At 72.4% G+C, this 110328-nt stretch carries 108 protein-coding genes (2 of these 108 cut by a window edge); 53 read left to right on the plus strand and 55 right to left on the minus strand.

All coding sequences use genetic code 11. The features are described from left to right. Both ACQPZ4_RS25320 and ACQPZ4_RS25325 read right to left on the minus strand, forming a co-directional pair. Positions 1-1464 carry the 5' portion of a VWA domain-containing protein gene (locus ACQPZ4_RS25320; protein ID WP_433065971.1) on the minus strand. 489 nt of this gene lie to the left of the window's left edge, so the window shows 1464 of its 1953 coding nt (coding positions 1-1464); its start codon is at positions 1462-1464; its stop codon lies off the left edge, out of view. Between the two features lie 2 nt (positions 1465-1466). Continuing rightward, positions 1467-2876 carry a sigma 54-interacting transcriptional regulator gene (locus ACQPZ4_RS25325; RefSeq protein ID WP_433065973.1) on the minus strand — a complete coding sequence of 470 codons (1410 nt, stop codon included), beginning with the start codon at positions 2874-2876 and terminating at the stop codon, positions 1467-1469. A gap of 103 nt (positions 2877-2979) precedes the next feature. Here ACQPZ4_RS25325 and ACQPZ4_RS25330 point away from each other — a divergent pair, with 103 nt between their 5' ends. Then, positions 2980-4017 carry an NYN domain-containing protein gene (locus ACQPZ4_RS25330; protein WP_433065975.1) on the plus strand — a complete coding sequence of 346 codons (1038 nt, stop codon included), beginning with the start codon at positions 2980-2982 and terminating at the stop codon, positions 4015-4017. Between the two features lie 325 nt (positions 4018-4342). On the opposite strand, the gene ACQPZ4_RS25335 is transcribed toward ACQPZ4_RS25330, so the two are convergent. Together ACQPZ4_RS25335 and ACQPZ4_RS25340 are read right to left on the minus strand one after the other, a co-directional pair. Next, a complete protein-coding gene (locus ACQPZ4_RS25335) occupies positions 4343-6115 on the minus strand; it encodes an MFS transporter (RefSeq protein ID WP_433065978.1) in 1773 nt (590 codons plus the stop codon). Positions 6116-6604: 489 nt separating this feature from the next. Then, positions 6605-7159, minus strand: a complete 555-nt coding sequence (locus ACQPZ4_RS25340) for a hypothetical protein (RefSeq protein WP_433065981.1) — start codon at positions 7157-7159, stop codon at positions 6605-6607. Between the two features lie 67 nt (positions 7160-7226). On the opposite strand from ACQPZ4_RS25340, the gene ACQPZ4_RS25345 reads away from it, so the two are divergent. Together ACQPZ4_RS25345 and ACQPZ4_RS25350 are read left to right on the plus strand one after the other, a co-directional pair. After that, positions 7227-7601: an FKBP-type peptidyl-prolyl cis-trans isomerase gene (locus ACQPZ4_RS25345; protein WP_433065984.1), complete on the plus strand. Its 375-nt coding sequence runs from the start codon at positions 7227-7229 to the stop codon at positions 7599-7601. 417 nt (positions 7602-8018) lie between these two features. Next, on the plus strand, positions 8019-8669 hold the full coding sequence (locus tag ACQPZ4_RS25350; protein ID WP_433065987.1) for an adenylate kinase: 651 nt from the start codon (positions 8019-8021) through the stop codon (positions 8667-8669). Between the two features lie 96 nt (positions 8670-8765). On the opposite strand, the gene pgm is transcribed toward ACQPZ4_RS25350, so the two are convergent. Further along, complete coding sequence (gene pgm / locus ACQPZ4_RS25355) at positions 8766-10397, minus strand: phosphoglucomutase (alpha-D-glucose-1,6-bisphosphate-dependent) (protein WP_433065990.1); 1632 nt, start codon at positions 10395-10397, stop codon at positions 8766-8768. A gap of 61 nt (positions 10398-10458) precedes the next feature. On the opposite strand from pgm, the gene ACQPZ4_RS25360 reads away from it, so the two are divergent. Further along, entirely contained in the window at positions 10459-10974 is a 516-nt protein-coding gene (locus tag ACQPZ4_RS25360; RefSeq protein WP_433065993.1) for a DinB family protein, read from the plus strand. A 33-nt stretch (positions 10975-11007) separates the two neighbouring features. On the opposite strand, the gene ACQPZ4_RS25365 is transcribed toward ACQPZ4_RS25360, so the two are convergent. Beyond that, positions 11008-11439 carry an SPW repeat protein gene (locus ACQPZ4_RS25365; RefSeq protein ID WP_433065996.1) on the minus strand — a complete coding sequence of 144 codons (432 nt, stop codon included), beginning with the start codon at positions 11437-11439 and terminating at the stop codon, positions 11008-11010. Positions 11440-11779: 340 nt separating this feature from the next. Between ACQPZ4_RS25365 and ACQPZ4_RS25370 the strand changes: the two genes are divergently transcribed. Together ACQPZ4_RS25370 and ACQPZ4_RS25375 are read left to right on the plus strand one after the other, a co-directional pair. After that, a complete protein-coding gene (locus ACQPZ4_RS25370; protein ID WP_433065998.1) occupies positions 11780-14713 on the plus strand; it encodes a glycoside hydrolase family 48 protein in 2934 nt (977 codons plus the stop codon). Positions 14714-14847: 134 nt separating this feature from the next. Next, positions 14848-15198, plus strand: a complete 351-nt coding sequence (locus ACQPZ4_RS25375) for an MmcQ/YjbR family DNA-binding protein (RefSeq protein ID WP_433066001.1) — start codon at positions 14848-14850, stop codon at positions 15196-15198. On the opposite strand, the gene ACQPZ4_RS25380 is transcribed toward ACQPZ4_RS25375, so the two are convergent. Next, on the minus strand, positions 15186-16376 hold the full coding sequence (locus ACQPZ4_RS25380) for a PQQ-binding-like beta-propeller repeat protein (protein WP_433066002.1): 1191 nt from the start codon (positions 16374-16376) through the stop codon (positions 15186-15188). The genes ACQPZ4_RS25375 and ACQPZ4_RS25380 overlap by 13 nt on opposite strands. A gap of 113 nt (positions 16377-16489) precedes the next feature. On the opposite strand from ACQPZ4_RS25380, the gene ACQPZ4_RS25385 reads away from it, so the two are divergent. The 4 genes from ACQPZ4_RS25385 (at position 16490) to ACQPZ4_RS25400 (ending at position 20076) form a co-directional block, all read left to right on the plus strand. Beyond that, positions 16490-16852, plus strand: coding sequence for a YciI family protein (locus ACQPZ4_RS25385; RefSeq protein ID WP_433066003.1), 363 nt, complete (start codon positions 16490-16492; stop codon positions 16850-16852). Next, a complete protein-coding gene (locus ACQPZ4_RS25390) occupies positions 16849-17265 on the plus strand; it encodes a hypothetical protein (RefSeq protein WP_433066005.1) in 417 nt (138 codons plus the stop codon). The genes ACQPZ4_RS25385 and ACQPZ4_RS25390 overlap by 4 nt, the downstream gene beginning before the upstream one ends. After that, positions 17262-18470 carry an RNA polymerase sigma factor gene (locus ACQPZ4_RS25395; protein ID WP_433066007.1) on the plus strand — a complete coding sequence of 403 codons (1209 nt, stop codon included), beginning with the start codon at positions 17262-17264 and terminating at the stop codon, positions 18468-18470. The genes ACQPZ4_RS25390 and ACQPZ4_RS25395 overlap by 4 nt, the downstream gene beginning before the upstream one ends. 1018 nt (positions 18471-19488) lie before the next feature. Beyond that, positions 19489-20076: a polysaccharide deacetylase family protein gene (locus tag ACQPZ4_RS25400; RefSeq protein ID WP_433066008.1), complete on the plus strand. Its 588-nt coding sequence runs from the start codon at positions 19489-19491 to the stop codon at positions 20074-20076. 303 nt (positions 20077-20379) lie between these two features. Here ACQPZ4_RS25400 and ptsP read toward each other — a convergent pair whose 3' ends face one another. Genes ptsP through ACQPZ4_RS25445 form a run of 9 tightly spaced genes read right to left on the minus strand, consistent with a single transcriptional unit; the run spans position 20380 to position 27583 of the window. Beyond that, positions 20380-22068 (minus strand): phosphoenolpyruvate--protein phosphotransferase, encoded by a 1689-nt coding sequence (ptsP, locus tag ACQPZ4_RS25405; RefSeq protein WP_433066009.1) that lies wholly within the window; start codon positions 22066-22068, stop codon positions 20380-20382. Then, positions 22061-22339, minus strand: coding sequence for an HPr family phosphocarrier protein (locus tag ACQPZ4_RS25410; RefSeq protein WP_433066012.1), 279 nt, complete (start codon positions 22337-22339; stop codon positions 22061-22063). The genes ptsP and ACQPZ4_RS25410 overlap by 8 nt, the downstream gene beginning before the upstream one ends. A gap of 10 nt (positions 22340-22349) precedes the next feature. After that, positions 22350-23390: a zinc-dependent dehydrogenase gene (locus ACQPZ4_RS25415; protein WP_433066014.1), complete on the minus strand. Its 1041-nt coding sequence runs from the start codon at positions 23388-23390 to the stop codon at positions 22350-22352. Next, positions 23387-23821 (minus strand): PTS sugar transporter subunit IIA, encoded by a 435-nt coding sequence (locus ACQPZ4_RS25420; protein WP_433066017.1) that lies wholly within the window; start codon positions 23819-23821, stop codon positions 23387-23389. Before ACQPZ4_RS25420 ends, ACQPZ4_RS25415 begins: the two co-directional genes overlap by 4 nt. Next, positions 23814-24122, minus strand: coding sequence for a PTS lactose transporter subunit IIB (locus tag ACQPZ4_RS25425; RefSeq protein ID WP_433066020.1), 309 nt, complete (start codon positions 24120-24122; stop codon positions 23814-23816). Before ACQPZ4_RS25425 ends, ACQPZ4_RS25420 begins: the two co-directional genes overlap by 8 nt. 6 nt (positions 24123-24128) lie before the next feature. Beyond that, complete coding sequence (mtlA, locus tag ACQPZ4_RS25430; protein WP_433066023.1) at positions 24129-25271, minus strand: mannitol-specific PTS transporter subunit IIC; 1143 nt, start codon at positions 25269-25271, stop codon at positions 24129-24131. Between the two features lie 12 nt (positions 25272-25283). Further along, complete coding sequence (gene pfkB / locus ACQPZ4_RS25435; RefSeq protein ID WP_433066025.1) at positions 25284-26234, minus strand: 1-phosphofructokinase; 951 nt, start codon at positions 26232-26234, stop codon at positions 25284-25286. Beyond that, on the minus strand, positions 26231-26992 hold the full coding sequence (locus ACQPZ4_RS25440; RefSeq protein ID WP_433066028.1) for a DeoR/GlpR family DNA-binding transcription regulator: 762 nt from the start codon (positions 26990-26992) through the stop codon (positions 26231-26233). The genes pfkB and ACQPZ4_RS25440 overlap by 4 nt, the downstream gene beginning before the upstream one ends. A gap of 9 nt (positions 26993-27001) precedes the next feature. Continuing rightward, a complete protein-coding gene (locus tag ACQPZ4_RS25445; protein ID WP_433066031.1) occupies positions 27002-27583 on the minus strand; it encodes a hypothetical protein in 582 nt (193 codons plus the stop codon). A 157-nt stretch (positions 27584-27740) separates the two neighbouring features. On the opposite strand from ACQPZ4_RS25445, the gene ACQPZ4_RS25450 reads away from it, so the two are divergent. Continuing rightward, positions 27741-28394 carry a hypothetical protein gene (locus tag ACQPZ4_RS25450; protein WP_433066034.1) on the plus strand — a complete coding sequence of 218 codons (654 nt, stop codon included), beginning with the start codon at positions 27741-27743 and terminating at the stop codon, positions 28392-28394. A gap of 560 nt (positions 28395-28954) precedes the next feature. Here the strand turns inward: ACQPZ4_RS25450 and ACQPZ4_RS25455 are convergent. Both ACQPZ4_RS25455 and ACQPZ4_RS25460 read right to left on the minus strand, forming a co-directional pair. Beyond that, a complete protein-coding gene (locus ACQPZ4_RS25455) occupies positions 28955-29794 on the minus strand; it encodes a pentapeptide repeat-containing protein (protein ID WP_433066037.1) in 840 nt (279 codons plus the stop codon). After that, positions 29787-30272 (minus strand): PRC-barrel domain-containing protein, encoded by a 486-nt coding sequence (locus ACQPZ4_RS25460; RefSeq protein WP_433066039.1) that lies wholly within the window; start codon positions 30270-30272, stop codon positions 29787-29789. The genes ACQPZ4_RS25455 and ACQPZ4_RS25460 overlap by 8 nt, the downstream gene beginning before the upstream one ends. Positions 30273-30348: 76 nt before the next feature. On the opposite strand from ACQPZ4_RS25460, the gene ACQPZ4_RS25465 reads away from it, so the two are divergent. Continuing rightward, on the plus strand, positions 30349-31128 hold the full coding sequence (locus tag ACQPZ4_RS25465; RefSeq protein WP_433066042.1) for a hypothetical protein: 780 nt from the start codon (positions 30349-30351) through the stop codon (positions 31126-31128). Beyond that, entirely contained in the window at positions 31121-31630 is a 510-nt protein-coding gene (locus tag ACQPZ4_RS25470; protein ID WP_433066044.1) for a hypothetical protein, read from the plus strand. The genes ACQPZ4_RS25465 and ACQPZ4_RS25470 overlap by 8 nt, the downstream gene beginning before the upstream one ends. A 35-nt stretch (positions 31631-31665) precedes the next feature. Here ACQPZ4_RS25470 and ACQPZ4_RS25475 read toward each other — a convergent pair whose 3' ends face one another. Further along, a complete protein-coding gene (locus tag ACQPZ4_RS25475; protein WP_433066047.1) occupies positions 31666-35073 on the minus strand; it encodes a trypsin-like peptidase domain-containing protein in 3408 nt (1135 codons plus the stop codon). 120 nt (positions 35074-35193) lie between these two features. Here ACQPZ4_RS25475 and ACQPZ4_RS25480 point away from each other — a divergent pair, with 120 nt between their 5' ends. The 9 genes from ACQPZ4_RS25480 to ACQPZ4_RS25520 all read left to right on the plus strand — a co-directional run bounded on the left by ACQPZ4_RS25480 (position 35194) and on the right by ACQPZ4_RS25520 (position 46158). Then, positions 35194-36306, plus strand: coding sequence for a sensor histidine kinase (locus tag ACQPZ4_RS25480; protein WP_433066050.1), 1113 nt, complete (start codon positions 35194-35196; stop codon positions 36304-36306). Further along, positions 36303-36953, plus strand: coding sequence for a response regulator (locus ACQPZ4_RS25485; RefSeq protein WP_433066052.1), 651 nt, complete (start codon positions 36303-36305; stop codon positions 36951-36953). Before ACQPZ4_RS25480 ends, ACQPZ4_RS25485 begins: the two co-directional genes overlap by 4 nt. A 25-nt stretch (positions 36954-36978) precedes the next feature. Further along, entirely contained in the window at positions 36979-37296 is a 318-nt protein-coding gene (locus tag ACQPZ4_RS25490; RefSeq protein ID WP_433066055.1) for an ArsR/SmtB family transcription factor, read from the plus strand. After that, the gene (locus tag ACQPZ4_RS25495; protein ID WP_433066058.1) at positions 37293-37790 is read left to right on the plus strand and encodes an SRPBCC domain-containing protein; all 498 of its coding nucleotides are present in this window, start codon (positions 37293-37295) and stop codon (positions 37788-37790) included. Before ACQPZ4_RS25490 ends, ACQPZ4_RS25495 begins: the two co-directional genes overlap by 4 nt. A 170-nt stretch (positions 37791-37960) precedes the next feature. Continuing rightward, the gene (locus tag ACQPZ4_RS25500) at positions 37961-41098 is read left to right on the plus strand and encodes a glycosyl hydrolase family 95 catalytic domain-containing protein (RefSeq protein ID WP_433066061.1); all 3138 of its coding nucleotides are present in this window, start codon (positions 37961-37963) and stop codon (positions 41096-41098) included. Positions 41099-41340: 242 nt separating this feature from the next. Then, complete coding sequence (locus ACQPZ4_RS25505; RefSeq protein WP_433066063.1) at positions 41341-42651, plus strand: L-fuconate dehydratase; 1311 nt, start codon at positions 41341-41343, stop codon at positions 42649-42651. Then, complete coding sequence (locus tag ACQPZ4_RS25510; protein ID WP_433066066.1) at positions 42648-43685, plus strand: sugar ABC transporter substrate-binding protein; 1038 nt, start codon at positions 42648-42650, stop codon at positions 43683-43685. Before ACQPZ4_RS25505 ends, ACQPZ4_RS25510 begins: the two co-directional genes overlap by 4 nt. Further along, positions 43682-45166, plus strand: a complete 1485-nt coding sequence (locus ACQPZ4_RS25515; RefSeq protein WP_433066068.1) for a sugar ABC transporter ATP-binding protein — start codon at positions 43682-43684, stop codon at positions 45164-45166. The genes ACQPZ4_RS25510 and ACQPZ4_RS25515 overlap by 4 nt, the downstream gene beginning before the upstream one ends. Beyond that, on the plus strand, positions 45163-46158 hold the full coding sequence (locus ACQPZ4_RS25520; protein ID WP_433066071.1) for an ABC transporter permease: 996 nt from the start codon (positions 45163-45165) through the stop codon (positions 46156-46158). Before ACQPZ4_RS25515 ends, ACQPZ4_RS25520 begins: the two co-directional genes overlap by 4 nt. A gap of 43 nt (positions 46159-46201) precedes the next feature. On the opposite strand, the gene ACQPZ4_RS25525 is transcribed toward ACQPZ4_RS25520, so the two are convergent. From ACQPZ4_RS25525 to ACQPZ4_RS25540, 4 genes are all read right to left on the minus strand, one after another. After that, positions 46202-47773 carry a putative Ig domain-containing protein gene (locus ACQPZ4_RS25525; protein WP_433066074.1) on the minus strand — a complete coding sequence of 524 codons (1572 nt, stop codon included), beginning with the start codon at positions 47771-47773 and terminating at the stop codon, positions 46202-46204. A gap of 130 nt (positions 47774-47903) precedes the next feature. Beyond that, complete coding sequence (locus ACQPZ4_RS25530) at positions 47904-48581, minus strand: RraA family protein (protein ID WP_433066076.1); 678 nt, start codon at positions 48579-48581, stop codon at positions 47904-47906. A 60-nt stretch (positions 48582-48641) separates the two neighbouring features. Continuing rightward, positions 48642-49127 (minus strand): roadblock/LC7 domain-containing protein, encoded by a 486-nt coding sequence (locus ACQPZ4_RS25535; RefSeq protein ID WP_433066079.1) that lies wholly within the window; start codon positions 49125-49127, stop codon positions 48642-48644. Then, positions 49124-49462: a hypothetical protein gene (locus tag ACQPZ4_RS25540; RefSeq protein WP_433066651.1), complete on the minus strand. Its 339-nt coding sequence runs from the start codon at positions 49460-49462 to the stop codon at positions 49124-49126. Before ACQPZ4_RS25540 ends, ACQPZ4_RS25535 begins: the two co-directional genes overlap by 4 nt. A 358-nt stretch (positions 49463-49820) precedes the next feature. Here ACQPZ4_RS25540 and ACQPZ4_RS25545 point away from each other — a divergent pair, with 358 nt between their 5' ends. Next, positions 49821-53150: a glycoside hydrolase family 3 C-terminal domain-containing protein gene (locus ACQPZ4_RS25545; RefSeq protein WP_433066081.1), complete on the plus strand. Its 3330-nt coding sequence runs from the start codon at positions 49821-49823 to the stop codon at positions 53148-53150. 10 nt (positions 53151-53160) lie between these two features. Here the strand turns inward: ACQPZ4_RS25545 and ACQPZ4_RS25550 are convergent, their stop codons facing one another. Together ACQPZ4_RS25550 and ACQPZ4_RS25555 are read right to left on the minus strand one after the other, a co-directional pair. Continuing rightward, positions 53161-54099 carry a ComEC/Rec2 family competence protein gene (locus ACQPZ4_RS25550; RefSeq protein ID WP_433066084.1) on the minus strand — a complete coding sequence of 313 codons (939 nt, stop codon included), beginning with the start codon at positions 54097-54099 and terminating at the stop codon, positions 53161-53163. 7 nt (positions 54100-54106) lie between these two features. Continuing rightward, positions 54107-55885, minus strand: a complete 1779-nt coding sequence (locus ACQPZ4_RS25555; protein ID WP_433066086.1) for a S8 family serine peptidase — start codon at positions 55883-55885, stop codon at positions 54107-54109. 116 nt (positions 55886-56001) lie between these two features. Here ACQPZ4_RS25555 and budA point away from each other — a divergent pair, with 116 nt between their 5' ends. Further along, entirely contained in the window at positions 56002-56712 is a 711-nt protein-coding gene (budA, locus tag ACQPZ4_RS25560) for an acetolactate decarboxylase (RefSeq protein WP_433040045.1), read from the plus strand. A gap of 9 nt (positions 56713-56721) precedes the next feature. On the opposite strand, the gene ACQPZ4_RS25565 is transcribed toward budA, so the two are convergent. Genes ACQPZ4_RS25565 through ACQPZ4_RS25575 form a run of 3 tightly spaced genes read right to left on the minus strand, consistent with a single transcriptional unit; the run spans position 56722 to position 58202 of the window. Continuing rightward, entirely contained in the window at positions 56722-57234 is a 513-nt protein-coding gene (locus tag ACQPZ4_RS25565; RefSeq protein ID WP_433040048.1) for a hypothetical protein, read from the minus strand. 53 nt (positions 57235-57287) lie between these two features. After that, positions 57288-57833 (minus strand): cysteine hydrolase family protein, encoded by a 546-nt coding sequence (locus ACQPZ4_RS25570; protein ID WP_433040051.1) that lies wholly within the window; start codon positions 57831-57833, stop codon positions 57288-57290. Positions 57834-57848: 15 nt separating this feature from the next. Beyond that, positions 57849-58202, minus strand: a complete 354-nt coding sequence (locus ACQPZ4_RS25575) for a MarR family winged helix-turn-helix transcriptional regulator (protein ID WP_433040054.1) — start codon at positions 58200-58202, stop codon at positions 57849-57851. Positions 58203-58375: 173 nt separating this feature from the next. Here ACQPZ4_RS25575 and ACQPZ4_RS25580 point away from each other — a divergent pair, with 173 nt between their 5' ends. Further along, positions 58376-59839 carry an MFS transporter gene (locus tag ACQPZ4_RS25580; RefSeq protein ID WP_433040057.1) on the plus strand — a complete coding sequence of 488 codons (1464 nt, stop codon included), beginning with the start codon at positions 58376-58378 and terminating at the stop codon, positions 59837-59839. Between the two features lie 222 nt (positions 59840-60061). On the opposite strand, the gene ACQPZ4_RS25585 is transcribed toward ACQPZ4_RS25580, so the two are convergent. From ACQPZ4_RS25585 to ACQPZ4_RS25605, 5 genes are read right to left on the minus strand one after another with little or no spacing between them, the layout of a single operon-like run. After that, positions 60062-60895 (minus strand): transglutaminase-like domain-containing protein, encoded by an 834-nt coding sequence (locus tag ACQPZ4_RS25585; RefSeq protein ID WP_433040060.1) that lies wholly within the window; start codon positions 60893-60895, stop codon positions 60062-60064. A 37-nt stretch (positions 60896-60932) separates the two neighbouring features. Beyond that, a complete protein-coding gene (locus ACQPZ4_RS25590; RefSeq protein ID WP_433040063.1) occupies positions 60933-62627 on the minus strand; it encodes a glycoside hydrolase family 13 protein in 1695 nt (564 codons plus the stop codon). Then, entirely contained in the window at positions 62624-63466 is an 843-nt protein-coding gene (locus tag ACQPZ4_RS25595) for a sugar ABC transporter permease (protein WP_433066654.1), read from the minus strand. The genes ACQPZ4_RS25590 and ACQPZ4_RS25595 overlap by 4 nt, the downstream gene beginning before the upstream one ends. Continuing rightward, entirely contained in the window at positions 63466-64950 is a 1485-nt protein-coding gene (locus ACQPZ4_RS25600; protein WP_433040066.1) for an ABC transporter permease subunit, read from the minus strand. Before ACQPZ4_RS25600 ends, ACQPZ4_RS25595 begins: the two co-directional genes overlap by 1 nt. A 1-nt stretch (position 64951) precedes the next feature. Next, positions 64952-66196, minus strand: a complete 1245-nt coding sequence (locus ACQPZ4_RS25605; RefSeq protein ID WP_433040069.1) for a sugar ABC transporter substrate-binding protein — start codon at positions 66194-66196, stop codon at positions 64952-64954. Between the two features lie 153 nt (positions 66197-66349). Here ACQPZ4_RS25605 and ACQPZ4_RS25610 point away from each other — a divergent pair, with 153 nt between their 5' ends. The 3 genes from ACQPZ4_RS25610 (at position 66350) to ACQPZ4_RS25620 (ending at position 71176) form a co-directional block, all read left to right on the plus strand. Beyond that, the gene (locus ACQPZ4_RS25610; RefSeq protein ID WP_433066657.1) at positions 66350-67357 is read left to right on the plus strand and encodes a LacI family DNA-binding transcriptional regulator; all 1008 of its coding nucleotides are present in this window, start codon (positions 66350-66352) and stop codon (positions 67355-67357) included. Between the two features lie 43 nt (positions 67358-67400). Then, complete coding sequence (locus ACQPZ4_RS25615) at positions 67401-68939, plus strand: glycoside hydrolase family 13 protein (protein WP_433040072.1); 1539 nt, start codon at positions 67401-67403, stop codon at positions 68937-68939. A 149-nt stretch (positions 68940-69088) separates the two neighbouring features. Next, a complete protein-coding gene (locus tag ACQPZ4_RS25620) occupies positions 69089-71176 on the plus strand; it encodes a carbohydrate-binding module family 20 domain-containing protein (protein ID WP_433040075.1) in 2088 nt (695 codons plus the stop codon). Here the strand turns inward: ACQPZ4_RS25620 and ACQPZ4_RS25625 are convergent. Next, on the minus strand, positions 71157-71654 hold the full coding sequence (locus tag ACQPZ4_RS25625; RefSeq protein WP_433040078.1) for a MarR family winged helix-turn-helix transcriptional regulator: 498 nt from the start codon (positions 71652-71654) through the stop codon (positions 71157-71159). The genes ACQPZ4_RS25620 and ACQPZ4_RS25625 overlap by 20 nt on opposite strands. Positions 71655-71795: 141 nt before the next feature. Between ACQPZ4_RS25625 and ACQPZ4_RS25630 the strand changes: the two genes are divergently transcribed. The 3 genes from ACQPZ4_RS25630 to ACQPZ4_RS25640 are packed head-to-tail and all read left to right on the plus strand — an operon-like array spanning position 71796 to position 73371. Next, complete coding sequence (locus ACQPZ4_RS25630) at positions 71796-72584, plus strand: hypothetical protein (RefSeq protein ID WP_433040081.1); 789 nt, start codon at positions 71796-71798, stop codon at positions 72582-72584. Positions 72585-72618: 34 nt separating this feature from the next. Beyond that, complete coding sequence (locus ACQPZ4_RS25635; protein ID WP_433040084.1) at positions 72619-72942, plus strand: nuclear transport factor 2 family protein; 324 nt, start codon at positions 72619-72621, stop codon at positions 72940-72942. A gap of 9 nt (positions 72943-72951) precedes the next feature. Further along, positions 72952-73371 (plus strand): DUF1810 domain-containing protein, encoded by a 420-nt coding sequence (locus tag ACQPZ4_RS25640; RefSeq protein WP_433040087.1) that lies wholly within the window; start codon positions 72952-72954, stop codon positions 73369-73371. 121 nt (positions 73372-73492) lie between these two features. Here ACQPZ4_RS25640 and ACQPZ4_RS25645 read toward each other — a convergent pair whose 3' ends face one another. Both ACQPZ4_RS25645 and ACQPZ4_RS25650 read right to left on the minus strand, forming a co-directional pair. Continuing rightward, positions 73493-74143 carry a lysophospholipid acyltransferase family protein gene (locus tag ACQPZ4_RS25645; protein ID WP_433040090.1) on the minus strand — a complete coding sequence of 217 codons (651 nt, stop codon included), beginning with the start codon at positions 74141-74143 and terminating at the stop codon, positions 73493-73495. Beyond that, positions 74140-74742 carry a TetR/AcrR family transcriptional regulator gene (locus ACQPZ4_RS25650; protein WP_433040093.1) on the minus strand — a complete coding sequence of 201 codons (603 nt, stop codon included), beginning with the start codon at positions 74740-74742 and terminating at the stop codon, positions 74140-74142. Before ACQPZ4_RS25650 ends, ACQPZ4_RS25645 begins: the two co-directional genes overlap by 4 nt. 197 nt (positions 74743-74939) lie before the next feature. Between ACQPZ4_RS25650 and ACQPZ4_RS25655 the strand changes: the two genes are divergently transcribed. Continuing rightward, complete coding sequence (locus ACQPZ4_RS25655; protein ID WP_433040096.1) at positions 74940-75710, plus strand: class I SAM-dependent methyltransferase; 771 nt, start codon at positions 74940-74942, stop codon at positions 75708-75710. Between the two features lie 144 nt (positions 75711-75854). Here ACQPZ4_RS25655 and ACQPZ4_RS25660 read toward each other — a convergent pair whose 3' ends face one another. Continuing rightward, positions 75855-76517: an alpha/beta fold hydrolase gene (locus ACQPZ4_RS25660; protein ID WP_433040099.1), complete on the minus strand. Its 663-nt coding sequence runs from the start codon at positions 76515-76517 to the stop codon at positions 75855-75857. 53 nt (positions 76518-76570) lie between these two features. Between ACQPZ4_RS25660 and ACQPZ4_RS25665 the strand changes: the two genes are divergently transcribed. Further along, positions 76571-77041, plus strand: coding sequence for a DUF427 domain-containing protein (locus ACQPZ4_RS25665; RefSeq protein WP_433040102.1), 471 nt, complete (start codon positions 76571-76573; stop codon positions 77039-77041). A gap of 226 nt (positions 77042-77267) precedes the next feature. Here ACQPZ4_RS25665 and ACQPZ4_RS25670 read toward each other — a convergent pair whose 3' ends face one another. Further along, positions 77268-77999, minus strand: coding sequence for an SCO6745 family protein (locus tag ACQPZ4_RS25670; RefSeq protein ID WP_433040105.1), 732 nt, complete (start codon positions 77997-77999; stop codon positions 77268-77270). Positions 78000-78086: 87 nt separating this feature from the next. Here ACQPZ4_RS25670 and ACQPZ4_RS25675 point away from each other — a divergent pair, with 87 nt between their 5' ends. Both ACQPZ4_RS25675 and ACQPZ4_RS25680 read left to right on the plus strand, forming a co-directional pair. After that, complete coding sequence (locus ACQPZ4_RS25675) at positions 78087-78464, plus strand: TetR/AcrR family transcriptional regulator (RefSeq protein ID WP_433040108.1); 378 nt, start codon at positions 78087-78089, stop codon at positions 78462-78464. Position 78465: 1 nt separating this feature from the next. Further along, positions 78466-78813 (plus strand): hypothetical protein, encoded by a 348-nt coding sequence (locus ACQPZ4_RS25680; protein WP_433040111.1) that lies wholly within the window; start codon positions 78466-78468, stop codon positions 78811-78813. Here the strand turns inward: ACQPZ4_RS25680 and ACQPZ4_RS25685 are convergent. After that, on the minus strand, positions 78810-79610 hold the full coding sequence (locus ACQPZ4_RS25685; protein ID WP_433040114.1) for an expansin EXLX1 family cellulose-binding protein: 801 nt from the start codon (positions 79608-79610) through the stop codon (positions 78810-78812). The two genes, ACQPZ4_RS25680 and ACQPZ4_RS25685, sit on opposite strands and share 4 nt — an antisense overlap. 33 nt (positions 79611-79643) lie before the next feature. Here ACQPZ4_RS25685 and ACQPZ4_RS25690 point away from each other — a divergent pair, with 33 nt between their 5' ends. Then, a complete protein-coding gene (locus tag ACQPZ4_RS25690) occupies positions 79644-80354 on the plus strand; it encodes an HD domain-containing protein (protein WP_433040117.1) in 711 nt (236 codons plus the stop codon). A 19-nt stretch (positions 80355-80373) separates the two neighbouring features. Then, the gene (locus tag ACQPZ4_RS25695) at positions 80374-80688 is read left to right on the plus strand and encodes a hypothetical protein (protein ID WP_433040120.1); all 315 of its coding nucleotides are present in this window, start codon (positions 80374-80376) and stop codon (positions 80686-80688) included. On the opposite strand, the gene ACQPZ4_RS25700 is transcribed toward ACQPZ4_RS25695, so the two are convergent. Both ACQPZ4_RS25700 and ACQPZ4_RS25705 read right to left on the minus strand, forming a co-directional pair. Further along, on the minus strand, positions 80666-81613 hold the full coding sequence (locus ACQPZ4_RS25700; protein ID WP_433040123.1) for an SDR family NAD(P)-dependent oxidoreductase: 948 nt from the start codon (positions 81611-81613) through the stop codon (positions 80666-80668). The genes ACQPZ4_RS25695 and ACQPZ4_RS25700 overlap by 23 nt on opposite strands. Positions 81614-81654: 41 nt before the next feature. Then, a complete protein-coding gene (locus tag ACQPZ4_RS25705; protein ID WP_433040125.1) occupies positions 81655-83232 on the minus strand; it encodes a HEAT repeat domain-containing protein in 1578 nt (525 codons plus the stop codon). Between the two features lie 19 nt (positions 83233-83251). Here ACQPZ4_RS25705 and ACQPZ4_RS25710 point away from each other — a divergent pair, with 19 nt between their 5' ends. Further along, positions 83252-83530, plus strand: coding sequence for an SCO0607 family lipoprotein (locus ACQPZ4_RS25710; protein WP_433040128.1), 279 nt, complete (start codon positions 83252-83254; stop codon positions 83528-83530). On the opposite strand, the gene ACQPZ4_RS25715 is transcribed toward ACQPZ4_RS25710, so the two are convergent. Both ACQPZ4_RS25715 and ACQPZ4_RS25720 read right to left on the minus strand, forming a co-directional pair. Next, positions 83527-83979 (minus strand): DinB family protein, encoded by a 453-nt coding sequence (locus ACQPZ4_RS25715; RefSeq protein ID WP_433040131.1) that lies wholly within the window; start codon positions 83977-83979, stop codon positions 83527-83529. The two genes, ACQPZ4_RS25710 and ACQPZ4_RS25715, sit on opposite strands and share 4 nt — an antisense overlap. Continuing rightward, the gene (locus tag ACQPZ4_RS25720) at positions 83972-84745 is read right to left on the minus strand and encodes an ArsR/SmtB family transcription factor (protein WP_433040134.1); all 774 of its coding nucleotides are present in this window, start codon (positions 84743-84745) and stop codon (positions 83972-83974) included. The genes ACQPZ4_RS25715 and ACQPZ4_RS25720 overlap by 8 nt, the downstream gene beginning before the upstream one ends. A gap of 53 nt (positions 84746-84798) precedes the next feature. On the opposite strand from ACQPZ4_RS25720, the gene ACQPZ4_RS25725 reads away from it, so the two are divergent. Continuing rightward, a complete protein-coding gene (locus tag ACQPZ4_RS25725) occupies positions 84799-85419 on the plus strand; it encodes a GNAT family N-acetyltransferase (RefSeq protein ID WP_433040137.1) in 621 nt (206 codons plus the stop codon). On the opposite strand, the gene ACQPZ4_RS25730 is transcribed toward ACQPZ4_RS25725, so the two are convergent. After that, positions 85416-86168 (minus strand): phosphotransferase family protein, encoded by a 753-nt coding sequence (locus ACQPZ4_RS25730; RefSeq protein WP_433040140.1) that lies wholly within the window; start codon positions 86166-86168, stop codon positions 85416-85418. The genes ACQPZ4_RS25725 and ACQPZ4_RS25730 overlap by 4 nt on opposite strands. 49 nt (positions 86169-86217) lie before the next feature. Here ACQPZ4_RS25730 and ACQPZ4_RS25735 point away from each other — a divergent pair, with 49 nt between their 5' ends. Next, positions 86218-86718 (plus strand): PadR family transcriptional regulator, encoded by a 501-nt coding sequence (locus ACQPZ4_RS25735; RefSeq protein WP_433040143.1) that lies wholly within the window; start codon positions 86218-86220, stop codon positions 86716-86718. Beyond that, positions 86715-88022: a DHA2 family efflux MFS transporter permease subunit gene (locus tag ACQPZ4_RS25740; protein WP_433040146.1), complete on the plus strand. Its 1308-nt coding sequence runs from the start codon at positions 86715-86717 to the stop codon at positions 88020-88022. The genes ACQPZ4_RS25735 and ACQPZ4_RS25740 overlap by 4 nt, the downstream gene beginning before the upstream one ends. On the opposite strand, the gene ACQPZ4_RS25745 is transcribed toward ACQPZ4_RS25740, so the two are convergent. Next, positions 87952-88605, minus strand: a complete 654-nt coding sequence (locus ACQPZ4_RS25745) for a hypothetical protein (RefSeq protein ID WP_433040149.1) — start codon at positions 88603-88605, stop codon at positions 87952-87954. The two genes, ACQPZ4_RS25740 and ACQPZ4_RS25745, sit on opposite strands and share 71 nt — an antisense overlap. Positions 88606-88970: 365 nt before the next feature. On the opposite strand from ACQPZ4_RS25745, the gene ACQPZ4_RS25750 reads away from it, so the two are divergent. Genes ACQPZ4_RS25750 through ACQPZ4_RS25760 form a run of 3 tightly spaced genes read left to right on the plus strand, consistent with a single transcriptional unit; the run spans position 88971 to position 91170 of the window. Next, positions 88971-89537, plus strand: a complete 567-nt coding sequence (locus ACQPZ4_RS25750) for a hypothetical protein (RefSeq protein WP_433040152.1) — start codon at positions 88971-88973, stop codon at positions 89535-89537. Positions 89538-89542: 5 nt separating this feature from the next. Further along, positions 89543-90544, plus strand: coding sequence for a sensor histidine kinase (locus ACQPZ4_RS25755; protein WP_433040155.1), 1002 nt, complete (start codon positions 89543-89545; stop codon positions 90542-90544). After that, positions 90541-91170 carry a response regulator gene (locus tag ACQPZ4_RS25760; protein WP_433040158.1) on the plus strand — a complete coding sequence of 210 codons (630 nt, stop codon included), beginning with the start codon at positions 90541-90543 and terminating at the stop codon, positions 91168-91170. Before ACQPZ4_RS25755 ends, ACQPZ4_RS25760 begins: the two co-directional genes overlap by 4 nt. Before the next feature lie 134 nt (positions 91171-91304). Here the strand turns inward: ACQPZ4_RS25760 and ACQPZ4_RS25765 are convergent, their stop codons facing one another. Continuing rightward, positions 91305-92078 carry an SHOCT domain-containing protein gene (locus tag ACQPZ4_RS25765; protein ID WP_433040161.1) on the minus strand — a complete coding sequence of 258 codons (774 nt, stop codon included), beginning with the start codon at positions 92076-92078 and terminating at the stop codon, positions 91305-91307. 530 nt (positions 92079-92608) lie between these two features. On the opposite strand from ACQPZ4_RS25765, the gene ACQPZ4_RS25770 reads away from it, so the two are divergent. After that, positions 92609-92812, plus strand: coding sequence for a hypothetical protein (locus tag ACQPZ4_RS25770; protein ID WP_433040163.1), 204 nt, complete (start codon positions 92609-92611; stop codon positions 92810-92812). Between the two features lie 246 nt (positions 92813-93058). Here the strand turns inward: ACQPZ4_RS25770 and ACQPZ4_RS25775 are convergent, their stop codons facing one another. Beyond that, positions 93059-93856, minus strand: coding sequence for an alpha/beta fold hydrolase (locus ACQPZ4_RS25775; RefSeq protein WP_433040166.1), 798 nt, complete (start codon positions 93854-93856; stop codon positions 93059-93061). A gap of 88 nt (positions 93857-93944) precedes the next feature. Between ACQPZ4_RS25775 and ACQPZ4_RS25780 the strand changes: the two genes are divergently transcribed. Both ACQPZ4_RS25780 and ACQPZ4_RS25785 read left to right on the plus strand, forming a co-directional pair. Further along, positions 93945-94670 (plus strand): LamG domain-containing protein, encoded by a 726-nt coding sequence (locus tag ACQPZ4_RS25780; RefSeq protein ID WP_433040169.1) that lies wholly within the window; start codon positions 93945-93947, stop codon positions 94668-94670. Between the two features lie 10 nt (positions 94671-94680). Then, positions 94681-95436, plus strand: coding sequence for an arylamine N-acetyltransferase family protein (locus ACQPZ4_RS25785; protein ID WP_433040172.1), 756 nt, complete (start codon positions 94681-94683; stop codon positions 95434-95436). Here ACQPZ4_RS25785 and ACQPZ4_RS25790 read toward each other — a convergent pair. Then, positions 95402-96088, minus strand: coding sequence for a response regulator (locus tag ACQPZ4_RS25790; RefSeq protein ID WP_433040175.1), 687 nt, complete (start codon positions 96086-96088; stop codon positions 95402-95404). The genes ACQPZ4_RS25785 and ACQPZ4_RS25790 overlap by 35 nt on opposite strands. After that, positions 96085-97404: a sensor histidine kinase gene (locus ACQPZ4_RS25795; RefSeq protein ID WP_433040178.1), complete on the minus strand. Its 1320-nt coding sequence runs from the start codon at positions 97402-97404 to the stop codon at positions 96085-96087. Before ACQPZ4_RS25795 ends, ACQPZ4_RS25790 begins: the two co-directional genes overlap by 4 nt. A 152-nt stretch (positions 97405-97556) precedes the next feature. Between ACQPZ4_RS25795 and ACQPZ4_RS25800 the strand changes: the two genes are divergently transcribed. From ACQPZ4_RS25800 to ACQPZ4_RS25815, 4 genes are read left to right on the plus strand one after another with little or no spacing between them, the layout of a single operon-like run. Next, a complete protein-coding gene (locus tag ACQPZ4_RS25800) occupies positions 97557-98252 on the plus strand; it encodes an ABC transporter ATP-binding protein (RefSeq protein WP_433040181.1) in 696 nt (231 codons plus the stop codon). Further along, positions 98249-100609 carry an ABC transporter permease gene (locus ACQPZ4_RS25805; protein ID WP_433040184.1) on the plus strand — a complete coding sequence of 787 codons (2361 nt, stop codon included), beginning with the start codon at positions 98249-98251 and terminating at the stop codon, positions 100607-100609. Before ACQPZ4_RS25800 ends, ACQPZ4_RS25805 begins: the two co-directional genes overlap by 4 nt. Before the next feature lie 11 nt (positions 100610-100620). Then, positions 100621-101268, plus strand: coding sequence for a hypothetical protein (locus ACQPZ4_RS25810; RefSeq protein ID WP_433040187.1), 648 nt, complete (start codon positions 100621-100623; stop codon positions 101266-101268). Further along, the gene (locus tag ACQPZ4_RS25815) at positions 101265-101726 is read left to right on the plus strand and encodes a GNAT family N-acetyltransferase (protein ID WP_433040190.1); all 462 of its coding nucleotides are present in this window, start codon (positions 101265-101267) and stop codon (positions 101724-101726) included. The genes ACQPZ4_RS25810 and ACQPZ4_RS25815 overlap by 4 nt, the downstream gene beginning before the upstream one ends. On the opposite strand, the gene ACQPZ4_RS25820 is transcribed toward ACQPZ4_RS25815, so the two are convergent. Together ACQPZ4_RS25820 and ACQPZ4_RS25825 are read right to left on the minus strand one after the other, a co-directional pair. Further along, a complete protein-coding gene (locus tag ACQPZ4_RS25820; protein ID WP_433040193.1) occupies positions 101716-102015 on the minus strand; it encodes a hypothetical protein in 300 nt (99 codons plus the stop codon). The genes ACQPZ4_RS25815 and ACQPZ4_RS25820 overlap by 11 nt on opposite strands. Before the next feature lie 3 nt (positions 102016-102018). Next, on the minus strand, positions 102019-102879 hold the full coding sequence (locus ACQPZ4_RS25825) for a phosphotransferase enzyme family protein (RefSeq protein ID WP_433040196.1): 861 nt from the start codon (positions 102877-102879) through the stop codon (positions 102019-102021). A 182-nt stretch (positions 102880-103061) separates the two neighbouring features. Here ACQPZ4_RS25825 and ACQPZ4_RS25830 point away from each other — a divergent pair, with 182 nt between their 5' ends. Next, the gene (locus ACQPZ4_RS25830; protein WP_433040199.1) at positions 103062-104765 is read left to right on the plus strand and encodes a hypothetical protein; all 1704 of its coding nucleotides are present in this window, start codon (positions 103062-103064) and stop codon (positions 104763-104765) included. 87 nt (positions 104766-104852) lie between these two features. Here ACQPZ4_RS25830 and ACQPZ4_RS25835 read toward each other — a convergent pair whose 3' ends face one another. Together ACQPZ4_RS25835 and ACQPZ4_RS25840 are read right to left on the minus strand one after the other, a co-directional pair. Continuing rightward, complete coding sequence (locus ACQPZ4_RS25835; RefSeq protein WP_433040202.1) at positions 104853-105695, minus strand: alpha/beta fold hydrolase; 843 nt, start codon at positions 105693-105695, stop codon at positions 104853-104855. Continuing rightward, positions 105692-106384 (minus strand): alpha/beta fold hydrolase, encoded by a 693-nt coding sequence (locus ACQPZ4_RS25840; RefSeq protein ID WP_433040205.1) that lies wholly within the window; start codon positions 106382-106384, stop codon positions 105692-105694. The genes ACQPZ4_RS25835 and ACQPZ4_RS25840 overlap by 4 nt, the downstream gene beginning before the upstream one ends. 113 nt (positions 106385-106497) lie before the next feature. Here ACQPZ4_RS25840 and ACQPZ4_RS25845 point away from each other — a divergent pair, with 113 nt between their 5' ends. After that, positions 106498-109260 carry a helix-turn-helix transcriptional regulator gene (locus ACQPZ4_RS25845; protein ID WP_433040208.1) on the plus strand — a complete coding sequence of 921 codons (2763 nt, stop codon included), beginning with the start codon at positions 106498-106500 and terminating at the stop codon, positions 109258-109260. A gap of 60 nt (positions 109261-109320) precedes the next feature. Here the strand turns inward: ACQPZ4_RS25845 and ACQPZ4_RS25850 are convergent, their stop codons facing one another. Continuing rightward, entirely contained in the window at positions 109321-109719 is a 399-nt protein-coding gene (locus ACQPZ4_RS25850; RefSeq protein WP_433040210.1) for a hypothetical protein, read from the minus strand. Between the two features lie 100 nt (positions 109720-109819). After that, on the minus strand, positions 109820-110328 hold the 3' portion of the coding sequence (locus tag ACQPZ4_RS25855) for a GNAT family N-acetyltransferase (protein WP_433040213.1). It continues 19 nt past the right edge of the window; only the last 509 of its 528 coding nucleotides appear in the window; its start codon lies beyond the right edge, outside the window; the stop codon is at positions 109820-109822.

Consider the following 110328-nt stretch of genomic DNA (forward strand, 5'->3'; position numbering starts at 1 on the left):
GGCCAGGGCGGCCTGTTTCATGGGGCCCCAGCGGCCGTCGGCCATCATCGAGAAGGACAGGTCGACGCAGAGGGCGACGGCCGCCGAGACGCGCCGTTCGGTCTCGGCGATCTCGAAGTCCTCGACGTCCAGGCCGATCGGCAGGGTCGCCGCGCCCCCGGTGGCCTGGCGGCGCACGGCGTTGCCGATCGTGCGTACGACGTCCAGGGCCTGCTCGTCGCCGTACTCCCAGCGCCGCGACGCCCCGGTCAGCTCGCCCGCCGCGCCGGCGTCGCGCAGGTCGTGCTGGCCCTGGCGGCCGGCGTGCAGCTGGGCGAAGACGGTCCGCAGCGCGGTGCCGCCCAGCCGGCGCAGCGCCTTGGGGCTCAGGGTCAGCCCGTCGGCACCGCGGGTCACCCAGCCCTGGCGGCGCAGTTGCTGTTCGAGCTCGCGCAGCCGGCGTACGTCGTCGGCCGCCGACCGGCCCAGCTGGCGCTCGACCGCCTCGACGTCGACGTCGTCCAGGGTCGCGCCGGGGTGCTCCTGGCCGAGCTGGTCGAGCAGGTCGTCGAGGTCGCCGATCTCCTCCAGGGCGCCGGCGGCGTCGCCGTAGCCGAGGTCGTTCTCGCCGCGGACCCGCTCGCCCCGGCCCCAGTTGAGGTTGGGGCGCAGCGCGCGCAGGTTGTCGGTGAGGGCGGCGAACTCGCCGGCCATGTCGCCGAGCGACTGGGCCATGAGGTCCTGCAGCTCGGCCCGCTGCTGCGGCGAGAGCGAGCGCATGAGGCGCTCGCCGGCCGCGGCCCGCCTGGCCAGGGCGTCGATGAGCTCGTCGACGCTGTTCGGCTTCTCCGGGAAGAAGTCGCCGTGGCGGTTCATGAACTCGGCGAAGGCGTCGTCGGTGTTCTCGCCGCGGGCGTGCTTGGCCAGCAGCGCGTTGAGGTCCTGCAGCATCTCGCGCATCGCGGCCTGGGCCTCGGGGTCGCGCAGGGCCTGCTGCATGCCCTGGAAACGCTGCTCGACGACCTCCTGGCGGAGCTGGTCGAGGATCTGGTCGTAGAGCTGGCGCGCCTCGTCGGACGTCCAGTTGTAGTTCTTCAATTCGGAAACCGCCTGCGCCGTGGAGCGCGGCAGCGCGTCGAGCTGGGCTTCGGCGAACCTGGCGTCGTCGGTGTCCAGCCGGGTCAGCGCGTCCCGTTCGGTGGCAAGCGCTTGATCGAGCAGCTGCGACGCCCGGGTCACGGCCCCGTCGAGCTGGCCGCGGCGCATCGCCTCGCGGCGCATCCGGCGGGCCCGGGCGAGCAGGTCGTCGAGGCCCCGGCCGCCCTGCGGTCCGCGGCGCAGCAGGTTGCGCAGCGCGTCGCGCAGGCTGCCGCCCTCGAGGACCTCGTTGCCGACCTGGTCGACGGCGGCCCGCACGTCGTAGGGCGGGGCGAGCGGGTCGGGCCCGCCGCGCCACGCCCCGTAGCGGAACCTGTTGTGGCGCAAGATCAGCCTCCGTACACGGTGCGGCCGTCGTCGGTGAGGTCCTTCGACAGCCGCCGGGTCAGGTGCAGCCCCTCCAGGGCGAATTCGACGCCCGCGGCCGCCTCGCCGCGGCTGGGCGCGTCGCCGAGCCCGAGACGATCCAAAACCTTGGCCAGACCCGGCACGGTACCGACCTGGCGCAGGATCTCGTCCGCCGCCGCCAGCTCGCCGGTCTCGATGACCTGGCCCTCGGCGACGAGGTCGGTGAACCCGGACAGGTCCAGCCCGGCCAGCCGCCCCCGGAACGTCTCCGCGGTCGCGGTGCGCAGCAGGTGGGCCAGGATCTCGATCTCCCGCCCCTCCTCACCGCTGTCGAACTCGACCTTGCCCCGAAGCGTCGACGTCACCGACTCGGTGTCGCCGATGCGGGCCACCGGCAGCTCCTCGCCGAGCAGCCCGGCCCGGCGCAGCGCCGACGCGGACACGGTCTCGGCCGCCGCGATCGCGAACCGGGCCGACACGCCCGAGCGGGCGTCCACCGACGGCGACTCGCGGACCGCGCGCGTGAAGCGGGCGATCACCTCGATGACGTGGTCGGGGACCTGTGCGACGAGCTGGGCCTCCTGCCGTACCAGATCCATCTCGAGCTCGAGATCGAGCGGGTAGTGGGTCCGGATCTCGGCCCCGAACCGGTCCTTGAGCGGCGTGATGATCCGCCCGCGGTTGGTGTAGTCCTCGGGGTTCGCGCTGGCCACGAGCAGGATGTCCAGGGGCAGCCGCAGCTGGTAGCCGCGGACCTGGATGTCGCGCTCCTCCAGCACGTTGAGCAGCGAGACCTGGATGCGCTCGGCGAGGTCGGGCAGCTCGTTGACGGCGAAGATCCCGCGGTTGGTGCGCGGCACGAGTCCGAAGTGGATGGTCTCCGGGTCGCCGAGGGTCCGGCCCTGCGCGACCCGGATCGGGTCGACGTCGCCGATCAGGTCGCCGACGCTGGTGTCGGGGGTGGCGAGCTTCTCGCCGTACCGGACGGAGCGGTGGATCCAGTCGACCGGCAGCGCGTCGCCGGCCTCGGCGGCCAGCCGGCGCGAGGCGGGCGTGATGGGCTCGTAGGGGTGCTCGTTGAGCTCGGACCCGGCGATGATCGGCGCCCACTCGTCGAGCAGGTGGATCAGGCCCCGGATGACCCGGGTCTTGCCCTGGCCGCGCTCGCCGAGCAGGACGACGTCGTGCCCGGCGAGGATGGCGCGCTCGAGCTCGGGCAGGACGGTGTCGTCGTAGCCGACGATGCCGGGGAAGCGCGGCTCGCCGGAGCGCAGCCGGTCGAGGAGGTTCTCGCGGAGCTCCTCCTTCACGGTGCGGAACCGGTGGCCGCTCGCCCGGAGTTCGCCTGCCGTGCGGGGAAGGTCCAGGGGCTGGTCTGGCGTCACAGTCACGTCTCCGAACCCTATCTCGCCTCACCCGGTTTGCGTGGGCTCCTGGCAACGGGCTCAGCTTCACTCAGTACCATCACAGGCTGTTATATCGAAGATCTCCCCCATGGAACTGTCGAAGTTGCCGGCGTGGGGTGCGGGGGCCTGGTCCGCCGCGTACGGGGTCCTGGCCGTGGTCTGGTGGGCGGGCGGCGGCTCGTATCCGTTCGGGCCCGTCGACGACGACCACCGGTCCGCGTCGCTGCTGGAGGGCGCGCCGGTGGGCGTGGTCGCGCCGATCATGGCCGGGGTGTGCCTGGGCGGGGTGGTGCTCGCGGTGTACCTGGCCCGCGGCGGGGCCGGGCGGCGCGCGTTGATCGCCGCCTGGAGCCTGGCCGCGGTGCTGGCGCTGCTGCTGCCCGACTACTCCTTGCTGGCCTTTCTCGCCTTCTCGCCCGTGCTGGTGGTATTCGCATTCACGGGAGTGCCGGGGCCGCAGGACGGGTTGGGCGACATCATGTACTGGCACCGGACGAACCTGATCATCCTGTTCGCCGGGGGCGTGTTGTGGGCTGTTGCGGCGCTGATCGCTTCGCGGCGCGCCCGGGGTGCGTGCCTGCGGTGCGGTGGCGGGTCGCCGGTGCCGCGGGGCACGCTGCTGCGGTTCGGGCGGCGGGCCGTGCTGGTGTCGCTGCTGGCGCCGCTGCCGTACGAGGTCACGCGGATCGCCTGGTATCTCGGGGTGCCGCTGGGGATTCCGGACGACTTCCTCGCGATGATGCAGGACACGCCGGGGATGCTCGAAGTTGGGCTGGGGTGTGCGGCGGCCTCGCTGCTGGGTGGGGTGCTGACCCACGGGCTGGTCGCGGCGTGGGGTGAGCGGTTTCCTCGGTGGGTCCTCGGGCGGGGCGGGCGGCCGGTGCCGCCGATGCTTGCCGTGGTGCCGGCGCTGCTGGTCGCCGTGGTGCTGGTACCGGCCGGGTTGATGAACCTCCGGCTGTCGATCACGCCGTCGACGTGGGCGATTGCTGGGCCGGGGGTGCTGTGGACGGTGTGGGGCGTGGCGTTGGGGGCGGCTGCTGTGGCGTATCACCTGCGGCGGCGGCCGGCCTGTCCGCACCGGCCGGCGCCGCGGCTGGTGTCCGGCGTCGTGCCTGAGGTCTGAGGCCGCCTGCCCTGAGGTTTGACGGCCGCCGGGCCGATGGTCGCCGCGGGTTCGTCGCCACGGTGCGGGTCTGGCGGCTTCCCCGGCGGCGCACCTGAGGTCTGACGGCTGCCGGGCCGATGGTCGCCGCGGGTTCGTCGCCGCGGGTTCGTCGCCGCGGGTTCGTCGCCGCGGGTTCGTCGCCGCGGGTTCGTCCGCCGCGGGTTCGTCGCCGCACGTTCGTCGCCGCGGGTTCGTCGCCGCGGGCCGGTTGGGCCGCCTTTCCGGGTTTCGTTCGCCGCCGCCTCGAGGGTCGCCGCGGTGCGGGGCCGGCGGCCTCCCGGGCCTAGTTCGCTGCCTCCGCGGAGGTCAGCGGGGGCAGGTGGCGCAGCATCCGGTACGTCACCACGGCCAGCCCGACAAGCACCACCGCGGCGACGGCGGCGACCACGTGCAGGCCCGCCGTGGAGGCGTCGCGGGCGGCGGCGAGCACCCGGGCGCCCATTTCGGCGGGCAATGTGGCGGCCACGGTGGTCGCGGCCGTCGCCGTGTCGTGGACGCCGGCCGCGCCGGGCAGGCCGGCGGGGACCTGGACGACGCTGCGGTACACGGCGGTGCCGAGGCTGCCGAGCAGGGCGATGCCGAGCGCGTACCCGAACTCGCCGGAGACCTCGTTCAGGGCGCCCGCCGATCCGGCCCGCTCCGGTGGGGCGGAGCCGAGGACGATGCCCGTGGCGAGGGTGACCATCGGGCCCATGCCGAGATTGCTGATCACGAACGCCGTGACGATCGGCAGCGGGCCCGCACCGGCCGGGATCAGCACGACGAGGGCGGCGCCGACCGCCGAGAGCAGCAGGCCGCCGGCGATGAGCCGGCCCTGGGGTACGCGGCGCGCCAGCAGCGGCGAGACCTGGAAGCTGATCGCGCTGGCGATGGCGGCGGGCAGGATCCACAGGCCGGCGGACTGCGGGGTCAGGCCGTCGACGAGCTGCAGGTGCTGGGTGATGAAGACCATCATGGCGCCGGTGAGCATGGTGCCGACGAACATGCCGCCCAGCGCCGCGGCGAACGCGCGATCGCGGAACAGCCGCAGGTCGAGCAGCGGCTCGCGGGACTTTCGGGCCTGATCGATCGCGGTCCTCGGGACGGTCGCCACCTGGGCCCGCCCGCGCTCACGCCCGCTCGGCCCGGCCTGATCAGAATCCGCCGCAGATAGCGGTGCGGGTCGATTGGCGGTGCGGACGCGCGCGCTCGGCGCGGCCCGATCAGCGTCCGCCGCCGGCAGCGGTGTGGGTCGAGTGCTGGTGCCGACGCGGGCGCTCGGCGCAGCCTGATCAGCGTCCGCCTCTGGCAGCAGTGTGGTGCGATTGCTGTTACCGAGCTGCAGCTGGCGGCGGACGAACACGACGGCGAGCGTCAGGCCGAGCAACAGGGCCGCGCCCGGCAGCGGGTGCCAGCCGTCCCGGGCGAGCTCCTTGATGCCGTAGACCGCGGGCAGGATGGCGGCGAGGGAGAGGCCGACGCTGGGCAGGTCGAAGCGGCCGGCGCCCGGGTGGCGCTGTTCGGGCAGCAGGAGCGGGCCGAGGATCAGCAGGAGCAGCATCGGCGGTACGCCCAGCAGGAACGCCGAGCCCCACCAGAAGTGCTCGAGCAGCAGGCCGCCGACGACCGGGCCGATGATGGCGCCGCTCATGAAGCAGACCATCCACACGCCGATCGCGAGGCCGCGCCGGCGGGGGTCAGGGAACAGGCCGCTGATCAGGGCCAGCGCCGACGGGGCGAGGGTGGCACCGGCGATGCCGAGCGCGGCGCGGGCGGCGATGAGCATGGCCGGGCCGCTGCTGTACGCGGCGACGATCGACGCCGCCCCGAACGCGGCCGCGCCGAGCAGCAGGAGCCGCCGCCTTCCGATCCGGTCACCGAGCGTTCCCATGGTGATCATGGAGCCGGACAGCAGGAAGCCGTAGACGTCGAGGATCCACAGTTGCTCGGTACTGCTGGCGTGCAGGTCGGCGCCGATCCTGGGCATGGCTAGGAGCAGCACGAAGACGTCGATCGAGACGAGCAGGGCCGGCAGCGCGAGAACGGCGAGGCCGAGCCAGGGCGAGCGTTGCTTCATGCCAACCGGTCGGAGCCGCTCCCCCGTCCTCGACATCCCCGGGCCGACGTCGCCACCAAGATTCTCGGCGGATTACCGAATTATTGGATTACCGGTTACTGGAATTCGGTAATCGAGCCGCCGTCGCTCAGCGTGACAACCGGGCGCGAAACGATCGAGAGGCTGCCCGTCCAGCGGCTGTTCACGGTGATTATGCCGCATCCGGAGACCACCACGCCCGATCGCACATCGTCGAAGGTCCCGCCCCGCCGATGCCAGCCTGCGGACGCGCGGCCCGGAGACGCGCGGCCCGGAGACGCGCGGCCCGGAGACGCGGCCCGGAGACGCGCGACCCGGAGACGCGCGACCCGGAGACGCGCGACCCGGAGACGCGCGACCCGGAGACGCGCGACCCGGAGACGCGCGACCCGGAGACGCGCGCCCCAGAGACGCGCGACCCGGAGACGCGCGACCCAGAGACGCGCGACCCAGAGATCGACAGCGGAGGCGTCAGTCCTGGAAGCGGACATCCAGCCAGGACGTGAAGCCGTGCCAGGTGGCGGTCGGGTCGTGGCGCTGGTAGTACTCGCTCGCCGCCTCGCCGCCCAGGCGCACCATCGCCACCGCCGAGCAGGTGATCACCGCGGTGACCGTGAGGCCCTGCTGGGCGGTGTACCACAGTGGGAGCAGCGGCTGCAGGTGGTCGAGCTGGTGCTGGGTGTCGGGCATCAGGACCGAGTCCGGGCTGTAGACGACGCCGAGCAGCAGGGACAGGTTGACCGCGAGCAGGGTCCAGCCGACCACCGTACGGGTGTACGGATTGCGGCGCGGCACGGCCATCGCCGCTCCCGACAGGATCATCGCGAGGCCGCCGGCCAGGATCAGGGCGCCGGTCAGATGGACGTACACCGTTTCGACGAGCATGGCTTCGATGCGGGTCCACGGGCCGAGGTCGTCGACCAGGCGTTCGTAGCGCAGCACCAGGCAGCCGGCTGTCGCGGCCTGGCCGAGCTCCAGCACGGCGCACGCCGTCACCGACCAGAAAGCCACCCGGACGGGATGCACACGCCGACCGTACGACGGGATAGGGCAGGATGGAGCCGACGTTTCGTAACGAAGAGGAGTCAAGCGCATGGCGCTGAGCAAGCCTGAAGTGACGCTGCCCGACGGCCCGCCGCCGGCCGATCTCGTCATCGAGGACATCACGGTCGGTGATGGAGCCGAGGCCCAGCCCGGGCAGCAGGTGAGCGTCCACTACGTCGGCGTGGCCCTGTCGACCGGCAAGGAGTTCGACGCGTCCTGGAACCGGGGCGGCACGTTCGACTTCGGCCTGGGCCGGGGTCAGGTCATCACCGGCTGGGACCGGGGCGTGGCCGGCATGCGCGTCGGCGGCCGCCGCAAGCTGGTCATCCCGCCACACCTGGGCTACGGCGACCGCGGCGCGGCCGGCGTGATCAAGCCGGGCGAGACCCTCGTCTTCGTCGTCGACCTCCTGGGCACCAACTAAGCCGAAGGCGCACCCACCGAAGACGAAGGCACACCAGCCGACGGCGAAGGCGCACCAGCCGAAGGCGAAGGCCCACCCACCGGAGACGAAGGCGTACCGGCCGAAGACGAAGGCGCGCGGACCGAGCTGAGACGAAGGCGCGCGCGAGCAAGAACCAGAACGTCAGGCGCCGATCGACACGCCCGGACACCTGTCCGGGAACCGGCCGCCGACCACATGGCGGGACAGGAAATTCTTCCGAACCAGGTGGTCAACGCCTCAAGAAGCACGCTCATTCCCGGCTGGCGGGAAACAATTCCTTCAGCCGGGCATGTGCAAATTCACAGTCGTCCCACAGCCCACGCACGAGATCGAGATGCGATGCTGGACCATCGGCGGCGGCGCCGAAATCAGCGGGGCATACGAAGGGGTGTGCAGATGACGATGCAGTCGGCGGCACCGCGGTCGAAGCGAATCCTGATGGTCGGCGCGCCCGGCGCCGGAAAAGGCACCCAGGCCGACGCGATCGCGAAGCAGTTCGGCATCACGCATATCGCGAGCGGCGATCTGCTGCGCAAACACATCGCGGACGGCACGACCATCGGCAAGACCGTCGAGGACATCGTCAACAAGGGCGAACTGGTCCCGGACGCCGTGATCATGGACATGCTGCGCAAGCCGGTCATGGCGGCCAGCGACACCGGCGGCTACGTGCTCGACGGGTTCCCGCGCACGGTCGAGCAGGCCGAGGCCGCCTACCGCACCGCCGGCAACCTGGGCGTCGGCGTCCAGATCGCCGTACACCTGGAAGTGCCCGAGGAGGAACTGATCCGCCGCCTCCTGGCCCGCGCCCGCGGCGCCGACGACACCGAGGACGTCATCCGGCACCGGATCAAGGTGTACGAGGAGAAGACCCGCCCGCTGCTGGAGTACTATGCCTCCCGCGAACTGCTCCTGCAGGTCAACGGCGCCCGCCCGGTCGCCGAGGTGACCTGGTCGATCATCGTGCAGCTGCAGCGGGCCTTCAAGCAGCCCAAGACCCACGTCAGCGCCGTCCGCCAGGCCACCGCCGACAAGGCAGTGGCCTGACGCAACGCCGAACCAAAAAGCACAAGCGCGAACCAAAAAGCACAAACGCGAACCAAGAGCACAAACGCGAACCAAGAAGCACGAACGCCAACAGCGTCAGGCCGCAAGCGCCGCCGACACCACGTCACGCGCCTCGGACTGAATCTGCGCCAGGTGATCCGGGCCCTTGAACGACTCCGCGTACACCTTGTAGACGTCCTCGGTGCCCGACGGCCGAGCCGCGAACCACCCGGACTCCGTCACCACCTTCAGCCCGCCGATCGCGGCCCCGTTCCCCGGGGCCGCGGTCAGTTTCGCCGTGATCGGCTCCCCCGCCAGCGAGGTCGCGGTGACCTGCGACGGCGACAGCTTCCCCAGCACCGCCTTCTCCTCGCGGGTCGAGGCCACGTCGAGCCGCGCGTACGCCGGCTCCCCGTGCCGCGCCACGAGATCCGCGTAGTGCGAGGAAGGCGTGCGCCCGGTCCGCGCGATGATCTCCGAGGCGAGCAGGCACAGCAGGAGGCCGTCCTTGTCGGTCGTCCACACCGACCCGTCGCGGCGCAGGAACGACGCCCCCGCGCTCTCCTCGCCGCCGAACGCCACCGACCCGTCGAGCAGCCCCGGCACGAACCACTTGAACCCGACCGGCACCTCGATCAGGGTCCGCCCCAGGTCCGCCGCCACCCGGTCGATCATCGACGACGACACGAGCGTCTTGCCGATCGCGGCCTGCGGGGACCAGCCGGAGCGGTTGCGGTACAAATAATCGATCGCCGTGGCCAGGAAGTGGTTGGGGTTCATCAGCCCCGCGTCCGGCGTCACGATCCCGTGACGGTCCGCATCCGCGTCGTTGCCGGTGGCGACCTGGTACTCCGAGCGCCGCCCGATCAGCGAGGCCATCGCGTTCGGCGACGAGCAGTCCATCCGGATCTTGCCGTCCCAGTCCAGGGTCATGAACCCGAACGCCGGGTCGACCAGCGGGTTGACGACGGTGAGGTCGAGCCCGTACCGCTCGCCGATGTACGCCCAGTACGCCACGCTCGCCCCGCCGAGCGGGTCGGCGCCGATGCGCACCTTCGCGCCCGCGATCGCCTCCATGTCGATCACCGAGCCGAGGTCGTCGGCATACGACGCCATGAAGTCGTAGCGCTGCGTGGTGCCGGCCGCGAGGGCCTGCGCGTACGTGACCCGCTTGACCCCGGAGAGGCCGGCCCGCAGCAGCTCGTTCGCGCGGTCCTGAATCCACTTGGTCACGTCGGTGTCGGCCGGGCCGCCGTTGGGCGGGTTGTACTTGAAGCCGCCGTCGTCGGGCGGGTTGTGCGACGGCGTCACCACGACCCCGTCGGCGCCCCGGTGCCGGTTGACGAGGATCGCGTGCGACACCGCCGGCGTGGGCGTGAACCCGTCGCGGCTGTCGATGAGCACGGTGACCCCGTTCGCCGCGAACACCTCCAGCGCGCTCACCGTCGCCGGTTCGGACAGCGCATGGGTGTCGCGGCCGAGGAAGAGCGGTCCGGTGTACCCCTGGCCGGCCCGGTAGTCGCAGATGGCCTGGCTGGTGGCGACGATGTGGTCCTCGTTGAACGAGCCGCGCAGGCTCGATCCGCGGTGACCCGAGGTCCCGAAGGCGACCTGCTGGGCGGGGTCGGCCGGATCGGGGTGTACGGCGTAGTAGCTGGTGATGAGCCGCGGCACGTCGACGAGGTCGGAGCGCTGCGCGGGCTGCCCTGCGCGGGGATGGACGGACATGCTGCATACGTTGCCATGCCACCCGGCCGCATGCGCGGCGGACCGGCCGTACGATCACCTCATGACCTGGGTCGCGCCCGAACCACCGCCGTTCGGCGGCTCGCTCGTCGCCGATGAGCGCACGCTGCTCGAGGGCTTCCTCGACTGGCAGCGCGCCGTACTGGCCGGCAAGTGCACCGGACTGACGGGCCCGGAGCTCGCCGAGGCGGCGGTACCCCCGTCGACGCTTTCCCTGCTGGGACTCGTCCGGCACGTGACCGACGTCGAGCGCGAGTGGTTCCAGGCGCGCTTCCACGGCCGCTCAGTCCAGTACACCTACAAACGGCCGGACGCCAAGGACGCCGCGTTCGACGAGGTCGATCCCGCCCACGCCGAGCGGGACTACCGGCGGCTGATCGACGAGTGGCAGGCTTCTCGAGCCTCGGTCGCGCAGCACGCCCTGGACGACTTCTTCGAGGACGAGCAACGCGGGCCGATGTCGCTGCGCGCGATGTACCTGCACCTCATCCAGGAGTACGCGCGGCACAACGGCCACGCCGACCTGCTCCGCCAGCGCATCGACGGCGAGACCGGCTGAGCCCGCAGCGGGGCCCAGCCGGGCCACCGTCCGTCACCTCTTCCGGGCCATCATCGCCGGCCGCATCGCGACGAGCCCGAGGGCTACCGTGACGATGCCGATCAGGATGTTGCTCCAGATCGCGCCGCCCGAGGCGTAGCCGCGCTGGATGACGAACGGCGCGATGATCGTCCACACGCCGAGCGCCACCGGCACCCACGTCAGGCCGTGCGTACGGCCGTAGGCGACGGCGAACCCGCCCGCGAGGACGGCGATCGCGATGCCGCAGATGAAGTTGTTGACGGACAGGTTCGCCTCGAAGGGCGGGAACCCCACGATCCACGGGGACACCGCGAGGTAGAGCCCCGCGAGCACCAAGGCGCCGTCGGTGATGCGCGCCGCCGGCGTCTCCGAGACCGTGTCGTACCGGGCACGCATCTCGACGATGTCCGGATGCCCCTCGAGGTCTGCGATGGGTCGGACCATGACGACCCCCTTCCGGTCGGATGAGGGTGGGACTAACCCGCTTTGGCGCGAACTAACCCGGCCGGGAGGGCGAACTATCAGGAGACCGGGCGCGGCGCTGTATGGCCGCGCCCGGCGGGTTTCGCGTGGGAGCCGCGAGTGGGGGTTCGGCATCACCTCCATGGAGATCGATGGGTGCCGAGACCGTAGCGCCGCTTGTCCCGGGAGCGCTCCCATGCCAGAATCCTCGTCACCTCGCGGATGGGAGCCGCCGGGGCACTGCCAGCAATGGCCTTGCACACCAAAGCCATTGCGCTGCCGAGTGCCCGTTCCCCGGTACGTAACTTTCACGAGGAGCGAGATGTCCACACCCCAACGCGGGCCGAAACGCCGGCTCCGCGCGTTGGCCGTCGGCGTACTGATCGCCGGCGCCTTCGTCGCCCTGCCGGCCGGCACCGCACATGCCGCGACCGGCTGCTCGGTGACGTACACCGTGCGCAGCCAGTGGCCCACCGGCTTCACCGGCGACATGGTCGTCACCAACCTGGGTGACGCCGTGACCAGCTGGAACGTCAGCTGGACGTACGCCGGCAACCAGACGCTGACCCAGAGCTGGAACGGCGACTTCACCCAGTCCGGCAAGAACGTGACCATCCGCAATGCGGCCTGGAACGGCAACCTGCCCTCGGGCGGCACCGTCAACCCGGGCTTCAACGCGAACTACAGCGGGACGAACACCAACCCGACGGCCTTCTCGCTCAACGGCACCCCGTGCACCGGCCCGAACCAGGCGCCGACCGTGTCGCTCACCGCGCCCGCGGCCAACACGCGCTACTCGGCGCCGGCCACGATCCCGATGACCGCCTCGGCGAGCGACCCGGACACCGGCGACTCGATCGCGAAGGTCGAGTTCTACCACGACGGCCTGTTGCTGGGCACCGACACCAGCGCCCCGTTCACGTACAACTGGACGGGCGTGCCGGCCCAGTCGGCGGCGTACAGCCTGCAGGCCAAGGCGTACGACAGCAAGGGCGCGGTGGGCACCTCCACCGCGGTGCCGGTCTTCGTCGACCCGGTGACCGGGCCGTCGATCGTCGCCACGCCCACCTCGGTGAGCGTGCCCGAGGGCAGCTCCGCGACGTTCGCGGTGAAGCTCAACCAGGCGCCCACGGCGACCACCACCGTGGCCGTGAGCAAGTCGGGCGACACCGACCTGACCGTCGCCCCGGCGTCGCTGACGTTCACCACGGCGAACTGGAACACGGCGCAGAACGTGACGGCGTCCGCGGCCCAGGACTCGGACACCACGAACGGCACGGCGACGGTCACGCTCAGCGCGAGCGGCTGGCAGTCGGCGACCGTGACGCTGAACGAGAGCGACGACGACGTGGCGGGCGGCGTGTACGTGCAGCGCTTCCTGGAGCAGTACAACAAGATCCACAGCAGCGGGTACTTCTCGTCCGAGGGCGTGCCGTACCACGCGATCGAGACGCTCGTCGTCGAGGCGCCGGACTGGGGCCACGAGACGACGTCGGAGGCGTTCAGCTTCTGGATCTGGATGGAGGCGCAGTACGGCCGGGTGAAGGGTGACTGGGCCCCGTTCAACAAGGCCTGGGACACGATGGAGAAGTACATCATCCCGACCCACGCCAACCAGACGACCGGCGGCTACAACGCGAGCGACCCGGCCGACTACGCGCCCGAGGCGGACCAGCCGAGCCTGTACCCGCAGCAGGGCGGCCACCTCGACTCGTCGGTGAAGGTCGGTGCCGACCCGCTGTACAGCGAGCTGACCTCGACCTACGGCAACACCGACATGTACGCCATGCACTGGATCGAGGACGTCGACAACGTCTACGGCTACAGCTCCTGCACGCCGGTGTCGGGCTCGAAGGTGTCGTTCATCAACACCTACCAGCGCGGCCCGCAGGAGTCGGTGTGGGAGACCGTCGCCCACCCGTCCTGCGAGACGTTCGCCTACGGGGCCAAGCAGAACGGCGGGTACCTGCCGCTGTTCATCGACGGCACCCCGGCCAAGCAGTGGCGCTACACCGACGCCCCGGACGCCGACGCCCGCGCGGTCGAGGCGGCCTACTGGGCGCTGCAGTGGGCCACGGCCCAGGGCAAGCAGGCCGACGTGGCGGCGGTCGTCGCCAAGGCGGCGAAGATGGGTGACTACCTGCGCTACGCGATGTACGACAAGTACTTCAAGAAGCCGGGCTGCACCTCGACCGCGTGCGCGGCCGGCACCGGCAAGGACTCGGCGAACTACCTGCTGTCGTGGTACTTCGCGTGGGGCGGCGACGCGGGCGGCGCGTGGTCGTGGCGCATCGGTTCCAGCCACAACCACCAGGGGTACCAGAACCCGCTCGCGGCGTGGGCGCTGTCCAACGTCACGGCGCTGACCCCGAAGTCGTCCTCGGCGAAGGCGGACTGGCAGACCAGCCTCGGCCGCCAGCTCGAGTTCTACCAGTGGCTGCAGTCCTCCGAGGGCGCCTTCGCCGGCGGGGCGACGAACAGCTGGGGCGGCAGCTACTCGCAGCCGCCGTCGGGCACGCCGACGTTCTACGGCCTGTTCTACGACGTCCAGCCGGTCTACCACGACCCGCCGTCGAACCAGTGGTTCGGCTTCCAGGCGTGGTCGATCGAGCGGGTCGCGGAGTACTACTACGCCACCGGCGACACCAAGGCCAAGGCCATGCTCGACAAGTGGGTCAGCTGGGCGATCGCCAACACGACGTTCAGCGCCAACGGCGACTTCCAGATCCCGGACACGCTGTCCTGGAGCGGCGCGCCGAACACGTGGAACCCGTCGAGCCCGCAGGCGAACACCAACCTGCACGTGACGGTCGTCAACAAGGGCACCGACGTGGGCGTGGCGGCGGCGTACGCGCGGCTGCTCACCTACTACGGCGCCAAGGCCAACAACACGGCGGCGAAGACCACGGCCAAGAAGCTGCTCGACGGCATCTGGCTGCACACCGACTCGCAGGGTGTCGGCATCCCGGAGACCCGGACCGACTACAACCGCTTCGACGACGTGTGGTCCTCGTCCAACCAGCAGGGCCTGTACATCCCGTCCGGGTACAGCGGCGTCATGCCCAACGGTGACGTGATCGCCCCCGGCAAGTCCTTCCTGGACATCCGCTCCTTCTACAAGAACGACCCGAACTGGCCGGCCGTGCAGTCCTACCTCAACGGCGGCTCGGCCCCGACGTTCACGTTCCACCGGTTCTGGGCCCAGTCCGACATCGCGATGGCGATGGCCGACTACGGCCTGCTGATCGGTTCCTGACGCACCACGCGGGCGCCCCGTCGACTCCGGCGGGGCGCCCGCTCTCTTTTCAAGCGCAACGGGCTGCGTTTGTACTGCCTGTGCCGGCGTTATGCTGGCCTGGCTCGCCGACCCGTGCCGTCAGGAGATCGCCCGTGAACCGCGCGGAGCTGCTCAAGCACTGTCTCGCCAAGCCCGGCGCCTGGGAGGACCAGCCGTGGGAGGGCGACGTGGTGGCCAAGGTCGGGCCGAAGATCTTCGCGTTCATCGGCACGGACACCGTCGGGGTCAAGTGCGCCCCGACGCGTGAGGCGGCCGACGAGTGGCTGCACCGGTACCCCGGCGACGCCGCCGCCATGGCCTACATCGGGCGGTCGGGGTGGAACTCGCTGTCCACCGGCGGCGCCATCCCGGACGAGGAGCTCCTCGAGGCGATCGAGGAGTCGTACCGCTGGGTCGTGTCCAAGCTGCCCAAGCGCGACCGCCCCGCGGGTCAGACGTCGTAGCCGGACAGCGTCTCGCCGGCGGCCACGCACAGCCGCTTGCCGTCGCCCGCGAGCTTGTAGGCGTTGGGCTCGTCGAGCAGCCGGGTGCGCTGCCCCGTGACCGGGTCGACGAACGCGACGCCGTCGGTCGTCGCGATGTACACCGTGTCGCCAAGGCTCGTGATGTCGGCGAAGTCCCAGTCGTAGTGCCACCGCTCGGCCCCGGTGCCCTGGTCGAGCCCGGTGAGCCGGCCGCTCTCGTGCACGGCCACGATCCCGCGCCCGGTGAGCAGCGGCGCGCCGTCACCCAGGAACCCGTCCGGCGCGTCCCAGCTCCATTTCGGCTGCCCGGTCGCGGCGTCGAACGCGTGCAGGGACTCGTTGCGGTACAGGTAGTCGTCGTCGACGTACCGCATGCCGAGCGCCACGACGAGCGCCCCGAGCACCACCGGCCGCCCGAACACCTGCCCGTCCGGCGCGGTGGCGGCCCACTTGCGGGTCCCCGAGCCGGCGTCGTGCGCGGCGAGCTCCCGGGCCGCGGCGTACACGGTCCCGCCGGCCACGTGCAGGTCGAACGGCCCGTCGGTGGCCTGGAGGGCCTGGCGCCAGGTGTCGGTCGGCCCGCCGAAGCAGGTCAGCGCGCGGCCGTCGGTACCGTCCGCGACGGTGACGACGGTCTTGCCGTCGACGAGCGCGACGTCCCCGACGTACCCGGGGAAGGCCCGCCGCCACCGGTCCTTGCCGTCCCCGAGCCCCGCGACCCGCACCTGGGCCGCCGTGCCCTGTGGTGCCGTGCTCGGTGGTGGCGTGCTCGGTGGTGGCGTGCTCGGTGGTGGCGTGCTCGGTGGTGCCGCGGCGCGGTCCTGGGTCCGGAACACGAAGGCGTCGCCCGCCATGCGCACCGGGAGGTCCCCGGCGCGGGCCGTCTGCAGCGTGTTGCGGCCGAGTTCGTCCTGCCAGCGCACGGTACCGTCGGCGGCCCCGAACGCGGTCAGGCTGCTTCCGAGCGCCAGCAGCGTCTCCCCGGCGAGCTGCAGCACGTCGGGCTGATCGGCCAGCTGGACCCGCCACCGCCGCCCGGCCGCCGTGGCCCCCGGCACGGAGGGGTCCTCCCGCAGCCCGACCCAAGCCGCGATGCCACCGGCCGCGAGCACCCCGGCCGCGGCCCCACCGGCCCGCAGCAGCGTCCGGCGCCTCATCGGCCCTCGCTGGTCGTCATGCGATCGAATCGTACGGCGGCCCGGGTGTCGAAACGGTGCCGCCCCGTTCGTCGTCCCCATGACGGAACCCGACCAGGGATTGGATGACCACCATGGCGAAGTACCTCCTGCTGATCTACGGCGACGAGCAGCGCTGGGACGCCGAGACCCCCGCCGAGCGCACGGCCAAGGGCAACGGCCACCGCTCGTTCGTCGAGGCACTGGGCACGGGCATGCTGACCGGCCACGAACTGGCGTCCTCGTCGACGGCCACGACCCTGCGCTCGACGACCGGCGACCGCCCGACCCCGACCGACGGCCCGTTCCTGGAGACGAAGGAGGCCCTGGGCGGCTTCTACGTCATCGAGGCCCCGGACCTGGACGCGGCCCTGGACCTGGCCCGGCGCCTGCCGGAACTGTCCGCGGGCCACGGCGGCGTCGAGGTCCGCCCGATCGTCGACCACCACCACGCATGATGATCGCCTCTGATGCGGGCCCGGTCACCTCGGACGGCGCGGGCTGGGTCACGAAATGTCGGGCGCTGACGCGCCGCGACATTTCGGATATTTCGTATATGCGCCTTTCCGGCGATCAACAGCCCTCTGACCTGCGGCGATGGCTGTCGCAGCGCCGTGATCTGCGACGTTGGCAGCTTGCCCGCCGGCCGTTGCAGCACGGTGAACTCGGACGCCGTGAACTCGGACGCCGTGAGCTGCGACGTTGGCAGCTTGCCCGCTGGCAGTTGCAGCGCGGTGAACTCGGACGCCGTGAACTCGGACGCCGTGAGCTGCGACGTTGGCAGCTTGCCCGCTGGCAGTTGCAGCGCGGTGAACTCGGACGCCGTGAGCTGCGACGTTGGCGGCTGCAGCACGTTGAGCCGGGGCGTTGAGCGTCGCTGAGGCCGTGGAGCGGGCCCACCGTGAGGAGTGGGCCCGCGTCCTGGCCGCCGTCGTCCGCCTCACCCGCGACCTCGACCTCGCCGAGGAGTGCGTCCAGGACGCGTTCGCCCAGGCCCTGCGCACCTGGCCGGACACCGGCGTGCCGGACCGCCCCGGCGCCTGGCTCACCACCGTCGCCCGCAACCGCGCCGTGGACCGCCTGCGCCGCGAGACCGCCCTGCGCCGCATGCTGCCCCTGCTGGTCACCGACGACATCGCCCCGCCCGCCGACGACCGCCTCGGCCTGATCCTCATGTGCTGCCATCCGGCCCTGTCCCGCGACGCCCAGGTGGCGCTGACCCTGCGCCTGGTCTGCGGCCTCTCGACGGCCGACGTCGCCCGGGTGTACCTGGTGCCGGAGCCGACCATGGCCGCCCGCATCACCCGCGCCAAACGGAAGATCGCCACCGCGCGCATCCCGTTCCGCGTCCCGGGCCCGGACGAGCTGCCGGCGCGCGTCCAGGCCGCCTGCGAGGTGGTCCACCTGGTCTTCACGACGGGCCACACGGCCCCGAGCGGCCCCGAGCTGCAGCGCACGGACCTCACCGACAGCGCGATCGCGGTCGCCCGGATGCTGCGCCTGCAGCTCCCCCGCGACCCCGAGGTGGCCGCCCTCCTTGCCCTGCTCCTGCTCATCGACGCCCGCCGCACGACCCGCACCACACCGGACGGCCGCCTGCTGCTGCTCTCCGAACAGGACCGCTCCCAGTGGGACGGCGCGCGGATCGCCGAGGGCACGGCACTGCTGGGCGAGGCCCTGCGCCGCCCGCCGACCCGCTGGGCCGTGGAGGCCGCCATCGCCGCGGTCCACGCCGAGTCCCCCAGCTGGGAGGCGACCGACTGGAGCGAGATCTGCGGCCTGTACGCCGCACTCGCCGACCTCTGGCCCTCGCCCGTCGTCACCCTCAACCACGCCGTGGCGCTCGGCCTGCGCGACGGCCCCGAGGCCGGCCTGGCGGCGCTGGAACCCCTGCTGTCGGAGCCCTCCCTCGCCGGGTACGGCTACCTCGCCGCCGCCCGCGCCGACTTCCTCCGCCGCCTGGGCCGCCGCGAGGAGGCCGCCCTGGCGTACGAGGAGGCCCTGGCTCTCACCGCCAATGAGTCCGAACGCGCCTTCCTCACCGCCCGCCTGGCCGACCTCGACCACCCGCAGTAGCGGAACCCGAACCGAACCGCCACTGCACTACAGTCGTGAACAGCCCTTGCTCCGGCGATTCGCTTCGCTCGCACCCGCTGCCGTCACCCTGAGCGACGAAGGCCGGATTGCCGAATTCCTGGTGCCGATAATCCAGTAATTCGGCAATCCGGCACGGCCGCCAACAAGCCCGGGATGACGTCAGCCCCAACAGCCGGACAAAACAGACGAAGCGGAACACGGCCCGCGGCGGGACGAGGCCAACACACGGCACACGGCGGGACGAGACCAGCACACGGCACACGGCGGCACACGGCGGCACACGGCGGCACACGGCGGCACACGGCGGCACGCGGCACACGGCACACGGCACACGGCACACGGCACACGGCGGGACGAGACCAGCAGGCGGCACGCAGAAACGCGCCCCGCGGCGGGGCGAGACCAGACGGCGGCACGCGGCGGGACGAGGCCAGCAGGCGGAACACGGCGGGACGGGACCAGCAGGCGGCACACGGAACACGACGGGGCGAGACCAGCACAGCGGAACGCCGGCCTGCGGCCCACGGTCGGACGACGCCGGCAAAGCGGAACGCGGCCGGTCATGAACGACACGCGCGGTGACGTCACGGCGAATTAACACATGCTGTGAAACCGCTCCGGACAAGCTGGGGACCAGCGTGGCGGGCGGGTGAGGTGGGCGGTGAGTTCTCTGCGGGTCGGCGTGGCGAAAACGGATGCAACGGATAATCGGCGCGTCACGTCTGGACAGTGCACCGGCGCACAACCCCCCGACGGAGGAGCCTTGACCAGCATGTCCCGCCGCCGCCTGATCGGCGCCGGCATTGTTGCCGCGAGTGTGGCCGCACTCGGCCGGGATGCCCTTGCCCATCCGCGGCCGGCGGCAAACAATCCGTCGCGGACACCGCCCCCGCTGCTCCTCCCGCCGCCCCACCCGGCTCCCCCGCCGCCGTCGCCGTCACCCTCCGCGTCCGCGTTGACGCGGCCGGTGTACACGCTCAAGGAATTTCGGCAGATCGTGCCCGGGCCCGAGTTTCCCGACAACGCCGTGGCGCTCACCATCGACGACGGGCCGCACGGGGGGTGGACGCCGCAGGTGCTGAAGGTGCTGGAGAAGTACCACGTGCCGGCGACGTTCTGCATGATCGGCAACCAGATCCTCGGGCAGGAGGCGGTCGCCCGCAGCGTCGTCAACGCCGGGCATCAGGTGGCCAACCACACCTGGAGTCATCCGGCGCAGCTGTCCACGATGCCGGCGGACAAGGTGCAGCAGGAGCTGGACCGGGCGCAGGAGAAGATCCACGACACCACCGGGCGGACGCCGACGATCTTCCGGGCGCCGGGCGGGACGTGTTCGCCGGCGGTGTTCGAGGCGGCGGCGAAGGCCGGGATGGTGCCGGTGAACTGGGATCGGGACCCGAAGGACTGGACCAAGCCGGGTACGTCGTTCATCACGAACAAGCTGCTCGCGGCGAAGGCCGGGGACATCCTGCTGTGCCACGACGGCGGCGGGGACCGCTCCCAGACCTGCGCGGCGCTGAAAACGGTCATCCCCGCCCTGCAATCCCGAGGACTGCAGTTCGTCGCCCTGGGAGTGCAGCTCTAAAAGCCCCAGCGCCACAACCCAGCGCGAAAGCCCAGCGCGAAAGCCCAGCGCCACAGCCCGGCGCGAAGAACCGGCGCGAAGAACCGGCGCGAAGAACCAGCGCGAAGAACCAGCGCGAAGAACCAGCGCGAAGAACCAGCGCGAAGAACCAGCGCGAAGAACCAGCGCGAAGAACCAGCGCGAAGAACCAGCGCGAAGAACCAGCGCGAAGAACCAGCGCGAAGAACCAGCGCGAAGAACCAGCGCGAAGAACCAGCGCGCTAAGAACCCGCGCGCTAAGAACCCGCGCTAAGAACCCGCGCGCTAAGAACCGGCGCGCCGCACGGCCGCCCGCGCGGCCTCGGGGGTGTCGGCGGCCAGGGCCAGCTTCGCGATCTGCCGGCACTCCTCCAGGGTGTGCGCCGCCAGCGAGTCGCGCACCGCCGGGATGCTCCGCGGCGCCATGGACAGGCTGGAGATGCCGAGCCCGGTCAGTACCAGAGCGAAATCCGGATCGGCGGCGGACTCCCCGCAGACCCCGACCGGCTTGCCCGCCTCGAGGCCCGCCGACGCGCAGGCGGCGATCAGCGCGATCAAAGCAGGCTGCCACGGGTCCAGCAGTTCCGCGAGGTCCCCGCACATGCGATCCGCCGCGAAGGTGTACTGGCTGAGGTCGTTCGTCCCCAGGCTCAGGAAATCGACGTCCCGCAGGATCGACGGGGCCCGCAGCGCCGCCGCCGGTACCTCGATCATCACGCCGGCCGACGGCAGCCCGTGCGCGCGGCACTGCGCGGCGAACTGCGAAGCCTCGGCGGCGGTGGCGACCATCGGCGCCATCACCCACACCTCGGCGGTGTTGGCCGCCGCGGCCGTGGCGATCGCCGCGAGCTGGGTCGACAGCACCGACGGGGTACGCCGCGCGACCCGCAGCCCCCGCACGCCGAGCGCCGGGTTCGGCTCCTCGGCCATCTGCAGGAACGGCAGCGGCTTGTCGGCCCCGGCGTCGAGGGTGCGCACCACGACCTTCTTGCCGGGCAGGGCGGCGAACACGGCGGAGTACGCCGCGACCTGCTCCTGCTCGGACGGCGCGTCGCCCCGGTCGAGGTAGAGCAGCTCGGTCCGGAACAGCCCGACGCCTTCGACCTCCACGCTCAGGTCCCGCGCGGAGCCGATGTTGGCCAGCAGCGCCACCGGATGCCCGTCGGCGGTCCTCCCCGGCCCGGACGAGGCGGCCCGCCGCAGCAGCAGCTCGGCCGCCGAAGCATTGACGGCGTCGGCCTCCGCCGCGGACAGCCCGACGACCACGGCCCCCGAGGCACCGTCGACCGAAATAACGGACATATCCGAAATGTCGGCGACACCCCGACCGCACCGCACCACGGCAGGAATCCCCAGCGTCCGCGCCAGAATCGCGGTGTGCGAGGTCGGCCCACCCTCAGCGGTCACCAGCGCCAAGACCACGGCCGGATCCAGCCCAGCGGTATCAGCCGGCGCAAGATCCCGCGCCACCAGGATGAACGGGTGACCAGGCGACGGAATCCCCGGCATGGGCAGCCCAAGACAGGCCGCGATCAGCCGGTCCCGCAGGTCGTCCAGGTCGGCGATCCGCTCCGCGAGGTACCCACCGGCGGCCTCGAAGGCGGCCCGATGCTCGGCCAGGGCCCCGGCCAGAGCGCGCGGCGCCGAAGAGCCCCCGGCGATGAGCTCGAAAGCGGCGTCCGACAGCACCTCGTCGGTCGCCATGAGCACCTGCGCCCGCAGTACCTCCGCGACCGTGTCCTCCGCCGCCGCATCGGCCCGCCGGGTGAGCTCGGCGGCCACGGCGTCGACCGCGGCCCGTACCGCGGCCTGCTCCCGCTCCGCGTCGATCACCGGCGGCTGCGGCGGCAGCGAAGGCGGCGGCGCGAGGTGCAGCACCGGGCCGGCCGCGCGGCCCGGTGACACGCCGATGCCGTGCAGCACCGGGCCGGCTGCGTGGCCCGGTGACACGCCGATCCCCTGCAGTTCAGGCATCGGGGGCGTCCAGGTTGCTGGCCAGGAGCGCGGCGAGCTCGTCCAGGGCGGCGTCCGCCCCGTCGCCGTTGGCCTCGAGGGTCACTTCCGTGCCCTGCTTGGCGCCGAGGGACAGCACACCGAGCATGCTACGGGCCGGTACCGGCTTCTTCGCCCCTTCGGTGCTGATGGTCACGGGCACGGGCTGCTTCGCCGCCGCGGCGACGAACAGGGCGGCGGGGCGGGCGTGCAGGCCGCTGGTGGAACCGACGACGACGGTGCGGGTGGGCACGACTGCCTCCTCAGGGTTCGATGGTGACCTTGATCGCCTCGCCGCGGGCGACGATGCCGAACGCGTCCAGCGCGCCCTCGATCGGCAGCCGGTGGGTGATGAGATCGGCGACGGGGACGGCGCCCTCGGCGATCAGCCGCAGCGCCTCCTTGTTGTGCCCGGGGCTGGAGCCGTTGGCGCCGACGATGGTCAGCTCCCGGTAGTGCACCAGGTTGGAGTCCAGCGCGATGACCGGCTTGTCCTTGGGCAGGCCGCCGAAGAAGCTGATCCGGCCCTGCCGCGCGGTCATCTGCACGGCCTGCTCCTGCGCCGCGCCCGCGGCGGCGGCGGTGATGACGACGTCGGCGCCGCGCCCCTCGGTGAGCTTCATGACCGCGTCGACCACATCGGTCTCCGAGCCGCAGATCGCCGCGTCGGGCCGCACGAGGTTCGCCGCGAGGTCGAGGCGCTCGCGGTTGAGGTCGACCAGGAACACGCGGGCGGCGCCGCGGGCCCGGGCCAGCCGCACGTGCAGGCAGCCGATCGGGCCGGAGCCCATCACGACCACGTCGTCGCCCTCGCCGACGCCGGCCAGGTTCTGCCCGTTGAGCACGCAGGCGAGCGGCTCGGCCACGGAGGCCTCGGCGAAGGTCAGCCCGTCCGGGATGCGGTTGAGGCCGTCGACGTTCAGGACGTTCGGCGGCACGATCATGTACTCCGCGAACCCCCCGTCGAAGTGGTAGCCCATCGACACCTGGTTGGGGCAGACGGTCATCCGGCCGCGCCGGCACTCGCCGCACACCCCGCACGGGATCGCGGCGATCACCTGCACCCGGTCGCCCGCCGCCCAGCCGGTCACGTCCGCGCCGACCTCGACGACCTCGCCGGCGATCTCGTGGCCCATGACCCGCGGCGGCACGATGTGGTGGTGTCCGAAGTTCAAGATCTTGACGTCGGTACCGCACGTCGAGCAGGCCCGCACCCGGATCTTCACGTCGCCGGGGCCAGGCGACGGCTCGGGCGCGTCCTCGATGCGGACGTCGCCGGGGGCGTGGAACCGTACAACTCTCACGATCGCTCCAGAACTAGCAGCTCGAGGACTTCGTCGGGGGTGGCCGCGGCGCGCAGCCGGGCCGCCTGGTCGGGGTCCATCAGGACGTCGGCGAGCGCGGCGAGGATGTCGACGTGCCCGTCGCCGGCGGCGGCGATCGCCACGCAGACGCGCACGTCCTCGCCGCCCCAGTCGACGCCGTCGGGGAAGGAGAGCACCGCGAGCGCGTCGCGGGTGACGGTCTCCTTGCTGTTGAGGGTGCCGTGCGGGATCGCGACGCCCTCGCCGATGTACGTGGAGATGCTCTGCTCGCGCTCGAGCATCGCCTCGACGTAGGCGGGGGCCACCGCCCCGATCCCGACCAGCACCTCGCCGCAGCGGCGGATGGCCTCGTCGCGCGATCCGGCCCGTTCGCCGAGCCGGATCGCGTCGCGGGCGAGCAGGTCACCCACTGAGTTCACCGCCGCGCTGCACCACCTGGACGACCTTGGTGACGGCCGGGTCGCCGATGAACACCTGGAACGGGATGATCACCTTGTCCGGGGCGCTGACCCGGGCCCGGGCGGCGAGGCCCTTGTGGCACAGGACCACGTCGGCGTCGGCCGGGATCGAGTTCACCGGGGTGTGCTCCACGGTCACGTTGTTCTTGCTGAGCTGGCGCTTGAGCTGGCTGGCCAGCATGACGCTGCTGCCCATGCCCGCGTCGCAGGCGACGACGACCTTCTTGATGTCCGTACCGTTGATGCTCGGCATGGGTTCCTACGCCTCCTGGCGGCTGAGCTTGGCCTGCACGTTCTCGGCCTCGTCGGGGTCGACGACCGTCTCCTCGTCGGGGCCGACCGCCTCGTCCTCGGCCGGTTCGTTGCGCCCGAAGCCCAGCAGCAGCGACGCGACGGCGAAGGTGACGCCGGCGGCGATGATGATGCCGAGCAGGACGCCGAAGTAGCCGCCCTTGGGGGTGACCGCCATGTAGGCGAAGATGCTGCCCGGCGACGGGGTCGCGACCAGGCCGGCGCCAGTGATCATGAAGGTGCCGACGCCCGACGCCCCGCCGAGGATCATGGCGAGAATCAGCTTCGGCTTCATGAGCACGTACGGGAAGTAGATCTCGTGGATGCCGCCGAGGAACTGCACGATGATCGCGGCCGGCACGGTGGGACGCAGGTTGCGCGGGCCGAACAGGAAGAACGCGAGCAGCAGGCCGAGGCCCGGCCCGGGGTTCGACTCGATCATGAACAGGATCGACTTGCCCTTCTCGGCCGCCTCCGCGACACCGAGCGGGCCGAACACGCCGTGGTTGATGGCGTTGTTGAGGAACAGCACCTTGGCCGGTTCGACGACGACCGAGGTCAGCGGCAGCAGGTCGTGCCCGACGAGCCAGTCGGCGCCCTTGCCGGCCTGCTTGGTCAGCCACTCGACGACCGGGCCGATGCCGTACAGGCCGCCGATCGCCATCGCGCCGCCGATGATGCCGGCGCTGAAGTTGTCCACGAGCATCTCGAAGCCGGGGCGGATGCGGTTCTCGACCAGCCCGTCCCAGAGCTTGAGCACGTAGGCGGCCAGCGGGCCGATCATCATGGCGCCGAGGAACATCGGCACGTCGGCGCCGATGACGATGCCCATCGTGGCGACCGCGCCGACAACGGCACCGCGCTGGCCGTGCACCAGCCGGCCGCCGGTGTAGCCGATGAGCAGCGGCAGCAGCACCGTGATCATCGGGCCGACCAGGTTCGCGATGTGCGCGTTGGGGATCCAGCCGGTGGGGATGAACAGGGCGGTGATGAGACCCCAGGCGATGAACGCGCCGATGTTCGGCATGACCATCGCGGCGAGGTACCCGCCGACGCGTTGGACGGAGGCTCGGAAGCCCGAGCCGGTGACCTGCGGTGTGTAGCTCGACACGGGGTGTCTCCTTCAGGAGGAAGGGCCGGAGAGCAGTGGGCGGAGCTCGTCCGGTCGGGGGTGGATGGTGACGTTGTGGCGGATCAGGTCGGCGGGGCCGGGCATCCTGCTGCCGGGCAGGCTGACCGCGGCGGCGCCCCAGGCGAGGCCCTCGGCGAGCGCGGCGGGCCCGCGCGCGCCGGCGGCGAGGAACCCGGCCAGGAGGGCGTCGCCGGCGCCGACGGTGCTGCGCGGCCGGGCGACCGGGCAGGTGCCGGTGACCACGCCGTCGGCGTCGACGAGGACGGCCCCGTCGGCCCCGAGGCTGGCCAGGACGCTCTGCGCACCCCACGCCCGCAGCTGCTGGGCCGCGGCGACCACGTCGCCGAGGTCGGCCAGGGGGGCGCCGACGACCTCGGCGAGCTCGTCCCGGTTGGGCTTGAGCAGCGTCGCCCCCGCCGCGGCGGCCTCGCGCAGGGCGGGGCCGGAGGTGTCCACGGCGACCCGGATGCCCGCCCCGGCCAGGCGGCGGCACAGCTGGGCGTAGGCGTCGGCGGGCAGGCCCGGGGGGACGCTGCCGCACAGCACGACCCAGTCGGCGGAGCCGGCCCGGGCCAGCACCCGCTCGGTGATCTCGGCGAACTCGGTGCCGACGAGGGCCGGCCCGGGCTCGTTGACCTTGGTGACGGTGCCGTCGGGCTCGGCCAGCGTGATGTTGGAGCGGGTCCGGCCCGAGATCGGCACCGCGAGGACCTCGACGCCCTCGGCCTTGAGCAGCCGCACGAGCTGGCCGCCCTCGTCGCCGCCACAGGGCAGGACCGCGACCGACGGCACGCCGTTGGCCAGCAGCGCCCGGGAGACGTTGACGCCCTTGCCGCCCGGGTCGAGGTGGGCCGCGGTGGCCCGGATGACCTCGCCCCGCGCGAGCCGGCCCACGTCCATGGCCCGGTCCAGGCTCGGGTTCAGCGTGACGGTGACGATCATGCCCGGACCACCCTGACCCCGGTGGCCTCGATGTCGCCGACCAGGTCGGAGTCGGCGCGGGAGTCGGTGACCATGAGGTCGACGTCCGCGAGTTCCCCGAACCGGGCCAGGTAGTCGTTGCCGAGCTTGGTGTGGTCGGCCAGCAGGACGGTACGACGGGCAGCTTTGATCATGGCTCGTTTGACCGCCGCCTCGGCCGGGTCGGGGGTGGTGAGGCCCCGCTCCACCGAGATGCCGTTGGTGCCGACGAAGGCCACGTCGACATAGAGGTCGGCCAGTGGCCGCAGCGACCAGTCGTCGACGGTGGCCAGGGTCTTGCCCCGCACCCGGCCGCCCAGCAGCAGCACGTTGAGGTTGGTCCGGGTGCCCAGGGCGGTGGCGATGACCGGCGAGTTGACCACGACGGTCAGCTCCCGGTCGGCGGGCAGCAGGTTGGCGAGCTTGATGGTGGTGGTGCCCGCGTCGAGGATGATCGCGCCCTCCTCGGGCACCTCGGCGAGCGCCAGCTTGGCGATGCGCTCCTTCTCCTCCACGAGCACGGCGTCGCGGGTGGCGAGGGCGGGCTCGAAGCCGATGCGCTCGACGGGGATCGCCCCGCCGTGCACCCGGCGCAGAACCCCGGCCCGTTCGAGCGTGGTGAGGTCGCGGCGGATCGTCTCCGACGTGACGTTGAGCTCGTCGGCCAGCCCGGCCACCTCGACCCGCCCCTGCTCGCGGGCGATTCTGACGATGGCCTGCTGCCGCTCCTCGGCGTACATGATGTGGTTTCACCGCCGTTTCGATTTGCTTGTGTTTTGTTTACGCCCGTTTGTGTGGGCCGTCAAGAGTTGAACCACAGAAACCCACACCGGCCACCCCAGCAACCAGACCACCAGGGCAAACATCACGAAGCGCGTCATCCCCTGCAGCGCCTCGGTCCGCTCGCCGCCCCCGACCCACCAGGCCGCCCCCTGCAGCAGCGCCACCGCGATCGCCCCGCCGAGCACCGCCTTGCCCCACTCCCGCCACTCGTACCTGACCCGTTCGGGCCCGCGCTTGGGGATCACCCGCGGCGGCGGCCCGCCCGCGAACCGGTGCGCGAACCGGGCGTCGGCCCAGCGCACCATCGACGGCCCGAACGCCACCGAGAAGCCCAGGAACACCGCGGCGAGGGCGTGCGCGCGCCCCGCCGCTCCCCCGCCGCGCAGATCGATCGCCGCCACCACCAGCAGCACCAGGTCCGCCAGCGCCGTCGCGGCCAGCAGCACGGCCCCGGTCCGCCGCCACCGCAGCAGGTAGCGGGCGCCGAGGCCGAGCACGAGCAGTACCCAGAAGGCGATCTCACATCCGACGATCCACGCGATCAGCATGGTTTCGAGCCTCGCCGCCGGCCGCGCCGATCGCGTCGGCACCGGCGACGGTTCGCGTACATCGTTGGACGGACCCGACCGGTTCGGCCGATGCCGCCGCGAAAGCCGCCGGAGGTACCGTCATCGACGACAATCGCTATGACAATCGGTGGCCGCCATGGATGACCCGCGCGCCAGCAGTACCGAACTGCGCCGCATCGCCGGCACCGACCCGGACCCGGCGGTCCGCGAGGCGGCGGCCACCCTGCTGATCCGATGGCCCGAACAGGCCCCGCCGCGCCCGCGCCCCGCCGTCACACCGGGGCAGCGCGAGGACGCCCGGGCCTTCGCGCAGCAGCTGAGCGCCGCCCTGGACGACGCGTACTTCCCGGTGCGCTTCGGGCCGCTGCGGTACCTCGACCACATCGCCTTCCGCGGCCTGATCAACGCGTTCGTGGCGGCGCTGGTCACCGCCGAGCGCACGGACCGGGCGCGCGCGGTCGCCGTGGACCGCATCGGCGCCGTCGTCGCCGCCTGGCACGCCGGCACCGGCCCCGCGGACCCGCCCGTCCTGGCCGACCTGCCGGAGAAGCCGTGCACCGACGCCGCCCTGGCCGCCGCGCTGACGTTCGTCGACCCGGACCAGATCCTCGGAGCCGTCGTCGAGCACCTCGGCCCGGCCACCGAGGACCGCCGCGCCGCCCTCGCCGCCCTGGCCGGCGTGACGGACCTCCTCGGCCGGGCCGAACTGCCGCTGGGCCGGCGCCTGGACCACCGGCTGCTCGGCGTGGCCCGGCACGCGTGCCCCCGCCTCGAAGCCGACCGGACGTAGCGTGACGGACCTCCTCGGCCGGACCGAACTGCCGCTCGGCCGGCGCCTCGACCACCGGCTGCTCGGCGTGGCCCGGCACGCGTACCCCCGCCTCGAAGCCGACCGGACGTAGCGCGACGGACCTCCTCGGCCGGACCGAACTGCCGCTCGGCCGGCGCCTCGACCACCGGCTGCTCGGCGTGGCCCGGCACGCGTACCCCCGCCTCGAAGCCGAGCGGACGTAGCGCGACGGACCTCCTCGGCCGGGCCGAACTGCCGCTCGGCCGGCGCCTCGACCACCGGCTGCTCGGCGTGGCCCGGCACGCGTACCCCCGCCTCGAAGCCGAGCGGACGTAGCGCGACGGACCTCCTCGGCCGGGCCGAACTGCCGCTCGGCCGGCGCCTCGACCACCGGCTGCTCGGCGTGGCCCGGCACGCGTACCCCCGCCTCGAAGCCGAGCGGACGTAGCGCGACGGACCTCCTCGGCCGGGCCGAACTGCCGCTCGGCCGGCGCCTCGACCACCGGCTGCTCGGCGTGGCCCGGCACGCGTGCCCCCGCCTGGAAGCCGAGCGGACGTAGTCAGTTGCGGTGCAGGTGCCCGCGGCAGCTGCCCCGCGCCTGGTCGCTGTCGGTGCCGTCCGGGCAGATGGTGCCCCGCCAGATGACGCCGACGATCGAGGCGCCCGACAGGTCGGCCCCGGTCAGGTCCGCGCCGCTGAGGTCCGCCCCGTCGAGACGCGCGTTGTGCAGGTCCACGCCCCGCAGGTCGGCCCCGGTGAGGCGGGCGTTGCGCAGGTCGGCGACCGGCGCGCTCACCGGCGGATTGGCGGCCCAGGCGAAGGCCATGATGCCGACCGCGGCGACCGCCGTCGCCCCCAGCAGCCGGCCGAGCGAGCGCCGGAACCGCTCGCGCAGCAGGAGATGGGCCGCCATGTCCTCGACCGCGGCGATGCGCTGGTCCAGGTCGGCGACCGCGGCCTCGTCCTCCTCGGTCGCGTCCGCCGCGGCCAGCCGCTCGACCCGGGCGGCCCGGCGGGCGACCAGCTCGGCGGTCGTGGAGTACCCCTGCAGGTACTTCCGGTTCTCCCGGAAGAACCGCACGACACCCGCCATCGGGCCGCGGCGGGCGTGCCAGTGCCGCGTCAGCTCGTCGACCACCACGGTGTGCGGCACCAGCAGCTGCACTGCGGTCCAGATCATGTACGACACGGCGCTGAGCGCCACCACGGCCCCGGCCACCGCGATCCAGAGCCGGGCGTGATCGACCGTGTCCGGGGCCGTGGCGGCGAGCCGGCCGATGTTGGACAGCTGGCTGCCGGCGATCAGCGCCGCGCCCACCGCCGCGGAGCTCGCCATGAGCCACTTCGCGGCGTCGCGGATCCGGGAGTTCGCCTCGGTCAGCGGGCCGCCGTCAGGCACGCGCGGGCCCGGGGTCGTCGGGCGACGGCTCGTCGCCGGTCAGCGCCGGCCGGATGATGACGATCGGCGGGAGCCGCCGCACGTCGGGGTGCAGCGCGGCGACGTCGCCGACGTCCTCGATCCGCTCGGTGACCGGCCGCGCGCCGGGCTCCACCACGCCCGCGCCGTAGCGCTCGAGCACGTATGCGAGCTCGCCGATCGACAGCGGCGTGCCGGCCGAGGCCGTCGGGCCCCGGGTGACCATGTCGGCCGCGAACCGCACGGTGATCTGGCCGCCGTCCATCCGCGCGCCGTCCGCCGGAATGATCCATTGGTGTTCGTCATCGGCCGCACCGACCTGCAACAGGACGATTCGCTCCGTATCGGCCTCGATATGGATGGCGACGACATTGCCGAGCCGTTCGCCGCCGAATGCGCGGACCGGCATGCCGCGCAGCCGCGCCGGTTCCGCCATTTCTCCGGACGCCCCATCCAGCATCGCGGCACCATAGCAGATTGCCGATCCCCCGAGCGCGCTCTTGCCGCGGGCCTTGCGAACTGATACAGGTTTCCGCATGTCGCCCGACCTCGAGAATCCGATCTTGTACGTCGAGGAGATACGCCGTTTTCCGCTGCTCCCGAGACGGGCGCTCACGCCGGGAACGGTCGCCGTGTACCGAAAGAACAACGGACGGCTGGTCACCTTTCCGGGTGCATTGACGGCCGGTGAAATGTTCTTCCGGGGCGTCCGCGTGGTGTACGAGGTCGACGTCACCGAGCATCCGTTCGAGGCCGAGATCCGGGTGGCGTGCGGCACCGAGACGGTCTCGGTGCACGTGGTGGCGACCTGGACGGTCGTCGATCCCGTCCCGGTCGTCGAGAGGCGGCTGACCTATGTGCCGCAGACCTGCCTGGCCGAGCTGCGGGTCCTGCTCACCCTGCTGGCGGGCGCGGTCGGCGCCACCGGGCTGGACGGCTTCCGGATCGCGGTCGCGGCCGGGCTGCCCACGTCGGTGCCGGTCGCCGACGGCGTCCTGCTGCGGCGGGTCTCCGCCCGGGTCCGCGCTCTGCCCGCGCTGCAACGCGTGTCGGCCGGCGCCCTGGAGACCCTCGCCGAGCTCCTGCTGCAGGACGAGGACGGGACACCGAGCGTCGCGGCGATCGGCGACGCCTGGCAGGAGGTCCACGACATCGCGGAGGCGGGCCGCCGCGCATTGGCGGGCACCGATCCGGGGCAGCCGGACGACGAACGGGACCAGGCCGTCGCGCTGGCGGTCGACCGGTTCTCGGCATTGACCGGCACCTTGCGCCGGCAGTTCGACGGGCTGACCGCCGCCCGGGCCGCCGATGACTGAGCTCGCCACCCGGATCCTCGGCTGGCTGGTGCACGCCTCGGACCAACCGGCGCGGCTGTTCGTGTTTCCGGCGGCCGTCCTGCTCGTGCTGATCGTCGTGCGCATCGTCCTGCGGCGCGGGGTGCCGTGGTTCTTCCGGGAAATCGCCGCCCGGGTGCTCATTGTCGTCGTGGGCGGTGCGGTCGTCGCCGTGCTGGCGCTCGATTTCCTCCTCGCCTCGGCGTGCCGCCTGATCCGGCTGCGCCCGCCGGCGCTCGCGTACCTCATCGGCGACGCGGGCACCTCGGGCGGCCGGTGGGCCCACAGGCACCTGCGGCGCCTGGCCGCCGCCACCCGGACCCGCTACCGGGTCAACGGCCTCGTCGTGCTGGCCGCGGCCGCGCTGACCATCTGGTGGCTCAACCGGCAGACCTGCGGCCTGGTCGCGGACGCGAGCTGCGAGCCGCCGGTGTCCGCATGGGTCGACAGCTTGGGCGCGGTATGGCGGGCGGCCTTCGGCTGAACCTCAACAAAGCTGGACCTCACCAAAGCTGGACCTCACCGCCGCCGGGCGCCGCGGTTGCCCAGCAGGATCGCCGCGGCCAGCACGGCGACCACGGTGTCCGCCGGACCGCGCCGCGGCAGGCTCACCAGCCACCCGAGGTGCTCGCGGACCAGCGCCGGCACCTCGCGGCGGCGCAGCAGCCGCCCGAGACACCGGGCGGCCGCGACCCGCACCCCCACGGGCAGCTGCGCGTCGGCGGCACACGCGGTGAGCTGCTCGACGTCCGCCCTGGACCGCAGGAACAGCCACTGCAGCGCGTCCCGGCGCAGCGCCGTGCCCTGGGCGTCGTCGTAGACCCAGGTCCACAGCAGCTCGGTGGCGCCGTCCTCGCCCTCCGGGCACAGCAGCCAGGCCGCCGCGACCCGCTGCGGCGGGCTCGTGCGCGGATCGTCCGCCAGCAGCTCGAACGCGAGCCGGGCCAGCTCGGGGCTCACCGCCGCGAGGGCGCGGGTGGCGTGCAGGCGCCGGGCCCAGCCGATCGTCGAGGAGCGCAGCAACGACCGCAGGGCCGCCGCGGCGCCGTCCGGGTCCCATCGGGCCAGGACGCAGACGGCCGCGACGAGCTGGGCGGCGAAGTCGTAGGACACCGTCGTGACGGCCAGGTCCGGGTCCAGGCGGTTGATCTCCAGCCGCTCGGCGTCGCGCAGCGCCGGCCGTGGCCGCGCCGTCTGGCTGGCGAAGGCGAACGCGACCGGCCCGGCGCCGGCCGGGAGCCACTCGGCGCTGTCGGACTCCGCGGCGATCTGCAGGTACGTCAGCGCCTGCTGCCGCACGGCCGCCGACCGGCGCTCGTCGAGGCTGCGGCGCACCAGGGCCGACATGGCCGCCGGGACGCCGCCGACGGCCATGAGCTGGATCAGCGCGACGCTGACGATCGCCTCCGAGCGGTCGGTCTCCACGGTCTGGGCCAGCCGCTGCAGCGCGTGCCGCCGGTCGTGTTCCTCGCCGACCTGGGCCAGCGAGCGCAGGGCGCGCAGGCGGTGCTCGTCGGGCACCCGCCCGGAGTACGCGAGGGCCGCCAGCACCTCCAGGCCGGCGTCGCGCTGGGCCGCGACGCCGTCGGTCACCAGCGCCCGGGCCGCCTCGATGCGCTTGAGCACCGGCAGCTGCCGGTCGGTGGCCAGCCCCTCGACGGCGTCGTTGCCGGGCGCGCGGATCACCACCGCGCGCAGGAGGTGGTTCACGGTGGCCAGGGCGTCCCGCTGCGACTGGCCGAGCCGGCGGACCGCCTGCTCGCTGAGCTGCACGACGGCCGCCGCGGTGTCGCCGGCCAGCGCCCCGCCGTCCTCGATGATGAGCGCGGCGTTCTCCACCGACCGGGTGCGCGGGTGGGCCAGCAGCGTGCGGAAGATCCGGCCGGGGTCGTTGCCCGAGCGCACCCAGCCCGCCAGGGCGAACATGCCGAGGCTGTCCGGTCCGCGGGAGTCCAGGTCGGCCAGCCAGTCGTCGAGGTCGAACTCGGCGCTGCGGATGCGCGCGGCGAGGTACTCGGCGAAGCTCTGGTGCACGAACACGATGTCGTCGCCGTAGGGCGTCACGAGCCCGGTGCTGAGCAGCAGCTCCTGCAGGTGTTCGCGGCCGACGCCGAACGGCAGCGGGAGGCCGGCGGCCGCGAACCAGGCCACCGCGATCTCCAGCAGCGGCCGCCGGTCGTTCTTCAGCTTCAGCAGGGCCAGGTGGCTCAGGCAGTCCAGCCGCCGGTCGAACGCGGCGTCGGCGAAGCGCTCCGCGTCCCGGCCGAGGTCGCGCATCTGCAGCAGCAGCATCTCGCGGCTGCCGTGCGCGGTCTCGCGGTGGGTGAGGAAGACCCGGACGAACTCCTCGTAGAGGCCCGCGCGGTCGATCGGCAGCGGGGCGTCCGGCCGCTCCTCGTAGACGACGGCGGAGATCGTCGCCAGCAGCGGCACGCGCACCAGCGCGGCCAGCCCGCTCGTGCGCACCGTGGCCAGGAAGTCCTCCGGGTCGACGGCGGAGCGCTCGCCCTGCTCCGGCCGGTACCAGTTGAACGCGAACGCCCGGACCGCGTCGGCGTCGAACGGGCGCAGCAGGTACTCGCCGAGCCGGTCGGTGTCGCGGTCCGTCAGGCTGCCGCGCAGCTGCTCGAACTCGTCCTCGACCAGGCGGCGGCTGGTGACGACGAACCGGGCCCGCGAACCGTACTCGGCCACCCGGACGGCCAGCCGGGACATCAGCTCCTGCCGCTGCCCCGCGTCGAACACCTCGTCGAGCCCGTCGACGAGGATGAGCCACTCGGCGCCCGGGACCGGCGGCCGGTCGAACACCTCCGGTTCCAGCCGCAGATCCTGGTGCAGGCCCAGGTCGCTGTTGACGGCCCGCGCGATCGACTCGAACCACGGGCCCCGGGCCAGCAGCTCGGTCGCGCTGGTCCGCACGGCGAGCAGCCGGCCGAACCGGGGCTCGTCCTCCTCGGCCGTCTCCGGGTCGGCCCCGAGCCACCAGGCGGCCGAGGCGCCGATCAGCTGCTGCAGCAGCGTCGACTTGCCGCCGCCCGGGCCGCCGACCACCAGCGCGTTGCGGTGCCGGCGGATCATCTCGGCGGGCGTGATGATGTCCGGGTCGCCGGGGCCCGCCGCCCCCGCGCCGTGCGCCGCGAACCGCGTCTCGGCCCGCTGCTCGACGTAGACGGTGGCCAGCGGGGGCGCCGCGCGGCGGGAAAGGCGGCGCAGCTTGTACGGGTACTTCTTCGCCGCCTCCCGCTGCGCCACCAGCATCCGGTGCTGCCAGCTGCCCGGCAGCGGCCGCAGGAGCTCCGGCAGCGGCGGCAGCCGGTCCGCGATGTTGCGGCGGCGCTGGTCCAGGAACCGGCGGATGACGTCCGCGCCGACCAGGAACCCGCCGTCGGCCTTGTTGACCCCGCCGGCCTTGAGCATGCCGAAGACCTCGCCGGTCCCGGGCTGCACGGCCGGCGACCCGCTCATGCCCGGCGGGACCGCGCCGGTGTCGAGCTTGACGTAGTTGCCGCCGGTGCCGACGACCTTGACGCCGAGGATGTCCGGCGCGACCCCGTCCACCGGTGTGCTCTGGCTGTTGCCGACCACGACGAGCGACGCGCCCGGCAGCGGCTTGCCGGACACGAACAGCACCGGGTGGTCCAGCGGCTCGACCAGCCCGACGACACCGATGTCGGGGTACGGGTACAGCCGCCCCGCCACCGCCGCCAGCTCGTCGGACAGCTTCGGCGCGGTGACCAGCACCTCCGCCGGCCGCAGCTGCCCGGCCCAGGCGACCAGGACCCGCTGCGGCGCCCGGCGCAGGACGTGCGCGCAGGTGACGATGGTGCGGGGCGCGACGAAGAACCCGCTGCCGAGAAACGTGTCGTTCCACCAGAGCTCGACGACGCAGGTGCGGGCCACATCGTGCTCGAGGGAGATCGACGGCATCCCGGTCGCGCCCCTTCCACGTCGCCACGCTCGGTCGTACCACGGTGATGGCACCCGCATGCGGGCGTCAATCGAAAGTCGCATTGAGCCCGAGCGCGCCCGGATGGTGGAATCGGTCGGGTGAGGGGACGCGCGGTCGACCTGGTGCTCGCCGGCAGCGGGCTCGGGCTCGGCGCGCTCATGTTCGCGACCGGGCAGTACCAGGCGCACGTCGACGCGCGGTGGCTGTTCGTGCCGCTCGTCGTGTGCTGCGGGGCGCTGCTGCTGCGCCGGGCCGCGCCGCTCGCCTCGGTGCTCATCGGCACGGCGGCGGTGGCCGGGGACATCGCGATCGGGCCGTCCCTCGCCACGCCGCTCGTCTACACCCAGGTCTTGTACGACGCGTGCCTGCACGGCACCGCCCGGCTCGCCCGGGTGCTGCTCGCCGCCAGCGTGGTCGGCTCCGTCGTCACCGCCGTGGCGTGTCTGGTCGTGCTCAACGACTTCCGGGCGGTCGGGCTCGGGGTGCTGCTCGCGCTCGTGACCGTCGTGCCGGTCCTCACCGGCACCCACGTGCGCCACCACCGGGACCAGGCCGCCGCCGCGCGCCGGTCGGCCGAACAGGTGGCCCGCCTGGCCGAGGCGGACCGGGCCAACGCCGTCGCCGCCGAGCGGGCCGGGATGGCGCGGGAGCTGCACGACGTCATCGCCAACCATCTCAGCGCCGTCGCCATCCACGCCACCGCCGCGCTCTCGGCCGACCTCGGGCCGGGCGGGACCCGGGCGGCGCTCAGCGTGATCCGGGAGAACAGCGTGCAGGGCCTGGCCGAGATGCGGCGGATGGTGGGGTTCCTGCGCGACCCGGCCGCGCTGCCCGACAACGCGCCCGGCGGGCTCGGCGCGCTCGACGACCTGGTGGCCCGGGCCGGGCTGCCGGTCCGCCTCGAGGTGCGCGGCGCGCTGCAGGACGTGCCGGTGAGCGTGGACCTGGCGGCGTACCGGATCGTGCAGGAGTCCCTGACCAACGCGCTCAAGCACGGCGACGGCGGGCCGGTTTCGGTGGACGTCTCGTGCGGTCCTGCGGCGGTCACCATCACGGTCCGCTCACGCCGGCAGCACCAGGAGATCAACCAGGGCGCCGGCCTCATCGGCATGCACGAGCGGGCCGCGTTGCTCGGGGGCGAGCTCAAGGCCGGGCCCGACGACGACACCTGGGTGGTCGAGGCCCGGCTGCCGTGGGAGACGACGGCATGATCACGGTGCTCGTCGCCGACGACCAGCCGGCGGTACGCGCCGGGCTCGTCCTGATCCTGCGCAGCCACCCCGGCATCGCGGTCGTCGGCGAGGCCCCGGACGGCGCGGCGGCGGTCGAGATCGGGCTGCGGCTGCGGCCCGACGTGGTGCTCATGGACCTGCGGATGCCGCGCCTCGACGGGGTCGCCGCCACCCGCGAGCTCGTCGCCGGCGGCGTCACCGGGGTCCTCGCGCTGACCACGTTCGACCTGGACGAGTACCTGTTCGGGGCGCTGCGGGCGGGCGCGGCCGGGTTCCTGCTCAAGGACGCCTCGGCCGAGGAGCTGGTCCAGGCGGTGCGCACGGTGGCCCGCGGCGAGGGCGTGGTCGCGCCGGCCGTCACCCGCCGGGTCCTCGGCGCGTTCGCCGGGCCGGTCGCCGAGGCGCCGGTGCCGCTGCCGGTGCCGGTGGGGCTGCTGACCGCCCGGGAGCGCGAGGTGCTCGAGTGCCTCGGCGCGGGGCTGTCCAACGCCGCCATCGCCGCGCGGCTGGGCATCGCCGAGGCGACCACCAAGACGCACGTGTCGCGCATCCTGGCCAAGCTCGGGCTGCAGAGCCGCATGCAGGCCGCGATCGCCGCCCGGCGGGTGACCTCGCTTGACACGTGACCAATTGGTCACATAACTTGGGGCCGTGGACGACGATCGCGTCTTCAAGGCCCTCGCCGACCCCACCCGGAGGTTTCTGCTCGACCTGCTCTTCGCGCGTGACGGCCGCACGCTGACGGAGCTGGAGTCCGAGCTGGAGATGACCCGCTTCGGGGTGATGAAACACCTGAAGGTCCTGGAAGAGGCGAACCTCGTGGTGACCCGGCGCAACGGCCGGGAGAAGCTGCACTTCCTCAACGCGGTGCCGATCCGGCAGATCCACGACCGGTGGATCGACAAGTACACGTCGGACACCGCGCAGGCACTGCTCGATCTGAAGAACGCTCTGGAGGACGACACATGACCGGAACCCAGGTGTACAAGGTCTACATCAAGGCCGACGCGAAGAAGGTCTGGGAGGCCATCACCTCGCCCGAGTGGAACAACCGCTACGGCTACCGCGGCGCCACCGAGATGGACCTGCGCCCGGGCGGCAAGATCGTCGGGAGGTCGAACGCCGGCATGATCGCCATGGGCGCGCCGGAGGTCGGCACCGACGGCGAGGTGCTCGAGGTCGACCCGCCGAACAAGCTGGTGCAGACGTTCCGGATGCTCATGGACCCGAACGTCGCGGCCGAGGGGTTCACGAAGCTGACGTACGAGCTCAAGGAGGGCAAGGACGGCGTCACCGCGCTGACCGTGACCCACGAGCTCGACAACGCCCCCGGCATGGCCCAGGTCATGGCGGGCGCGTTCGAGGAGATGGGCGCCGGCGGCGGCTGGCCCTGGATCCTCAGCGACATGAAGTCCGTGCTGGAGACGGGCAAGGGCTTCGGCGACGAGGAAAAGGCCGACTGAATCATCCAACCTCTGGGAGACTGAAGGCTGGCAAATGGTGCACCGCGGCCATTGACGAAGCTGATACCTCCCATGTTGACTGCAGGCATTAGCGGACGACCGTCCGCGGCCCCGCGTTCGGCGGGTGTGGGCCGCGGGCGGTCGCCCAACGTCCTGCAGAAGGAGAACCCGTGTCCCGCCGACTCGCCCTCCTGGCGGCCGCCACCGCCCTCGTGGGCTCGCTCGTCGCCGTCCTGCCCGGCGAAGCCGCCACCGCCGCCACCACCGACCAGGCGTTCAACCCGGCCACCGGCGCGCTCGACGTCGACTACGCCGGCTACCTGTCCAAGCACGACGTCGTCTACAACAGCCCGCAGACCAATCCCTTGTACGGCCTGACGGTCGGCAACGGCCGCACGGGCGCGATGGCGTGGAGCGCCAACGGGATCACCATGCAGGCGTCCAACGTCGACGCCTCCGAGCAGTCGGCCTACGCCGCCGGCCTGGTGAACCTGAACACGAGCCCGGCCCTGGACTCCGGGTCGAGCACGTACCAGCAGCGGCTCTCGCTCTACGACGGCACGCTGACCACGAAGTACGACAGCAACCGCACCGTGACCGTGCTCGGCGTGCCCGGCTCCGAGGTGATGGGCATCCACGTCGAGGACTCGCGCACCGGCCTCGGCACCACCACCCTGGACCTGAGCATGTGGGACCCGGCGACGGTGGGCAACAGCGCCGACGTACCCAACCTGGACACGTGGCGGCAGATCAGCACGTTCGCCGACAGCAGCGCCGCCGGGTTCAGCCGCGGCCAGAGCGATCCCGGCGGGTTCGGCTACACCCTCGCCGCGACGGTCGAGGGCGCCGCGTACTCCACCCAGGTCGTCGGCGGCCGCCAGGTCCGCCTGAACATCACGCCGACCGCGAGCTACACGGTGTGGTTCACGGTGGCGAGCCGGATCAACGCGGCCAACCGCGACTCGGTCGCCGCCGCCCGCAGCCAGCTGGCCGCGGCCAAGAGCGCCGGCTACCTGACCACGCTCAACAACTACCGGAACTTCTGGCACGCGTTCTGGGCGAAGTCGTTCGTGCAGTACTCGGGGGCGGCCGGCACCGGCGACTACCTCGAGAACGTGTACTACCTGGCGACCTACATGATCGCCGCGGGCGGCTTCGGCAACTACCCGTTCCACTTCATCAACGGCGTGTTCCGGGCGACCCAGGACACCACGAAGTGGAGCAACGGCTACTGGTTCTGGAACCAGCGGGACCTGTACAACTCGATGCTCGCCTCGAACCACGTGGACCTGTTCGCGACCGAGAACCGGCTCTACAGCCGCAACTACACCGCGCTGAAGGCCTACACCCAGACCCGGTACGCGATCGACGGGCTGTGGACGCCCGAGACGATGGGCTGGGACGGCAACGCGCGCGGCACGGTCGGGTCGGACTTCGTCAACGACATCTACTCGACCGGCACCGAGGCCGCGTACAACATGTACCTGCAGTACCGCTACACCGACGACACCGCCTACCTGCAGAGCACCGCCTACCCGTTCATGCGCGAGGTGGTCAAGTTCTACCAGGCGAAACTGACGCGGAACGCGAGCACCGGGAAGTACCAGATGGCCTCGTCGAACGCGCACGAGACCTATTGGGACGTCAAGAACGCGATCACCGACCTGGCCGCGGTCCGGCTGCTGTTCCCGCTGACCATCGCGGTGAGCACCCAGCTCGGCGTGGACGCGGGCCTGCGGGCCGGGTGGCAGGACGTGCTCACCAACATCGAGCCGTACAAGGTGAGCAACGGCGCCTGGCTGCCGCACGACCCGCCGTCGGTCCAGCAGCGCAACGGCGAGAACGTGACCTCCGAGCTGATCTGGCCCTACGACCTGACCGGCATCGGCGCGGCCGACTACCAGACCGCGCTGAACAGCTGGAACACCCGGCCCAACCCCTACAGCAACGTGTGGGCCAACGACGCCGTGCAGGCCGCGCGGCTGGGCCTGGGCGACCAGGCGCTGTCCGGCATGAAGCTGATGCTGCAGCGGTACCAGAACTACCCCAACGGCATGACCAACAACACCAACGGCGTGTTCGAGTACCTCGGCGTGCACCTGGCGGCCATGAACGAGACGCTCATGCAGTCCTACAACGACAGGATCCGGGTCTTCCCGGCGGCCCCCAACGACGCGAACTTCAGCGGGAAGTTCACGCTGCTGGCCAAGGACGGCTTCCTCGTCACGTCGGAGCGCGAGGGCAACGAGACGAAATACGTCGGGCTCAAGAGTTTGTACGGCAAGCAGGCCCGCGTCGTGAACCCGTGGGGCACGCAGGAGGTCCGGGTCCGCCGGGTCTCCGACAACGCGATCCTCGCCACCGGCACGGCCGGCGAGGTCACCTTCGCCACCGCCGCGAACACGGTCTACGTGGTGGAGCGCACCGCCAAGCCGCTGACGTCCTACACCCGCGCCACGCTGACCGGCACCGCCAACAACGGCCAGAAGACCCTGTCCGGTACCGCATCCACGCTCGGCACCCCCGGCTCCGGCCAGCCGGGCCTGGTCAACGACACCGCGCTCACGTACGACGCGAACTGGTTCCTGACCACCGGCCGCGGCTACGGCGACTACAACGACGACACGCACCACAGCACCACGGCCGGCGCCGCCGCGAGCTACACGTTCACGGGCACCGGCGTGCAGGTGCTCTCCGAGCGCTTCAGCGACATGGGCAACATGGACGTGTACATCGACAACGTCTTCCAGGCCAACGTGAACCTCTACGCGACGGGCGCCCGGCAGGCCCAGCAGACCGTGTACACCAAGACCGGCCTGGCCAACGGCACCCACACGATCCGGATCGTCAACAAGACCACGTCGGTCGGGATGGTCGACGCGCTGCGGATCACCACCGGCACCACCCCGCCGCCGGCCGGATCGGCGCTGCGGGCCCAGGTGAACACCCGGTACGTGACCGCCGACGCGGGCGGCACGAGCCCGCTCATCGCCAGCAAGACCACGATCGGTACCGCGGAACAGTTCGACGTCGTCGACCTCGGCGGCGGGCTGGTCGCGCTGCGGGCCCGGGTCAACGGCCAGTTCGTCTGCGCCGAGAACGCCGGGGCCAACCCGCTCGTGGCCAACCGGGCCCAGGCGGGCTCGTGGGAGACGTTCCGGCTGCTGCGCAACTCCGACAACAGCGTGAGCCTGCAGGCCACGGTCAACAGCCGGTACGTGACGGCGGAGAGCGCGGGCGCGGCCCCGCTCATCGCCAACCGGGACGCCATCGGCCCCTGGGAGAAGTTCGACCTCGTCACCGCCTGACGTGAGCGTGCCGGCCGCGGATCTCTCCGCGGCCGGCACCTGTCCCGTGGTGCCGCGTCGGCGTCACGACACCCGGGCGTCACCCCGGTCCGCGGCGGTGGCTCCGCCCCGACGAACCGATGGGCAACCCTCGATTCGATAGTGAACATCGGAGGTCTCCCGGCGTCAATACCGGGACGAACTTCTGCCGTACGGCAACAAAGCCTTGCCATGGGAACGGCCGCCTGCTAAACATCCGATGTATGAGCGAACGGTTCACGTCCCTGGATACCTACGACGTGCGGTTCCCCACGTCCCGCCAGCTCGACGGGTCCGACGCGATGAACCCCGACCCCGACTACTCGGCCGCCTACGTCGTCCTGCGCACCGACGCCGCCGACGGCCACGAGGGCCACGGGTTCGCCTTCACCATCGGGCGCGGCAACGAGGTGCAGACCACGGCGATCGTGGCGCTGCGCCCGTACCTCGTCGGCCGGCGCGTCGCCGACGTGCTCGGCGACCTCGGCGGCCTGTGGCGGGAGCTGGTGCACGACTCGCAGCTGCGCTGGCTGGGCCCCGAGAAGGGCGTCATGCACATGGCCATCTCGGCCGTGGTCAACGCCCTGTGGGACCTCAAGGCCAAGCGGGCCGGGCTGCCGCTGTGGCGGCTGCTGTCCGCGATGTCGCCGGAGGAGCTGGTCGAGCTCGTCGACTTCCGGTACCTCACCGACGCGCTCACCCCCGCCGAGGCCCTGGAGATCCTCAAGCCCGGGACCGAGGGCCGCGAGGAGCGCATCGCCGCGCTGCTCGCCGACGGCTACCCCGGCTACGCCACCTCGCCGGGCTGGCTCGGGTACGACGACGAGAAGCTGACCCGGCTGTGCCGCGAGGCCGTCGCGGCCGGCTTCACCCAGATCAAGCTCAAGGTCGGCGCCGACCTCGGCGACGACCTGCGCCGGATGCGCATCGCCCGCGAGGTGTGCGGGCCCAACGTGCGCATCGCCGTCGACGCCAACCAGCGCTGGGACGTCGGCACCGCCGTGGAGTGGGTGCGGGCCCTGGCCCCGTTCCACCCGTGGTGGGTCGAGGAGCCCACGTCGCCCGACGACGTCGTCGGGCACGCCGAGATCGCCCGGCGGATCGCGCCGATCCCGGTCGCCACCGGCGAGCACGTGCAGAACCGGGTCGTGTTCAAGCAGCTGCTGCAGCTGCGCGCGGTCTCGTTCGTCCAGCTCGACGCCGCCCGCGTCGCCGGGGTGAACGAGAACGTGGCGATCCTGTTGCTGGCGGCCAAGTTCGGCGTCCCGGTCTGCCCGCACGCGGGCGGGGTGGGGCTGTGCGAGCTCGTCCAGCACCTGTCGATGTTCGACTACGTGGCGGTCTCCCGCTCCATGCACAACCGCGTCATCGAGTACGTCGACCACCTCCACGAACACTTCACGGACCCGGTCCGCCTACGCGCAGGCCGCTATCTCGCGCCGACGGCGCCCGGGTTCAGCTCCACCATGCGGCCCGAGAGCCGCGCTCAGTTCGCCTACCCCGACGGACCGATCTGGAACGAGGCCACGCCATGAGAATGCTCCCGCCCCTCATCGCCGCCACCCTGCTCATCTCCCTCGCCGCCTGCGCCGACGACCCGGCCCCCGGCGGCTCGGCCTCCGGAGGTGCCGGCTCCCCCATCGCCGTGGACCTGCCGCGCGCCGACTCCGACTTCTGGAACTCCTACGCGAAGTACATCCCGCAGTACGCCAAGGAGTCCGGCATCAACCTCATGACGCCGACGAACTCGCAGAACGACATCGCCAAGCTCGTCGCCAACACCCAGGCATTGACGAGCCAGGGTGCGAAGGCCATCGTGATGGCACCGCAGGACACGGGCGCCATCGCCACCACGCTCACCACCCTGGAGCAGAAGAAGATTCCCGTGGTCACCGTCGACACCCGGCCCGACAAGGGCAACGTCTACATGGTGGTGCGCGCCGACAACAAGGCGTACGGGCAGAAGGCCTGTGAGTTCCTCGGCCAGAAGCTCGGCGGCAAGGGCAAGGTGGTCGAGTTCCAGGGCGCCCTGTCCTCGGTGAACGGCCGCGACCGGTCCGAGGCGTTCGCCGCGTGCATGCAGTCCAAGTTCCCCGGCATCACGGTCTTCGCCGAGCCCACCGACTGGGAGGGCGCCAAGGCCTCGGCCGCGCTGCAGACCCGCCTCGCCCAGCACCCCGACATCAACGGCATCTACATGCAGGCGGGCGGCGTGTTCCTGGCCCCGACGCTGCAGCTGCTGAAGTCGAAGAACCTGCTGGTCCCGCCGACCGATCCCAAGCACATCTTCATCGTGTCCAACGACGGCATCCCGCAGGAGTTCGACTCGATCCGCAAGGGCGAGATCGACGCCACCGTCTCCCAGCCCGCCGACCTGTACGCCAAGTACGCGCTCTTCTACGCCAAGGCCGCGGTCGACGGCAAGACGTTCCAGCCGGGCAAGACCGACCACGACAGCACCATCGTCCAGGTGCGCGACGGCGTGCTCGAGGACCAGCTGCCCGCGCCGCTGGTCACCAAGGACAACGTCGACGACAAGGCCCTGTGGGGCAACCAGATCGGGAAATGATGTCCGCTGCGCACCCCGCCGTGGAGGCCTCGAGCGTCACCAAGCGCTTCGGGGCCACCACGGCGCTGTCCGAAGTCTCCCTGCGCATCGCGCCCGGCGAGACCCACGCGCTCGTCGGGCGCAACGGCGCCGGCAAGTCCACCCTCGTCTCGCTGCTGACCGGGCTGCACAGGCCCGACGGCGGCGAGATCCGCTTCGGCGGTGCACCCGCGCCGCCGGTCGCCGACCGCGGGGCGTGGCGGGCGCGGGTCGCCTGCGTCTTCCAGCGCTCCACCATCATCCCCACGCTCACCGTGGCCGAGAACCTGTTCCTGAACCGGCAGGGCACTGTCGTGCGCTGGCCGGCGCTGCGGCGGCGGGCCGCGGAGCTGCTCGACGAGTACGCGGTCGACGTCGACCCGCGGGCCCTGGCCGGGGACCTCGGCGTCGAGCAGCGGCAGCTGGTCGAGATCGCCCGGGCGCTGTCGCAGGGCGCGCGGTTCATCATCCTCGACGAGCCGACCGCCCGCCTGGACGCGACCGCGATCGAGCGGCTGTTCGGGCGGCTGCGGTCGCTGAGCGCGGCGGGCGTCACGATGCTGTTCATCTCGCACCATCTGCGGGAGGTGTACGACGTGTGCGACACCGTCACCGTCCTGCGCGACGCGCGGTGGGTGCTGACCTCGCCGGTCTCCTCGCTCGGCCACGACGACCTGGTCACGGCCATGACCGGGGAGGCGGTCGGGCTGACCTCCGTGGCGCCTCGAGCGGCTTCTTCGGCGGACGTCGTGCTGGGGCTTGGCGATTTGTCCGCTTCGGGCCGCTTCGGGCCGGTCTCGCTCGACGTGCGCGCCGGCGAGATCGTCGGCGTGACGGGGTCGGGCAGCAGCGGCAAGGTGGCGCTCGCCGAGGCCGTCGGCGGGCTGCTCGCACCGTCCTGCGGAACCGTGCGCGCCGGCGGCGTGGCCGTGAAGGCCGGCGTTCCCGCGGCGCTCGCGGCCGGGATCGGCCTCGTCCCGCAGGACCGGCACCGGGAGGGCCTCATCCCGCTGCTGTCGGTGGCCGAGAACGCCACGCTGCCGATCGCCGACCGCCTCGGACCGGCCGGCGTGATCGTGCCGGCGCGGCGCCGGGCGGCGGCCGAGGCGTTCATCCGGCGGTACGACATCCGCGCCGAGGGCCCCGACGCGCCCGTCGCCAGCCTGTCCGGCGGCAACGCGCAGAAGGTGGTCCTGGCCCGGGCCCTGGCCGCCGGTCCCAGGGTGCTCGTGCTCATCAACCCGACCGCGGGCGTCGACGTGCGCTCCAAGGAGTCGCTGCTGGGCGCCGTGCGGGCCGCCGCCGACGGCGGTACCGGCGTGCTCATGGTCTCCGACGAGCTCGACGACCTGCGCCACTGCGACCGGGTTCTCGTCATGTTCCACGGCCGGATCACGGCCGAGCTGCCCGCTGGGTGGAGCGACACCGACGTGGTCGCCGCCGTCGAAGGAGTCGCCGCATGACCGCCGCCGCCACCGCCCCCCGCCCGTTGCTGAAGTTCGCCCGGCTGCGCGACCTGGCGCTGGTGCCCGCCATCGCCGTGCTGCTCGTCGTCGGCGCGGTGATCGACCCGGTGTTCCTGTCCCACTCCAACCTGGTCAACGTGCTGCAGCAGGTGACCGAGCTGTCCCTGGTGGTGCTGGCCGAGACGCTGATCCTGATCGGCGGCCGGTTCGACCTGTCCCTGGAGTCGACCGTCGGGCTCGCCCCGGCCCTCGGCGTCGCCCTGGTGATCCCGGCGGCCAGCCACGGCATCGGCACCGAGTGGTCCACCGCCCTCGCGGTGCCGATCTGCCTGCTCGTCGGCGCGGCCATCGGGGCGGTCAACGGGGTGCTGATCCTGCGCTTCGGGCTGTCGGCCTTCATCGTGACGCTCGGGATGCTCACCACCGTGCGCGGCCTGCAGATCGGCATCACCGGCGGGCAGAGCCTGTTCGACCTGCCGCCGTCGGTGTCCTACCTCGGCACGGCCGTCTGGCTCGGCCTGCCCCTGTCGATCTGGATCTGCGCCGTGCTGTTCGCGGCCGGCATCGCGTTCCTGGGCTGGTTCCGCCACGGCCGGGCGATCTACGCCATCGGCGGCAACGTGGACGCGGCCCGGGCGGCCGGCATCCGCACCGACCGGATCATGTACGCGGTGTTCATCGTGGCCGGACTGCTCGCCGCCCTGGCCGGGCTGCTCATGACCGGCCGCCTCGGCTCCATCGCCGCCGCCCAGGGCAACGGCATGATCTTCCAGGTGTTCGCGGCCGCGGTCATCGGCGGGGTCAGCATGAACGGCGGCAAGGGCACGCTGTTCGGGGCGCTCTGCGGGGTGCTGGTGCTCGGCCTGACCACCAACATCCTGACCCTGGCCGGCATCGACGCCCAGTGGTTCCAGGCGGTCAACGGCCTCATCATCCTGGTCGCCGTGATCATCGCCCGGGTCACCAGCGGCAAGGCGCAGGACTCGTGAGGGTGGGCGGGACCGGATCCGGGGCCGGTCCCGCCCGGTCTCATCAGCTCACCGTGACCGCCGCGTCGTCGATGACGAACGACGTCTGCAGCGAGGAGTCCTCGGTGCCGTTCCACTTGAGCGTCACCGTCTGGCCGGCGAACGCGTTCAGGCTGTAGCTCTTCTGCACGTACCCGGTGGCCTTGTTCAGGTTCGACAAGGTCGCGAGGGTGGTCGAGCCGGCCGTCACGGTCAGCTTGTCGTACGCCGTCGACGACGTGGTCTCCGCCGTGTCGATGTGCACCCAGAAGGTCAGCGTCGCCGAGCAGCCGGCCGGGATGGTGACCGACTGGGAGACGCTCTCGGTGTGGGTGGAGCCGTAGCCGAGCAGCCAGGCGCTGTACGTGCCGCCGTGCGCGGCCTGGCCCTGCGAGGACCACTGGCCGATCGCGCCGGTGGTGCCCGTCCAGCCGGTCGCGCCGGACTCGAAGCCGCCGTTGGTCAGCTTCTGGCCGCTGCAGGTGCCGCCGCCCCCGCCGCTGACCGTCCACGTGAAGCTCGCGCTGCCGGTCGCGCCCGTGGTGTCGCGGGCGGTCACGGTGCTGGTGGTGGTCTGCGCCGTGGTGGGGGTACCGGAGATGAGGCCCGTGCTCGAGTTGATGCTCAGGCCCGCCGGGAGCCCCGTCGCCGAGTAGGTGAGGGTCTGGCCCGACGCCGAGTCGGTCGCCGTGATCTGCAGCGACTTCGCGGTGCCGACGGTGGCGGTCTGCGCGCCCGGGTTGGACACGGTGACCGTGTTGCCCGGCGTGCTCGCGCCGGTGAGCATGCAGCCCGCGACCGTGAGGTCGATCGCCCGCGAGGAGTTCAGGCAGGTGGTGAACCAGTACGTCTGCTCACCGTAGGACTGTCCCTGGTGGACGGTGATGTTGCCGTTCGCGTCGACCTCGCACGGGTTGTTCAGCGTGCACTGCTGCCCGTCGTCGTTGCCGGTGTTGTTGATGCCGATGATCTGCCGGTCCGACGAGCGAATGATCGGCGAGCCCGAGGTGCCGTGGGTGGTCTGGCAGCCCGTGTTGTACCGGATCGAGTCCTTCCACGTCCACGTGTCCTCGCGCAGCGTGTTCACGAACCCGTTGATGTTGCAGGTCCAGACCTGCTTCCAGTAGCTCGACGGGATCGTCATCGCGGTGCCGTCGGCCGGACGGGAGGCGGCCACGGTCAGCGCGGTGGTGTTGCTGAACTTGGACTTGATCTGCGCGAACGTGTCGGTCAGCTGGTACAGCGAGACGTCCGTGCCGGTCATCGTGCCGTAGATGAGCTTGTCGGCGCGGACGGTGCCCAGGGACGCCCCCGAGTCGCTGAGCAGCGTGCCGGTGCGGCTGCTCGTGCGGTTCGTGTACACCTGGCCGGCCGGGATGAACCCGTTCTCGTAGCAGTGCCCGTTCGTCAGCAGCATGGCCCGGTCCGAGTCGACCGACTGCGGCCAGCGCACCAGCGAGCCCGAGCAGTTGTTCAGCGCGATCGTCGAGCCCAGGCCGGTGACCGCGAGCGCCTGGGCGGGCGCCGGGCCGGCGACGACGCTCGCGGCGACGGCGAGGATGGCCGCGCCGACTGCGAGTGTCCGTCTCTTGCGCATGGGGGATCCCTTCGTCGGGGTACGCGCGGCGGTCGTGTCGGCACGCGTAGCCGCCCGTCAATGTGATTCGCACCCTCACATCGACGAACTTCCCCGTCAACGACGGTGGACCCTTTGTCTGGCCCTGCGCTTACTCCTCGATGGCCCCACCGACCCGGCGCAGGTGCACGCGGAACGTGTACTGCGGGTCCTCTTTGTTGCGCGCGAGGTACTCGGCGAACCGGGTCTGCTCGCGCAGCGTCTCGCCCGTGCGGATCTTCCGGGCCTGCTCACGCTCGGTCTGCTGGATCGCCTGCGCGATTTCGATGACGGCCGCCGCCTGCCCGCTTGCGAGGAAGATGACGCCGTCGTCGTCGGCGAGGACCAGATCGTCGCCGGACAGGTCGTGCGGGCCGAAGCGCATGCCGGGTTCGCGGGGGTCGACGCGGAGCGGGCCGAGCGGGAGGGCGCCGTAGCTGTACACCGGATGCCCGATTTCGACGAGTTCGGCGGTGTCGCGGTGCAGGCCCCAGACGACCAGGCCGGCGACCCCGGCCGCGGCGGCCTCCAGGACGGTCAGGTCGCCGATGCAGGCCTCGTCGGTGCGCCCGCCGTTGTCCACGACGAGCACGTCGCCGGGGCGGGCGGCCTCCAGGGCCTCCAGGAAGACGTCGACGCTGCCGGCGTGGCGGGCCGGGAGCACCCGTCCGGCCAGGCGCGTCCCGGGAATGACGGGCCTGATGCCGGCGGGTGCGATCCGCGGCGGGATGCCGGCGCGCACGCAGGCGTCGGCGACGAGCGGGGTGCTGAGATCACTGAAATCGGGCACGGCGCCATCATGGCGTCGTGCGTCGCTCCGGCGCCGGAGCCAATTCGTTGCGGGTGGTTCTTATGGCAACAGCGGGGCGAGGCGGGCCACGGCGGGGCGGGCCTCGAGGTGCAGGCGGGCGACGTTGATGCCGTCGTCGCCCAGGACCGCCAGCAGGCTGGTCGGGTTGATCGCGTACACGGTGAAGTACCCGCCCTCGCTGCGCAGGGTCGCGTCGCGGAACGGGCTCTGGCCGAGCACCATGGCCGTCTGGCGGCCCAGGCCGTAGGTGGTCGCGGCGAGTGCGGCCAGGTCGGCCGGCTCCAGCCCGGGCGGCAGGTCGTGGGTGATGAGCAGGCCGTCGACCCCGCCGACGGCCGAGCCCCGCACGCCCGGCACCCGCAGCCGCAGGTCCGCCAGCTCCGAGCGGACCGCCGCGAGCGCGGCGGCCATCGGATCGATCCGGGTGCCGAACGCCGGCGTCGCGCCGGTCCAGGCCTGCTCCGATCCGGCGCGGCGGGGCAGCCCGTCCGCACCGGTCGGGGTCGCAGTCCCGAAGAAGGTCACAGCTCGAGGCCCTCTTCGATCTGGCGCAGCTGGTGACGGGCCAGCGCGAGGTTCGCGCGGGACTTGACCAGCGCGAGGTAGAGGAACAGCCCGCGGCCGCCGATCGAGCCGAGCGGGCGGATGATGTGGTACTGGTGGTCGAGCGTGATCAGGATGTCCTCGACCTTGTCGGGCAGCCCGAGCATCTCGATCGTGCGAAGCTTGGCCCGCACGACATCCGTGTTGCCGGCCGCGGCCACGGTGATGTCGAAGTCGGGCCCGCCGCCGAGCGTGCCGAGCGTCATGCCGCTGGTGTAGTCCACGAGCGCGACGGCGATGGCGCCGTCGATGTTCATCGCGCCCTTGAGCGCGACATCGAGATTGCTGGTCAAGCCTGCCTCCAAACAAGCACAACTGGAACGCTCGCGAGCCTGTCACAACGAGATCTTTCCGGGCACGTTTCGACGCAGGTTTCAGACAGTCGGCTCATCGGCATCTGCCCTGCCGACCGATATGACGGTGACGGTGGGTCGCGTGATGCTGCCGTAACGCAATGTCGCACGTGCATGTTTGAGGCATCGGTGCTGGTCGAAGCGTTGCGGAAATCGAAGGCCTTGACAGCCCGGACGCCGGGCCTCAGGCTCGGAGAGCGCTCTCTCGGCACCGCGGCCGTCGGCGCCTCACGGTCACCGCCATGACCACGATCGGAGCATCATGCCGTCAGTTCGCCGTGCCCTGCTCGCCGCCGGCGTCGCCGCCGCGCTCACCGCGGGCCTCCTCGCCGGCGTCCGCGCCGCCGAGGCGGCCGACCAGCCGTGGCGCGACGCGTCGCAGACCCCCGCCCAGCGCGCCGACGAGCTCCTCGCGGCCATGACCCAGGCCGAGAAGCTCACCATGCTGCACGGCGGCGCCGGCTGCGGCTTCGCGGGCTGCGTGGACGCCAACACCCGGCTCGGCATCCCGCAGATCCGCCTGCAGGACGGGCCGGTCGGCGCCGGCGACGGGTTCACCGGCGTCACCCAGCTGCCCGCCCCGGTCGCCTCGGCCGCCACCTGGGACGTCGGGCTGGCCCGCCAGTACGGCGAGGTCCTCGGCTCCGAGCAGTGGGGCAAGGGCACCAACGTGGTCCTCGCGCCGACCATCAACATCGTGCGCGACCCGCGCTGGGGCCGGGCGTTCGAGTCGTTCGGCGAGGACCCGTACCTGGCCGGGCAGATCGGCGCGGCCGACATCCAGGGCATCCAGAGCCAGGGCCCGATGGCGCAGGTGAAGCACTACGCGGCGTACAACCAGGAGACCAACCGCAACACGCTGGCCGACAACGCGATCGTCAACGCCCGGACCCAGCGCGAGATCTACCTGCCCGCCTTCGAGACGGCCGTCCAGCAGGGCCAGGCCGACTCGGCGATGTGCTCCTACTCGGCCGTCAACGGCGCCTTCGCCTGCGAGAACGGGCCGCTGCAGAACGACGTGCTCAAGCGTGACCTGGGCTTCACCGGGTTCATCACCTCCGACTGGGGCGCCACCCACTCCACGGTCGCCTCGGCGAACAACGGGCTGGACATGGAGATGCCCGGCAGCCAGTACTTCGGCGCCGCCCTCACCACCGCAGTGCAGAACGGCCAGGTGTCCCAGGCGACGATCGACGACCACGTGCGGCGCATCCTGCTCTCGATGTTCCGCCGGGGTCTGTTCGACAAGACGCAGACCGTGAACACCGGCGCGGTCGTGACCACCACGGCCCACGCCGACGTCGCCCGCCAGGTCGCCCGCGACGGCGCGGTCCTGCTCAAGAACGCCGGCAACGCGCTGCCCCTGGCCGGCGGGTCCACGGTCGCGGTCATCGGGCCCGGCGGCGGCACCCGGGCGATGGTCCAGGGCGGCGGGAGCGCGGCGGTCAACGCGCCGTACCTCGTGACGCCCTTCGACGCGATCCACGCCCGCAGCGCCTCGGCCGTCTACGCCCCCGGCATCCCGGCCGCCGACGGCGCGCTGCCGCCGGTGCCGGCGAGCGCGGTCACCGGGCTGAGCGCGGAGTACCACAACAGCGCCGACCTCACCGGCCCCGCCGTGCTCACCCGCGCCGAGAGCACCATCGACAAGGTGTGGGGCGGCGCCTCACCGGCCCCGGGCGTCAACGCGACGAACTGGTCCGCGCGGTACACCGGCACCCTGCACCCCACCGTCACCGGCACCTACCAGTTCTCCCTGACCAGCGACGACGGCAGCCGGCTGCTCGTGAACGGCCAGCAGGTGATCAACAACTGGTTCAACCAGGGCAGCACCACCCGCACCGGCTCGGTCGCCCTCACCGCCGGGCAGAACGTCAGCCTCGAGGTCGACTACTACCAGGGCGGCGGGGCCAGCAACCTGACGCTGGGCTGGGCGGTGCCCGGCCAGTCGGTCCACGACCAGGCGATCGCCGCCGCCCGCGGCGCGGGCACCGCCCTGGTGTTCGTCGACAACTTCGAGTCCGAGGGCTCCGACCTGGCCGGCATCGACCTGTCCGCGGCCCAGAACCAGCTCGTGGCCGACGTCGCCGCGGCCAACCCCAACACGGTGGTCGTCGTCAACAGCGGCTCGGCGGTCACGATGCCGTGGCTGGGCAGCGTGAAGGCGGTCGTCGAGGCGTGGTACCCGGGCCAGGAGGACGGCAACGCCCTCGCCGCCCTGCTCTACGGCGACGCCAACTTCACCGGCAAGCTCCCGGTCACCTTCCCGGCCCGCCTGGCCGACGTCCCGGCGAACACCGCGGCACAGTGGCCGGGGCAGAACGGGCAGGTCCAGTACTCCGAGGGCCTCAAGGTCGGCTACCGCTGGTACGACGCCCAGAACGTGACCCCGCTCTTCCCGTTCGGGCACGGCCTGTCCTACACCACCTTCGCCTACGCCAACCTCACCGTCGGCGCTCCCGACACCGGCGGCAAGGTGGCCGTCGCCTTCGACGTCACCAACACGGGCCAGCGGGCCGGTTCCGAGGTGCCGCAGGTGTACGTCGGGCAGCCCGCCGCCGCCGGCGAGCCCCCGCGCAACCTGCGCGGCTTCACCAAGGTCTCGCTCGCCGCCGGCCAGACCCAGCGGGTCACCGTGACGCTGGACGCCCGCAGCTTCCAGACCTGGGGCACGGCCTGGACCACCACCGCCGGCACCCACCAGATCGCCGTCGGCTCCTCCTCCCGCGACCTGCGCCTCACCGGCCAGGTGACGATCGGCACCACCACCCCGGCGGAGACGCCCCTGCCGCGCACCGGCTGGACCGTCACCGCCTCCTCGACCGGCGGCGCCGACGTCCCGGCCCGCACGATCGACGGCAACACCGCGACCCGCTGGTCGAGCGGCGTCCCGATGGCGAACGGCCAGTGGCTGCAGGCCGACCTCGGCTCGGCCCAGACCTTCGACCGCCTGCGGATGGACTCGGCGGGCAGCGCGAACGACTACGCCCGCGGGTACCAGATCCTCACCTCCGCCAACGGCACCACCTGGAGCTCCCCGATCGCCACCGGCACCGGCACCGGCGCCCAGATCACCGCGACGTTCCCGGCCCAGACCGCGCGGTACGTCCGCGTCGTGCAGACCGGCACCTCCACCAGCTGGTGGTCGGTGGCCGAGCTGAACCTGGACACCGCCGGCACCGTCACCCAGCCGACCGGCCCGCTGTCCCGCACCGGCTGGACGGCCACCGCCTCGGCGACCGGCGGCACGGACGTCCCGGCCCGCGTCCTGGACGGCGACACCGCGACCCGCTGGTCGACCGGCACCCCGATGGCGGGCGGCCAGTGGCTCCAGCTCGACCTGGGCGCCGCGCGCACGTTCAAGGAGCTGCGCATGGACTCGGCGGGCAGCGCGGCCGACTACGCCCGCGGGTACCAGATCCTCACCTCCGCCGACGGCACCACCTGGAGCTCCCCGATCGCCACCGGCACGGGCACGGGCGCCCTGGTCACGGCGACGTTCCCCACCCAGACGGTGCGGTACGTCCGGATCGTGCAGACCGGCACCTCCACCAGCTGGTGGTCGGTCGCGGAGCTGAACCTGTACGCCTGACGCCCCGCCGTCAGACGCTGATCACGACGGGCGGGCCGGCCACCTCGAAGGACCGGCCCGCCCGCAGGTCGTGCAGGACCCGCTCGGCCGCCTCGACGCGGTGGGTGAGATGGACGGTGTACCGCTCGTCGGCTCCGCGCGAGGCGACCAACAGCCGCAACGCCTCGGCGTCGGGGTGGCCGTGCTTGCTGCCGTCGGTCGAGACCACATAGTGGTCGGCCGTGACCCGTCCGAAGAAGTCCGCGCTGACGTTCTTGGCACTGCCGTGATGCGGCAGCTTGAGCACGTTCACGTGGAGCCGGTCGTGGCCGCACGCGGTCAGCCCGTCCAGCAGATGGTCGCCACGCGCGTCGCCGGTGAGCAGCGCCGTGGTGGTGCCGTGCTTGAGGTACAGCGCGATGCTCGACAGATTGGGCACGCTGTGGTCCTTGACCGCTGCCGCGGCAACCTTCTCGTCGTTCTTAGACCACTTCGCCGCGAGCTTGGCCAGCGCCACCTCGGCGGGCGCGACCACGGTCACGTCGAGGCCGTGCAGCGTGGCCCGCCGGCCGAGCCGGACGGTACCGCCGAACGGGGCGTTGATCTCGATCCCGAGCGCCATGGCGAGGGTCCTCAGCTCATGGCCCTGCGCGAAGCTGGCCCCGTGCACCGCTTCGGCGGACGGCGCCACAAGGTCTGCCGAGTGGTTGAACCAGAGCCGGTCCACCATCATGCTCGACGCGAGCTGATCGTCCTGCTCACGGCGCAAGTCGCGCAGCAACGCCAGGACGCCGCCGATGTGGTCGTCGTCGATGTGGGTCACACAGATGGCGTCCAACCGCCGGACCCGGCCCTTGATCGCCTTCTGGTAGGTGACACCCGGACCGCCGTCGACCAGGATCGTGTGGCCGTCCCACCCGATCAGGCAGGCGTCACCCGGCCCGGCGGCCAGGAACTCGAACGTCAGCATCGGCGCCTCAGATCGACTGGATGGCGCGCAGGACGTCCACGACACCGCTGCCCTGGAAAGCGCGCTCGCGGCGCAGATCGGTCGCGGTCGCGCAGAGCACCTCCTTGATCCGCTCCGGCCGCCCGATCAGCTCGCGATGGCGCGCCATGAGCATCGCGGCCGCCCCGCTCACATGCGCTGCTGCCTGGCTCGTGCCGTGCATCGCCATGATCTCCTCGCCCGGGATCGGCCCGTCGATGTCCTCGCCCGGCGCGATCAGGTCGGGCTTGGCCCGCCCGTCGGCGGTCGGGCCGCGACCGGAGAAGTAGCTGACGCCGTGCCGGTGCGGGTTCGAGCGGTGGGTGGAGCCGACCGTGATCACGGCGTCGGCGTTGCCGGGGTCGGAGATGCTGGTCGGGTTGTAGCCCGCCCCGTTCGTGCGCACGAGCTCGCCGAAGCCGGCATTGCCGGCCGCGGACACGACCACGACGCCGGACCGCACAAGCCTCTCCGCCTCCTGGCAGACCGGCGTCCAACCGCACGCATGTGTCGCCACGTCGTGCGGCACCGAAAGGCTGAGGTTCACTCCCGCGATCACCAGCCGGCCGGCCTGGTCGTTGATGTACCGGATTGCCTGCAGGGCGGCGAGCACCGAGAACTCGTCGCCATTGCCGACATCATCGAGTACCCGGAAGTCGTACAACTTGATATCCGGGCAGACCCCGCGCAGACCCCGTTCCGGCCAGTTTCCGCCGAGGACTCCGGCTACATGTGTCCCGTGCGGGTCGCCGGGTTTTCGGATCGTCAACTGTGGTGGAACAGACCGCGACCGGGGACGCTCCAACTCCAGCGCGACTTCCACGAACGGAAGCGCATCGCGCCAGTCGACGAGGCCCGGCACCTTCGCTCGGTCCGCCAGCACGCGGCGGGCATTGGAGAAGTCGAACGCACGCAGAATCCGATTGCCGGTCGGCTCCTCCAACTCTCCGTGCAGGTTCTTCCACTCCTTGAAAGCCGGATGGTGGTAGTCGATCCCGCTGTCGACCACGGCCCAGCCGATGGTGCTGCAGTCGATGGCGAACACCTGCTCGGCCGCGTCGGCCTTGACCGTGGCCCGCGATCGGGTCACCGCCGCGCCAGCCTTGCGGTTCGTCGTTACGGAGGCCACTGGGTACCGACGCCGCCGGTCGTCGTCGACTGCGCCGCGCGGTCGCTCAGCTGGGACCGCGTGGCGCAACATCTCGGCGATGAAGTCGAGGTCAACGCCGCCGGCCGGGCCCGCCGCGGAATCCGTGACCGCACCCAGCAGCCTCAGGAACCACGCGAGCCGATGGTCGTACTCCCGCGCCCTGCTCCCCTCGTCTGTGTAGTCCTCCTGGGCGAACCCGATACCCCGACGACGTTCCGGTCGTGCCGCAGCCACCTCCGGCGGACGGTTCAGCAGCTCGACCATCTCGTCGGGCGCGAGTCGCCTCGCCCGATCCAGCAGACCAGCAAGGTTGGTCATCGGCATGACGACCTGCACTAACTGCCGCAGCGTCACCGAGACCACGACGAAGCCGCCGACCGCCACTGGCCGGGTCTTGTTGCTGCCGCTCTCCAACAGCTGCTCGAAGACGGTCCGGATGCCATGTTCCTCGTGAATCGTCAGAATGACATCAACACGGTGATCAAGGCCGTACTGCGTCTGTTCAGCGAACGCCCACCAGGCGTCGAAGCGGACGGGGCAGTCAGTCGCCCAGGGTGGCGGCAGTGCGGCGGTACCGTAGAACAGCGCGGTCAGCTCATCCCGGTTCACGTCGTCCATCCCTTATCCGCGTCGATGGCTCCGGCCGGTGAGCCTACGCCGTGGCGGGCATCGGGTGGGAGTTCGTCCGGGGTGGGTGAGCGTCCCGGCGGCGGCGCGTCGCCATCGTTGGTCGCATGACCGGCGAGATCTTTCAGACGTCCACCATCGGGGCGATGATCCAGGGTGCGTACGACGGGGACGTGACCGTCGGGGAGCTGCTGGAGCACGGGGACTTCGGGCTCGGGACGTTCAACCGGCTCGACGGGGAGATGCTCGTGCTCGACGGGGTCTGCCACCACCTCCGGGCCGACGGCAGCGCGCGGCCAGCCGCGGAGCAGGAGCGCACGCCGTTCGCCGTCGTCACCCAGTTCGCGCCGGGCGCGTCGGTGCCGGTGGCGCCCGGCAGCGACCGGGACTCGCTCATCGCCTCCATCGACGACGCGGTGCCCAGCGCCAACCTCGTCTACGCTCTCAAGATCACCGGGACGTTCGGGGAGATCCGGACGCGGACGGTGCGGGAGCAGTCGACGCCGTACCCGCCGCTCGCCGAGGCCGTGCGCGAGCAGACCGAGACCGTCATGCACGACGTGCACGGGACGCTCGCCGGGTTCCGCACGCCGGGGTTCGAGCGGGACATCTCCGTCGCCGGGTACCACCTGCACTTTCTCACCGACGACGGGGCCCACGGCGGGCACGCGCTCGGGTTCCGGCTCGACGAGGGCACGGTCGAGGTCGGCGCGCACTCCGAGCTGCACCTGCGGCTGCCGCGCACCAAGCAGTTCCTCGACGCCAACCTGACCCCGGCCGACATGGCCGCCCAGATCCGCCAGGCCGAGGGCGGCTGAGCCACCGTCCTACGCTACCGAGCGGGGGCCGGTCGTGCCGGTGACGGTCCAGCCGGGGCCGGGATCGTTGCGGTGCACCACATAGGTGAGCATGCTCGCGCCCAGGCACGCCAGGAACCCGTTCACGTGGACGGTGACCTCGTTGTCGTCGCCGTCGACCGGGCCGAGGGTGACGAGCATGCCGCCGTTCTTCACGCGCGCGCAGCCGTTCGGGGTCTCCAGGACCGACTCGCGGTCGGCGATGAACTGCACGCTCGTCACGTCGGTCAGGGTCTTCGTGACCTGCTCGCGCGTGTTGGCGGCGATCGGCGTGCCGCCCTCGTCGCGGTCGAGGACGTAGACCGTCGCGAAGGTCATGCCGGGGAACGTGTTGTCCGAGGGGGAACCGAGGAACTGCCGGAGCACGGCGGAGTACACCTCGGCTTCCTTCATCCCGGCCGGCCAGTCAGCCGCCGCTCCCGTCGCTTCGGTCGCGGTCGCCGCGCAGCCGCTCAGCACCGCCACCGCGAGCACCGCCGCCATCAGCCTCAGTCTCAGCACGCTGGTCCGACGCGCCGGGCACGGGCCGGGTTCCCTCAGAGCGACTTGATCCACTCGTCGGTGGTCGTGACCGTGGCCTGGCGGGGGAAGACCTTCTCCAGCAGGACGCGGTGCACCTCCTCGTCGCGGTCGGCGCACGCGTCGGACAGGACGGTCAGGCGGAAGTCGAGGTCGGCGGCCTGGCGTACCGTCGACAGGACAACGCCGCTGGTCGAGATGCCGCACAGGACCAGCTCCGTGGCCCGGTTGGCGCGCAGCAGGACGTCGAGGTCGCTGCCGGCGAAGGCGCTGACCCGGCGCTTGAGGATCACCGGCTCGCCGGGGCGCACGGCCAGGTCCGGGTGGATCTGGGTGGCCGGGTGGTCCTGGGTCATGGCGTCGCCGGCCTGGGTCATCCCGCCGAAGATCGGGTTGGCCGGGTCGATCTCGGGATAGCCGGGCCGGAACGCGACCCGGACGTGGCCGACCGGGACGCCGGCCGTGCGGGCCGCCTCGATCGCCCGGGCGGCGCCGGCCAGCGCGGCGGGTCCGCCGTCGGCGCGCCCGACGATCGCCTGCTGGAAGTCCATGGCGAGCAGCATGTTGGTGCCTTTCGGTCAGGTTTTCAGGCGCGCGAGCAGCGCCAGGGCCTCGTTGATCGCCGACAGTTCGTCCGCGCTGAACCGTTCCATCTCGTGTACCAGCCATGCCCCGCGACCCCGCTTCTCCTCCAGCGCGCGGGCCTGCCCGGCGGGGCTGAGCGTGATGACGTGCCGCCGGCCGTCCTCGGGGTCGGGCGCGCGCTCGATCAGGCCGAGCTCGTCGAGCGCGTTGAGGGTGGCCGTCATCGACTGCGAGCGGACGCCCTCGGCCAGCGCGAGCACGGTGGTCGACGAGGCGCCGTCGCGGTGCAGGCGCATGAGGACCGCCGCCTGGGACGGCGACAGCCCGCCGGACGGCACCTGGCGCATGCGGGCGCGCAGGCTCCGGAACAGGTCGATCAGCTCACGGGCGGCGACCTCGGCAGCGGCGGTCTCGGCGTTTATGTAGCCAACCTACCAAGTTTGCCTACGGATCGCGCAATGCGACCCCCGTCACTCGCAAGCGGGATGGTGCGGAGGCTGGCCTCCGCTATTGTGGAGGCATGCCTCAAGTTTCTCGTCGGTCGTCGTACCGGCTGACGTTCGGCGTCCTCGCCGCGTCGACCGCGGCGTTCTCGATGCTGCAGTCGCTGGTCAGCCCGGTGCTCCCGGTCATGCAGCGCGACCTGCACACCTCGGCGGGCACCGTCACCTGGGTGCTCACCGCCTGGCTGCTCGCCGCGTCCGTGGCCACGCCGCTCATGGGGCGCATCGGAGACATGATCGGCAAGGAGCGCACGCTGCTCGTCGCGCTCGCCGCCATCGCGGTCGGCTGCCTGCTGGCCGCCCTGGCGCCGAACATCGCCGTCCTCATCGTGGCCCGCGTCATCCAGGGCCTCGGCGGCGCCCTGTTCCCCCTCTCGTTCGGCATCATCCGCGACGAGTTCCCGCCCGCCCGCGTCATCTCGGCCGTCGGCGCCATGTCCGCCGTCATCGCCCTCGGCGGCGGCCTCGGCATCGTCCTGGCCGGCCCGGTCGTCGCCGCGCTGAACTGGCGCTGGCTGTTCTGGATCCCGCTCGGCGTCGTCGTGGTCACCGGCCTGCTGGCCTGGCGTTTCGTCCCGCCGTCGCCGACCCGTTCGCAGGGCCGCGTCAACTGGCTCGCCGCGGTACTGCTCTCCGCCTGGCTCGTCGCCCTGCTCCTCCCCCTGAGCAAGGGCAACGCCTGGGGCTGGACCTCCCCGCTGACGATCGCCCTCCTCGCGGCGGCGCTCGTCCTCGCCGCGGCCTGGGTGGCGACCGAGATGCGCTCCGGCAACCCGCTCATCGACATGCGCATGATGCGCCTGCCCGCGGTCTGGACCACGAACATCGTCGCCCTGCTGTTCGGCGCCGGCATGTTCGGCGTGTACGCGTTCCTCCCGCAGTTCATGCAGATCCCGAGCTCCACCGGCTACGGCTTCGGCGCCACCGTCGGCGAGGCGGGCCTGCTGATGGTCCCGATGCTGGCCACCATGGCGGTCGCGGGCATGCTGAGCGGCCCGATGGCCACGTGGTTCGGCAGCCGCGCCCAGGTCGTCGCGGGCTCCCTGCTGGCCACCGCGGCCAGCGCCGCCTTCGCCTTCGCCCACGCCCACCCCTGGCAGGTGGCCACGGCCGCCGCGGTCTTCGGCATCGGCATCGGCCTGGCGTACGCGTCGATGACCTCCCTGATCGTCCACAGCGTCCCGATGGCCCAGACCGGCGCGGCCAGCGGCATGAACGCGAACATCCGCACGATCGGCGCCTCCATCGGCACCGCGATCGTGAGCTCGATCGTCACGAGCGACCTGCGCGGGGACGGCCTGCCGACGGAGCACGCGTACACGTCGGCCTTCATCGCCCTGGCCGTGGCCGCGGCCCTGTCGGTGGCGGTGGCCCTGCTCATCCCCCGGCACCGCAACGCGCCCCCGGCCAGCGAGACGCGCATGCACATCGACCCGGCGGCCGAGCAGTCCGACCCGGAACTGACCCCGGTCGCCGGCTGATCCTGTCGGCCTTGCTGGTTTTGCCGGAGGCTCCCGCGCATTGGCGTGGGGGCCTCCGGCCGTTTTCAGGGTCGTGCTGCGCGGGCCGGCATGGAGCTGAACTCGATGGGCAACAGCGCGATTGTCGGCCGAGTCCTGGTCTGGTCCAGGGGTTACCGGTCCAAGGGTTCCAGGTGCGCGAGCCAGCGATGTCCCGGACGCACGCGGGTGACGAGCGAGCGGTCAGATCGCGGGCTGGGCGGGCTCGACCATAAACGGCGGGGGCTCCAGGCGAGCGTCCAGCGCCAGAGTCTCCCGCGCCACCAGCAAGGGTCCACCGGCCGCGCTCACCGGGGCCACCGTGTCCAGCAGTGCCACGTCCTCCGCCGGCAGGTTGTCGTAGTGGGTCGGGATCAGGCCCCAGTTGTCCCAGGGCAGTACCTCGGTGCCGGTCAGCGCGGCCAGGTCGCGGATCACGTTGCCCTGGATCTCCCAGAAGCCGGTCAGGTCGGCCGCGCTGGTGCCGACCGTCTGCGGGTCGCGCTGGCCCGCGCGGCATTCCATCCAGGCCTGACCCGCGACCAGGAAGGCGTCGCGGGGGATGTCGAGCGGGTCCAGGTCGCCGGTGCCGTAGGCGCCCGGCGGGGCGCTCGCCACCTGGGCGTCGAGCAGGTACCAGCCGCGGTCGGCGGACCAGGTTTCCACGACCCAGTGGTCGTCGTAGAAGCCGGGGACGAAGTAGCCCGCGAAGCCCGCCCTGGCCCGGGCCGGGACGCCCACCGCGCGCAGCAGGGCGACCAGCAGGACGGCGAAGTCGCGGCACGTCACCGCCAGGCGCTCGGCCGGGGGGCGGGGCTCGAGCGAGCCCAGGTGGGACAGCATCGCCTTGACATAGCGCAGCTCCGCCTCCGCGCGGCGGGGCTCGGGCAGGTCCACGCCGAACTTCCAGGCCCAGTCCCGGTGGATGAGGACGCCACCGACGAGGGTGGCCAGGTCGGCCGGGTCCGTGGGGAGGCCGGCGACCTCCCCCGGATCCGTGATCACGCTCTGCTGCCGATAGAACTCCAGCTCCTCCATGGCCCGAACCCTAGACCCGGGGTACGACAAAAACGGCTCACGCCGGGCAGGACCAGATCTGGAACGTCGGGCCGTCGCCCGGGAGGGCGCCGGTCCACGTGGCGCCGCCGTAGAGGTTGAACGCCTCGGGGACCGGGAGACCCACGGGCTCGCCGGGGGCTCGGCGGGCGTAGACGAGCAGGCGTTCGTCGGCTGTTTCGCGCCAGAACGCCACCGCATCCGCCGAGACGTGGGCGAAGCGCAGGCCGCCGCCGCGCAGGGAGGGGTGCTTGCGGCGGAGGGAGAGCAGCCGGCCGTACCAGGGCAGGATCTGGCGGTTTCGCCAGGGCATCGGGGTGCGGGATTCCTCGCCGGTGGTGCCGGTCAGGGCGAACTCGTCGCCGGCGAAGACCATCGGGACGCCTGGGAGGGTGGCCAGGAGGCCCACGGCGAGCTCCATGCGGTCCGGTGAGCCCGTGACCGTGGCGATGCGGGCGGTGTCGTGGCTGCCCAGGAGGTTCCAGGAGTGGGTCCAGGAGCGCCAGGACATGGTGGCCATCATCGCCCGCATGGTGGCGACCAGGGCGTTGCCGTCGCGGGTCGGGACTCCGCCCGGGACGCCCAGGAAGTCGGGGAGGTCCAGCTCCGGGTCGCGCAGCCAGGTCCACAGTGGACGCGTGAAGCCGGCGTAGTTCATGGTGCCCTGCCAGCCGGCCGTGTCCAGGTCGGGGCCCGCGCCGTGGGCGTGCTCGGCGATCAGGAGGGTGTCGGGGCGGACCGCGGACGCGATCAGGCGGGAGATCTCGTGGGTCAGGTCGTCGGCGGCGCGGCGGCCGGTCATGTTCGCCACGTCGATGCGCCAGCCGTCCAGATAGCGCAGCCAGCGGCGGACGATCGAGTCGGGGGCCGTGACGAACCGTTCGCGCAGGCGCGCCGAGTGCCAGTTCAACTTCGGCAGCGACGGTACCCCCAGCCAGGACTCGTACCCGCCCGCGCCGTCGGTGTAGTAGCAGTCCGGTTCGTCGAACCAGGGATGCTCCAGGCCCGTGTGGTTCGTGGTCAGGTCGCCGACCAGGTGCATGCCGCGCGTGTGCACGGCGTCGGAGAGGCGGCGCAGCGCCCGGTCGCCGCCGAGCAGGGGGTCGACGCGGTCGAACGCGACGGCGTCGTAGCGGTGGTTGGACCTCGCCGGGAAGAACGGGGTCAGGTACACCGTGTCGGCGCCCAGGTCCTGGATGTGGTCGAGGCGCCTGGCGATGCCGTCGAGGTCGCCGCCGTACCACTGGCGGGAGGCCTCGTGGCCGCGGGCGACGACCGGGTCGTCCCACTCGCAGCGCACCGCCCAGTCCGGAGTGGACGGTGCGGTGGCCGAGCGGGCGAAGCGGTCCGGGAAAATCTGGTACACGATTGCCTCGCGGGTCCACGGGGCCGGGGCCGGGTGGGCGACGAGCCGGAAGTCGGTGTCGTCGGGCACGTCGTGGGCGAAGCGGCCCAGGACGGTGTACCAGTCGCCGTCGACGAGGAAGCGGTACCGCGTGACGGGGTTGCGGACCAGGACGCTCGCCCGCCACCACAGTTCCGGGCCGCGCCGCTCGGACTGCGCCTGGGTGAAGCGGGGTTCGCCGTCCTCGATGGAGCGGACGTGGACCCGGCGGACGTCGCGCGGGGTGCGCAGCCAGACGTCCACTGTGGAGCCGAGCCGCGGGGTCTGGTCCGGCACGTACAGGGCTGAGCCGTCGTGATGCACCGTCATCCCTTCACCGCTCCGGTGGTGAGGCCCGACACGATGTACCGCTGCAGGACCTGGAACACCACGACCGTGGGGACCGCGGTGAGCAGGGAGCCCGCGCAGAACATGCCGAAGTTGGCGTTGCGCTGCTCGGCGACCAGGCCGTAGAGGCCGACGGCGAGGGTCTTGGCATCGTCGGAGTGCAGGAACACGTTTGCCAGCAGCACCTCGTTGATGGTGCCGATGAACCCCAGCAGGCCCGTCACGGCGAGGATCGGCGCGACCAGCGGCAGGGTGACCCGGAAGAAGATCTGGGCGTGACTGGCGCCGTCCATGACCGCGGACTCGTCGAGCTCCTTGGGCACGGTGTCCAGGAAACCCTTCATCAGCCAGGTGTTCACGCCGAGCGCGCCGCCGAGGTACAGCAGCATCAGCCCCCACGGCCGGTCCAGCCCGAACGCCGGGTAGTAGTCGCCCACCCCGGCGAAGATCAGGTAGATGGTCACGACCGCGAGGAACTGCGGAAACATCTGGATCAGCAACAGGGAGACCAGCCCGACGCGGCGGCCCTTGAACCGCATCCGGGAGAACGCGTACGCGGCCAGGATGGACAGGAACACCCCGGCCGCGGCGGCGATGCCGGCGATGAGGACCGAGTTGAGGTACCAACGCGGAAACTCGGTGCGGGAAAACAGGTCGGCGAAGTTGCCGAGACCGGCCGCCCGCGGCACCAGGTCGGTCGAGCTCAGCGAGCCCAGGGGATTCAGGGCTGCGGAAACGACGAACAGGATCGGAAACAGCGAGAAGGCGACGGCGAGCAGACCGGCCGCGTGCCGCCAGCCCGAGCGGCGGACCCAGGCGATCACGAGTAGACCTCCTCCTGCTTGCGGCTGCGGCGGAAGCCGACGACCGAGATGACGGCGACGATCGCGAAAATGTAGACGGAGATGGCGGCGGCGAAGCCCAGTTGCGCGCCGGAGCCGCCGAACGCGAGCCGGTACGTGTAGGTGATGAGCAGGTCGGTCGCGCCGATGCTGGAGTTGCCGGCGGCGAACGGCGCGCCCTCGGTGGTCAGGTAGATGGCGTTGAAGTTGTTGAAGTTGAACGCGAAGGAGGAGATGAGCAGCGGGGTGAGCGCGACGAGCAGCAGCGGCAGGGTGACCCGCCGGAACCGCTGCCAGGCCGTCGCGCCGTCGATCGCGGCCGCCTCGCCCATCTCGCGCGGGATGGCCTGCAGCGCGCCGGTGGCGACGAGGAACATGTACGGGTACCCGAGCCACAACTGCACCAGGATCACCGCCAGCCTGGCCGTCCACGGGGTGCCGAACCAGTCCACGTGCAGCCCCGTGAGGCGGTTGACGAGGCCGAAGTCCTGGTTGAACAGGTCACGCCAGACCAGGAGCATGGCGAACGAGGGCATCGCGTACGGGAGCACGAGCAGCACGCGGTACCAGCTGCGCCCTCGCATTTTTGCGTTGAGGGCCAGGGCGCAGAGCAGTCCCAGGGCGAACGTGGCCAGCACCGACCCGACCGCAAAGGCCAGGTTCCACACGAGGGTCTTGAGGAACGGGCCCGCGATCCGCGAATCGGTGATCACCCGCGCGAAGTTGGCGAGGCCGACGTTGACCTTCCAGCCCTGCGCGAGGTGCTCGCCGTCCGCGGCCACGAACGCGCCCGTGTCCTCGTCGGCCAGCCATTGCCGGCCGCTCGCCCGGTCGGTGATGCAGTCGCAGCCGGCCTCGTAGAAGCGGGTCGCCTGGCCGGTGTAGGCCCGGGTCAGGCCGGAGGCGCGGATCGCACCGCCCTGGGTCGGCACGGCAAAGGCGAGGATCTCGTCGTTGCGCTGCGTGGCCGCACCCAGGTCGAGCAGCCGGAAACCGTTTGCCGCGGTGATCCGGCCGGCGGTGACGGTCGCCTTGTCCAACGCCTGCAGGCCTGATGCGTCACCGACGTAGGTCTTGCCGTCCGCGGAGAGCAGCAGGAACTTGAGGCCGCCGTCGTCGAGCGCGACCGACAGGCTGTACTCGACCGAGCCGGGCACCTGCCGCACGGACGCGCTCTGGATGGCGGTGATCGCCTCCTGCTTGCTGCCCCGGTGCCCGTCGCCGTAGTTGGTGAACGCGGTCGCCGCGGTGTACAGCACCGGGACGACCTGGAACGCCAGCAGGAACAGGACACCGGGGACCAGGTACTTCGCCGGGACGGCCCGCGGCGACAGGTAGATCGCGAAGATCAGCCCTGTCACGACGACGAGCACCGCGAGCCATCCCCATGCACGGGCCTCGGCCAGCGGGAAGGCGGCGTACACCGCCAGCGCCAGGGCGAGCCCGAGGACCGGAATCTTCACGTTACTTGCTGATCGCGTCGGTGATCGTCTTGGACGCACCGGCGAGGGTGGACGGCACGTCGGCGCCGCCGACGATGGCCGACTCCGCCTTGCCGAACGGGTCCCAGACCGCGGCCATGGCCGGGATGGCCGGCAGGACGGCGCCGCCCTTGCCCGCCGCGAGCCACTTCTCGATGTCCGGGTCGGTGTCCTTGACCTGGTCCATCGCCGCGGTCAGCGCGGGCGGGCGGGGGTTGGCCTGGTACAGCGCGACCTGCAGTTCCGGCTTGGTCAGGTAGTTGGTGATGAACTCGTTCGCGAGGGCCTTGCTCTTGCCCTTGCTGGCCACGTAGAACGCCTGCACGCCGACGAACGGCTGCGCGGCCTTGCCGCCGGCGAACCCGGGCACGGGCGTGATGTCGTACTTGACGCCGGCCTTCTTGATGTCGGCGACCGCCCACGGCCCGGAGATCAGGAACGGGGTCTTGCCGCCGGTGAAGGTGGGGATGGCGTTGTCGCTGTTGACCGAGCGGGTCAGCGCGCCGGAGCCCTTCTCGCCCAGCGCGGCGATCTTCTTGAACGCCTCCACCGACTGCGGCTTGTTCACGCCGAGGTCGGCCGGGTCGTAGTCGCCGTTGGGCTTGGTGCCGAACAGGTAGCCGCCGGCCGAGGTGAACAGCGGGTACACGTGGTACGCGTCGCCGTTCTGCCCGACCTGCAGCGACATGATGTTGGTGACCTTGCCGGCGTCCTTGAGCGCCTTGCCGGCCGCGACGAGGTCCTCGATGCTGGCCGGGGCGTTGGGGGCCAGGTCGGTGTTGCGGATCAGGGCGAGGTTCTCGATCGCGTACGGCACGCCGTACACCTGCCCGTTGAAGGTCACGGCCTTCATCGCGACCTCGGCGAACGCGGACTTCTGCGAGTCGGCGAGCTGGATGGGGTCGATGGTGCCGTTCTGGACCAGGTTGCCGATCCAGTCGTGGGCGCCGACCACGATGTCCGGGCCCTTGCCGGACTGCGCGGCGGTCACGAAGTTGGTCTGCAGGTCCTTGGAGACGGCCTGGACCTGCACGTCGACGTGGTTCGCGGTGCCGAACTGGGTCGCGAACGGCTTCAACGCGGCTGCGCGCTGGTCGTCGGCCCAGATGGTGAGCGTCGCGGCCGGGGCGGTGGAGCCGGCCTCGGGGGTCTTGGTGTCGTTGCTGCAGGCGGTGAGGGCTAACGCGGCGACGGCGAGCACGCCGAAGGCGCGCACGGGAATGCGCATGGGGACTCCAAAAAGGGGGGCTGATGCGGCAGACGTGCAAGGGGTGTCGATCTGCCGATGGCTCGGAACCGTAGCAAGGACTTGCAAAGAGTGAAAGAGCTTCCAAGCGACTTTCAAATTCGGCCAAGAGCCGCTTACTCTCGTCGCATGGCCATGGACGCTCCCCGAGCCCGCCTCGCCGACATCGCCAAGCAGGCGGACGTCAGCGAGGCCACCGTCTCGCGGGTGCTCAACGACCGGCCCGGGGTCAGCGCCGACACCCGGCACGCCGTGCTCACCGCGCTCGACGTGCTCGGTTACGAGCGACCCGAACGGCTCCGCAAGCGCAGCGCCGGGCTCGTCGGCCTGGTCACGCCGGAGCTGGAGAACCCGATCTTCCCGCTGTTCGCGCAGGTCATCGAGTCGGCGCTGGCCCGGCACGGGTACACGCCGGTGCTGTGCACGCAGACGCCCGGCGGGGTGACCGAGGACGAGTACATCGAGATGCTCCTCGACCGCGCGGTCGCCGGCATCATCTTCGTCTCCGGCCTGCACGCGGACACCACGGCCGACCACGACCGGTACCGCAAGCTCATCGACCGCCCGCTGCCGATCGTCATGGTCACCGGGCCGGTGCCGGAGCTCGAGGCGCCGTGCATCTCGTGCGACGACGCGCGGGCGTCCGAGCTGGCCGTGGACCATCTGGCCTCGCTCGGGCACACCCGCATCGGCTTCATCTCCGGCCCCGAGCGGTTCACGCCCGTGCAGCGCAAGATTTCCGGGTACCGCGAGGCGATGCGCCGCCACGGCCTGCCCGAGGCGATCGAGCTGTCGCTGTTCGGGGTCGAGGGCGGGCACGCGGCCACCGGCCGGCTGCTCGACCGCGGGATCACGGGCCTGGTCTGCGGGTCCGACCTCATGGCGCTGGGCGCGATCCGGGCCGTGCGGGCCCGGGGCCTGTCGGTGCCGGGGGACGTGTCGGTGGTCGGCTACGACGACTCGCCGCTCATCGCCTTCACCGACCCGCCGCTGACCACGCTGCGCCAGCCGGTCCTGGCCATGTCCAACGCGGCCGCCCAGTCGCTGATCGACGCGATCAACGGGCAGCCGTCGCCGCACTCGGAGTTCGTGTTCGCGCCCGAGCTCGTGGTGCGCAACTCCACGGGGATCGCTCCCCGGTAAGCACTTCCCGCAACGACAAACCCTCGAGAAGGGCTCCTTTGCCATGCCCGAAATCTGGTGGCGCACCGCCGTCATCTACGAGGTCTACGTCCGCAGCTTCGCCGACGGCGACGGCGACGGGACCGGCGACCTGACCGGCCTGCGCGAACGCCTCCCGCACCTGCGCGACCTGGGCGTCGACGCGATCTGGCTGACCCCGTTCTTCCGCTCCCCGATGGTCGACGGCGGCTACGACGTGGCCGACTACCGCGACGTCGACCCGAGCTTCGGCACCCTGGCCGACTTCGACGCCATGCTCGCCGACGCGCACGCGCTGGGGCTGCGGGTGATCATCGATGTGGTACCGAACCACACGTCGAGCGAACACGCTTGGTTCACGCAAGCGCTGCAAAGTCTTCCAGGCGATCCGGCCCGGCAGCGGTACCACTTCCGCCCGCCGACCCCGGACGGTCTGCCCCCGAACGACTGGGAGTCCGTGTTCGGCGGCCCGGCCTGGACCCAGGTGCCGGACGGCGAGTGGTACCTGCACCTGTTCGACCCCGCCCAGCCGGACCTGAACTGGGACAACCCGGACGTGCGGGTCGAGTTCGAGGACGTGCTGCGGTTCTGGCTCGATCGGGGCGTCGACGGGTTCCGGGTCGACGTGGCGCACGGCATGGTCAAGGCGGCCGGGTACCCCGCGGCCGGGCTGACCGGCCAGATCGGGCTGCTCGGGCGGCGGGTGCTGCCGTACTTCGACCAGGACGGCGTGCACGAGATCCACAAGGCGTGGCGGAAGATCCTGGACTCGTACCCGGGCGAGCGGATGGCCGTGGCCGAGGCGTGGGCGTCGACGCCGCAGCGGCTGGCGCAGTACACCGCGCCGGACGAGCTGCATCAGGCGTTCAACTTCGAGTTCCTGCAGGCCGACTGGGCCGACCCGGCCGCCGTGAAGGCGAGCATCGACTCGTGCATCCACGCCGCCGAGTCGGTGGGCGCGCCGACGACGTGGGTGCTGTCCAACCACGACGTGCGCCGGCACGTGACGCGCCTGGGCTCCCTCGAGCGGGCCAACGCGGCGGCGCTGCTGATGCTGGCGCTGCCGGGGTCGGCGTACCTGTACCAGGGCGACGAGCTGGGCCTGCCCGAGGTGCTCGACCTGCCCGATGACGCCCGGCGGGACCCGATGTGGTTCCGATCCCACGGTACCGATCCGGGCCGCGACGGCTGCCGCGTGCCGATCCCGTGGCGGGCGGCGGCACCCGCGTTCGGCTTCTCCCCCACCGGCGCCGCCTGGCTGCCGCAGCCGCCGGCGTTCGCGCAGCTCGCGGCGGACGTGTCGGGCACCGTGGAGCTGTACCGGGAGGCGCTGCGCCTGCGCCGCTCGTTGACGGGCGCGCTGCGCTGGCATGAGAGCGTTCCGGGCGTGCTGGACTTCTCCCGCGACGGGCTGCGCTGCGTGGTGAACCTTGCAGATTCGGCTGTTGAGTTGCCCGATATGCCGGATTCCGAGATCGTCCTGGCGAGCCGGCCCATCGACGGCGGTGCGCTTCCACCCGACAGCGCAGTGTGGATCTTTGCAAGAACTGCCAGATCTTCCTGATCATTTCTGCTGTTCAAGGGCCTTGTGAGCGGTTGCTTGCGGGCAATCTTTGCAAGGTCCTTGACAGAGGGTTTCAGCGGGGCCGAAGCTCAGCGTCAATTCCATCCCCGCCCGGCTCCGCTACCGCCATTCCGGAGGCCCTCGTGCGTGTGTCCCTGAAGAGAACCCTGGCCGCAGTCGGCGGCCTCGTGCTGTGCGCGGCGCTGACCGTGCCGCTGCTGACGGGCGGCCGCAAGGCCGAGGCCGCCGTCGGTACCAACGATGTCATCGCGAATCTCTGGCTCTGGCCGTGGACGTCGATCGGCACCGAGTGCACGAACGTGCTCGGCCCGGCCGGCTACGGCGCGGTGCAGGTCGCGCCGCCGGAGGACTCGATCAGCGTCGCCGGCCACCCGTGGTGGGACATCTACCAGCCCGCCGCCTACGACCTCAACAGCCGGATGGGCACCCGCGCCCAGTTCCAGAGCATGGTCACCGCCTGCCACAGCGCGGGCGTCAAGGTCTACGTCGACGCCGTCATCAACCACATGACCGGCGCGAACCAGTCCAGCACCACGTCGTACGGCGGCGCGAGCTTCACCAACAACTACAGCTACCCGAGCGCCGGCTACAGCTCCTCGGACTTCCACTTCAACCCGGCCGACTGCCCGCAGTCCGACAACCAGATCCACGACTACAACAACGCCACCGAGGTCTGGAACTGCCAGCTCGTCGGGCTCTCGGACCTCAAGACCGGCACCGACTACGTGCGCACGAAGATCGCCGGCTACCTCAACGACCTCATCTCGGTCGGCGTCGACGGGTTCCGGGTCGACGCGGCCAAGCACATGCCGCCCGCCGACCTGGCCGCCATCAAGGGCAAGCTGACCAACCAGAGCGTCTACTGGGCGCAGGAGGTCATGCCGGGCGGCTCCGGCAGCCTGGCCCCGGCCGCCTACGAGGGCGTCGGCGGCGTGCTGGAGTTCAACTACGCCACCAACCTCAAGAACCAGTTCAACGGCAACATTGCCAACCTGCAGTCCTTCGGTACCTCCTGGGGCCTGGAACCCAGCGCGAAGTCCACGGCGTTCGTGTCCAACCACGACACCGAGCGCAACGGATCGACGCTGTCCTACAAGAACGGGTCCACCGACACGCTCGCGAACGTGTTCATGCTCGCCTGGAACTTCGGCACCCCGAACGTCATGAGCTCCTTCACGTTCTCCAACAACGACGCCTCGCCGCCGGCGAACTCCAGCGGCTACGTCAGCGCCGTCTCGTGCGGCAGCGGCTGGGAGTGCCAGCACCGGCAGCGCGCCATCAAGAACATGGTGGGCTTCCACAACGCGACGCGGGCGGACACCACCGTCGGCAACTGGTGGTCGGACGGGGCGAACGCGATCGCCTTCTCCCGCGGTACCAACGGCTGGATCTCCATCAACAACGGCGGCTCGGCGGTCGGGTCGCGCACCTTCAGCACCGGCCTCGCCGCGGGCGTGTACTGCGACGTCATCCACGGCGACTACAACGCGGCCGCCTCGACGTGCTCCGGGCCGACGGTGACGGTGAACGGCAGCGGCCAGGCCACGGTCGGCGTGGGCGCGAAGGACGCGGTCGCCATCCACGCCGGCGCGCGGGTTTCCGGCGGCTCGACGGCAACCCCCACGGCAACTCCGTCCGGGGTTTCCTTCACGGTTTCCGGCGCTCCCACCGGCAACCCGGTCTATCTGGTCGGCTCGGTTTCCCAGCTCGGTTCCTGGAACACGGCAAACGCGATCGCACTTTCCGCGAACGGTTCCTCCTGGACCGGCACGGTTTCCCTGCCCGCCGGTACGGCCATCGAGTACAAGTTCATCACGAAGACCAGTTCGGGCACGGTGACGTGGGAGCCGGGGAACAACCACACGTACTCGGTGCCGGCGTCGGGGAGCGGCACGGTCAGTACGACATGGAACGGCTCCTCGACGTCGAGCCCGTCGGTGACGTTCAACGCCAACGTGACCACGACGTTCGGGCAGAACGTGTTCGTCGTCGGCTCGATCCCGGCCCTGGGCTCGTGGAACACGGCGAGCGCGATCGCCCTGTCGTCGGCGAACTACCCGATCTGGTCGGCGACGGTGGCGATGCCGGCCAGCACGGCGGTGGAGTACAAGTTCATCAAGAAGAACACCGACGGCTCGGTCACCTGGGAGAGCGGCGCGAACCGGACGCTGAACACCGGCACGGGCCCGCAGACCGTCACGGCGACGTGGAAGTAGTGGCCAGCACCATCTTGCGCAGCAGGTTCGCGAGGGTCTGACGCTCGCGCCGGGAGAGCGGCGCGAGCAGGACCGACTCGCCGCGCTCCTCGTCGCCGAGGTGGCGCAGGAGCTGTTCGTGACCGGCGTCGGTGAGCCGCACGTGGACCCGGCGCCGGTCCTGCTCGTCCCCGTCGCGCACGATCCAGCCCGCGGCCTCGATCGCGGCGAGCCGGGCGGACAGCGCGCCGCGGGTGAGGCCGAGGTGGTCGGCGATCTCGGACGGGCTGGCGGTGTACGGCGGGCCGTTGCGGCGCAGGATGAGCAGGACCTTGAACTGCCAGCGCTGCATGCCGCCGGCGGCCAGGACCTCGCGGCGGCGCTGCTGCTGGTGCCGCGCGAGGATGGCCAGGCGGACGAAGATGGCTTCGGCCAGGGGATCCAGGCTGTCGAGCTCGCGGGTCCAGACGTCTACGTGTCGGTCGGCTTCGTCTTCCACGCTGTTATCTTGCCGGGTCACGATATGTCGGGCGCTTCGCTAGCCCGACATATCGGACTTATACCCCGTCCGGGGATTCGTGTGGTTTGTCCGATAGTAGTTTTCTTGTGGATAGTTTTTGGGATTACTACCGTCGGCCACATGATGACGCTGGATGAGCTCATTGGGGCGGCGCGCGGGCTGGCCCTCGGGGCGCAGTGGGAGCAGGCCACGGGGCTGCTCGACGCCGCCGCCGCGCGGTTGCCGCAGACCGCCGAGGGCCGTGGCGCGGGCGCGCGGATCGCCCTCGCGGCGGCCGAGATCGCCGTGGATTCCGTGTGGTACAACGGCAACGACGAAGGCGCCGCCCGACTGTCCAAGGTGGACGCCGACGCGCTGGACGACCTGGGACGGTGGGACCTGGACTTCGCCCGCTTCCGGTGTACCTACTATGCCCACCTCCGGCAGCGCGCGCCCTTCCTGCGCGAGGAGGGCGAGCGGTTCGTGGAGTCGGCGCCGGACGCGCGGCGGCTGGGGTGGGCGCACATGTACCTCGGGCTGGTGTACGACAACGTCCTCGAGGAACGCGTCGACGCCCCCGCCCACTACGAGATCGCGCTGGCCAACTCCGGCGACGACCCGCTGCTGCGGCGCGAGGCGCAACGGCACCTCGGCGACCACGACCACGACGCGGGCGACCACGCCGACGCCCTGGCCCGGTGGCGGGACGCGACCTCGGCCGGCGCGGCGATGGGGATGGTGGCGGGGACGCTGTCACAGCAGATCCTGCTGGCCGTGCTGGCGCGCGACGCCGGGGACGAGGCGGGCGCGGTGGCTTTGGCGACCGAGGTCCTGCGCTGGTCCGAGGCGATCGGCGCCGCGCGGATCGCCGGGCTCTGCCGCTCCTTCCTCGACGGCGGCGACCCCACGCAGCCGCCGACCCCCGCGTAGTGACTTTGGTCGATGGCGGTGGTACACCTTCGGCATGGCTGAACGAGTGCTGGACCAGTGCCGGCTGTTCAACGAGGGCGTGCGCACCGGCGACTGGGCCGGGTACCTGGACCGATTCGGCGACAACGCGACCATGCGCATCGAGGGCGACCCCGGCAGCCCGTACGTCGGGCGGCCCGCCATCGAGGCCGCCTACGCCGTGGCCCCGCCGGACGACACCCTGGACGTCACCTCGGTCGAGTCCGACGGCGACGAGGACGTGGCCCGGGTGGCCTGGTCCGCCGGCGGCTCCGGCACCCTGCGGCTGCGCTGGTCGGCCGGGCGCATCGCCGAGCTGACCGCACAGTTCGACGATTAAGCTGGGTTCATGGAGGATCCGTACCAGCTGTCCCGGTTCGTCGAGGCGCAGGAGCACTCGTACGACGACGCGCTCGCCGAGCTCAAGGACGGCAACAAGCGCAGCCACTGGATGTGGTTCGTGTTCCCGCAGATCCAGGGCCTCGGGCACAGCTCCATGGCGCAGCGGTACGCCATCGGCACCCTCGACGAGGCGCGGGCCTACCTGCAGCACCCGGTGCTGGGCCCGCGCCTGCTCGAGTGCACCGACGCCTTGCTGGGCGACGGGACGCACACCGCCGTGGGCATCTTCGGCGAGACGGACGCGATGAAGCTGCGCTCGTCGATGACGCTGTTCGCGCACGCGGACCCGGCGGAGAACCGGTTCGCCCGGGTCCTGGACCGCTACTACTCGGGCGCCGAGGACGCGGAAACCGTCCGCCGTTTGTGAATGCCGGCCATCGCCCGAGGCGGAGCAGCCGACGCGGAAACCGTCCGCCGTTTGTGAATGCCGGCCATCGCCCGAGGCGGAGCAGCGGACGCGGAGACCGCGCGGCGTTTGTGATGGCCGGCTATCGCCCGAGGCGGAGCAGCGGCGCGTAGGCGGGCACGTACTCCTGCCCGCTGAGCGCGGCGATGTGCCGGATCACCTCGTCGGTGGCCTCGCGCACCGACCCGCCGGCCACGTCGACCGGGGCGCCGAACCGGAACCCGATCTCGGCCCCCGGCACGCGGCGCGGCCAGCGGGCGTCGATCGGCTGTACGGCGTCGGTCCCGGTCACCCCGAACGGCACGATCGGCACCCCGGCCTGCCGCGCGAGGCGGACCGCGCCGGTGCGGCCGCGGTACAGCCGCCCGTCCGGGGACCGGGTCCCTTCCGGGAACACGGCGACGAGCCCACCGGCGCGCAGCACGGGTACGGCCGCGTCGAACGCGCTGAGCACCGCCCGCCCGCCGCCGCGCTCGACCGGGATGGCCCCGAGGCCGCGGACGAGCGCCCCGGCGAGGCGGTGCCCGCGGAAGTACTCGGCCTTCGCCCAGAACGCGATGTGCCTCGGCACGACGGCGCCCAGAAACAGCTCGTCGGCGACCGACAGGTGATTGCCGGCGAGGACCGCACCGCCGGCCGGGAGGTGCTCGAGGCCGTGGACTGCGGGCCGCCACCCGATCCGCAACGCGCGCCCGGCAGTGGCCCGCACGATCCGATACAGCACCGGCGTCATGCGTCCCGCCGGGTGGTGTGGGCGTCGAGGGCGGCGTCGACCAGTGCGCCGATGTCGTCCTGGCCGGTGGCGAGCGGGAGGCTGCCCCACAGCCAGAGCTGTACGATCCCGTGGAGGTTGGCCCAGAACGCCCCCGCCGCCGTGACGGCCGGTGTGTGCTCGCCGCGGGCCTCGGCCAGCAGGTGCGCGAGGGTCTCGAACAGCGGCAGGCTGGTCTCCCGCAGCCCGAGCCGATCGGAGCGCAGCAGGTCGTGGCGGAACATCAGCTCGTACATCCCGCGGTGCTCCTGCGCGAACGCCACATAGGCACGGGCGAGGACCGCCAGCCGGTCGCGGGCCGAGCCGTCCTCCCCCGCCGTGCGCCGTCGCGCCGGCGGCTCCCCTTCGCCGCGCAGCCGCGTCGTCAGGTCCGCGAAGCCGACCCGGGCGATCGCCGACAGGAGCTCGACGTGGGTCGGGAAGTACCTGCGCGGTGCCCCGTGCGACACCCCGGCCCGCCGGGCGATCTCACGCAGCGAGACGGCCGCCGAGCCCTCCTCCGCCACCAGTTCGGCTCCGGCCCGCACCAGCCGTTCGCGGAGGCCCTCGTCGTCATGCATAGACAGTGTCTACACGATCTTCGTAGACACTGTCTACTCGAAATTGGCACGCTCCGCCGGACACGTGCTGTGACCGGGGCCGAATTACCGGCATTGCGATTACCGGTAATCCGATAATTCGACAATCGGCTGGTGCGTCGCCGGCTTGCCTCCTCCACGATGGTGGTGAGGCCGATGAGCGCACGGGGGCGATCACGATGCTGAAGCGGGTCGACTACGACGTCCAGCAATACCAGGTGTACTCGACCGCCAGAGCGCTGTCCGCGGAGATGGCGCAGGTCTGGTCGAGCGCCTTCGCCAGGTGGGCGGGCACGCCCGGACCCTTCGCGGCGCTGGACCTCGGTTCGGGCACAGGGCGATTCACGCCGATCCTGGCCGACCTCTTCGGCGGGCTGGTCTACGGCGTCGAACCCTCCGAACGCATGCGCCGCCAGGCCGAGCAGACGGCCGCGCACCCGAGCGTCCGGTACCTGGCCGGCCGCGCCGAGGCCGTCCCGCTTCCCGACGCGTCATGCCGGCTCGTGCTGATGTTCCTGACCTTCCACCACTTCACCGACCGGCCGGCGGCCGTCGCGGAGATCCGTCGCGTGCTGCAGCCCGGCGGGCGGGTCCTGATCCGCAGCGCCTTCTCGGACCGCATGCCGGAGCTGCTGTGGCACCGGTTCTTCCCCCGCGCCCGGGTCATCGAGCAGCAGGTGTTCCCCGCCCTCGAGGACGTGACCCGGCTGTTCGAGGCGGCGGGCATGACGGTCCTCGGCATCGACCGGGTACAGGAGACCCTCGGCCCCGATCTTGCCACCTATGCGAAGCGATTGCGGATGCGGGCAATCTCCACCTTCGAGCACCTCAGCGAGGAGGAGATCCGGCTCGGGTTCGCCGCCCTGGACGAGGCGATCGCGGCCGGCGACATCCCGGGACCGCTCACCGCGGACAGCGACCTGCTCGTGCTCGGCGCACCACCCGCATAAGGCGAAAACACCCCGCGAACGACGACCGAACGTCACCGCACGCGGAAACACGTGCGCACGTCACCGCACGCGGAAACACGCGCGCACGTCACCCCACGCGGAAACACGCGCGCACGTCACCGCACGCGGAAGCACGAGCGCACGTCACCCCACGCGGGGCAGGAGCAGCGCGGTGAACACGTCCGGCTGCTCCAGGTTCCACAGATGCCCGGCCCCCGGGATGATCCGCAGTTCGGCACCCGGAATCCCGGCGGCCAGCTCCCGGGACAGCGGCAGATTGACCTTGTCCCGCTCCCCGCACACCACCAGCGCCGGCACCTCGATCTCCCCGAGGCGCGGCCGCAGGTCGAGGTGCGCGAGCTCGCGAAGCCCGGCCAGGTACGTGCCCTTCCCGACCGCCCGCAGGTCCGCCGCCCCGTCCGGCCCCTGCTGCGCCCCCGCGATCCGGGCCAGCACGCCCATCGGCAGCACGGACGAGATCGCCCGCTGCACCGCGAGCGCCGGCGGCGGATGGGCCACGCCGCCGGAGAGGACGAGCCGGTGCACGCGGCCGGGGCGCGCGAGGCACGCCAGTACCGCCACGGTCGCCCCCAGCGAGATCCCGCACAACAGCACCGGCCCGCCCGCCGCATCGATCGCGTCGGTGACGTTGCGAGTGGCGGCGGCGAGCGTGAACGGCCCGGGCGCGGCACCGTGACCAGGCAGCGAGGCGACCACCACCTCGTGCGTTCCCGAGAGCGCCGTCACCTGGGGCTGCCACATGCCGGCGGTGGTCGCGAGCGCCGGAACGAGCACAACGGTCTCCACGCCTGGCGACAGTACAACCCGGATGGAAACGGCAAGGTGCAAGACTGGGACGCATGCAGCGCCCCGTCGAGAACGTCTGGGACTATCCGCGGCCGCCCAGGGTCGAGCCGACCGATCGGCACATCGTGGCCCGCCACCGTGGCGAGACCGTGTTCGACACCCGCAGTGCATTGCGGGTCCTGGAAACGTCCCATCCGCCGGTGTACTACATCCCGCGCGACGACGTGCGCGGCACGCTCACGCTGGCGCACCGGCGGACGGTCTGCGAGTTCAAGGGCTTCGCGTCGTACTGGGACCTCGGCATCGCCGGCGTCACCGTGCAGGACGCCGCCTGGTCGTACGAGGACCCGGCCCACGGGTACGAGGCGCTGCTCAGCCGGCTCGCGTTCTACCCGGCGCTGCTCGACGAGTGCAGCGTCGACGGGGAGCTCGTCACGCCGCAGCCCGGCGACTTCTACGGCGGCTGGCTCACGTCCGACATCGCCGGCCCGATCAAGGGCGGCCCCGGCACCCACGGCTGGTAGAAGCACCGCGACACGACCCGGGCGGGTCCGTGATTTGGGCAGCTGGCCGGGTTGCCGACCCGGGGCGCATCGCGGTGCTGCCGACTACGGTGCCACCCGATCCTGACGTGGCGCTGAAACGATCATGAGAGCGGCCCGCCGGACGCACAAATCGGCATATCCCCCGTCGGGGTATAAGTCCGATAAGTCGCGGCGCACCAGCGCCCGACTTATCGTGACAAACCGCTCACCGCGTGACGGTCGTGGCGGCCAGCAGCTTCACCAGCTCACCGCGCTCCCCATCCGACAGTGCCGCGAACGCGCCGGCGGCAAGAACGTCGGTGCGGGAAACGGCTTCGGCCAGGCGGGACACCGCGTCCTCGGGCGGGGCCGGGTACGGCGGCAGCCAGCCGTTCGACAGGGCCTTCGCCTCGCCGCCCGGGCCGGTCAGGATCGCGTCCAGGGGAGATAGGCCCGCCGACAGGACAGCCATCAGGTGGCCGCCGCCCCGGTGTTCCCGTAGCCGCAGCAGATTCACGCCGAGGCAGGAGATCGGGTCGTCGAACGGGTCCGGGACCGCACGCCATGCGGCGAACAACACGCGGCCCGACGAAGGGGCCGCCGCCACCGCGCGGGTGGTCAGGTCCGCGGCGCGCAGCGGGTCCGGGCACCGCAGGTGGTCGCGGGCCCACGTCGCGCAGCAGCGGGCGTCCGCCGCGACCAGGCCCGGCAGGCGGTGGGTGGCCAGCACGTCCCGCCACGCCTCGCGGACCAGGGGTGGGGCGAAGAAGCCGCACGCCGCGATCACCACGCTCGCGTCGACCGGGCCCAGCACCGCGCAGCGGCCGCCGAAGTACAGCGGCAGCGGGCGCAGGCGGAAGCGGCGGCCCACCTCTGCGAACGCCTTCGAGCCGCCGAACTCGGCGCCCAGGCGCACGATCGGGTCGCGTGCCGCGCGGGCCGTCGCCTCGGGGTCCATCTCATGCAACGTAACCAATATTCGCCGGACTCAAACAGGAACGTTCGTTCTTGACTGGTCGTTCCTTTACGCGCTAGCGTGATGGGCATGGGACGGCCGCGGGGGTTCGACGAGGAGGCGGTGGTCCGCGCGGCGGTGGAACTGTTCGCCCAGCGGGCCTACGACGGGCTGTCCGTGGACGACCTCGTCACCGGGCTCGGGGTGCACCGCAACAGCCTCTACAAGACGTTCGGCAGCAAGCGCGGGCTGTACCTCACGGCGCTGCGCAAGTATCTCGAGGACCCGCACAGCGACCAGCTCGACCTGCTGCTGCTGGCCGCGGCCGAGCAGGCGCCGCTCGACGCGGAGGTCGGGGCGCTCATCAGCGCGGCGCTGGCCAGGCTCGACGAGGCGCTCGGGGCGGACGAGACCGACAGGACACTGGGCGCGCGGCTGCGGGCCCGCATCGACACCGGGGAGCACTGACATGGCGACCGTGAACATCGACGGGGACACCCTCGTCGTGGAGATCGAGGGGCTCGACAAGCTCTGGGCGCTCAAGAGCCGGCTGGCGATCCCGCTGGCGAACGTGCGCGGGGCGACCGCCGACGCCGGGATCGCGCACGAGCCGAAGGGGATCCGGGCGCCGGGGGCGTACATCCCGAACGTCATCACCGCCGGGACCTTCCACCTCGATGGGGAGAAGGTGTTCTGGGACGTGCACGACGCGCGCAAGGCGGTCGTGATCGAGCTGGCCGACGAGCGCTACGCGCGCCTGGTCGTCGAGGTCGACGACCCGCGCGCGACCGTCAAGCTCATCGAGAGCGCGATCTAGCAGCGCACCGGGGGCGCCGTGGTCCCCACGCCGGCGGGGACCACGGAAGGGGCCGCAGAGACCGCCGCCGAGGACTCCACAGTGGACGGGGCCGGCGAGGGCGACGGGGACTGGCCGCCGTACAGCAGCTGCGTCGTCTGCTGGAAATCGCTCTGGCCGAGGGCGAGGCCGGAGACGAGCGCCTGATGGCCGTACACATCGGAAATCCGCAGCGCGATGGTGCCGTTCAGTCCGGACGGGCCCGTCCAGGTGTTGTCCTCGCCGTGGCGCAAGGCGACGAAGCCGTCACCCTGGGACAGCTCCACAGTGGACAGCGGGTTGCCGTGGTGGTCGACGACCACGCTCAGCGACGAGTAGCCCTTGCCGCCCTTGACCTTCACGCGCAGCGGGCCGACCTCCGGGTCGCGGACGGTGGCGTAGGTGACCGAGATGATCCCCGCGCTCAGCGAGCCGATCCGCTGGAACGCGCCCTTGCCGAGGTCGATCTTCCCGGCCGGGCAGCTCGGGCACAGGTCCACCACCTGCACGCGGGTGGTGCCGTTCGGGCCGGTCACGTCGAGCAGGGTGCCGCAGCCCTTGCCGCCCGCGTACTCCGCCTTCCCGACCGCCGCGTACGCGCCCTCCGCCGGGGTGCCGAGGTTGCACATCCCGTTGCGCCCGGCCGTGTAGTAGGACGCGGAGCCGCCGGCCGCGCACGCCGCGCTGCCACCGACCTGGGTCACGAGCACGACGGCGACCACCGAGGCGACGAGCACGGTGGCGGCGGGCACGATCCAGCGAAGGTGACGGCGGTTCATGTCCGGGATCGTAGCGGCTGATAATGCTTGTCCATGGAGTTCCCGACGTACATCGGCACGATGCCCCTGCACGCGATCACCGAGATCTATGGCGAGGCCGGCCTGCGGGAGCGGTACCGCCTGGAGATCCAGCGCTTCGCCCCGCCCGACCGGGACCGGCTCGCCGCGGCGCTCGAACTGGCCGGTGAGCTGCACCGCGAGGACCGGCGGGTGCGCGAGCCGTACGTCAACCACCTGCTGCGCGTGGCGATCCGGATCATGCACCACTACGAGGTGTCCGACGTGGACGTGATCGTGGCCGCCGTCCTGCACGACACGGTCGAGGACCATCCGGACGAGCTGGCGGACAAGGACGACGCGACGATCGAGGAGGCGGTCGCGGAACTCGCCAAGCGGTTCGGCGATCGCGTCGCCCGGCTCGTCGCGGCCGTCACCAATCCCGAGTACGACCCGTCATACGACAAGCACGAGCAGTACCGCGAGCACGTCAGGACCAGTCTCGACGGCGAGCCGTGGGCGCGGGTCATCAAGCTCTCCGACTTCACCGACAACGGCGTCGGTGTGATCCATACCACGGGCCCGAAGGTGGAGCGGCTGGCCACCAAATATCGCCCCATGGTCCCGGTGCTGCGCGAACTCGTCGCGCGGCCCGACACACCTCTGTCACGGCTGGTGAAACAACACATCTACCGCCACCTCGACCTCGCCGAGGAGCGGTTCGCGGCCATTCTTGACGGCCGGTGAATGTGCGAAGGTATTCGTCGTGACGATGGTGGAACTCGCGGTGGGCTGGCTGGCGTCGCACCTGTTCGACCGGGGGCAGGCGCAGGAGGCCGAGCCCGCGATCGAGGAGCAGCTGCGGGGCCTGGCCGGCCTGGTGCGGGCGAAGCTGGAGGACGACCCGGCGCTGGTCACCCTGGAGCGGGAGTCCGCGTCGTCACCGACCCCGACGGTGGGCACCCGGCGGCGCATCGTGCAGGCCCTCGAGGACGCCGCCTGGACCGACCCGCTCTTCGGAGAAGCCCTGGCCGCGACGGTACAACGCCTGCGCCCGGTCATGCCCCGCGTGGCGGACTGACCCGGTCACCGTCCACCGTGGATGGTCCCGGGGCGAACAGTCCCTCGGTCACCTCCCACAGCCGAAGCTCCCGGGCCGGGTCGTGCGCCCACGCCGGCTGCTCGTCGACCCGGTCCACCACCACGTACGCCCCGTCGCGCAGCCCCGCCCACCGCTCGTCCACGGCGATCGCGGCCAGCATCCGGCCCGAGCGCTCCGGGTTCGCCATCCCGGGCAGCCGCTGCAACCCGCGCCCGAGGGCCTGGAAGGCGGCGGGCGCACCCCGGCCGAGACCGGTGCCGGGCATCCAGCCGGGCTCGAACACCGACACCCCGATCCCGTTGCCGGCGCGCCGCTGCAGCTCGTGCGCGTAGTACAGCACGGCGAGCTTCGACGTCGCGTACGCGACCGCGGCGTCCCGCACGCCGACCTTTGCCCCGGCCGGTGCGGGCCTCGCGAGCTCGGCCGGGTCGCGCCACACCGCCGGCCGCACGCCGAGCAGCTTCTTGAGACCCCCGGCGCGGTACGTGTCCGACCCCAGCAGCACGATCCGCCCCGGCGCCGCGATCGAGCCGAGCAGGTCCCCGATGAGCTGCGCGTGGGCCAGGTGGTTCACGGCGAACGTGAGCTCGTGGCCGTCGGCGGAGGCGGTGCGCACGTCCATCGACATCAGCCCGGCGTTCGCGATCAGGGCACGCAGCGGCGGTACCGACGCGGAATCCAGCAGCTCGCGCACGCTCGAAGCGGCGGCGCGCACGTCGGCGAGCCGGGCCAGGTCGGCGCCGACGGTGTGGACGGTCGCACCGGCCGCCCGCGCCTCGGCGGCCACCTCGTCCAGGGCGGGGCCGGGCCGGCCGAGCAGGATCAGGTCGGTGTGCCGGGCGGCCAGAGCGAGGGCGGCGACCCGGCCGAGGCCCCGGGTCGGTCCGGTCAGCAGAACGGTCATACGCCCAGGACAGCAGGGTTCAAGCGCTCGAGGTCAAGGACTCAGCGGTACCCGGTCGTGCGGCGGCCCTCGGCGGCGGCCGCGGCCACCTCGACGTGCCAGTCGGTCACCTGGTCCTCCGGCAGGCCCGCGCCGCGCAGCTGTTCCAGGTACCAGGTCTCGTCGGCGGGGCGCATGAGCAGCCGCAGCCAGGCCACGTTCTTCGCGCGCCGGCACTCGGCGACCGGCAGCACCGAGCGCAGCGCCTCGATCGGGTCCTCCCCCGGCAGCACGAGGCGGTGGATCGGCGCGGCCGGCGGCGGCTCGGCCCCGGCGGCGAGCAGCCGGGCGGTGAGCACGTGCGCGACCCGGGTCAGTTCGAGCGCGCGGCGGGCGGCGGTGGTCGGGCCGCGGACCGGGTCCGGGGCGGCGTGGGCGGGGTCGGCGAGCGCGGCCGTGTACGCCGCGTGCTCCCCCGCGTTCAGCGCCCGCTCCGGGTCCAGCGACGACCAGGCCTGCACGCACTCCTCGACCTCCGGCGAACCGACCGGGAGCGGCCGGGCGGGGTCGTCGAGCCAGTCGCGCAGCGGGTCGGAGCCCAGCGCGTCGGCGGCCTGGCGCAGCACCGCGCGCAGCAGCCGCCCGTCGGCGGTGAACCCGGCGGGTGCGGCGGCGCGGGTGCGGGCGTTGAGCAGGGCGCCGAGCGCGCGGCGGTCGTCGTCGAAGTTCGCGTACCGGTGCAAACGCTCGATGAGGGGCCGCAACTCCGGCGCGTCGTCGAGCAGGCTCCGGTAGCGCAGCAGGGCCGCCAGGGTCTCGTCGTCGGGCTCGGCCAGCACCCGCAGCCCGATGGCCGCCCCCGCGACCGGGTCGGTGGCGTCGCGCAACGCCTCGGCGGCCGCCCGCCGCACCGCCACCCCGGGGTCGCCGAGCAGCCCGGCGATCGCCCGCACCGCCTCCGGGTCGCGGCGGCGGTGGGCCAGGCAGGCCACCAGCGCGGCCCGCACCCCGGGGTCACGCTCGGTGCGCGCGGCGGCCGCGAACGGCTCGACGCCAGCGCTGGTGAACCGCAGCAGCATCGCGGCCTCGGCGCGCACCCGCGGGTCGGCGTCGATGCGCATCAGCCGCAGGCACACCCCGTCGTCGCGGACGTGCGCGGGCGCCTGCAGCCCCTCCAGGCGCAGCAGCGGCGAGGGGTCGTTGAGCAGCCGCGCGGCGAACTCGGCGGTGCGGTTGATGGACAGCACGGCCCGGGCCGCCCGCAGCCGCAGTCTCGGCTGCTCGTGGTGCTCGAGGCGCTGGCGCAGCGGCTCGTAGCGGGGGCCCAGGTAGTACAGCAGGGTGGCGGCCCGGTCGTCGTCGCAGCGCAGGTCCTCCACGGCCAGGGCGACCCGGGTGTCGATGCCGCCGCGGCGCCCGAGGATCTCGCCGAGGGCCACCGCGGCCGCGTCCCCGACGTGCTCGAACGTCTCGCCCAGGCCTCCGGACACGCGGACCTCGGCCGTGTCGCGCAGCGCCACCTCCAGCAGCGGCTCGACCAGCCGGTGGTCCCCGGTGCCGGCGGCCGCGCGCGCCGCATCGAGCCGCACCACGGCGTTCGGGTCGCGCAACGCGTCGCGCAGCCGGTCATTCAGCGCCATCGTGGTACACCATAGTGGGATGCACCGCGTCCGCATCCGCTCCGCCGTGGCCGTCCTCGCCCTGACGCTCCTGCCCGTGACCGGCTGTAACACCCGCGAGCGGGTCTGCCGCTCCGAGGAATACCCGGTCAAGGCGGTCGGGAACCGGACAGGCGCCGCCTGCGTGGCCAAGGACCAGGAGCCGCCGTCCGGGTACGTGCGCTACCCGGCCGGCAAGGAGCCCGTCTACGTCGACGACGAGTGGTACCGCTACTGGCAGACGAAGATCGTCGACGAGCACGGCACCGTCGTCGGTTAAAGCTGCTTCGCGTGCCCCGGCAGCTCGGCCGTGGCCAGGCCGGCGAGGATGTCCGCGATCGACATCGACGCGTCGACGAGGCACTGGCCGTTGGACAGGAGCAGCGACGGTACCGTCGAAGCCAGCTCGGCCCCGCTCAGCCCCTCCGCGAGCAGGCACAGCGCCTCGCCCTGGGCCGCGATCCTGGTCCGCAGCCCGTCGGGGCCGCCGGCCAGCCCGGCGACGCGCGCGAGGGTCCACGGGTCCTGGGCGAGGCGGTTGTCGTACGTCGCGACCGCCCCCGACGCCGCCCCGCTCACCGCCGCGATGGTCGCCGCCGTCACCAGCGACACGTGGGCCAGGACCTGCTCGGTCGACCACTCCCCCGGCGGCGGCGCGGGCCGCGGCTCGGTCTTGAGCAGCGTGGCGAAGGCCTGCCGCAGGCCGGTGGCGTCGTAGGTCTCAGGCATGGGCGCGGCCCATCGCCCACGGCGCCGTCGGCAGCACGTCGCCGGTCTCCAGCAGCGACTTGAGGTTGGCCAGGACAGCCGGCCAGCCCGCCGAGATGCCCTGGTACTGGTCCACGTTCGCCAGCCGCTCGTGCGTGACGGTCAGCCGGACGATCGACTCGTGCGGCTCGACGAGGAAGGTCACGGTCGAGGGCTCCCGGTCCTCGTCGGGCGAGTCCTCGAAGGTCATCACCAGCCGGGTCGGCGGCGAGCTCTCGAGCACTTTCCCGGCGACGGCGTTGCCGCTGCCGTCCGGGCGTTGCAGCTCCCACGGCGAGCCGGGCTCCCAGTCGGAGACGGCCGGGTGGCCCCAGTACCGGGCGGACAGGTCGGCGTCGGTCAGCGCCCGCCACACCTGCTCGGCGGTGGCGTGGATGTAGGTGACGTACACATAGGTCGGAACGGTCGTCGTCATGGCGTGCTCCTCCTCGGCTTGGCGCCGGATCGCGCCGAGCGCCCGCAGGCGCGGCTGGTCGAACCCCGAGATCCAGCGCTCCTCGATGTCGTGGATCGGGGCCGGGTTCAGGTAGTGCAGCCGCTCCCGCCCCCGCCGCACGACGGTGACGAGATTGGCCCGCACGAGGATGTCGATGTGCTGGGTGGCCGACTGCCGGGCCATGCCGAGCTCGTCGCACAGCTCCCGCAGGGTCTGGCCGTTGCGCGCGCGGAGCCGGTCGAGCACGGTGCGCCTGGTCTCGTCGGCGAGCGCCTTGAACACGAGCTCCATGGTCCCCATTATGCAGGTGTTTGCCTGCCTATTGTCAACGCCACAATCTGCGGGTGACGTTCCGACTTGTTGCCCCGCCCCTGGACGGCCGCCTCGTCCGCCTCGAGCCGCTCGACGACCGCCACGCCGCCGACCTGGCCGAGGCGGGCGGCGGGGACCGCGACTCCTTCGGCTGGACCTGGGTGCCGCGCCCCGAGGAGCTGCCGGCCTACAACGCGGACATGCGGGCGCGGATGGACGCCGGGCGGATGATGTCGTACGCCCAGATCTCCCGCCGATCCGGCAAGGCCGTCGGCGGCACGTCGTTCTGGGACCCGCGCTTCCTGCCGGGTACGCAGGATCTGTACGCGGTCGAGGTCGGCTTCACCTGGCTGGGACCGGCGGCCCAGGGCACGGGCATCAACGCGGAGGCGAAGCTGCTGCTGTTCACGCACGCGTTCGAGACGTGGCGCGTGGCCCGGGTCGACCTGAAGACCGACGCCCGCAACGAGCGCTCCCGCGCCGCGATCGCTGCGGTCGGCGCCACGTTCGAGGGCGTGCTGCGCAACTGGTCGCAGTCGTGGGCCGCCGGCGAGGCCGGCCGGCTGCGCGACTCGGCGATGTACTCGATCACCGCGGACGAGTGGCCGCAGGTCAAGGCGCGGCTGCGGGAGCGCGTCGACCGGTACCGCTAATCGTCCATCCGGGCCCTCAGCACGTCGACCTCGCAGCCCGGTTTGGCCGGGTCGAACCCGTGCTCGGCGAGCCAGCGCACGTTGCACAGGCTGCGCAGCGACCACCAGGCCCGGATCGCGTCCAGGTCCACCTCGGTGCCGTACCCGGCGAGGACGGCAGCGAGGTGCTCCTCGTGCCCGAGCGTGAGGGTGGCCAGGTCGAACATCGCGTCGCCGCGGGCCGCCTCGGACCAGTCCAGCACGCCGGTGACGGTGTCGCCGTCCACGAACACGTGCGAGAGCTGCAGGTCGCCGTGGACGAACACCGGCTCGTACGGCCGCAGCGCGCGTTCCGCGATCCGCCGGTTCCGCTCGACGAGGTCCGCGGGCAGGATGCCGCCCGCGACGAGCAGGTCGCACTCGGTCGCAAGTTGCGCGGCGAGCGCGTCGCGGCTCGGGGCCTCCCACGGCGGCAGTGGCGCCTCGTGCAGCGTGCGCACGGCGGCCCCGGCGGCGGCCCACGCGGCGGGCGAGGCGCTCGACGGCTCGCCGAGCTTCCCGAGCGCCCGCCCCGGAAGCCGGGCGAGGGCGAGCGCCGGCGGCTGGTACCAGAGCAGCCTCGGAGTCGGGATCGGCGCGAGGGCCATGGCGGCCGCCTCGGCCTCCAGCCGCGCCGGGTCGCCGTCGACCTTCACGAACACGTCCCCGACCCGCAGCGTCGTGCGCTCCGAGTGCGCCACCACGACCTGAACCTCGTCCACGCCGGTCATTGTCCCGGACCCTTGCTCGTCCAGTTGTACCTATGTCACGCTGGACGGCATGTACATGGACATCGTGATCCTCAGCCACCTGCAGCGCGGCCCCGTCCACGGCTACGAGCTGAAGCGCAACGTGTCCGCGACGACGGCGTACGCGCTGCACAACAACACGCTCTACCCGGCCCTGCGCCGCTTCGAGGAGTCCGGCGCCGTCACCCGCACCGCCGAGCAGCAGGAGGGCAAACCGCCCCGGCACGTGTACGCCATCACCGACCTCGGCCGCGAGCTGCTGCACGACATGCTGGCCGACCTGCCCGCCGAGCTGGCCGCCGACGAGCCGGAGTTCCTGACCCGCCTCGGCCAGTTCGAGCACCTCACGACGGACGAGCGGCGGCGGGTGCTGGCCGCGCGTACCACAGCGCTGGAAACGCGGGCCGAGCACATGCGCGCCCTGGCCGACAAGTCGCGGGACCACCACTGGGGCGGCCTGGTCGTCGCCGAGCTCGCCGCCCGCGTCGACCGCGAGCTGGCCTGGATCGCCGAACTGCGGGCCCGGGCATGAGACTCACCGGCCTGATGCAGCTCGGCCTGCTCGCCGGCCCGCTGCTCACCATGGTCGACTCGTCGATCGTCAATGTCGCCGCCCCCGACATCGCCGCCGAGCTGCACGCCGGCCTGGCCGACACGCAGTGGGTGGTGAGCGGCTACCTGCTGGCCCTGGCGGCCGGGCTGACCGCGACGTCGTACCTGGCCCGCCGCTTCGGCACCATGCGCGTCTACGCCGTCGCGATGCTGGGCTTCGTAGCAGCGTCCGTCCTGTGCGCCGCCGCCCCCGGCATCTGGTGGCTGGTCGCCGCCCGCGCCCTGCAGGGCCTCACCGGCGCGCCGCTCGTCCCGCTCGCGATGAGCGTCCTGCTCGGCCAGGGCGCCGCCCGCCGCATCCCGGTCGCCGCCGGCCTGCTGTTCTTCCTCGCCCCGGCCCTGGGCCCGGCACTCGGCGGACTGCTGATCGCCGTCGGCGGCTGGCGCTGGATCTTCCTCGTCAACCTGCCGATCGGTCTGCTGGCGTTGCTGGGCCTGCGCCGCCTGCCGCCCGAGCTCGCCCCGGCCGGCTCCCCCGCCGCCCGCCCCGACCCCGTGGGCCTGCTCCTGCTCGCCACCGGCCTCGTCGCCGCCCTCGCCCACGCGGTCGTCCTCGGCGCCGTTTTCCTTGTCCTGTACGTCCTGTGGGCCCGCCGCACCGCCACCCCCGCCGTCGACCTCACCCTGCTGCGGCACCGACGCTCCGCCCTGGCCCTCGGCCTGAGCGTCCTGTCGTCGGTGGTCGCGTTCGCCGCGGTCTTCCTGCTGCCGGTCTTCACCGAGTCCGTCCAGCACCACACGGCCCTCGCCACCGGTGTGGCGCTGCTCCCGCAGGGCATCGTCACTGGCCTCGGCACCGCCGCCGGCTCCCGCCTCGCCGACCGCTACGGCGTGCGCCCCCTCGTCCTCGCCGGCTTCCTGCTGCTGTCCCTGGCCAGCGCCGGCCTGCTCCTCGTCACGGCCGCCACCCCGCTCTGGGCCACGGCGGCCATCCTCTCCGGCCGCGCCGCCGCGATCGGCTTCGGCATCACGCCGCTGCTGTCGGTCATGCTGGACCCGCTGACCGACGACCAGCTCGCCGACGGCAACACCCTGTTCAACATCGCCCAGCGCCTCGGCGGCTCGCTGGGCGTCGGCGCGCTGGGCTCTCTCCTCGCGGCGCGGGCGGCGCGGGTCGGGCCGATCGTCGGCTTCCACGAGATCGGCCTGATCCTCACGCTGCTGGCGCTGCTCGCCGCCGTCCTCGCCCTGCCCCTCCCCCACCGGGCCGCGGCGCGAACGTGAAGACCCCGAGCACCGCGGCGATGAGGGCGATGGCGAACGAGTCGCCGTAGAGCCAGCCGCCCGCGAACTCGACGTCGGCGGTACCGGGAATGTGCAGCACCTGCATGCGCTCGCCCGGCTCCGGCCGGGGGTCGCCGCGGCCCCGGTCCAACTCGGCCTCGCGGCCGGCGACGGTCAGGAAGATCGCGCCGGACTCCACGCGGGTCACGAGCGCGTCGGCGGTGCGCCCGTACCGGTCGAAGCGGTACGCGTCGTAGAACCCGTCCACGGTCCATACCAGCGTGACGGCGAAGCCCAGCGCCACAAGGACCCGCGCGACCGTCGCGAGTGGACGGTCCCAATTCCACCGCTCCCCCTCGGCGCGGTGGCGATCCTTGAGCAGGTAGTGCCAGGCGTACACGGCGGCGACCGTCATCGGCACGCCGAACAGGCCGCCGCCCACGCCCACGGCCAGCGCTGCCTCCAGGTCCACCAGCGATGCCAGGGCGAGCACCGCCCAGTACACGAGGGCGATGCCCGTCGTGAAGCTCACGTAGAAGTACGGGTGCCGGCCCCACCAGCCGAGGTCCGCGCTGCTCGCCATGCGTCCATGGTGCGGGGCTTGTCAACGCCGACAGGGTCGTGCGGCACGAGGGCAGGAAGCGCCTCTCGATCGAGGTCGACGACGCCGCACTGTTCCGTGCCCGGGACGCTCTCCAAGGTCACCATCAACGTCAACGACCGGAGCGACGAAGTACGAAGCCGCCCGCCTCGCCGACGACCCGGCCGAGGTGCCAACGCTGGGCACGTCCCTGGCGATGCTGCTCGACGCCGCCCTCGGCAGCGGCGGGGACATCGCACACCTGGAGACCGGGCGGCTCAGCGACCTGGCCACGTGACGAGTGGCGGTGCCGGATTGGCCGGTCGGCACTCCCTCAACCGGGGTCACCGCCAATAGCGTCCCCGGGCATGTGGCTGCAACGATTCGGCGCCTGCTGCGGCGTCCTGCTCGGACTGACCATCGCCCTGCCCGGGGCCGTCGAGGCGTTCACCGGCGAGACCTCGGCGACCGGCCTCGTGCTCGGCCTCGGCACCGCGCTCGCCGCCCCCACCGCCACCGCCCTGTACCTGCATCAGCGGGAGAGGGCGGGGCGGTTCGGGGCGGCGGCGTTCGCGGTACACCTGCTGGGTCTGGGGCTCTTCACCGGCGTCGCGTTCGCGCTCAACGTCGTGCTCTTCTATCTCGATCCCGCGACCGTCGCCGCGGTCAAAGACGGGCCGACCGGGCCGGCGCTGCTCGCGTGTGCGGGCGTGTTCGTCGCCGGGACGCTGCTGTTCGGGGCGTCGCTGCTGCGGGCCGGGGTGTTCCCGAAGGTGCCCGCGGCCGGCTACGGGCTGGCGCTCACGCTCCTCGCGGCGCTCGCCCCGCTGGACGACACGGCGTGGACGAGCCTGGTCCACGTGGCCGCGGGCGCGTCCGTGACCTGGTTGTCGCTCGTCGCCCTCCCGCGCCGGGCCCTGGTGCAAGTAGCCTGACCGCCATGACGGCCGTACCGGTGCGCTGGGTGCCGTTCGTGCTGTGCGGGGCGGTGCTCGTCGCCGGGCTGGCCGCGCATCCCCTCGACGCGTCCACGGCCGGGTTCGCCGCCGGCGTCCTCGCGCTCGGCGTCGTCGAGGCCGTCGACCGCGGGCACCGGGCGTGGCTGCTCGCCCGGGTGGCGGTGCTCGCGGCCGTGGTGCCGTTCGACCCCGACGGTCTCACCGGCGCCCTGTTCATCACCGTTCCCTTCGCGGCGTACTTCGCTGTCGGCCGCCGCACCGCCATCGCCCTCGGCGTCGCGGGCGCGGCGGTGCTGACGGCCGGCTACGCGCTCACGGGCCGCGGCGACCCGCGGGACCTCGTGATGTACGCCGTCGGCCTGACCCTCGCGCTCACCGCGGCGGCGCTCGCGGCCGGCGGGCTGCAACGGGCGGAGGAACTGGCCGCGGCCCGCGAGCGCAACCGGGTCGCCCGCGACATCCACGACAGTCTCGGGCACCATCTGACCGCGATCGCCGTACAGCTGGAAAAGGCCGACGCCTTCCGCGACCGCGACCCGTCCGCGGCGGCACAGGCGGTCACCGACGCCCGCTGGTCGGCGCGGCAGGCCCTGGCCGAGGTCCGCGACTCGGTCCGCCAGCTGCGCGACGACCCGCCCTCCCTGCACGACCTGGCCCGCCACGCGGCCGACGTCACGGTCGACATCGCGGGCGACGAGGAGTCGCTGGCGGCGCCGGTGCGGCTCGCGCTGTACCGGGCGGCGCAGGAGGCCCTGACCAACGCCCGCCGCCACGGCCGGGCCCGCGCCATGTCGGTCGTCGCCGACCTCCGCGGCGGCACCGCGACCCTGACCGTGACCGACGACGGCACCGGCCTGCCGGACGAGCCGGGCACGGGGTTCGGCCTGCGCGGCATGCGCGAACGCGTCGAACAGCTCGGCGGCACCCTCTCCGTCGCCCCCGCCTCCCCGGGTGTGCGGGTCCGGGTGAGCATCCCCGCATGACCAACCCCGTGCGCGTCCTGGTCGTCGACGACCAGCAACTGGTCCGCGACGGCATCGCATCGCTGCTGAGCATCCAGCCCGGCATCGAGGTCGCCGGCACCGCCGCGTCGGGCGAGGAGGCGCTTTCCCAAACCGCCGCGTTGGTACCGGATGTGATCCTCATGGACGTCCGCATGCCCGGCATGGACGGCGTGGAGGCGACCCGCGCGATCCGCCGCGCCCACCCCACCTGCCGCGTGGTCATGCTGACCACCTTCGACGACGACGCCTACGTGGCTTTGGCCCTGCGGGCGGGCGCGGACGGCTACCTGTTGAAGGACCTCGGCGCGGCCGAACTCGCCGACGCCGTACGCCTGGTCCACCGCGGCGTGGCGCAGATCGACCCGTCCGTGGCCCGCCGCCTCGCCGCCGCCCGCCCGGCCGACGCCCCAGACGAGCTGACGGGCCGCGAACTGGAAATCCTGCGCCTGGTCGCCACGGGCGCCACGAACCGCGAGATCGCGGGCCGCCTGTTCCTGAGTGAGGGCACGGTGAAGAACTACATCTCGCGCATCCTGACCCGCCTGAACCTGCGCGACCGCACCCAGGCCGCGGTGTACGCCCGCGACCGCGGCCTCCTGCCGTAGCCGACCGCAATACGATCACCAGGTGGTGGAGGGCGCCCGAGCCTGCGTCACGCGATCCGGCCACAGCGGCCGATCCGCGCACCTGATGTCGGCCGGCGGCACGCCGCCCGGAGCGGGCGTCTGGGTGGCGGGTGTCAATCGGCCGCTTCGCCGGTCCGGCGCAAGTCGCCGAGGATGACGGTCTGCTTCTTGGCTTCGAACTCCGCCGGAGTCAGAATTCCCGACGCCTTCAGCTCGGCCAGTTGCCGGATGACCGCGAGCTTGTCGGCGGCCGGTTCGTGGCTGCCGTCCCTGGCAGGCCGGGCCGGGTCGCGCTTGAGCCGATCGAACTCGGCGCGCGTCAGCGCCCCGCTGCTGCGCAGCTGGTTCAGCTGCCGCATCCGTGCCTTGTCGTGGTTGTCCGCGGGCCCCGTCCGGCTGACGCGTCGGGACACGTGGCCGCCGACCACGGCGCCGGTCTTCGCCGGCTGCGGACTGGTCGGGCTCGCGCGCCGCTCCCGCGAGAACCTCACGAACGCGGGGATCCAGATCGCGATGCCCGCCGGGATGAAGATCGAGGCCATGATGTAGATGCCGAGGTTCGCGTCCGCGCCGAGTGTCTGCGTGAATGCCTTGAACAGCAGGGCAAGGCCGCCCCCGAGAAATCCGACGGTCCAGACGATCTGCCCTGCGCCCGGCTTGGCCAGACCCGCCTTGCTCACGAAGAGGCTTGTCAGCCACACGAAGAAGCCGACCGGGAGAGCCAGGCCCCAGACGGCGGAGCCTTCCGGGCACTCGCGTGCGGTCACATACGGGCCGCCCGACCCGCAGGTGCCCGTGTCGAGGAGATGGCTGATGGCGATGCCGAGCATGGCGACGCCGCCGAGGCCGAGCGCCAGGCTCACAATCTCACGCGTGGTCAGCTTCATCCAGCTCTCCCCGGGGTCGGTCGAGGCCGCAACGATCGCAAGCTGCCCCACAGCGTTGCACCGACGTCAGGACGGTCCTGTCCGGAAACCGACGGCAGAGCAGCCGGAGGTCCCAAGGCATTCGTTCGGCCAGCGCCAGACCAGGACCAGCCGCGCGTACCCCGGCACGACAGGAAGCCGCCCCGGCCGAGCCGACGCCCGCAACCACGAGTGACAAGCCCGGGCCGACCAGCACACCATCAGTGTCTGTTCGATGAGGGGCGCTCCGGCGAACTCCGCACGCGTGCCGACCGTGGGGACAAGACCGCGCTGTACAAGCTGGTACGCCTGCTGCACGGGCAGGGCCGGCACGGCGCCGCCATCCAAGCAGTCGCCGACATCGACCCGACCGACGCCTACGCTGCTGAGCTTGCCCACCGGCGACCGAGCGGCAGGTAGCCACGCCGCAGCGGTAGCGCCCTCAGCGGCATGCGCCGACTGTGCGGCGGGCGGGATGGTGCGCCTTCGCCTCGCTGCGGCAAGCTGTGCGGATGCAGACTGTGTACGAGGCGGCGGGTGGCGAGGCGGGTCTGCTGCGACACACCGAACGGCTGGCCGCGTACTGGGCCGAGGCACTCGCCGGCCCGGCCGTCTACACGCAGCGCCACGGCGACGAGACGTCGGTGGTCCGGATGCACAGCGGCAACAGCCTGCACGAGGGAGATGGACCACAGGGCGATCGCATGCTTCGATGACGCCCTGGATGCGGCCGGCCTGACCGCCGAGCCACTGCGCCAGGTCCTGTCGGCTGTTCACCCATGATCACGTGCGCGCGCATCGGCGTGAGTGCGCATCCCTCGCGATCAGAAGCGCTCGCACCCAACGGTTCAAGGTCGGCCTGGCCGGGCGCAAAGCTCACCCCGCAGCACCCGTGTCCATGGCGATCGCCCGCAACGGGCCGGGAAAGCCACCCCGGCCCGTCCACGATCGCACCACTCCAATCACAGTCCGGCCGTATGCAGAAGTTCGAGCCACGCGGCCGGCTGGTCCAGGTGCGCGTCGTGGCCCGCGTCCGCGATGACCTCGTACCCCACCGAAGGCCGCAAGGCACGCATCCGCGCGTCCTCCTCCGCCGGGCACGTCCCGCGCGACCCGCGAATCAGCACCGTAGGCGCAGCAATCGAGGCCCACTCGTCCCACCGCGCCTGCGAAGCCACCGGCCGGATCGAGGCCTCCATCACGTCGGCGTCGAACCGCGGCCGCAGCCCGTCGGAAGCCGGCTCAAGGTCGGAAGCCCAAGCCCGCGCGGTAGCAGTCCCGCCCAGGAACTCCTCCGCCGCGGCGCGCGACGCGAACGGCACAGGCCACCCCGCGAACCAGCGCCCCAGCCGCGCCGGATAGTCGTCGTCCGGCGCCATCCCGCCCACCCCCGCCTCCAGCATGACCAGCCGCGAGACCAGCTCCGGGTGCCACGCCGCCAGCAGCATCGCCGTATGGCCGCCCATCGACTGCCCCGCCACGAACGCCGGGCCCCCGCCGCACAGCTCCGACACGACGAACGCGGCGTCCGCCACGAAGGCGCGGCGGGACAGGTCCACAGGGCGGCGGGTGCTGTGCCCGTGGCCCCGCGCGTCCGGGACGACGACGCGGAAACGGTCCGTCAGGGCAAGGGCGGTCGGGGTCAGTTCCAAAGCCGCGCCGGCCAGGCCGTGCAGCAGCAGGACCGGCGGGGCGGAGGCAGGACCGCCGACGAGGCAGGACAGGACGACGTCGGCGCGGTGGAGTTCGATGCGTTGCACGAAACCATGATCCCCGACGCGGAAAACCACATCAGAGGATCTTTCGGGCATTTAGGATGACGGCAGGCAAGATCGAGCGGGGGGATTCATGCACAGTCGAGGGCGGTACGCCGTCGCCGTCACGTTCAGTACCGCGGCGACCCTCGTGGCCACCGCCGCGGGCGCCGGGGCCGTCACGGAGGCGCCGGCCGGGCACACCGTCGCGCGGTACGAGATGAACGAGAGCCAGAACGCCCGCACCATGGTGGACGGCTCCGGCCACGGCCTCGACGGCGCCGTCGGGCCGGAGGTGCGCACGGGCGTGCGGGCGCAGGGCGAGACCGGGTACCGCTTCGAGCGCCTCGAACCCGACACCCCGCCCACGCATCCGGGGCACCTCGCGACCGTGCGCAGCGCGCCGGACCTCAACCCCGGGAACCGGGACTTCGCGGTGACGGTGCGGCTGCGCACGCAGTACCACTTCGGGAACATCGTCCAGAAGGGACAGGCGACGGTCGACGGCGGGAACTACAAGCTGCAGATCCCGAGCGGGGTCGCGCAGTGCCTGTTCCGGGGCGACCGCGGCACGCTCATCGTCTCCTCGCGCAGCCGGCTCAACGACGGGGGCTGGCACACGATCCGCTGCGAGCGGACGCAGGCCGGGATCGCGCTCGTGGTCGACGGGCGGACCGAGGCGCGCAAGGCCGGCTGGACCGGGTACATCGCCAACGGCTGGCCGCTGTCCATCGGCGGGAAGACCGACTGCGACCAGCGCGAGGTGGGCTGCGACTACTACGCGGGCGACCTGGACTACGTCTCGCTCGAGGCGCGCTAACCTCGCCCGTGTGGACGACTATCTGGCGCGGATCGGCGCCGCCCGGCCTGCCGAGGCGGACCTGGCGGCGCTGCGCACGTTGCAGCGGGCGCACCTGGGCACGGTGCCGTTCGAGAACCTGAGCATCGGCCTCGGCGAGCCCGTCGTGCTCGACGGCGAGGGGCTGCTCGACAAGATCGTGCGGCGCCGGCGGGGCGGGTTCTGCTACGAGGTCAACGGGGCGTTCGCGCTGCTGCTGCGCTCCCTCGGGTACGACGTCAGCCTGCACTCGGCCCGCACCTGGAACGGCTCCGGGTATGGGTTCCCGTTCGACCACCTGGCCCTCAAGGTCCGCCTCGGCGGCGAGGACTGGCTGGTCGACGTCGGGTTCGGCAAGTTCGCGCACCACCCGCTGCGGCTGGCCACCACGCAACCGCAGGACGATCCGGGTGGCGTCTACACCGTCACCCCGCACGACGAGGGGCACGACGTCGCCGGCCCGGGCGGCCCGGAGTACCGGATCGACTCCCGCTCCTATGCCCTGAGCGACTTCGGGCCGACGTGCTGGTTCCACCAGACCTCGCCGCAGTCGCACTTCACCCGGTCGCTGACGTGTTCCCGGCTCACCGACGACGGCCGGCTCACGCTCGCCGGCGACAAGCTCATCCACACCACCGCCGAGGGGCGCGAGGAGCGCGTCCTTTCCAAGCCCGAAACGCTGCTCGTGTACCGCCAGAGCTTCGGCATCGCGCTCAGCTCGCTTCCGGCCCCGAAGTTCCCGGCGTGACGAGCCCGGTCTCGTAGGCAACCACGATCGCCTGGGCCCGGTCGCGCAGACCGAGCTTGGACAGGATCCGGGCCACGTGCGTCTTGACGGTGGCATCGGAGAGGAACAGCCGCTCGGCGAGCTCGGCGTTGGACAGCCCGCGGGCCAGCAGCGCCAGCACCTCGACCTCGCGGGGCGTCAGCGTGGACAGGTCGCGGTGCAGGGTGGCGGTGCGGGCGTCGCGGGCCGCGTACCGCTCGATGAGCCGCCGGGTGATCGCCGGCGCCAGCAGCGCGTCCCCGGCCCGCACCAGGCGGACGGCGGCGACGAGCTGTTCGGGGCTGACGTCCTTGAGCAGGAACCCGGACGCGCCGGCGGACAGCGCCGCGTAGACGTACCGGTCCAGGTCGAACGTGGTCAGGATGACGACCCGGGGCGCGGTGGCGGCGCCGTCGGCGAGGATGCGGCGGGTCGCCTCGAGGCCGTCCATCTCCGGCATCCGCACGTCCATGAGCACCACGTCGGGCACGGTGCGGCGGACCGCCTCGACCGCCTCCACCCCGTTGGCGGCCTCGGCGACGACGTCGATCCCGTCGGCGGTGAGGATCATCCGGAACCCGGTCCGGACGAGGGCCTGGTCGTCGGCGATCACCACGCGCAGCGGGCCGGTCAAGAGTTGCCCTCCAACGGAATCTCGGCCACCACGCGGAATCCGCCGGTCGGGCGCGGGCCGGCGGTGAGCGTACCGCCGTACACCGCCAGCCGTTCGCGCAGCCCCGCGAGGCCGCGGCCGCTGCCGTGCGCGCCCGCCGCCGGCACCCCGCCCGAGTCGGCGACGTCGACGGTGAGCACCCGCTCGTCGGCCGACACGACGACGTCGACGGCCGCGCCCGCCGCGTGCTTGACGGCGTTGGTGAGCGCCTCCTGCACGACCCGGTACGCGGCCAGCCCGATCCCCGGCGACACCTCCGGCGCGGCCACGGCCAGGGTGACCGGCACCCCGGTCTCGCGGACCCGGGCCACCAGCGTCTCCAGCTGCTCCAGGCCCGGCTGCGGGGCCAGGTCGGCACCGTCGGCGTCGACGGTGAGCAGCCCGATCACCTGCCGCAGCTCGGTCAGCGCGGCCCGCCCGCCGGCCTCGACGGCCAGCAGCGCCTCCCGGGCCTGGTCCGGCTGCGCGTCCATCACCTTGCGGGCGGCGCCGGCCTGCACCACCATCACGCTGACGTTGTGGGTGACGACGTCGTGCAGCTCCCGCGCGAGCCGCGCCCGCTCGCGGTCCACGGCCAGGCGGGCGGCGTTCTCCCGGTCGCGCTCGGCGGCGCGGGCCCGCACCCGCCAGGTGTGGATGGCGTTCGCGGCCAGGCCGACCGAGGAGAACATCAGGAACAGCAGCAGGCCCTGCGGCAGGCTCGGCACGTTCTCCTGCAGGTCGCTCACCGCGATCGCGGCCGCGACGACCACGCTGGCCAGGGCCAGGTTGCGGTAGCGGGAGTACATCGGGGCGCTGTACGCGGCGATCACGGAGGCGACGACGGTCCAGGTCGGGTCGCCGTCCATGCGGTACACCCGGAACGCGCACACCGCAATGAGCAGGAACGAGCCCAGGGGGTAGCGGCGCCGGAAGGCCAGCGGCAGCGCGGTCAGCGCGGCGACGATCAGCAGCGCACCGGCCGGCTCGCTGTCCTCGGGCGGCGGGAACGGCATGCGGTACCGGGCCTGCGGGGCGCCTGGCGCTTCCGGCAGATCCGGCAGATCCGGCCGGTCCGGGGTGTAGGGACCGAACGGGCCGTACACGACGATGGGCACGTCGGCGTCGTGCCCGACCGGCTCGGTGGCGCCGTTGACCGCGCCGACGGCCAGCAGCACGGCGAGGATGATGTCGGCCGCCCACGCCCACGCGGTGGGCCGCGGCTGGTTCGGCGTCTCCGCGCGCAGCCAGGCCACCGCGGCCCCCCATGGCCGGGCGACGAGTTCCCGCAGCTTCACCCGCCCAGTCTCGCCGACGCCCGGCCCGGCGCGCGTCGGGACCGGTGCGTACATCGCAAGGATGACCCCGCCACCTGTACGCCTCGTGGCCGACCCGAAACCCGCACGGCGGCCGACGTGCCGGGACCGGCGGCGGCCATAGCGTCCGCGGCATGACCGAATCAGGGGTGCTCATCGAGTTCGACGATGTGACCAAGCAGTACGAGGGCGGCACGGCGGCCCTGGCGGGGCTCAGCCTGCGGGTGCGGCGCGGGGAGGCCCTCGCGGTGCTGGGACCGTCCGGCAGCGGGAAGTCCACGCTGCTCAACCTCATCGCCGGGCTGGACCGTCCGACGGCGGGGACGGTGACCGTCGACGGGGTGCGGGTGGACAAGCTGTCGGAGGCGGGCTCGGCGCAGTACCGGCGGCAGCGGATCGGCATGGTGTTCCAGTTCTTCAACCTCCTGGACGATCTGACCGTCGCCGACAACGTCCTGCTGCCCGCGCAGCTGTCCGGCACCGCGCGCGGTGCGGCCCAGAAGCGCGCCCAGGAACTGCTGGAGTACCTCGGGGTGGCCCGGCACGCGAAGGCGTTCCCGGGCCGGCTCTCCGGCGGCGAGCGGCAGCGGGTGGCGGTGGCCCGGGCGCTGATGAACCGGCCGCCGCTGCTGCTGGCCGACGAGCCGACCGGCGCCCTGGACACCGCCTCCGGCCAGGAGGTCCGCCACCTGCTCACCGAGCTCAACCGGGACGGCCAGACGCTGCTGCTGGTCACCCACGACCTGGCCCTGGCCGAGGCGTGCGCGACCCGGACCATCTCGCTCGTCGACGGCCGGCTGGCCTCCTCGCCGCTGGGCGTGACGGCGTGAGCGCGGGCATCGGCGGCATCGTGCGCTCCGGTGTCGGCCGGCGCCGGGTGCAGACCGTCGTCATGGTGCTGACCACGCTGCTCACCGTGACCGCGTCGGTGCTGGCGGTCGGGCTGCTGGTGGCGTCCTCGGAGCCGTTCGCGCGGGCCTTCGACCGCCAGCACGGCGCCCACCTGACCGCCCAGTTCGACGCCTCGAAGGTGACCGCCGCCCAGCTCGAGGCCACCCGGAAGGCGACCGGGGTGACGGAGGCGGCCGGCCCGTACCCGACGGCCGAGCTCGTGCCGACCGTGGTGAGCAGCAAGCTCGGCATCCCCGAGGGCGTCGAGCTGCCGTCGTTCACCATGGTCGGCCGGCCCGACGCCGGCACCGGGCTGGACCGGCTGGAGCTGACCGAGGGACGGTACGCGACCGCCGCCAACGAGATCGTCTTCCTCGACGACAGCGGCCCGTTCTCCGTCGGTGACCGGTTCCGCGTCCAGGGCGCCCCCGGGCAGCCGGTGCTGACGGTCGTCGGCACCGCCCGCTCGATCGGCCGCACCGGCCAGGTCTGGGCCCTTCCGGCCACCGTCACCGCGCTCACGCCCGAGGGCAAGGGCGGACTGCAGATGTTGTACCGCTTTGCCAGCGCCACGACCGACGCCGACATCAACGCCGGCAAGGACGCCGTCGCCGCCACCATGCCGGAGGGCGCCCTGCAGGGCGGCACGTCGTGGCTCACCGTGAAGACCGATACCGAGCGGATCGCGGCCACCTTCGCCCCGTTCGTCACCGCGTTCGGCGTGCTCGGCCTGGTCATGTCGGTGCTCATCATCGGCATCGTGGTCAGCGGCGCGGTCGGCTCGGCCACCCGGCGCATCGGCATCCTCAAGGCCCTCGGCTACAGCCCGGGCCAGGTCGCCCGCGCCTACGTCATGCAGGCCCTGATCCCGGCGACGATCGGCGCGCTGCTCGGCGTGCCGCTGGGCAACCTGGCCGCCGTGCCGATCCTCAACGAGGAGGGCGAGGCCTTCGGCACCGGCGTGAACACCATCGACTGGTGGATCTCGCTCGCCGTCCCCCTCGCCACCCTGGCCGCGGTCGCCGTCACCGCGTTCGTGCCGGCGCTGCGGGCCGGGCGGCTGCGCACCGTCGACGCCCTCGCCGTCGGCCGCACCCCGTCACTCGGCCGCGGCCGGGCCGCCCGGCACCTGCTGGGCCGCCTGCCGCTGCCCCGCCCGGTGAGCCTGGGCCTGGCCAACCCGTTCACCCGCCCCGGCCGCTCGGCGACGATCGCCGCCGCGGTGGCGCTGGGCGCGCTCGGCGTCACGTTCGGCACCGGCCTGGCCCTGTCGGTCGGCGAGGTCCAGGCCGCGATGAACAAGCGCACCGCCGGCGACGTCGAGGTCGGCATGGCCCCGCCGTCCCCCGACCGGCCGCCGCCGGCGTCGTCCGAGCCCGACACGGCCGCGATCGAGGCCGCCATCAAGGCCCAGCCCGGCACCGCCAAGTTCTTCGCCATGCAGGACGCGGAGGTCACCGTGGCCGGCCTGACCGGCACCACCCGCGCCATGCTGTTCGACGGCGACGCCTCCTGGGCCAGCTACGAGATGATCAGCGGCCGCTGGTTCTCCAAGCCCGGCGAGGCGGTCGTCCCCAGCGGCTTCCTCGACGCGGCCGGCGTGCACGTCGGCGACACCATCACCGTGTCCAGCAACGGCACCTCGGCCAAGCTCACGATCGTCGGCGAGGCCCTCGACCTGAGCGGCGACGGCCGCAAGCTCATCACCGACAAGCGCTCCCTGGACGGCGTGCAGCTCGGCGAGGACCGGTTCAAGCTGTGGGAGGTGCTGCTGACGGACGGGACGGACCTCGGGCAGTACACGGAAAAGCTGAACACGGCCCTCGGGGACAAGGGCCATGCCGAGGTCAACGTCGGCGAGATCGGCGAGACGGTCGTCGTCATCGACACGCTGGCCTTCACGCTCACCCTGATGCTCGTGGCCGTGGCGGGCCTCGGCGTGCTCAACACCGTCGTGCTGGACACCCGCGAGCGCGTCCACGAGCTCGGCGTCTTCAAGGCGCTGGGCATGGGCCCCAGGCAGACCGTGGCGATGGTCCTCACCTCGGTCGCCGGACTGGGTCTGGTGGCCGGCCTGCTGGGCGTCCCGGCCGGCATCGCCCTGCACGACTGGGTCATCCCGTCGATGGGCCACGCCGCCGGCACCCGCTTCCCCCCGAAGATCCTGCAGGTGTACTCCCTGAGCGTCCTCGCACCCCTCGCGCTCGGCGGCCTCGTCATCGCCGTGGCCGGTGCCCTGCTGCCGGCCGGCTGGGCGGCCCGGACCAGTACCGCGAGAGCCCTGCGCACCGAGTAGTGTTCCGGCGCATGGAGTTGCAGCGCAGTCGCCGATCCTTCGGTTTCGCTCTCCTCGTCGCCGTGTTCGCCCTCGCCGCCCTGGTCTGCGCCTGGGGCAGCGACAACGGCCCCGGCCGCCTCATCCTGGCGGCCGGCGGCCTGCTGGGCCTCGTCATGGCCGCCATCCTGATCCGCGACGAGTTCCGCCCCTTCGTCTTCACCATCGCGGCCGACGGCATCACGACCCGTGACGGCCTGCAGCCCTGGACGTCGATCGACCGCATCGTCCTCGACGAGCCGGTGCCGCCCGCGATGTCCGGCCCCCACCTGATCCTGGAACCGGGCGGGCGGATCGTGCTGAAGCTGCAGGACGTACGACAGTCGCAGGCTTCGGTTGTTGCGGCCCTGGAGGAGCACGCCGGCCCGCGCTTCGAGAACCGCCTCGCCCGCCGCGCCGACAAGCCCTCCTTCGTCACGGTGCTGCGCGGCTACGAGCCGGGGCGCATCGACCGCCTGATCCGCCGCGCCCAGGACGCCCTGGTCTCCGGCTCGGAGGTGGAGCGCGCGGAGATGCGGGCGGCGCTGGCGGAGCCGGAACTGCTGGTGGTCATGCGCGGCTACGACCGCGCCCAGGTCGAGGAGTACCTGCGCAAGCTCGCCGTCCGCCTGGCCCCGTGACCCGCCCCGGGCCGGACGCGGCGATCCGACGGTTCGCCGACGCCGACGCGCCCGCCGTGGCCGCGCTGATCGCCACCTGCCTGCGCGAGGTGAACAGCCGCGACTACCCGGCCGACATCATCGACCGGATGTGCGCCCACTTCACCGCGGACCGCATTCGCGAACTCGCCACCCAGCGCGAGATGTACGTAGCCGACCTCGACGGCGTGGTCGGCACGGTTTCGCGCGACGGCAACAAGGTGTACACCATGTTCGTCCACCCGGCCGCCGCCGGCCGGGGCCTGGGCCGCTCGCTGATGCGCCACATCGAGGGTCTGGCCGCCCGCGACGGCCACGAGTACATGGAGACCGGCGCCAGCATCTCGGCCCACGACTTCTACCACCGGCTCGGCTACACGGACGTCCGCACCAGCGACACCGAGTTCGGCCTGAACTACATCCTCCGCCTCACGCTGTAGTCAGCGAGCCCGCGTCCACATGGAACAGCGTCCGGCCCTGCCGGTCCTCGATGCCGTAGTGCAGCCGGATCGCGACGGCCCGCTCGTCGCCGCCGTCCACCACGTCACACGGAATCTCGAGTTCGACCGGGAAGGCACAGCCGGGCACCATCCGGTCGGTGGCGTCGACGACCGGCACCTTCTCGACGATCGACACGACGGTCCCGTCCGCCTCGACGAGGTGCACCTCGACCCACCCGGGCCAGTCCTCCTCGACCCACCGGACCGCTTGGGCGCGTACGTGGTGCATCGTTCAGTACCCCTCCAGCCCCAGCCGCGCGTCGTCGAGCCCGCGCTCGTTGTCCGCGGCACCGCCGATCCCGGTCAGGTCGCCGGTGGCGATACGGCGCGCGAAGTAGTCGGCCTGCACCGCCCACCGGAAACGCACCATGACGCCCAGCGCCCGCTCGGCCTCGGCCCGCGACACCACTCCCTGCTGCAGGTAGGCATCGACGAGTTCTCCTGACCCGCCCGCGTACATGACAGCCGACGCCAGGTCGTACACCAGTGGCCCGACCATCGCGGTGCTCCAGTCGATCAGGCCGCAGACGTTCCTGGCCCGATCCATCCGGAACGCCTCGGGCGCGGGGTCGGTGTGCAGCAGACCCCACGTCAGCGTCGCCGGGCCCAGGCGCTCGTAGGCCACGACAGCCGCGGCGACGCAGGCCCGCACCCACGGCCGGATGCCCAGGTGCCCGGCGCGCGGATCGACCCAGTGGAAGCGTTCGGCATCGGGCACTGCCACGCCTCGCAGCGCGCGGTGCACCCGGGCGAGCGTCGTGCCGAGTAGCGCAGGGTCCGCCAGCTCCTCGCCGGCGACCCACGTCAGCAACGCCATCGGGACACCACCCACATCGGCGACGATGTCTCCGCGGCGGGTCGGCACCGGCGCGCCGGCCGGGATGCCCGCGTCGTCGAGGGCGGCGGCGACCGTGAGGCCGCCCGCGAACGAGCGGCGCGAGGCGGGCACGACGGCCTTGGCAACCCACCGGCGGCCGCCGTCGGTGACGAACCAGGTCGCGGAGTTCATGCCGCCGTTGTGCACCTCGACGGTCGCCCCGGCCAGCCCCCACAGGTCCGCCAGGGCCTCACGAAGCCGCCTGTCTTCGATCACGCATCGGAGTCAAGCAGTCCGGCGCACGACGGGCGACCGACTTTTGCCCGCCTCGGACACCGCTGAAGCGCCGGTGTTCGGCGGCGATCTGCACCGGGCGATCGTCGGGGACGGCGGCACCGGACAGTCGTGCGGCAGAATGGGCGGATGACGTATGGGAAGGGCGCCGCGCGCCGCACCGCGTGAGCCGCCTCGTGCCGGCGGCGTCGCTGGACGGCTGGGGCTGGTTGGAGGCGGGCATCGTCTCGGGCGACCTCCGGGTACCGGGCGACCATGCGCGGTCGTGGCTCTTCGGCACGATCAAGGCCGACCGGGACGGCCCGGCGACGCATCGGCTGCTGGCCCTGGCGAACGACGGCCGGGTGCTCGTCCGTCGTGCCGTGTTCGAGCTGATTGCCGAGTCGTGCTCGCTGCACGCGGGCTGGCCGCTGGTGGCCGATGCGGCGGAGCCGGCGTTGCGCGACGACGATCCGCTGCTGCGGCGCGTGGCGGCGGCACTCCTGGTGCGCACCGGCGGCGCCGACCGGGCCGTGGCGGCGTTGAGCGCCTCGTCCGATCCTGTCGTGCGGATCGCCCTCCTGCGCGCCATAGCCTGGCGCGATGTCCCGCCGTGCCGGGCTCTGCTCGATCGGCTGCGGTCCGCGCAGGAGCCGGCCGTACGGCTGCTGGCCACCGTCGCGGAGTACCGAAGCGACGAGCCCGAAGCGTGGCCGGCCCTGGACGCGGCGGTCCTGGCCGACCTCGAGGCCGCCGACGAAGGGCTGGGCGAGGTTTGGGCGCGGACGCTGGCCGACCTGGACCGGGAGGACGACTGCTGCGCATCGGCGGTGCGGCTGACGCGGTCGCGGCCCGAGCTCGACGGCGTGCGGCTGGCGGCGGTCGCGATGCGCACGTGGCGGGCCGCACCGCGACGGTTGGCGCCGGCGCTGACCGGCCTTCTCGAGAAGGGCCCTTCCGCGGTACGGTCGGCGGCTCTTCACGCCTTGGCCTCATCACTGACCGCGTCCCGCCTCGGCGCTGATGCCCTCGCCGCGGTGCTGGACGACCCGGAGCTCGGCGCGACGGCGGCCATCGCGCTGGGGTGCGCCGGCGACCATCGGGCGGTGCCGCACCTGGTACGGCTGATGCTCGCCGGCAGCGACGAGCCGCGGCTGGCGGAGGCGTTCCGGGCGGTTGCCCGAGCGGGCGCGGACCCGGAGGCGCCGGTGGCCGCCGCTCGCCAGCTGCTGGCGGAGCTGCCGATGCGGGTGCTGGCCGCCTTCGGCGCGGCGGCGGCCGTGCCCGACCTCATCGCCAGGCTGGAGGGGGCCGAGAACGACACGCCCGACCTGACATTCCACGTCCTGGCAGCGATCGGCCCGGGCGCGGCGGCCGCGGTCCCGCACCTGCGGCAGTACAACACCGTCGGCGCGCTGCCCGCCCTGCTGAGCATCACGTCGGACCGTGCTGTGGCCGATCAGTATCTGTCGGGACGGCCGGAGGAGCTGCGCCGCGGCCGCCTCGCGTCGCAGCTGCTGACCTGGCTCGCCGAGCACGGCGGGCTCACCGGACGGCAGCACCGGCAGCTGCGGAGCCTGTTCGGCGTGCCCGGAACCGCGCAGGTGGAGGTGGCGGGCGCGCTGTGGCGGCACGAAGGCCCGGCGGTGGCGGAGGAGCTGCTGGCGGTACTGCCGCGGCATTGCTTCGACGAACGGCTCGGACTTGAGGCGCTGCGTGTGCTCGCCGCGATGGGGGCGCATGCGCGTCCGGTCCTCGATTGGTTGGACCGGCTCATCGCCGCGCCGCGCCGAGCGGGCTTCGACCTCGGCGACGAGGACGCCGAGATGCGCGCGGACGAGGTGCTGCTCGCCGCGGCGATCACCGCCCGTGAGCGGATCACCGGATGACCGGCGCCGGGGGGCGACCGTCCTTGGATCTCGACGCTCGCCGTGGCCCCTGACCGGCCCCGGGGCCGGAGCCGGTCAGGAAGGCGGTCACACCGCTCGCGCGGCCTCGTCGATGAGGTCGGCGACGGCGCCCGGATGGCTGATCATCGCCACGTGCGACGAGTTCGGCACCTCGAGCACCCTGCGCGCCTTCGCCCGGCCGTACATCCACCGCTGGCAGGCCGGCGGGATCGCCTTGTCCCGGCCGGCGACCAGGGCCCACACCGGGATCGTCCGCCACGCGGCGGCCCGGGTCGGCTGGATGAAGGAGTCGGCGTCGAACGGCCGCTGGGTGGCGTGCAGGGTCCGGAAGGCCGCGGCGGGGATGTCCGCGGCGAACGCGGCCTGGCCGGCCTCGCTGAGGTACAGGTCGGTGCCGGTGGTGCCGTCGGGTCTCGGGTACGGCACGCCGACGCTCACCGCCGCCACCTCGCTGCCGGGGAACTTCGTGATGAGCTCCCCCTGCGTCTCACCCACGTCCGGCACGAACGCGGCGATGTAGACCAGCGCCTTGACGCCGGGCTGTCCCGCCGCGGCGTTCGTGATGACGGTGCCGCCCATGGAGTGCGCGACGAGCACGATCGGTCCACTGATCGAGTCCAGCAGGCTTCGGATGTACGGTGCGTCGCTGGCAACGCCGCGCAGCGGGTTCGAGCCGCAGACGACGGGGTAGCCCCGCCGCTGCAGCTGCTGGACGGTGGCGTTCCAGCAGGACGAGTCCGCGTAGCCGCCGTGCACCAGGACGACGGTCGGCCGCCGCGTCGACGGCGAGCCGGAAGCCGGGGCCGCCGCGGCGGTGGACGGGCTGCCCAGCGGGCCGGCGAGCGCCGCCGTCCCGGCCAGTGCCGCTCCGGCGGCCAGCACCCGGCGGCGGGAGATGTCGGGGCTCATGCGAGGGACACCACGGCGGTGTTGATGATGTCGGCGACGGCCTGGGGCTGGGAGACGTACACGGCGTGACTGCCCTCGACCTCGCGCACGGTCGCGCCCGCCCGCTCCGCCATCCGGCGCTGGACCGGCGGCGGGATCATCCGGTCGTCGGTGGCGACGAGGTACCAGCTCGGCTTGGTCTGCCAGGCCGCCTCCGTCACGGCCCCGTCGGCCGCGCCGACTCCCCACGGCACCTGCGAGTCCGCCATGAACGCGGCCTCGCCGGCCGGGAGGTCGCCGGCGAAGGACGCGGCGAACCGCTCGCGGTCCAGGTAGAGGTACCCGTCGCGGGGCGGGAGGATCGGCGGGACCGGGGCGCCGGGTGCGGGGTTCGCGACGAGGCTGAGCACCGACTCGCCCTTGTCGGCCGCGAACGCCGCGATGTAGACCAGGCCGGCCACCCGCGGGTCGTTGCCGGCCTCGGTGGTGACCACGCCGCCGTACGAGTGCCCGACCAGGACGGCCGGACCGTCGATGTCGTCGAGGACTCCCCTGACGGCGTCCACGTCGCCCTTGAGCGTCAGGGTGGGGTTCTGGACGATGCGGACCTGGTGGCCCATGGCGCGCAGGCGGTCGTAGACGCCCCGCCAGCCCGAACCGTCGACGAAGCTGCCGTGGATGAGCACCACGGCCGGTCGGCGTTCACGCATTGTTTCCTCCTGGGTTGCTGGAACGGACGCGATGACGCTAGGAATGGGCTGCCTGCCGAGGCGTCGGGGAAATCCCTCGGGCCGGCCCTGCGCGGGACGGAGGAGGATGCGGCGTGCCCGTGCTGACGGCCGAGGGATTCGAACTGTTCGGGCGCGAGGGCGCGTTCCGGGTCATCGCCGCCGCGTGCGCCCAGGGCGGCCAGGTCGTCGTCTCCGGCGAGCCCGGCATGGGCAAGAGCAGCCTGCTGCGGGTCGGCGGGCAGCTCGCCCAGCGGGCCGGCCGCCGCGTGCTGGCCATCGCGCCGACCGAGTTCGATCAGGGCCTGCCGTTCGCCGGGCTCGCCGAGCTGGTGGCCCAGTGCCCGCCGGACGGCCCGGACCGGCTCCCCGCGCCGCAGCGCCGGGCGCTGGCGATCGCGCTGCAGCAGGTCGAACCGGAGGGCGGCACGATCGACCCGCTCGCGGTACCCCTCGCGATCCGCAGCCTGCTGACGAACCTCGCCGGCACCGAGCCGGTCACCGTGGTCCTCGACGACGTGCAGTGGCTCGATCCGGCCACGGCCGGCGCGCTCGCGTTCGCGCTGCGCCGCCTCGCCCTGCCGGGTGACCGGCTCAGCGTCCTGGCCGGCACGCGCCCCGCGGGGCTTCGCACCGACCTCGTCCGCACCCTGCCCGAGCCGCGCCGCGACGTGGACCTGCCGGCGCTGGACGAGCACGCGATCGCCCAGCTGCTGCGCCGCCGGTTCGGGTCGACGTGGACCCAGTCCGTCAGCTCCGCCGTGGCCCGGGCCAGCGGCGGCAATCCCTTCCTGGCGCTCATGATCGCGCAGGCGATGCGCTCCGACGTGTCGCAGTGGAGCTGGAGCGCGCGCGACGGCCACGATCCGGTCTTTCCGGTACCCCCGAGCCTGACCGACGTGCTGGGCGAGAAGGTGGCGCTGCTCCCGGCGGCGGCCCGCGAGGTCCTGCTGCTCGTCTCGGCCGCGGGCCGCCTGAACGTGCACCAGCTCGACAAGTTCGCCGGGCCCGATCACGTCGTCGCGGCGCTCGAGGCGGCCGCGGACGCGGACCTCGCGCGGGTCGGCCCGGAGCAGCGGGTGGCGTTCACCCACCCGCTGCTCGCCTCGGCCATCTACGAGGCGGCGACGCCGGCCGAGCGGCGCCGTGCCCACCGCCGGCTCGCGGACTCCCTGGACGACCAGGTGGAGCGGGCGGTACACCGGGCCCGCACCGTCACCGCACCCGACCTGGCGGTCGCCGGTGAGCTCGAACGCGCGGCGGACGTCTCCGCCCGCCGCGGGGCGCTGCAGGTCGCCGGCGAACTGCTGGAGGCCTCGGCGCGGGCCACCCCGGCCGCCGGCGCGCCGACCGGCCCGTTCCCGCGCTGGCTGCGCGTCGTCGACACGTACACCCTGGCCGGCGACACCGACGCGGCCCGCGCCGCGCTCGGCGTGCTCGACCCGCTGGCGAGCAGCCCGCAGGAGCGCGCCGAGGCGATCCTGCGCCGCATCGACCTGACCCGGCGCATGCCCGGCGCCCGCGCGCTCGCCGAGCAGGCGCTGGCGCTCGCCCCGCCCGGCACCGAGGTGCGCAACGCGCTCACCACGCTGCTCGGCGCGCTGCACCGGCTGGAGGGCAACGGTCCCGAGGCGCTCCGGCTGACCCGGGCCGCGGTCGCCGAGGCCCGGGCGGGCAACCGGGACGCCGCCCTGCTGCGCGCGCTGTACGGGCGGCTCACCGTCGAACGCCACTGGGCATCCGGCGACGCCGGGCGGACCCTCGGCGAGATCGACCGCCTGGCCGCGGCGGCGACCGACCTGCCCGGCCCGTTCCTGGCCTGGTCCCACGCCTTCTTCGCGCCCTGGGACGACCCCACGGCCGAGGAGCCCGTGCGGCGGGAGATCCGCGCCGCGCTGGAGGCGGGCCGCTACGGGGACCTGACCCAGCTGTACATCGCCCTTGTCCTGCACCTGACCCGGGCCTCCCGCATCCAGGCGGCCCGGGCGGCCCTGGAGGAGGCGGACCGGGCCGGCGCCTGGTCGCTGTCGGCCTTCCAGGAACAGATCGCCCGGGGACTCGTCGCCGCCTACACGGGCGAGCTGGACCTGGCCCGGGCGGTGGTCGGGCCGGCGGCCGAGGAGGCCCGCGCGATCGAGTCGACGTACTGGCTCTGCTCCTTCCTGACCATCCGCGGCTTCGTCGAGACCTCGGCCGGCGACTGGCCCGCCGCGCTGCAGGTCTACCGCGAGGTCGCGGCGGTGTTCGAGCGCACCGGCATGGTCGACCTCGAGCAGATCCTCTGGGGCGTCGACTACGCCGACGCGGCGCTGCAGACCGGCGCGTTCGACGAGGTGGAGCGGGCGGTGGCGGTCCTGCGCCGGCAGGGCGCCGCGGGCCTGCCCGAGGCCGTCGTCGCGGCCGACCGCTGCGAGGCCCTGCGCCGCGCCGCGACCGGAGACGTCGACACCGCCCTGCACGACCTGCGCCGCATCACCGCCCTGGACGGCGCCGAGTCCCCCTTCGAGGCGACCCGGTCACGACTGGCGCTCGGCCAGGTGTACCGGCGCGCGGGCCACAAACGCGGCTCGGCCGACACCCTGACCGCGGCCGCCGACAGCTTCGCGAGCCTCGGCTACCCCCGCTGGGCCGACCGCGCCCGCGCCGAGCTGGCCCGCTCCGGCCTGCACCAGTCCGGCGAGGCCCTGACCGAGAACGAGCGCCGGGTGGCCGAGCTGGCCGCCGCGGGCCGCTCGAACCAGGAGGTCGCCGCGGCGCTGTTCATGTCCGTGAAGACCGTCGAGGCGCATTTGACGCGGGTGTACCGCAAGCTCTCCGTCCGCTCCCGCACCGAGCTCGCCCGCCGCCTCGAACCCTGACCCTTCCCGGCATCGCATTCGTCCACGGCCGGCAGCGCGGTCGCCCTCCAGACGGCGAGGTCATACGACACGCCGGTGGTCCAGGACGCGCTGCCACTCGGCGAGCAGGCCGACCTCGAGTGAGGTGTCCATCTGACCGTCCTCGATCGTGCCGATCATCTCGCCGGCGAAGTCGACGGCGAACTCCGTGCCGTGCTCGGCGGAGATGCGGCAGAGCTCGCCGAGCAGGTCCTTGACCTCGTCCAGGTGGGCCCGGTCGGTCGCGGGGTCCAGGGCCTCGTCCCACGGCGGGCGGGCGGTGTGGATCGACAGGACGAACGACGTTCCGCCAACGAGTTCGGGCGGGCCGAGGATCCACCGGCGCCGGCCGGGCAGCTGTGTTGCCAGCGCCCGCAGGGAGTCGGGGGGCGTGCCCTGCACCGTGGCTACCAGGCGGTCGATCGGGTGGTCTGCTCGCATCGGGCAGGATTGTATCTTGGGGTCGAGGCCGAGGCCGAGACCTGTGTGACGCCGCGGATCAGCAAGCGGCGCGCCCATGGAGCCGAGACCCCGGCGAGGATCACGAGGCGATCCAGTACCGGCGCTTCGGGCCGATCTCCGTCTCGCGCACGTCCTCGAGCACGCCGCCCGCCGACTCGATGATGCGGGCGGATGCGGCGTTGTCCGGGGAGCACGTCAGCAGTACACGATCCAGCCCCATCGACTGCGCCCGCCGGAGTGTCTCCCGCAGCGCCCACGCGGCGATGCGCCGGCCCCGGTAGGACGGGCGGACGTGGTAGCCGATGTGGCCGCCCGCCTCGCGCAGGAGGGGGTGGTCGATGGCGTGGCGGAGCTCGATGCCGCCGATGCAGACACGGTCGTCGACGATCCAGCGGTACGTGGAGTGCACGTGCTCCGGCGGGGGTGGCAGCGCCGGGTCCTCGCAGCGGCGCAGCTTCGCGACCCACGCCTCGAAGCCGGCCGGGGTGTGCACGTCGTCGCCCGCGCGCAGGCCGGCGCCGTCCAGGTGGGAGCCGGCCGGCCACTCCGCGTACGCCGCGAGCCAGGCCTCGTGCCACCGCGCGTCGG

The organism is Dactylosporangium sp. CS-033363, from assembly GCF_050942475.1.
In the GTDB taxonomy this organism is placed as follows: Bacteria; Actinomycetota; Actinomycetes; order Mycobacteriales; family Micromonosporaceae; genus Dactylosporangium.

Excerpts from the sequence above, each read along its gene's own strand:
- ACQPZ4_RS25330 (WP_433065975.1), top strand. The coding sequence starts at position 2,980 with ATGGAACTGTCGAAGTTGCCGGCGTGGGGTGCGGGGGCCTGGTCCGCC.
- ACQPZ4_RS25335 (WP_433065978.1), bottom strand. The coding sequence starts at position 6,115 with ATGAAGCAACGCTCGCCCTGGCTCGGCCTCGCCGTTCTCGCGCTGCCG.
- ACQPZ4_RS25345 (WP_433065984.1), top strand. The coding sequence starts at position 7,227 with ATGGCGCTGAGCAAGCCTGAAGTGACGCTGCCCGACGGCCCGCCGCCG.
- ACQPZ4_RS25350 (WP_433065987.1), top strand. The coding sequence starts at position 8,019 with ATGACGATGCAGTCGGCGGCACCGCGGTCGAAGCGAATCCTGATGGTC.
- pgm (WP_433065990.1), bottom strand. The coding sequence starts at position 10,397 with ATGTCCGTCCATCCCCGCGCAGGGCAGCCCGCGCAGCGCTCCGACCTC.
- ACQPZ4_RS25360 (WP_433065993.1), top strand. The coding sequence starts at position 10,459 with ATGACCTGGGTCGCGCCCGAACCACCGCCGTTCGGCGGCTCGCTCGTC.
- ACQPZ4_RS25365 (WP_433065996.1), bottom strand. The coding sequence starts at position 11,439 with ATGGTCCGACCCATCGCAGACCTCGAGGGGCATCCGGACATCGTCGAG.
- ACQPZ4_RS25370 (WP_433065998.1), top strand. The coding sequence starts at position 11,780 with ATGTCCACACCCCAACGCGGGCCGAAACGCCGGCTCCGCGCGTTGGCC.
- ACQPZ4_RS25380 (WP_433066002.1), bottom strand. The coding sequence starts at position 16,376 with ATGAGGCGCCGGACGCTGCTGCGGGCCGGTGGGGCCGCGGCCGGGGTG.
- ACQPZ4_RS25385 (WP_433066003.1), top strand. The coding sequence starts at position 16,490 with ATGGCGAAGTACCTCCTGCTGATCTACGGCGACGAGCAGCGCTGGGAC.
- ACQPZ4_RS25390 (WP_433066005.1), top strand. The coding sequence starts at position 16,849 with ATGATGATCGCCTCTGATGCGGGCCCGGTCACCTCGGACGGCGCGGGC.
- ptsP (WP_433066009.1), bottom strand. The coding sequence starts at position 22,068 with ATGCCTGAACTGCAGGGGATCGGCGTGTCACCGGGCCACGCAGCCGGC.
- ACQPZ4_RS25425 (WP_433066020.1), bottom strand. The coding sequence starts at position 24,122 with ATGCCGAGCATCAACGGTACGGACATCAAGAAGGTCGTCGTCGCCTGC.
- pfkB (WP_433066025.1), bottom strand. The coding sequence starts at position 26,234 with ATGATCGTCACCGTCACGCTGAACCCGAGCCTGGACCGGGCCATGGAC.
- ACQPZ4_RS25440 (WP_433066028.1), bottom strand. The coding sequence starts at position 26,992 with ATGTACGCCGAGGAGCGGCAGCAGGCCATCGTCAGAATCGCCCGCGAG.
- ACQPZ4_RS25445 (WP_433066031.1), bottom strand. The coding sequence starts at position 27,583 with ATGCTGATCGCGTGGATCGTCGGATGTGAGATCGCCTTCTGGGTACTG.
- ACQPZ4_RS25450 (WP_433066034.1), top strand. The coding sequence starts at position 27,741 with ATGGATGACCCGCGCGCCAGCAGTACCGAACTGCGCCGCATCGCCGGC.
- ACQPZ4_RS25460 (WP_433066039.1), bottom strand. The coding sequence starts at position 30,272 with ATGCTGGATGGGGCGTCCGGAGAAATGGCGGAACCGGCGCGGCTGCGC.
- ACQPZ4_RS25465 (WP_433066042.1), top strand. The coding sequence starts at position 30,349 with ATGTCGCCCGACCTCGAGAATCCGATCTTGTACGTCGAGGAGATACGC.
- ACQPZ4_RS25470 (WP_433066044.1), top strand. The coding sequence starts at position 31,121 with ATGACTGAGCTCGCCACCCGGATCCTCGGCTGGCTGGTGCACGCCTCG.
- ACQPZ4_RS25475 (WP_433066047.1), bottom strand. The coding sequence starts at position 35,073 with ATGCCGTCGATCTCCCTCGAGCACGATGTGGCCCGCACCTGCGTCGTC.
- ACQPZ4_RS25485 (WP_433066052.1), top strand. The coding sequence starts at position 36,303 with ATGATCACGGTGCTCGTCGCCGACGACCAGCCGGCGGTACGCGCCGGG.
- ACQPZ4_RS25495 (WP_433066058.1), top strand. The coding sequence starts at position 37,293 with ATGACCGGAACCCAGGTGTACAAGGTCTACATCAAGGCCGACGCGAAG.
- ACQPZ4_RS25505 (WP_433066063.1), top strand. The coding sequence starts at position 41,341 with ATGAGCGAACGGTTCACGTCCCTGGATACCTACGACGTGCGGTTCCCC.
- ACQPZ4_RS25510 (WP_433066066.1), top strand. The coding sequence starts at position 42,648 with ATGAGAATGCTCCCGCCCCTCATCGCCGCCACCCTGCTCATCTCCCTC.
- ACQPZ4_RS25515 (WP_433066068.1), top strand. The coding sequence starts at position 43,682 with ATGATGTCCGCTGCGCACCCCGCCGTGGAGGCCTCGAGCGTCACCAAG.
- ACQPZ4_RS25520 (WP_433066071.1), top strand. The coding sequence starts at position 45,163 with ATGACCGCCGCCGCCACCGCCCCCCGCCCGTTGCTGAAGTTCGCCCGG.
- ACQPZ4_RS25525 (WP_433066074.1), bottom strand. The coding sequence starts at position 47,773 with ATGCGCAAGAGACGGACACTCGCAGTCGGCGCGGCCATCCTCGCCGTC.
- ACQPZ4_RS25540 (WP_433066651.1), bottom strand. The coding sequence starts at position 49,462 with ATGAACATCGACGGCGCCATCGCCGTCGCGCTCGTGGACTACACCAGC.
- ACQPZ4_RS25545 (WP_433066081.1), top strand. The coding sequence starts at position 49,821 with ATGCCGTCAGTTCGCCGTGCCCTGCTCGCCGCCGGCGTCGCCGCCGCG.
- ACQPZ4_RS25550 (WP_433066084.1), bottom strand. The coding sequence starts at position 54,099 with ATGCTGACGTTCGAGTTCCTGGCCGCCGGGCCGGGTGACGCCTGCCTG.
- ACQPZ4_RS25555 (WP_433066086.1), bottom strand. The coding sequence starts at position 55,885 with ATGGACGACGTGAACCGGGATGAGCTGACCGCGCTGTTCTACGGTACC.
- budA (WP_433040045.1), top strand. The coding sequence starts at position 56,002 with ATGACCGGCGAGATCTTTCAGACGTCCACCATCGGGGCGATGATCCAG.
- ACQPZ4_RS25565 (WP_433040048.1), bottom strand. The coding sequence starts at position 57,234 with ATGGCGGCGGTGCTCGCGGTGGCGGTGCTGAGCGGCTGCGCGGCGACC.
- ACQPZ4_RS25570 (WP_433040051.1), bottom strand. The coding sequence starts at position 57,833 with ATGCTGCTCGCCATGGACTTCCAGCAGGCGATCGTCGGGCGCGCCGAC.
- ACQPZ4_RS25575 (WP_433040054.1), bottom strand. The coding sequence starts at position 58,202 with ATGCGCCAGGTGCCGTCCGGCGGGCTGTCGCCGTCCCAGGCGGCGGTC.
- ACQPZ4_RS25580 (WP_433040057.1), top strand. The coding sequence starts at position 58,376 with ATGCCTCAAGTTTCTCGTCGGTCGTCGTACCGGCTGACGTTCGGCGTC.
- ACQPZ4_RS25585 (WP_433040060.1), bottom strand. The coding sequence starts at position 60,895 with ATGGAGGAGCTGGAGTTCTATCGGCAGCAGAGCGTGATCACGGATCCG.
- ACQPZ4_RS25590 (WP_433040063.1), bottom strand. The coding sequence starts at position 62,627 with ATGACGGTGCATCACGACGGCTCAGCCCTGTACGTGCCGGACCAGACC.
- ACQPZ4_RS25605 (WP_433040069.1), bottom strand. The coding sequence starts at position 66,196 with ATGCGCATTCCCGTGCGCGCCTTCGGCGTGCTCGCCGTCGCCGCGTTA.
- ACQPZ4_RS25610 (WP_433066657.1), top strand. The coding sequence starts at position 66,350 with ATGGACGCTCCCCGAGCCCGCCTCGCCGACATCGCCAAGCAGGCGGAC.
- ACQPZ4_RS25615 (WP_433040072.1), top strand. The coding sequence starts at position 67,401 with ATGCCCGAAATCTGGTGGCGCACCGCCGTCATCTACGAGGTCTACGTC.
- ACQPZ4_RS25630 (WP_433040081.1), top strand. The coding sequence starts at position 71,796 with ATGATGACGCTGGATGAGCTCATTGGGGCGGCGCGCGGGCTGGCCCTC.
- ACQPZ4_RS25635 (WP_433040084.1), top strand. The coding sequence starts at position 72,619 with ATGGCTGAACGAGTGCTGGACCAGTGCCGGCTGTTCAACGAGGGCGTG.
- ACQPZ4_RS25640 (WP_433040087.1), top strand. The coding sequence starts at position 72,952 with ATGGAGGATCCGTACCAGCTGTCCCGGTTCGTCGAGGCGCAGGAGCAC.
- ACQPZ4_RS25645 (WP_433040090.1), bottom strand. The coding sequence starts at position 74,143 with ATGACGCCGGTGCTGTATCGGATCGTGCGGGCCACTGCCGGGCGCGCG.
- ACQPZ4_RS25650 (WP_433040093.1), bottom strand. The coding sequence starts at position 74,742 with ATGCATGACGACGAGGGCCTCCGCGAACGGCTGGTGCGGGCCGGAGCC.
- ACQPZ4_RS25655 (WP_433040096.1), top strand. The coding sequence starts at position 74,940 with ATGCTGAAGCGGGTCGACTACGACGTCCAGCAATACCAGGTGTACTCG.
- ACQPZ4_RS25665 (WP_433040102.1), top strand. The coding sequence starts at position 76,571 with ATGCAGCGCCCCGTCGAGAACGTCTGGGACTATCCGCGGCCGCCCAGG.
- ACQPZ4_RS25670 (WP_433040105.1), bottom strand. The coding sequence starts at position 77,999 with ATGGACCCCGAGGCGACGGCCCGCGCGGCACGCGACCCGATCGTGCGC.
- ACQPZ4_RS25675 (WP_433040108.1), top strand. The coding sequence starts at position 78,087 with ATGGGACGGCCGCGGGGGTTCGACGAGGAGGCGGTGGTCCGCGCGGCG.
- ACQPZ4_RS25680 (WP_433040111.1), top strand. The coding sequence starts at position 78,466 with ATGGCGACCGTGAACATCGACGGGGACACCCTCGTCGTGGAGATCGAG.
- ACQPZ4_RS25685 (WP_433040114.1), bottom strand. The coding sequence starts at position 79,610 with ATGAACCGCCGTCACCTTCGCTGGATCGTGCCCGCCGCCACCGTGCTC.
- ACQPZ4_RS25690 (WP_433040117.1), top strand. The coding sequence starts at position 79,644 with ATGGAGTTCCCGACGTACATCGGCACGATGCCCCTGCACGCGATCACC.
- ACQPZ4_RS25700 (WP_433040123.1), bottom strand. The coding sequence starts at position 81,613 with ATGACCGTTCTGCTGACCGGACCGACCCGGGGCCTCGGCCGGGTCGCC.
- ACQPZ4_RS25705 (WP_433040125.1), bottom strand. The coding sequence starts at position 83,232 with ATGGCGCTGAATGACCGGCTGCGCGACGCGTTGCGCGACCCGAACGCC.
- ACQPZ4_RS25710 (WP_433040128.1), top strand. The coding sequence starts at position 83,252 with ATGCACCGCGTCCGCATCCGCTCCGCCGTGGCCGTCCTCGCCCTGACG.
- ACQPZ4_RS25715 (WP_433040131.1), bottom strand. The coding sequence starts at position 83,979 with ATGCCTGAGACCTACGACGCCACCGGCCTGCGGCAGGCCTTCGCCACG.
- ACQPZ4_RS25720 (WP_433040134.1), bottom strand. The coding sequence starts at position 84,745 with ATGGAGCTCGTGTTCAAGGCGCTCGCCGACGAGACCAGGCGCACCGTG.
- ACQPZ4_RS25730 (WP_433040140.1), bottom strand. The coding sequence starts at position 86,168 with ATGACCGGCGTGGACGAGGTTCAGGTCGTGGTGGCGCACTCGGAGCGC.
- ACQPZ4_RS25735 (WP_433040143.1), top strand. The coding sequence starts at position 86,218 with ATGTACATGGACATCGTGATCCTCAGCCACCTGCAGCGCGGCCCCGTC.
- ACQPZ4_RS25740 (WP_433040146.1), top strand. The coding sequence starts at position 86,715 with ATGAGACTCACCGGCCTGATGCAGCTCGGCCTGCTCGCCGGCCCGCTG.
- ACQPZ4_RS25745 (WP_433040149.1), bottom strand. The coding sequence starts at position 88,605 with ATGGCGAGCAGCGCGGACCTCGGCTGGTGGGGCCGGCACCCGTACTTC.
- ACQPZ4_RS25750 (WP_433040152.1), top strand. The coding sequence starts at position 88,971 with ATGTGGCTGCAACGATTCGGCGCCTGCTGCGGCGTCCTGCTCGGACTG.
- ACQPZ4_RS25755 (WP_433040155.1), top strand. The coding sequence starts at position 89,543 with ATGACGGCCGTACCGGTGCGCTGGGTGCCGTTCGTGCTGTGCGGGGCG.
- ACQPZ4_RS25760 (WP_433040158.1), top strand. The coding sequence starts at position 90,541 with ATGACCAACCCCGTGCGCGTCCTGGTCGTCGACGACCAGCAACTGGTC.
- ACQPZ4_RS25765 (WP_433040161.1), bottom strand. The coding sequence starts at position 92,078 with ATGAAGCTGACCACGCGTGAGATTGTGAGCCTGGCGCTCGGCCTCGGC.
- ACQPZ4_RS25770 (WP_433040163.1), top strand. The coding sequence starts at position 92,609 with ATGCAGACTGTGTACGAGGCGGCGGGTGGCGAGGCGGGTCTGCTGCGA.
- ACQPZ4_RS25780 (WP_433040169.1), top strand. The coding sequence starts at position 93,945 with ATGCACAGTCGAGGGCGGTACGCCGTCGCCGTCACGTTCAGTACCGCG.
- ACQPZ4_RS25800 (WP_433040181.1), top strand. The coding sequence starts at position 97,557 with ATGACCGAATCAGGGGTGCTCATCGAGTTCGACGATGTGACCAAGCAG.
- ACQPZ4_RS25810 (WP_433040187.1), top strand. The coding sequence starts at position 100,621 with ATGGAGTTGCAGCGCAGTCGCCGATCCTTCGGTTTCGCTCTCCTCGTC.
- ACQPZ4_RS25820 (WP_433040193.1), bottom strand. The coding sequence starts at position 102,015 with ATGCACCACGTACGCGCCCAAGCGGTCCGGTGGGTCGAGGAGGACTGG.
- ACQPZ4_RS25835 (WP_433040202.1), bottom strand. The coding sequence starts at position 105,695 with ATGAGCCCCGACATCTCCCGCCGCCGGGTGCTGGCCGCCGGAGCGGCA.
- ACQPZ4_RS25840 (WP_433040205.1), bottom strand. The coding sequence starts at position 106,384 with ATGCGTGAACGCCGACCGGCCGTGGTGCTCATCCACGGCAGCTTCGTC.
- ACQPZ4_RS25850 (WP_433040210.1), bottom strand. The coding sequence starts at position 109,719 with ATGCGAGCAGACCACCCGATCGACCGCCTGGTAGCCACGGTGCAGGGC.